Genomic DNA, 113,870 nt, shown 5'->3' with positions numbered 1-113,870 from the left:
AGGCGATCACTCTGGGTGCCCTGCGCCTGTACCTGGCGGCTGCTGCTCTCGGCCGAGATGCCCTGCGACTGAGTCAGCTGACTGTTCAACTCGGCGAGCCTGGCATTCTCGATATCAAGACGCTCGTCAGTAACGATGATGCCTTTTTCCTGCTGAAAGGCCGACAGCCGTTGCTGAGCGCGCTCCAACGATTCCCGGGCATCCTTGACCTGCGCTTGGAAGAAGCTGTTGAATTGCTTCGCGGGATCGGCTCGCAACTCAAGCGTCGTCGCGATGTAGGCCTGCGCGAAGGCATTAGCGAGTGCGGCCGCAAATTGGGGTGACGGGCTCTTGTACTCGATGCTGATGACATTGCTCATCTGGCTCGGCTTCACGTCGAGATACTTCTGCAGGAACAGCACCAAATACTGCTCCAACGTCCCCTTGCCGTCGGACTCCGCTTGCCACTGTTCACGAATTGCGGGGTTCTCGGTCAGCTTGAGGTCGCGAATGACCCTCAACGCCACTCGCTCGCTCTGAAGGATGTCAGCTTGCGTCGCCATGAACCCTGGCGTGGACAACCCAGGAAAGATGGTCGCCGACACCGGGTCCGGCTTGATGTCAATCACCACGCTGGCTGAGCCGGTGTACTTCTTCGGCAGCAGCAAGCTGACCACCAGTGTCGTCACCACCACCAAGGCGAACACCGCCAGTGCCGCCCACTTGCGCGCGCGCAAAATCGACAGAAATTGTGCAAACGTCATTCCCAACTCCCATAGTCCGCCGGCCCCAGCCTGACGCGGATCAAGCTCAGAACAGGCTTTCCTTGACGAAGACCACGTCTCCGTCCTTCACGGCTTCATCCATGGCCTGCTGAATGACCTGCACCTTGCCGTCCGCCCCCTTGCGGTGCACCCGGATACCCCGCTCGGTGCCACGCTGGTTCAGGCCGCCACCGGCGGCGAGGACCTGCATCAGCGTCATGCCACGCTCCAGCCGCATCGGGCCGGGGCGCTGCACCTCGCCGTAGATGTAGACCAGCGGCGCGCGGTCCACCCACAGCACGTCGCCGTTCTGGATCAGGACGTCGTTGGCACGGTTCTGCTCGGCGCTGAACACGTTGGGCAGGTCGATTTCCTGGCGGAAGGGCTTGCCGTTGCGGGTGCCGGTCAGCACCAGCTGGTCGCCACCGCTGGTGGCCACACCGCCAGCCGTCGCCAGCAGGTCGGTCAGGCGCATGTCGGCCGTCTCGATGGGGTAGCGGCCCGGGCGGTTGACCTGGCCCAGCACGCTGGCCTGGTTGCCCTTGACCTGCAGCAGCGTCAGCGTCACCTGGGGCGACTTCACGAAGTTGCCGTTCTTCAGGCCGTCGGCGATGAGCTTCTCAGCGGCGCTGACACCCAGGCCACCGATGCGGATGTTGCCCAGCAGCGGGAAGCTGACGACGCCCGATTCGGAGACCCGCGTCTCCAGCGTCAGGTCGGGGTTCTGGTAGACGACGATGCGCACGACGTCGCCGGAACCGAGCCGGTACTCGGCAGAGGCGGCGGCAGCGGGCGCGGCGGCCTGGGCATGGGCGCACAGCGCGCCCAGACCCAGCGTGGCGGCGACAAGCAGTTCGGAGAGACGCATCTTCTTCATCATCATTTCAGGCCCATGCCCTTGGAGATGGAAGCAGGATCCAGGCCACTGGCGGCCGGTGCGGGCGTTTCGGCAGGCGCCGGCGCCGGGGCGGGCACTGCGGCCGCCGGCGCGCTGGCCGCTGCGGGTGCGGGCTGCGCGAACTTGCCGACGTACTCGATCTTGGAGCCGTCACGCAGCGCCTTGATGTCCTTCTGCACGACCTCGGCCTTGCGCTGATTCAGCAGGAAGGCCTCGATGGCGGGGCGGGCGCGGGCTTCGTCCACGGGCTGGCTGCGCGAGCCGACGAGGAACAGCACGGTGATGCCGTTGGCCGCCGGGCTGACCATGGAGTCGCCGTCCTTCATGCGGGAGATGCCGTCCAGGCTGGCCAGCGGCAGCTGCTCGGCCGCACGCACGGCCTGGTTGCCAGCGAAACGGAAGTCGTTGGCCTTCAGGAAGTCGACGAATTCGTTGAGGCTCTTGGCGGCGCCGAGCTTGGCGCGCAGCACTTCGAACTGCTCGGGCTTGGCCTCGATCTGCAGCTCCTGCAGGCTGTAGATGCGGCGGTCCTTGAACAGGGCCGGCTTGTCGTTGTAGTACTTGGCGATCTCTTCGTTGGTGGGCTTGGCCACGCTTTCGCCGACGCGCTCGACATAGGCGCGGGCGATGATCTCGCGCTTGGCAGCCTCGATCTGCTGCACGACGCGCGGGTCGCGGTCCAGCTTCTGTTCCTGGGCCTTCTGGACGGCCAGCTCCTGATCGACCAGGCGCTCCAGCACCTGGCGGCTTGCGGCCTCGGCCTGCTCGGGCTTGAGGCCCGGCTGGCGCTGCAGCACGAAGTTGATCTGGTGGACCGTGATCTCTTCCTTGTTGACCTTGGCCGCCGTCTGGGAGGCCTTGTCGCCCTTGTCACCACCGCAGGCCGCGAGCAGCACCGCGGCCGACACGGCGGCCAGCAGCGAAACGCGGGTATTGAGGAGTCGCTTTGCCATCTTTTCGATGTCCTTGTTGTGCGTAGAACGGGGTCCAGGCCCGGGTAACAAACGAGTGTAGCGGCCGGATATGTCGCTTCTATGGGGCGCTTGTCCCGGATAAAAGTGGGCCGAACCCGGGGTTAGAGCACTTTCAAGGGACAAGTTCCGCCACCCCCACGTATTCAGGGGGGATCATGAAACCCGGAAGTAACGACGGCCGGGAAAACCGGCCGCCTGGGGTCAGCAATCCGCCGTGGCGGACGGCTCCGTCAGCACTTGATGCCGGCGTGCAGCGCCACGATGCCGGCGCTGAGGTTGTGCACATCCACATGGCCGAAGCCGGCCGTCTTCATCATGGCCTTCAGCGTGGCCTGGTCGGGGTGCATGCGAATGGACTCGGCCAGGTACTTGTAGCTCTCGGCATCGCCGGCGAACAGCGAACCCAGCTTGGGAAGGATGTTGAAGGAGTACCAGTCGTAGGGCTTCTTCAGCGGCTCGGCGATCTTGGAGAACTCCAGCACCAGCAGCCGGCCGCCCGGCTTGAGCACGCGGCACATCTCGGCCAGCGCCTGGTCCTTGTGCGTCATGTTGCGCAGGCCGAAGGCGACGCTGACGAGGTCGAAGCTCTCGTCCTTGAACGGCAGCTTCTCGGCGTCGGCCAGGCTGGTGGGCAGGATGAGGCCTTCGTCCAGCAGCCGGTCGCGGCCCTGGCGCAGCATGGCCTCGTTGATGTCGGTGTGCACGACGACCCCGGTCTCGCCGACCTTGCGGGCGAAGGCGCGAGACAAATCACCCGTGCCGCCAGCGATGTCCAGCGCGCGCTCGCCCGGCTTCAGGTTCGCCACCTGGACGGTGTAGGCCTTCCAGGCCCGGTGCAGGCCGGCCGACATCAGGTCGTTCATCAGGTCGTACTTGGACGCGACCGAGTCGAAGACGCCGCGGACCTTGCTGGCCTTTTCGCTCTCGTCGACCGTGCTGAAACCGAAATGTGTCTGGCTCATGGAATTAGTGTGAGTGGCAGGAGCCGCCAGCCTTGACGGGCATGGCGTCGTCGCGAGACTTGCCGGCAGCGGCCAGGCGGGCCTCGTAGTCGCGCCACAGCGCGTCCTGCTGGCTGCCGAGCTTGTAGAGGTAGTCCCAGGTGAACAGGCCGCTGTTGTGGCCGTCGCTGAACTCGGGGCGCACGGCGTAGTGGCCCACCGGCTCCAGGCCGGTGACGACGACATCGCGCTTGCCCGTCTGCAGCACCTCCTGGCCCGGACCGTGGCCCATGACCTCGGCCGAGGGGCTGTAGACGCGCATCAGCTCGAAAGGGATGCGAAAACGCGCACCGTCGTCGAAGGCGATCTCCAGCGCGCGGGACTGCTGGTGGACGGTGATGTCGGTGGGCTGCGCCATGCCGGGAGTGTCCCTCAGAACGTCTGATACGCCGGGAGCTGCCCGTCCTTGGGCCGCACCTGCGTGAAGCGCGCCGCCAGGCGCGACTGCACGCTGACGGGCAGCGGCGCAAAACCGGTGCCACGGGTCAGGTCGTCGCCGTGCATGAAGCACCAGTACAGGAACTTCAGCGCGCCCAGTGCCTTGGCGCCGGTGGCGGGCTCGCCGTCGACGAGCACGAAGCTGGTCAGCGTGATGGGCCAGGCGTCGTTGCCCGGGCGGTCCAGCAGCGTGGCCAGGTCGTCGCCCTGCCGGTGCATGTCGCTCTCCAGGATGGCGACGCGGAAGCCCGACTCGGTGGGCAGCACGAAGCGGCCGGCCGCGTTGCGCAACTTCACGGCGGCAAGCTTGTCGCGCAGCACGCGGTCGAAGGACACGTAGGCGATGCCGCCGGAGGTGGCGCGCAGCATCTGCACCATGCCGTCGTTGCCCTCGGCCTTCAGCGGCTCGCCGGGCCAGGCCGGCGCCTGGCTGGCACCCACCTCGTCCTTGAACCGCGCCGACGCACCGGCCAGGTAGCGGCTGAAGCCGTCGCTGGTGCCCGACTTCTCGGCACGCACGACGCGCTTGATGGGCCAGGCTGGCAGCGCGGCCCCGGGGTTCAGCGCGGCGATGCGCGCGTCGCTCCAGAGTTTCACGCGTCCCAGGAAGATGTCGGCCAGCAGCTCACCGTCCAGTTGCAGCGGTGCCGCCAGGCCCGGCAGGTTGACCACCGGCACCACGCCGCCCACCAGCATGGGGATCTGCACCAGCTTGTGCTTGGCCAGCTCGGCGGCCGGCAGCGGCGCGTCGGTGCCGCCGAAGTCGACCTGCCGCGCGCTGATCTGCTTGATGCCGTCGCCCGAGCCCGTGCCCTTGTAGGACACCACACCGCCCCCCGCCTTCTCGAAGGCCTTGGCCCAGGTGGCATAGACCTTGGACGGGAATGTGGCTCCCTGCCCCTGCACGGACTGGGCGAGGGCGGAGGAAGCCAGCAGCAGCGTGGCGGCGAGGGTCAGGATCGGGCGCCGGAGGGCAAGCATGGGTCGGCCGGAAAACTTGGTGAAAACCCGCAATCATGCCCTGTGTCTTCCAGCGCGCGCCACCGCCGCGGGCTCTAATCCGACGTTTTCACGGCTTTGCGCACCACCCTCATGCCACGCTTCACCCGCCACCGCCTGGCCCTCGCAGCGACCCTGCTGGGCCTGGCCGCCCAGGCCCCCGCGCTCGACCTGAGCGGCCTGTCCAAGGACATCCAGCCCTGCGACGACTTCTACGGCTTCGTCAACGCCACCTGGGAAGCAGCCACCGAACTGCCCGCCAGCCGCGCGCGCATCGGCAGCTTCGAGCAGCTGCGCCAGGCCAACGACGAGCTGCTGAACCGCGCACTGAAGGAGCTGGCCGACAAGCCGGCGCAGCAGACCACGCCGGGCCTCAAGCTGATTGCCGCCTACTACGCCAGCGGCATGGACGAGGCCGCCATCGAGGCACGCGGGCTGACCTCCGTCACGCCGCTGCTGAATCGCATCGACGGCCTGCAGCGCCGCGAGGACCTGCCCACCCTGCTGGCGCTGCTGGCGCGCAGCGGCGTGGCCGGGCCGCTGGGCTGGGCCGTGCAGCCCGACCGCAAGGACACGCGCCGCAACGTGCTGGCGCTGGGCCAGTCGGGCCTGGGCCTGCCGGACCGCGACGACTACTTCCGCAGCGACGAGCGCACCCGCGCCGTCACCGCGGCCTACCGCACGTTCGCGAAGACGGTGCTGGCCGCCGCCGGCCGCCCGGCGTCCGACGCCGACGTGGACGCCGTGCTGGCACTGGAAACCCAGCTGGCCGAGGCCTCGCGCGAACGCGCCCGGCTGCGCGACCCCAACGCCAACTACAACGCGATGACGCCGGCCGAGCTGGCCGCTGCCGCGCCGGGGCTGGACTGGCCGGCCTACCTGGCCGTGCTGACGGCGGGCGCCAAGACGCCGCAACGCCTCATCGTCGGCCAGCCGGAGTTCGCCACGCGCGTCGCCAAGCTGGCGGCCGACACGCCGCTGGACGTGTGGCGCACCTATCTCGCGCTGCGCGTGCTGGACGTGACCGCGCCGCGGCTGCCCAAGGCGTTCGCCAACGCGTCGTTCGAGTACCGCGGCAAGGCCATCACGGGCCTGCAGGCGCCCGCACCGCGCAGCGAAGACGTCATCCAGCAGATCGGCGGCCGCTACGGCAACGAGCCGGTGGCGCTCGCCCTGGGCGAGCTGTTCGTGGCCCGCGCGTTCTCGCCGGAAGCGCAGCGCCGCTCGGTAGCGCTGGTGGAGGACATCCGCGCCAGCATGAAGGAGCGCATCGAGAAGCTGGACTGGATGACGCCGCCCACCAAGGCCCGCGCCCTGGAGAAGCTGGCCCGCATGCAGCCCATGATCGGTGCCCCCGAGAAGTGGCCGCAATACGAGGGCCTGCAGCTCAGCGCCAACGACTACGCCGGCAACTGGCTCAAGGTGGCGCTGTGGCACAGCGGCCAGCAGGTCAAGGACCTGGACGCGCCGGTGGAGCGCACCCGCTGGCGCACCAGCCCGCACATCGTCAACGCGTTCGCCGGCGGGCTGAACCAGATCACCTTCCCGGCGGGCATCCTGCAGCCGCCCTTCTTCGATGCGAAAGCCGACGACGCGGTGAACTACGGCGGCATTGGCATGGTCATCGGCCACGAGATCACGCATCACTTCGACGACAGCGGCCGCAACTACGACGCGGGCGGCTCGCTGACCGACTGGTGGACGCCCGCCGACGCCGCCGGCTACAAGGCCCGCGCCGACAAGGTGGCGGCGCGCTACGGCGCCATCTCGCCGCTGCCGGGCTACAGCATCGACGGGCGGCTGACGCTGGGCGAGAACATCTCCGACGTGTCGGGCCTGCCCATCGCCTACGAGGGACTGCAGAAGGCGCTCAAGCGCGGCGGGCCGGGCGCCGCCAAGCTCATCGACGGCCAGACACCGGCGCAGCGCTTCTTCCTGAGCAATGCGCTGATCTGGCGCACCAAGGTGCGCACCGAGTTCCTCATCAACCAGCTGCGCACGGACTCGCACTCGCCGGCGCGCTACCGCGTCGTCACGCCCATGAGCAACACGCCCTACTTCGCGCAGGCCTTCAGCTGCAAGCCGGGCAGCGCGATGGTGGCGTCCGACCCGCTGACGGTCTGGTGACCTCGCCTCCCACTGGAGGCCAGCCAGGCGCCCGGGCGGCCACGCGGCGCGGGCTGGCCTGACGCTCGCCGCTCCGCGGCGTGAGCGAGCGTCGCCCTGCCGCGCTCGCGGCCAACGCCGGCCAGCCGCGGCGCGGGCGCCCGGCGATACGCGAGCCACCAGGGCGCAGGGCCTTGCACTCATTCCATGCTTCCACTACGATGGAATCATGGAAGACAAGGACGTCATCAAAAGCCTTGCTGCGCTTGCGCAGCCGCTGCGGCTGCAGGTGTTCCGTGCATTGGTGGTGGTGGGCGAGACCGGCCTGACGCCCGGCGCCATCCAGGAGGCCCTGGGCGTGGCGCCGGCGACGCTGTCGTTTCACCTGAAGGAGCTGGTCAATGCCGAACTGGTGACCCAGGAACGCGCCAGCCGCAACCTGATCTACCGCGCCAACTACGCAAGGATGAACAGCGTGCTGAGCTACCTGACCGAGAACTGCTGCGAAGGCAGCGCCTGCAGCGTCGAATCCCCCGCCGTCTCGTGCGGCTGCTGACCAGGATCCCCATGCTCGACAACACCTTCAACGTGCTGTTCATCTGCACGGGCAACTCTTCCCGCTCCATCATGGCCGAGGGCCTGATGAACAGCCTGGCGGATCGGCGCTTCAAGGCTTACTCGGCGGGCAGCCACCCGAATGGCGCCGTCAACCGCCTCGCGCTGCAGACACTCGCCGCGCTGCACATCCCGACGCAGGGCCTGCGCAGCAAGAGCTGGGACGAGTTCGCTGTGACTGGCTCGCCCATCATGGACTTCGTCTTCACCGTCTGCGACTCGGCGGCCGGCGAGACCTGCCCCGTGTGGCCCGGACAGCCGATGACCGCCCACTGGGGCGTTCCCGACCCCGGCCACGTCGAAGGCGACGAGCCTGCTCGCCTGCGCGCCTTCCGCGACGTGGCCGTCACCCTGAAGCGCCGCATCGAGCTGCTGCTGGCGCTGCCCATCACCAAGCTGGAGCCACTGGCCATCCAGCACGAGATCAACCAGATCGGCAAACGCTGAGCTTCTCCATGACCACGCACGTTCTCATCCTCTGCACCCACAACTCCGCCCGCAGCGTCCTCAGCGAAGGCATGCTCAACCACTGGGCCAAGAAGCTTGGCAAGGATGTGCAGGCGCACAGCGCCGGCAGCGCACCCAGTGGTCGCATCAATCCCTTCGCGGTGGAGGCGCTGCAGAACGCGGGCGTGGATACCAGCGGCTACTACAGCAAGAGCTGGGACCAGTTCAGCCAGGACGACGCCCCGCCGCTGTCCATCGTCATCACTGTCTGCGACAGCGCGGCAGCCGAGCAGTGCCCGGTCTTCTTCGGCGCGAGCCGGGTCGGCGGCCAGCCGGTGAAGGTGCACTGGGGCTACCCGGACCCCTCCAACGCCGAGGGCGGCGACGAAGGCAAGCGCCGTGCTTTCGAGCTGACCCGCCAGGCCATCGGCTACCGCATGCTGCAGCTCCTCCAGCTGCCGCTTGAAGACCTGAGCAAGGCCGAGCTGCAGCAGGCCCTGGCCGACATCTACAAGAGCTGAGCATGGGCCTGTCGCGCAAGCTCCTCGCCGAAGGCCTGGGCACGGCACTGTTGATGGCGGTCGTCATCGGCTCGGGCGTCATGGCCGAGCGGCTGTCCGGCGGCAACGTCGCCATCGCGCTGCTGGCCAACACGCTGGCGACGGTGGGCGGTCTGTACATCCTCATCGAGGTGTTCGGCCCCGTCAGCGGCGCCCACTTCAACCCGGCAGTCACCGCCGTCATGGCCTGGCGCGGCGCACTGCCCGTGGCCGCCCTGCTGCCCTACATCGCCGCACAGCTCTTCGGCGCGGTGCTGGGCGCCTGGCTGGTTCACGCCATGTTCGACATGAACATCGTGCAGCTGTCGACCAAGCTGCGCAGCGGCTCGGGGCAGTGGATCGCGGAAGCGGTCGCGACCTTCGGCCTCATGCTGGTCATCCTGCGCGCGCCGGGCTCGCGCGTTGCTGCGATGGTGGCGGCCTACATCGGCGCGGCCTACTGGTTCACGGCGTCCACGTCCTTCGCCAATCCGGCGGCCGTGTTCGGCCGCATGTTCAGTGACAGCTTCGCGGGCATTGCGCCCGTGAGTGCGCCGGGCTTCGTGCTGGCCGAGCTGGCCGGTGCCGCACTGGCCGTGCTCGTGCATCAGTGGCTCGCTGCACCGGCGACTGCCGTTGAGCCGGCACCTGCGGGAGAGACCCGCCATGTCTGAACGACTGTTCCCCGATGCCACCTTCCCGGCGCTGCAGGCCGCTCATTTCGACGTGCCGACCCTGCAGCGCCTGCAGCCGCCCACGCCGTCGCAGCACCGGCCGCGGTTCCTCATGCTCTACGGCTCGCTGCGCGAGCGGTCCTACAGCCGGCTGCTGACCTTCGAGGCGGCCCGCCTCCTGGAAGCGATGGGCGCCGAGGTGCGCATCTTCAACCCGAGTGGCCTGCCGCTGCCGGACGACGCGCCCGAGACGCATCCCAAGGTGCAGGAGCTGCGCGAGCTGGCCGCCTGGTCCGAGGGCATGGTCTGGACCTCGCCGGAACGCCACGGCGCCATGACCGGCATCATGAAGGCGCAGATCGACTGGATTCCGCTGTCGGCCGGCGCGGTGCGGCCCACGCAAGGCAAGACGTTGGCCGTGATGCAGGTGTCTGGCGGCTCGCAGTCCTTCAACGCGGTCAACCAGATGCGCGTGCTGGGCCGGTGGATGCGCATGCTGACCATCCCCAACCAGTCGTCGGTGGCCAAGGCGTTTGCCGAGTTCAATGAGGACGGCCGGATGAAGCCATCCGCGTTCTACGACCGCGTCGTGGACGTGATGGAGGAGCTGTTCAAGTTCACGCTGCTGACCCGCGACCTCGGCCCCTACCTCGTGGACCGCTACAGCGAGCGCAAGGAGAGCGCCGAGCAGCTGTCCCAGCGGGTGAACCAGCGCGCCCTCTGATCACCCGACCGCACCACGGGGCTACGGCCCCGTTCTTCCGGCCCAGATAGTTGCTATTGACAACGAAGACGCCGAACGACAACATGCACCCAGATAGTTGCTATTCACACCGATATGTCCGAATCATCGGCCGGCAGTCTGCTGCGCGAAGTCGCCCGCATGTACACCCGCGCCCAGCGCGTCGTGGCCGACTGCTGCCGCACCACCAGCACGCAGTGCCATCTGTTGACCGAGCTGGGCCGGTCGGGGCCGCTGCCCTTGTCCGAGCTGGGCACACGGGTGAGCCTGGAGAAGAGCTGGGTGTCGCGAGCCGTGGAGGCCATGGCAGCCCGTGGCTTGGTGACCAAGGAGCCGAACCCGTCCGACGCAAGGAGCTGGCTCGTCACGCTCACCGCCGACGGCGAGCGCACCGTCCGTGAGCTGAACCAGACCCTCGACGACCACGCCGAGGGATTGCTGGCCTCGCTGAGCCCGCACCAACGCGCGGCCGTCGAGACCTCTTTGCTGACGCTCCTGAAGGCCTTGCGCGAAGACCCGGCCGCCATGTGCTGCCTGCCGCCCGAGCCGAAGGAGCCCGACCGGAATTCCAAACCATGTTGCTGACCTCCTCCGTCTCCCTGCGCCAGGCCGGCGCGTCCGACTGGGCCGCCATCGAAGGCCTGCTGCTGGCCAACAAGCTGCCGACCGAGGGCGCCCGGGCCCACCTGTCCACCTACCTGCTCGCGACCCGCGGCGACGAGGTGGTGGGCTGCGCCGGCGCCGAGATCTACGGCACCGTCGCGCTGGTGCGCTCGGTCGCGATCGCGCCAGGCCTGCAGAAGCAGGGCCTGGGCCGCCTGCTCGTCGAGCGGCTGCTGCACGAGGCCCGAGCGCGCGACATCGCCGCGCTGTACCTGCTGACCGTCACCGCCCCGGAGTACTTCGCGCAGTACGGCTTCAAGCGCATGCAGATCGCCGATGCGCCCCAGGCCCTCAAGGCCTCGGCCGAGTTCCAAGGCGCATGCCCCGCCTGCGCGGCACTGATGACGCTCACGCTGCGCGAGGCCCCTGCGGCCGATGCCACCCTGCCCGTCGCGGTGCTCGGCGCCGGCCCGGTGGGCCTGGCCGCCGTCGCCCAGCTCGTCGAGCGCGGCCTGCCGTTCGTCGCGCTGGAGGCCGGCAATCAGGTCGGCGCCAACCTGCGCGACTACGGCCACGTCCAGCTGTTCTCGCCGTGGCAGTTCAACATCGACCCCGCCATGGCCAGGCTGCTCGGGCCGACCGGCTGGACGGCCCCGCCCGCGGGAGAACTGCCGCGCGCCGATGAGGTCGTCGAGCGCGTGCTGCAGCCGTTCGCCGCGCTGCCGCAGGTCGCCGAGTCCGTCCAGACCGGGGCCCGCGTCGTGGCCGTGAGCCGCGAGGGCTTGGACAAGGTCAAGAGCGCAGGCCGAGACCAGGCCGCCTTCCTGGTGCGCTACGAGAAAGACGGCACCCTGCGCGAACTGCGCGCCCGCGCGGTCATCGACGCCACCGGCACCTGGAACCAGCCTAACTTCGTCGGCGCCAACGGGCTGCCTGCCATCGGCGAGGCCGAGGCGCGCGATCGCGTCTTCTACGGCATTCCCGACGTGGCCGGCGCGCTTCGCCATCGCTACGCGGGCAAGCGCACGCTCGTGGTGGGCGCCGGGCATTCCGCTGCGAACGCGTTGCTGGCGCTCGCCGAGCTGGCCAAGCAAGCACCGGACACGCGGCTGGCGTGGGCGGTGCGCTCGCCGGCTCTGCAGCGCGTGTTCGGAGGCGGCGCTGCGGACGCGCTGCCAGCCCGGGGCGCCCTGGGCGCGTCGCTGCGCCGGCTGCGCGACGCCGGCGCGCTGGAATTCTTCGGCGGCCTGCGCATCACGCATATCGAGCGTGCCGGCGACCACCTGCGCGTCCTTGGCCTGGACGGCAGGCAGCAGCCCGTCGCCATCGAGGGCATCGACGAGATCATCTGCGCCACCGGCCAGCGGCCTGACCTGCGCATCACCAGCGAGCTGCGGCTGAAGCTGGACCCGTGGCTGGAGTCCACCGAGGCGCTCGGCCCGCTCATCGACCCCAACCTGCACAGCTGCGGCACCGTTCGTCCGCACGGCCACAAGGAGCTGGCCCACCCGGAGCCCGGCTTCTACACGCTGGGGGTCAAGAGCTATGGCCGCGCGCCGACCTTCCTGATGGCCACGGGCTTCGAGCAGGCCCGGTCCGTCGTTGCCGCCATCGCCGGCGACCTGGTGGCGGCCGATCGCGTCGAGCTGGCATTGCCGCAGACCGGTGTCTGCTCGGCGGGCCCCAGCCTTGAAGCGCCCGCCAGCAGCTGCTGCGGGCCTGCCACGCACACGCCCGCGGCCACGGTCGCCACGCCGCTGCGCGACCGCGGCCCGCGCAGCGGCAGCCCGGCGCCGGCGCCGCTCGCCACGCAGCCGGCGCGCTGCTGCGGATGATGCAGCCCAGCCGCGCGCGCGTCGTGGCCTCGCTGGGCAGTGCCCAAACGCTCGCGTGGGCGTCGTCGTACTACCTGCCGGCCATGCTGGCGGGGCCCATGTCCAACGACCTGGGCGTCGCGCGGCCCACCGTGTTTGCAGCGTTCTCGGTGGCCCTGGTGGTCTCGGCCCTGGTGGGCCCGCACAGCGGAAGGCGCATCGACCGCTGGGGCGGGCGGCCGGTGCTCATGGCCACCAGCGTCATCTTCGCGGTGGGGCTCGCGCTGCTGGCGACAGCCACCGGCCCCGTCAGCCTGTTCGCGGCCTGGGTGGTGCTGGGCCTGGCGATGGGCAGCGGGCTCTACGAGGCGGCGTTCGCATCGCTGGTACGGCTCTACGGCCACGAGGCGCGTGGCGCCATCACCGGCATCACGCTGGTCGCCGGCTTCGCCAGCACCGTGGGCTGGCCCCTCACGGCGGCGCTGGAGCACGGGCTGGGCTGGCGTGGCGCGTGTGGGGCCTGGGCGCTGCTGCACCTGACGGTCGGGCTGCCGCTCAACGCGCTGCTGCCGCGGGCTGAACGGCTCGCGCTGCGGCCGACCGGCACCGGCGCCGACGCGCCGGAGCCGCCCGCCCCGCCGCTTGGCGTGGCGGCGCTGCTCGCCTGGGTGTTCGCGGTGACCTGGTTCGTCAGCACCGCGTTGGCAGCGCATCTGCCGAACCTGCTCGCGGGCGTCGGCACCGCGCCGGGCCTGGTCATCGCCATCGGCATGCTGGTGGGCCCCGCCCAGGTCGGCGGCCGGCTGCTTGAGTTCGGCTTGCTGCGCCGGCTGCACCCGCTGTACTCGGCGCGGATGGCGGCGCTGATGCACCCGCTGGGTGCGGCGCTGCTGCTGTTGCTGGGCGCGCCCGCCGCCACCGCTTTCGTACTGTTGCACGGCGCCGGCAACGGCATCCTGACCATTGCCAAGGGCACGTTGCCGCTCGCCCTCTTCGGGCCGACGGGCTACGGGCACCGGCAAGGCCTGCTGATGTTGCCGGCCCGGCTGGGCCAGGCCCTGGCGCCCTGGCTCTTCGGCCTGCTGCTTGCTGCCCTCGGCCCCAGGGCGCTGTGGGTATCGGCAGGCCTCGCACTGAGCGCACTCACGGCCCTCCTGCTGATTCGCACGCCGTCGCGCGAAGACGACAAGCCCCTCTCCACAACGTTGCAAGAGCCTGCATGAACATCCGCACCGCCACCCCGGCCGATGGCGCCGCCGTCGCCGCGATCTACGACCCGATCGTCCGGGACACAACGATCTCCTTCGAGACCGAGCCGCCGGGTGAGGCGCAGATGCGGGCACGCATCGAGAAGACCCTCGAAGCGCTGCCCTGGCTGGTTGCCGAGGACGCGGCAGGCACGGCCTGCGGCTACGCCTACGCCAGCAAGCATCGCGAGCGCGCCGCCTACCAGTGGTCGGTGGACGTGACGGTCTACGTGCGCGAAGACATGCGCGGGCAAGGCGTGGGCCGCGCGCTGTACGGCCGGCTGCTGCCGCTGCTGGCCCAACTCGGCTACTGCGAAGCCTTCGCCGGCATCGCGCTGCCCAACGCCGGCAGCGTTGCTCTGCACGAGGCGATGGGGTTCGAGCCCATCGGCGTGTATCGGAGGGTCGGCTTCAAGCAGGGCGCATGGCGCGACGTGGGCTGGTGGCAGAAGAGCCTGGCGTCGACGAAGACGCCCACCGAGCCGCGGCCGTTCTCGGCGGCATAGCGCTCGGCGGGGCGGCCTGCAAAGCCCGGCGGATGAAACCGGCGCGCGCCCCGGGGCGTCGATGCGAAGGGGAACTCGGGTCCGCCCGGGGCGTTGCGCTGCCCGCGGGGTTTGCGCGCCCGGCGCTACTCGCGCTGGCGGCCCGCCGCGAGCTGCTGTTCACCGCGCGGCATCGGAATCCACGGCAGCAACGCCAGCGGCAGCAGCCCGCACCCGACGGTCCAGGCGAAGAAGTCGGCGTAGCCCACGCTCAGCTGGAGATCGCCGCTGACGGTCTTGGCCAGCACGAAGCCCAGCTGCATGACGCCCGAGCCCAGCGCGTAGTGCGCCGTCTGGAAGCGGCCCGGTGCGACGGCCTGCATGATGAACAGCACCATGCCGACGAAGCCGAACCCGTAGGCCAGCATCTCCAGCCCGATCGCCGCACTGATGGTCCAGTCATCCGCCGGACGCGTCACGCTCAGGACGTAGAACACGATGTTGGGCACCAGCATGGCGATGACGAGCACGGGCATGGCGCGGCGCAGCGACCACCAGGACGTGAAGTAGCCCCCCAGGACGGAGCCGACAAGGAAGGCCGCGGTACCAACGGTGCCGTAGGCGACGCCGACCTGGTCGCTGCTCAGCCCCAGCCCCCCTTTGTCTCTGGCCTCGACGAGGAAGAGCGGGCCGATGGTCTGCACCTGGCCCTCGGCAAGCCGGAAGACGATGATGAACAGCATCATCTTCCAGATGCCCGGTTTGCGAAGCAGGTCGGCAAGGACGTCGACGAGCCTCACAGCCTCGGTGGACGTCCGGCGCGGATTGGGCAGCGCCCGCGCATTCCAGGTCGCCAGACCGGCCAGCAGCGCAGCCAGCAGCGCGAAGATCGTCGTCCATGCGTTCAGCACGCCCAGCCGCGACTCCAGGTGCCCCGCCAGCACCATGAGCCCGCCCAGCGTCAGGAACTTGGATGCGTTGAAGAACGCACCCTGCCAGCCGGCGTAGGTGGCCTGACGCTTGCTGTCCAGCGCGTCCATGTAGAGCCCGTCGCAGGCGATGTCATGCGTGGCCGATGCATAGGCCAGAAAGAACAGCACCGCGATGCTCAGCGCAAAGAACGCGCTGGCCTGCAGGGCCAGCGCCAGCAGCCCGAGGCCCGCGGCCCCGGTGAACTGCAGCACCACCACGATCACCTTCTTGCTCTTCGCCAGCTCGACCAGCGGACTCCACAGCGGCTTGAGCGCCCAGGCCATCCCGATGGCACCGGTCCAGCGCGCGATCTGGTCGTTGGGAATGCCCAGCCGCTTGAACATGAAGCCAGCGATGAGCATGACGACGAAGAACTGCAGCCCCTGCACGAAGTAGAGGCTGGAGATCCAGCGGATGGGGTTGCGGGATTCGCTCATGGCAGTCTTCTCTCGACGCGCGATCCCCGCGCGCGCGGCCGCGGCGGGGGAAGGGTTGCTGCAGCTGCGGTCGAGCAGCCCGGCGGCCAGGGCTGTTCGCGGCACGTGCCTGCATGACCAGGCGACTTGGTGGGCGCCATCGCACCGGGCGCCGTCCAGCGGGCGTTCCTCCTTCGCACCGCTAGCGCCTGATCTCGACCGCACCGCCGCGCATGTCCGGCAGCAGGACCTGCACGGCGCCGCGATCGGCGTCGAGCGAGGCGGGCAGGCTGTCCATGCCTGCCCAGGCCTTAGGCACGCCACCGGACCAGCCGTGGACGAGCAGCGTCAGGCCGCTCCACCAGGGGGTGCCGGAGCCCTCACGCGGTTCGAACCGGATGCGCACGCCCTCGGCCGTCTGCTCGCAGCGCACCGTCTGCCGCAGGAACTCGCCGCGTCGGTAGCCGAGGCTCACGCCGTCGTCGGCGTACAGCTCCCCGCGGCAGTCGGCGCCGGGATAGACGTGGAGCTCCAGCCGCCCGGTCGGCACGAACGCCGTGCTTTGCACGAGGGGCTGCCTCGTAACGATGGCGCCAGGGCGAACGAAGACGGGCAGGCTCTCCAGCCGGGGCGTGATGGAAACCTTCGCGCCATCCAGCCGCTGCCCCGTCCAGTAGTCGAACCAGCCCGGGCCCGGCAGTTCCACCGTGTAGTCACCCGGCGATTCCGGCGTGGGCGACGGCGCCACAAGCAGATCGCCGCCGACCATGAACTGGTCCTCGGTGGCGCCGAGCCGGTCGCCCTTGGCCAGCACCTCCGGGAAGTTCAGGAACACCGGCCGCAGCAGCGGGATGCCGGTGCGGCTGTTCTCCTCCGCGGTGGCGTAGAGATAGGGCAGCAGCCGGTAGCGCTCGGCAATGAAGTGGCGCCGGATCGCCACGTGGGCGGCGGGCCCGACCCAGGGCTCCTGGTCGGCCCTGTGGGTTTCGGCGTGGGAGCGGAACAGCGGCATGAAGGCGCCTATCTGGAACCAGCGCGTCAGCAGCTCCGGCGACGGCGTCTCTCCCGCGTACCCGCCCACGTCGTTGCCCGCGTAGGCAAAGCCGCTGAGGCCCAGGTTGAGCAACTGCTGCACCCCCATCTTCAGGTGCTGCCAGCTGGACACGTTGTCCCCCGTCCACGTCGCGGCATAGCGCTGCCCGCCGGCGTAGCTCGCCCGGGTCAGCACGAACGGGCGCTGGTCGGGCTGCAGGCGCAGCAGCCCCTCGAACGTCGCCCGCGAGTTGAGTTGCCCGTAGACGTTGTGCAGCTCGGCATGGCTGGCCCGCCGGGGGGCGAAGTCGTCGCTGTCGATGCGATGCACCACGTCGAGCGGCATGGTCTTGCTCGGCACGTTGAAGATCGCCGGCTCGTTCATGTCGTTCCAGAAGCCCGCCACACCGGCGTTCGTCAGGCCGGTGTAGAGGTCGCCCCACCAGCGGCGTACCGGCTCGCGGCTGAAGTCGGGGAACACGGCCGAGCCGGGCCAGACGTCGCCGGCATAGAGCGCGCCGTCCGGCCGCCTGAGGAACACGTCCCGTGCCATTCCCGTGTCGTAGGGCGCATAGCCCTGGCCAGGCGCGTTCGCGATATGGGGGTCGGTGATCAGCACCAGGCGCAGCCCCTGCTCGCGCAGGTCACGGGCCAGCTTGGGCAGGTCAGGGAACGCGGCGCCATTCACGGTGAACGGCCGCGCGCGATCCTGATAGTCGATGTCCATGTAGATGACATCGGCGGGCAGTTGTTCGCTGCGCAGCCGCGCCGCGATCGCACGGACCTCGGCGTCGGTCCTGTAGCTCCACTTGGACTGCTGGAAGCCCAGCGACCACAGAGGCATCAACGGCGGAGCGCCGGTCAGCTGCGCGTACTGACGCAGCACATCCTTGGGCGTGGGGCCGCCCACCACGTAGTAGTCCAGCGCGCCGCCCTCCCCGCCCAGCGACAGCGTGTCCCGCTCGGCCCGGCCGAAGTCCATGCGGGTGCGCCACGGGTTGTCGAGGAACAGCCCCCAGGCCTTGCCGGCGTCGCTGACGGCCATGAAGAACGGCACGGACTTGTAGAGCGGGTCGGTGGCCTGCGTGAACTTGTAGGCGTCCGAGTTCCACATGACGAAGGAGCCGCCCTTGCGGTCCAGGCCGCCCGTCTTGTCGCCCAGCCCGAACACATGGTCGTCACCGCGCAGCCGGGCGCGCAACTCGAACCCGCGCGTGCCGGCCAACGCGGCCCGGCCCGACAGATCGCTGAACAGCGCCTGGCCGTTGCCGTCCAGCACCTCGACCCGCAGCGTGGCCGTGTCGACGCGCGCGGTGAGGCTGCCGCTGACAAGCTCGACGCGCGCGCCGCTGCGCCTCAGCTGCAGCGGCTGCCCGGCGCGGCGCACGCTCGCGGGCACGGCCCATGACGCATCCTCCGGCAGGCGGCCCCGGCCCATGCGGACGCGGACGATGCCGCTCGCCGGTGCACTCACTTCGAGCGTCACACCGCCGCGGGACAGGACATATCGGTCGACGGCGTCGGCCCGCACGAGCGGGGCAGCCGACATCGCCAGCAGCAGCGCAATGCAGCGGCCAGACCAGACACGACAAAGCTTGTTGGGCATGACGAGGTAGCGCCCGGTGAGCGCGCAGGGCCGCGCACACCGGGGGCACAGGCCCGCGGCGCAGCTACGAGGGTTTCAGGGGCGCGTTACTGCGCGGCGTACATCGCGGCGTACTTGGCGCCGAAGTACAGGATGAACGCGTAGCAGGCGGCCGGCAGCAGGAAGGACGCCTGCACACCGATCCAGTCCGCGAGCGCGCCCTGCGCGAAGGGAACGATCGCGCCGCCGACGATGGCCATGCACAGAATCCCGGAGCCTTGGCCGGTGTACTTGCCCAGGCCGTGCAGCGCCATGCTGAAGATGGTGGGGAACATGATGGAGTTGCACAGGCCCACCGCCAGGATCGCCCACATGGCGACGCTGCCCTGGCCAAAACTGGCCGTGAGCACCAGCGCGATCGCCACGAGCGAATTGAACGCCAGCGTCTTGCCCGGGCTGACCACGCGCATCACCGCGAAGCCGATGAAGCGGCCCACCATCGCCCCGCCCCAGTAGACGCTGACGTAGTGCGCCGCGTCCGCATGCGACAGGCCGGCGATGTGCGACTCGCCGAGGTAGTTGATCAGGAAGCTGCCGATGCTGACTTCGGCCCCCACGTACAGGAAGATGCCGATCGCGCCGAGCACGAGGTGGCGATGCGCCCATGCCGATCCATGCCCCTCACCCGCCAGCGAGACATCCTCGCTGTCGGCAATGCTGGGCAGCTTCGCCGCGAGGAAGAGCACCGCCAGCACGACCAGCGTGCCCGCCAGCGCAAGGTAGGGGCCACGAACCGTGGCCGCTTCGGCGGCCGCACCGGCGGCGGCACCCGCCGTCGACAGGATCAGCAGGCCGCCAACCGCCGGGCCGATGGTGGTGCCCAGGGAATTGAAGGCCTGGGTCAGCGTCAGGCGGCTGGAGGCCGTGCGCGGCGGGCCCAGCACCGTCACATAGGGGTTGGCCGCCACCTGCAGGATGGTGATGCCCGACGCGAGCACGAAGAACGCGAACAGGAACAGCCCGTAGCCCGAGGACGCCGCCGGATAGAACAGCGCGCAACCGCCCGCGGCCAGCAGCAGGCCGGCCACCGCCCCCTTCTGGTAGCCGATGCGCCGGATCAGCGCGCCCGCCGGCACCGACACGACGAAGTAGGCGCCGAAGAAGCAGAACTGCACCATCATGGCCTGCACGTAGCTGAGCGTGTAGATCGCCTTCAGGTGCGGGATGAGGACGTCGTTCAACGAGGTGATCAGGCCCCACATGAAAAAGAGAACGGTGACGATGACCAGCGCGCTGGTGTTGCCGCTGCCTGACGCCGTGACGGCGCCGTCCTGTCTCACCGCGGCCGCCGTGTGGGGTGCCATGTTTGCCATGCTGTCTCCTGCAAATGTGTGCTTGTACGTTGAGCCTGCCGCTGCGCGTTAGGGCGCCATGCCGGCAGGTGGCTGGGGCAGGTCGCGGCTGCGAGTGCCCCAGCCCTGGGGGTCGGGCTCGGTGCCGAGCTTGAAGCTGAGCGTACCGGCGCCCTGCAGCTGTTCCCAATCCAGCCAAACCCGCTCGACAGCCTTGCCGCCCAGGCTCACCGACTGCACGAACCGGCGCTCGCCAGGCCGCGCCTGCGCCGCCTCGATGCGCAGCGTGCGCCCCGGGCCCACGTCGATCTCGGCGCGCGGGAAGCGCGGCGCGTGCAGCAGGAATCGGCCGCTTCCCGGCGTGTCGGGATACAGGCCCAGCGCGCTGAACAGGTACCAGGCGGACATGGTGCCCAGGTCGTCGTTGCCGGTGACGCCATTGGGTGCGTTGCCGAACAGCGTCTCCGCGGCGCGCAGCACGGTGGCGGTCTTCCAGGGCTGACCGATCAACGTGTAGATCCACGGCGCGTGCAGGTCGGGCTCGTTGTTGGGGTTGTAGCGGAACTGGCTGTAGTAGCTGTAGGGGCCGACCACCCACGACTTGCGCACGGCCGTCGCCGGATCCGCGAGCAGCGCGTCGTAGTCGAAGAAGTGGTCCAGCCGCTGCGCTGCCTTGGGCTGCCCGCCCATCGCGGCGACGAGGCCGGGGACGTCCTGGCGCACCAGCCACTGGTACTGCCAGGCCGTGCCCTCGTGAAAGCCGCGCTCGGCACGCGGGTCGTAGCGGCCGTCAAGCTCCGCGAACCAGCTGCCGTCCAGCAGGCGCGGGCGGGGAAAGCCCCGCAACCCGGTGCCCGTGTCCACGGCGTCGGCATCCCAGAGGGTTCGCCAGTTCAGCGCTCGCCGGGCGAGCAGCTGCGCATCCTGCGTGTGTCCCATGGCCTTGGCCATGACGGCCAGGGCGCTGTCGGCCAGCGAGTACTCCAGCGTCGTCGAGGCGCCGTGATGCGGGTCGATGTCCATGCCCTTGGCGACAAACCCGCGATCGAACTGCACGAAGCCCTGCTTCAGATAGCTCGGGTTGCCCGCACGGCCTTGCGCGCGGATGCCGTGGGGCGGCACGCCAAAGGCGTTCTCCCGCAGCGCGGCATAGGCCTCGCGCTCGCGGCCCTTGAGCGCGCCGAAGCGCCACAGGTCCACCAGGAACGGGGTGACCGGGTCGCCGGTCATGATGTTGGTCTCGAAGTTGGCGTATCCCCAGCGCGGCAGCCAGCCGCCCTGCTCGCGGATCTTCAGCACCGAGTTGGCGATGTCGCGCGACCGCTCCGGCCGCAGCAGCGCCAGCAACTGGTTCTGGGTCCGGTAGGTGTCCCACAGCGAAAAGTACTCGTAGTAGGTCCACCCCTTGGCCGTGTGGATCTCGTTGTCGTAGCCACGGTAGCGCCCATCGGCATCGCTGCCGGTCAGCGGCTGCAGCAACGCGTGATACAGCGCCGTGTAGAAGACCGTGCGGTCATCGGTGCTGCCGCCCTCGATGCGGACGCTGGAGAGTTCGCGCCGCCATGCCGCCTGCGCCTGCACGCGCATCGCATCAAAGCTCAGCAACTGGCCGCCTGCCATGCCCTCGGCACGCAGGTTGGCGCGCGCGCCATCGGCATCCACCTTGGAGATCGCACTGACCGCCGTCACGGCGTTGCCGCTCCTGAGGTCGAACGTCAGCCAGACGCCATGCGGCCGGGCCTCGCCCTGCTGGCTGGGCACCTTGGCGCCCGGCTTGCCGCCATGGTCGTCCCAGATGCCGTGGGCCGTGAAGGGCCGGTCAAAGACCATGCGGAACCACGTGGTGTACTGCGCACCGCCGCAGAAGCTCTTGGTGACGACCTTGCCCTCGACGCTGCGCTCATCGAGCACGCGCACCTCGCTGCCCACGACGGCGTGCCGCTCGTTGGCCTGGCCCACGTTCAGCAGCAGATGACCGACCGGGGTGCCGTTCGCGAAGGTGTAGCGCTCGGCCGCGGCACGGGTCAGCGCCGTGGCCTCGGCGGTGATGCCGCCGTAGCTGGTCAGCTGCACCTTGTAGTAGCCGGCGTGGCCCACCTCGCCCTCGTGACGGTACTCGGCGGCGTAGCGCTTGTGGTCGAAGCTCTCGGCCTTGGCCGTGTCGAAGTCGCCGCCCGGGCCGATGCGGCCGGTGACCGGCAGCACCGAAAGCTGACCGCCCTGCTCCCAGCAGCCCGCGCCCGACAGGTAGGAGTGGCCGAAACCGCGGATGCGCGTGTCGCTGTAGCGCCAGCCGGCATAGTGCTCGCCGGTCGGGCTGACCTGGATCATGCCGAAGGGCGCAGAGGCCCCGGGGAAGGTGTTGCCTTCATCCTGCGTGCCGATGAAGGTGTTGACGGGCATGGCATCCGCCGCAGGGGCGGGCTGCGCCACCGCAGGCAGCATCCAGGCCACAGCCAGCATGAGAAGGCCCCAGCGGGCGCATCGGGTGAGTGTCATTTCGCGTGTCTCCTTCAGGGGCGGCTCTCGGGCGCAATCACGACGCCGCCTGCGCTTGCAGCAGGTCAAAGAGTTGGTTCATGGCCTCCCGGCTGGGAGGCGTGGCGCCGGCCTGCAAGCAGGCCGCAGAGCCTGCAGCCAGCGCCGCGTGCAGGTGCGCCTGCAACGGCCGGCCAGCATGGCTGTTGAGGCTGTGCAGCAGTCCGGCGGCGCTGGCGTCGCCAGCGCCCACGGTGTCCACCACGGCAACCCGCGGAGCCTGCGCATCGCAGCGTTCGTCGCCGCGGAACAGGCTGGCGCCCTCGCCCGCCCTGGTCAGCAGCAACATGGCGTCCGGGCTCATGGCGCGGAGCTGGCGAAGCGCCTGGTCGACATCCGTGCCCGGGAACAGCCCGCGCAGATCGTCGTCGGACACCTTGATCAGGTCCGCCAGCGCGGCCATCCTGTGCAGCGTCGGCGTGTAGCTGGCGTCCATCAGATTGCGGAAGTTGGGGTCATAGCTGATCGCCACGCCCTGCGCCTTGAGGCACTCCGCCAACGCCACCAGACGCCCCGCGAGCGGCTGGCGCGCCAGGCTGATGCCGCCGAAGTGTGCCCAGCGCAGCGCGCGCGACCACCCGCCGGGCATGGCGTCGACGTCGAAGTGCAGGTCGGCGCTGTCATCGCCGACGAAGAAGTAGCTGGGCGGCTCGCGCTTCTCGACGATGGCCAGCAGCGGCGAGCGCCGCAGCCGCTGCATCAGCCGCATGTCCAGCCCGGCGGCCTCGCTGGCGTGCCACAGCGCATCACCGAAGCGGTCCCGGCTGACGGCGCCGGCGAAGGCGGTGGGCTCCCCCAACGTGGCCAGCGCACGGGCGACGTTCCAGACCGAGCCCCCCACGCGGCTGACCCAGCACTCCTCACCCTGGTCGATCAGGTCGGTCAGCGCCTCGCCGGCGCAGAGCATCAGGGGCGCATCAAGCATGGCCGCCCCCTGCGAGCGCGGCGGCGATGTCGTAGCAGGCGCCCATGGTGTGATAGTCCACCTTGCCCGCGGGGCTCTTCTCGTCGCTGAGCTTGCGGTTGTGCCGGTCGAGGATGCGATACCAGGCGCCGTGCTGATGATCGACGAAATGGGTCCAGCTGTAGCGCCACAGGCGCTGGTACCAGTCCCAGTACTTCGACTCGCCGGTGCGCACCGCCAGCAGGGCCGCAGCCGCGGCGCTCTCGGCCTGCACCCAGAAGTACTTGTCGGCGTCGCACACGGTGAGGTCCGGTGCGAGCGAGTAGCTCAACCCGCCATGTTCGGCATCCCAGCCTTTCTCCATCGCAACGTTGAACAGCCGCTCCGCAGTGGGCAGCGTCCAGCCCAGCGCCTGGCCCTGCGCGGCGCCGTGGGCCTCGAGCTGCAGCAGCAGCTTGGCCCACTCGGTGAAGTGGCCGGGCTGATAGCCCCACGGCCGGAAGAGGTTGGCGGGGTCATCGATGTTGAAGCGCCAGTCCGGCTGCCATTGCGGGTCGTAGTGTTCCCAGATCAGGCCGCCACAGCGCGCCGCCTGGCGCTCGGTGATGTGGCGCGCCACCGTGCAGGCGCGTTGCACATAGCGCGATTCGCCCGTGGCCTGGAAGGCGGCCAGCAGCGCCTCGCAGGCATGCATGTTGGCGTTCTGTCCGCGGTAGGTCGACAGCACGCGCCAGTCCCTGCTGGCTTCATCCGCGTACAGGCCCGCACTTTCGTCCCAGAACCGGCTTTCCATCAAGTCGTAGGCCTGCGCGAGCCAGGGGCGCGCCTCGTCCAGGCCCGCCATCACGGCATGGGCAAAGGCCAGCAGCACGAAAGCCTGGCCATAGGCATGCTTGGTGCCGTCGACGACGGCGCGCTCGCCATCGCGCCAGCTCAGCAGCCAGAGGTAGCCGCCGTGCTCCTCGTCCGCATGGGCCTCGCGCAGAAAGCGCACGGCATGCCGCAGCCCGTCAAGGTAGGCCGGGTCGCCGAATTGACGGTAGGCCATGGCGTACGTGAACACGAAGCGCGTGCTGCTCACCAGGTGCCGATGCTGAGCGTCATAGACGCTGCCGTCGTCCTTGAAGTAGTGGTACATGCCGCCGCTGGGATCGATGCAGCGGGGGTGATAGAAGTTCATGCTGTGCCGCGCATGGGCGAGCAGCACCGCCCGAGAGCGGAAGTCGGGGAAATCGGACATGGATGGGGTCTAGGGGTGGGTACGCGCTATTCGTCGCAACTGCTTTCGCGCACGAGCATCTCGACAGGCAGGACGATCTCGGCGACGGGCTCTTCGGGCTTGCGATGCAGCAGCAACTCGATCCCGGTCGCGCCCAGTTGCTCCTTGTCGACATGCACGGTGCTGAGGGGCGGCACCGCCGCGGCCGACGTGCTGATGTCGTCGAATCCGACGACGGCGATGTCGGAGGGAACCTTCAGGCCCGCGCCGAGGCAGTACTTCATGGCGACCAGGGCGGTGCTGTCGTTGTAGCAAAAGACGGCGTCGGGCCGCTTGGGCAGCGCCAGCAGGCTGCGCATGGCCTCGACGACACCGTCATCGCCATCGCCCATGTTGGGCACGATGACCTCCAGATCGGGATCGGCCTGCGCCTTGGCTTCGAAGAGCGCCTGCCGGAAGCCCCGGTTGCGCTGCTGGATGCTGAAGTGGGCCAGCGACCCCGACAGCATGGCGATGCGCCGCCGGCCGCTGCGCAGCAGATGCCGCGTCGCGAGATAGCCCCCCAGCGCGTTGTCCGGATTGACCGACGTGAAGCCGCGCCGCTGCATGTCCACCAGCACCATCGGCTTGCCCGTGGCCTTCAAGGCATTCAGCACTTCCGGCTCAAAGAAGCCGGCGCAAAGGATGGCGTCGGGCTGATGCACGCGGATCTGCTCCAGCACCGGCTCCGCCGGGCCCACGACGATGAAGGACAGCGCAATGCCCTCGCGGGTGCAGGCCTCTTCCGCGCCATGCAGCACCGGCGAGAAGAACGGGCTGGAGGCCAGCGTGTTGTGCTGGCTGTGCAGGAGGAAGGCAATGCGGCGGATGCGCCCCTTCTTCAGCTGCGAGAAGTCGTAGCCCATGCGCAGCGCGGCGTCGCGCACCTTGTTGCGCGTGACCTCGGTCATGCCGGCCTGATTCTTCAGTGCGCGCGACACCGTCCCCACGGACAGCCCCGTCGCGTCGGCGATGTGGCGGATGGTGACCTGGCTCACGCCTGCACCCTCGCGCCGCCGGCGGAGTCGCACGATGAGCCATGCAGCAGATTCGAGGGCATCAGGGGTCTCCGGTGTTGGTTTATTAAACGCACTTCCGAGCATGTCTCGGGGCGCCGCGCAGAGGACTCAACCTCTTGTTTTATCTAGGCAACTTTTATATCGCCAGCGTTTTTCATCGTCAACGAAACCGGCGCCGGATTGCACGTATTTAGCGCGATTTAGTAAACAGTCTTAGCCACCCTGCTTCGCCGGCATGGCAGCCCCGATAGGCTCGGGCTTGAGCAGCTCCACCTCGGCCAGTTCGAACGCCTGCGCAGCCTCGAAGCGCAGCCGGTACTCGCGATAGGCGCCCGGCCGGGCGATGCGCAGGGGCCGCAGCTGCCGGGCCCAGTCGAAGCGCTCGCCGCGGCGGGTGTCCAGCACCGTCCAGCCGCCCGTCTCATTGCGCCCCTCCAGCGTCCAGGCCAGCTTGCCGCTCAGCCGCTCGCCGCTTGTCAGCGTGTAGTGGCTGGCCGTGGTTCGCTCGGCGAAGCCGAAGCCGATGGCCGATCGCGCGGGCAGCGTCATCCCGCTCATCGCGTCGTTGTCGACGAGCGCGGCCGCACTGCCGCCATCCAGCGTCACCGACGCGGCACGACCGGACTGATCCACCAGCCCCGACGGCCGTGCGCCGCGTGGCGTGAGCGCGCCGAGCAGCGCCTCGGCACCCGTGCCCCAGGCGGAGGGCGTGGCGCCCATCTCGAACTCCAGCGTGCCGCCGGCGGCCACAACGTCATGCGCAATCCACGGCCGCGTCCAGGGTCGGCCGTTGACCTTCAGCGACTGCACATAGACCTTGTCGGCGCCGTTGCCATGCGCGATGACGCTGAGCACGCGGCCGTTGTCCAGCCGCACGTCGACGCGGTCGAAGGCCGGCGAGCCGATGACGTATTCCGGCGAGCCCATGCGAAGCGGATACAAGCCCAGCATGCCGAAGAGGTACCAGGCCGACATTTCCCCGTTGTCCTCGTCGCCGGGGTAGCCCTGGCCGATGTCGCTGCCCAGGTACAGGCGGGCGAGCACCTCGCGGGTGATGCGCTGGGTCTTCCACGGCTGGCCGGCGGCAACATACATCCACGGAATGTGGTGCGAGGACTGGTTGCTGTGTGCGTACATGCCCAGCCGCACGTCGCGCGCCTCGGTCATCTCGTGGATGACCTGGCCATAGCTGCCGGCAAAGCGAAGCTCGGCGGTCTCCGGACGGGCGAAGAACTCGTCCAGCCGGCGCGACAGCACGTCACGCCCGCCCAGCAGCGTGGCCAAGCCTTCACCGTCATGAGGCGCGGTGAAGGCGAAGTTCCAGGCGTTGGCTTCGGTGTAGTCGCCGCCCCAAACCCGCGGCTCGAACATGCCGGCGGGCTGCCCCCATTGACCTGCCGCGTCGCGCCCGCGGAAGAAGCCGGTGGCGGGGTCGAACAGATGGCCGTAGTTCGCGGCGCGCGCACGGAAGTACTCGGCCTCCTCGCGGTAGCGCCGCGCGCGTGCGGCATCCCGCTCGCCGCGGGCCAGCGAGCTGGCGAGCTGCGCCAGGCCATAGTCGTTGAGCGCGCCCTCCAGCGTCCACGACACGCCCTCGTGGACGGCCGCATCCACGTAGCCGCGGTACATCGACTGCGCGAGCCCCTTGCGCCCCACGTTGGCCACGGGCGGCACGACCGTCGCGTTGCGCAGCCCCGCCTGGTAAATCAGCTGCGCGTCGAAGCCGCGCACGCCCTTGCTCCACGCGTCGGCGAAGGCCACGTCGGAGCTGGTGCCCACCATCAGGTCCGCATATCCCGGCGACGACCAGCGCGGCAGCCATCCGCCGTTGCGGTAGTGCTGCAGGAAGCCATCGACCATCTCGCCCGCACGCCGGGGCGCGAACAGCGCGTACGCGGGCCAGCTGGTGCGGAAGGTGTCCCAGAAGCCGTTGTTGACATAGAGCTTGCCGGCGCGCACGGCGGCCGAGGTGCGCCACGCATCGCCGCCCGGGGCAGCGTCGGCCCAGCTGCTCTGGTCGGCATGGCGCCAGTCCGGCCGCGCGGCGCTGCCGACGTTCTCGTGCGCGACGTTGGGATAGAGGTACAGCCGATACAGGTTGGAGTAGATCGTCGTCAGTTGGTCATCGCTGGCGCCCTGGACCGACACACGGCCCAGCCGCTCATCCCACGCCGTCTGCGCACGGTCGCGCACGGTCTCGAAGCCAGCCGCACCAATCTCCAGGTCGAGGTTGCGCCGGGCCTGCTCGACCGAAATCAGCGATGTGGCGATGCGCATCTGCACTTGCCCGTCGTCGGCCGCGTCGAACTTCACATAGCCCGTGGTCCGGCCGGTCTCGATCCGGCCGCTGTCGCGCCAGCGGCGATCGAAGCGCGCGAACACGAACATGCGCGTCGCGCCGTTGGACAGGCCGCTGCGCGTGTCGGTGTAGCCCTGCAGGGTCTGCGTGGCAGCGTCCAGCGTCAGGCCGCCGCGAGCGTCGACGTTGTCGAACAGCAGATTGGCGTCGGCGCCACGCGGGAAGCGGAACCGGAAGATCGCGGCGCGCTCGGTGGGCGCGACCTCCGCACGGATGCCGTTGTCGAAATCCACCCGGTAGGTGTAGGGGCGGGCGAGCTCGCGGTCATGCGAGAACGACAGCGCACGCCGCTCCCGGTCGGCGTCGGGCAGGCCCGGCGACATCGACGGCATCACCTGGAAGGTCTGGCGGTCGCCCATCCAGGGGCTGGGCTGATGGCTGAGCGACAGCGCCTGCAGGCGCGGGCGGTTGTCCGCGCCGTTTCGCTCGCTCCAGCTGTAGAGCCAGCCCAGCGTGCCGGCGTCGGTGACGGGCACCCAGAAGTTGAAGCCGTGGGGCATCGCCGCGGCAGGGATGTTGTTGCCCCGGGAGAAGCTGCCGTTGGACTGGGTGCCACGCGTCGTCACGACGCGATCGGACGGTCGCGCCTGCGCGGCACGCGGCAGCTCGTCGATCGCCACATCGTCCAGCCAGCCGGCTGAGGATTTGCCGCCCACGGGGCGCACCTCCAGCTCGACCGCGACGATGCGGCGCCCCTTCAGCGCGCCCAGCCGCACCAGCTTGCGCGCCCATTGCTGCGGATACAGCGTCTTGGACTCGGCCTGCGCGACGGCGCCCAGTCCGGCGCCGTGGTGGTCCGTCAGCTTCAGCTCGGACAGGCGGCAGTCGTCGTCGAACAGCAGGTCCAGCGACACCCCGGTGGACGCGCGGACGTCCCCGTCGACGATCTCGGGCAACACCAGCCAGGACAGCGTGGTGTCGTCCCCCACGACCACGTCGACGGGAAACAGGCGCAGTCGCCCGCCGGCACCGTCGCCCTGGTAGCGAAGCGACCTCAGGCCGCTGTACCCCATGCGCGGCGCGGCCGCGTAGGGATGCTCGGGACCGCTGCCCGGCGCCACCCGCACGCCGTCCGCGGAAAGCTCGCGGGGCATCGGATCACCCGACTCGAAGGACGTGCCGAAGCGGGCCTCACCCGCAGCGGCGACGCCGCAACCCAGCAGCGTCGCCGCGGCGCCGATGCGCAAAGCCTTCAGGGAATGATGGAGGTGCGCGCGCAGGGTCATGGTGCAGGAGCGTCTTTCTTGGCAGGTGCGCCGGCGCTCAAGGCGTCGGCCAGGGATCGGATGCGCAGTGCCGCACGCAGCGCGGCGGTGCTTGCCGTGGAGTTCACACGAAGGGTGGCGCGCTCTCCCGGCAGCAGCGTCAGCGCGTTGTCGGAGAGTTCAGCATCGAGATCACCGAAGTCGATCCAGACGGCACGCGCCAGCGTCGTCGCGGCGATCTCCAGCGCATGCCCGCCGTCGTCAGCACGCAGCGATGCGCTCAGGCCGCGTGCCTGCCAGGCGACCTGGCGAGCCGGCACGAAGTACACGACGCTGCGCGATGCCGGCTCGCCCTCGACGTGCAGATCGAACACGGCCACCGTGGCCGCAGGGTCGCGATCACCCAGCAGGTCGGCGTCGACATAGGTCGCCACGGTGGCCGCGGACAAGGGAGCGAGGTCGACCCGCCGGCGCTCGTCACGCAAGACCCTGCCATCGAGCGCCATCAACCGCAGACGCCATTCACCGCGGACCGTTTGTGTGCGGTCGTTGAGCAGGCTGACCGAGGTGTGCCCGGCCGCGCTGCGCAGCGCCGTGAGCGCGACGGGTGCGAAAAAGCGCCGCGCATGGAAGTGCAAGGCCTTCCAGCGCCCGAACCAGTCAATGCTCGACCAGGACGCTCCCGGCCACACGTCGTTGAGCTGCCAGTACAACGACCCCATCGTGTAAGGACGGCTGGCACGGTGGTGGCTTGCCGCCAGCCCGATGCCCTCGGCCTGCATGACCTGGCTGAGGTAGACGAAATCATCGAAGCTGGCCGGATCGCCGAACTCCATGCGGATGTAGTGCAGCAGCCGCTCATTGCCCTCGCCGGCCAGGAACTTCTGGTGCGCGCGGATGACGGGCGCGTGGATGCCCTGTTCATGCCGCGGCGCGAAGGCGTCGAGCGTGCGCTGCACCGGCCAGGCCTGCAGGCCGTACTCGGACATGAACCTTGGCGTGACCGCCAGATACTGCGTCACCGGGTGCGCCGGACCGCCCCAGACGTCCCAGTAGTGCATGTCGCCGCTGGCGACGACGTTGGCGTCCTCGGCCATGTCATCGCCCGGCGAACTCGGCCAGTAGGCGATGCCACCGCCCTCCTCGGCCACCACCTGCCGCAGGTCGCGATCGAACAACTGCACATAGCCCTGCCAGACCCGCTCGGCAAACGCCGCATCGGCGGCCTTCAGCGTCTTGCCGTGCCCCCAGTACTTCCAGGCGATCTCTTCCTCGTTGTTGCCACACCAAAGCACGATGCTCGGGTGGTTGCGCAGGCGGCGAACCTGGTCACGCGCCTCGGCCACGACGCTGGCCCGGAAGGCGTCGTCGAATGCCGGCTGCATGCCGCCGCCGAACATGAAGTCCTGCCAGACCAGCAGACCCAGTTCATCGGCAATCTCGAAGAATGCGTCGCTCTCGTAGTAGCCCCCACCCCAGCTGCGCACCATGTTCATGTGCGCATCGCGCGCCGACTGCAGCACGCGCCGCAGCTGAGCGCGCGTCACGCGCGGCTGGAACATGTCGAACGGAATGGTGTTGGCACCCTTGGCGAAGACAGGAATGCCATTGATGACGAAGTGAAAGCTGCGCCCCGTCGAGTCAGCATCCCGACGCAGCTCGACGCTGCGCAGCCCCGTGCGGGTGGCATGGCGCGCCACCACCGCCTTGCCCTCCGTGACCTCCAGCTCGAAGCGGTACAGCGGCTGCTCGCCGTAGCCGTTCGGGAACCAGCGCCGAGGGTTTGCGATCTGCAGCGGCAGCTCGGCGCGGTTGTCGCCTGCATGCCAGTGCACGCGCTGCTGCGCGGCCAGCGAGCGCCGCCCGTCCGGCGCGATCTGCCACAGGCGGAGCTCGAATGCCCCCGCGCGCACGGCACTGGCCGTCAGCAGCGCGACGAGGTCGGCACGCGCCGCATCCACCCGGTCCTGACGGAGCTGCAGATGCTCCACCCGCACCGCACGCCAACTCTGCAGCATGACCTGCCCGGAGATGCCCGCGGTGACGTAGCGAGGCCCCCAGTCCCATCCGTAGTGGTAGCCCGGCTTGCGCACGAAATTGCCGGTCATCGCGTCCCTGGGCTCGTCGCCGAAGGGCGAGGGGTAGTTGCCGGCGATCTTGTGCGTCATGGCCTGCACGCCCGGCAGCAGCCTGTTGATGGGCGAACGGAACACGATGCGCAGCTCATTGCCCTGCGCGCGCAGTTTGCCCTGCACGGGCACGCGCCAGCGGCGGAAGGCGTTGTCCGCGTCCAGCAGCTTGTTGCCATTGAGGTAGACCTCGGCAAAGGTGTCCAGGCCCTCGAACACCAGATCGCTGCGCGGACTGTCCAGCGCATGCGGCGGTGCATCGAAGCGAGTGCTGTACTCCCAGTCGGCCAGACCTATCCACTGCAGCCCGGCTTCGGGTGCGCCCACGAACGGGTCGGCAATCAGGCCGTGCGCGAGCAGGTCGGTGTGCACGGTGCCTGGCACGGCCGCAGCGCGCCATGGCGCTGCCTCGGGATGGGCGGCCAGTTGGTCATGGCCGGGAAGCAGCCTGAAGTGCCACCCCTGGTCGAGAACCGCGACTCCATCGGGGGCCGCGCCAACCGACGCCGCCGAGGCCGCCGCTGCGCAGAGCAGCAGGCCGGGCAGCAGGCGCACCCAGGGCCGCCGCAAGGAATGCTCGTTCATGCAGCCTCCGCGCGCCAGTAGCGGTTCAGCCACTCCTGGTGGGTGGGCATCGTGGGCACGGCCTGGGCAAGCAGCGACCGCACGCCTTCCACGTGCTCGACCAGCCGCTGCTGCGGCATGTCGTCCACCATGGGGTGGTAGTGGCGCGGCACGACGCGCTGCCCCAGCATGACCTGCACCCAGCTCGGCAACGCGAAGAAGTCGTCGCCATTGCGGAAGTAGCGGCCATCGCTGCGGAACAGCGCCATGGCCTCGGCCAGGCTGTCCGGAACGGTCATCGTCCGACAGTAGTCCCAGAACGGCGTGTCGTCCCGCTCGGTGGCGTGGTAGTGAAGCACCAGGAAGTCCCGAATCCTCTCGTACTCGAACTCCGATTCGCGGTTGAACCGCTGGGCCAGCAAGGGGTTGAAATCCCGCCGGGGAAACAGGCTCAGCAACCGGGTGATGCCGGACTGCGCCAGATAGATGCTGGTGGACTCCAGCGGCTCCAGAAAGCCGGCGGCAAGGCCGAGCGCGACGACGTTCCTGTTCCAGAACTTCCTGCGCATGCCCGTGGTGAAGCGAAGCTGGCGCGGCGCGGCCAGCGGCTGGCCATCCAGGTTGGCCATCAGGGTCTGGGCCGCGGCGTCGTCGCTGGTGAACTGGCTGGAGTACACGTACCCGTTGCCGACGCGGTGCTGCAAGGGAATGCGCCACTGCCAGCCAGCGGCCCGGGCCGTTGAACGCGTGTAAGGCGTGATGGGATCCACCCCTGCGCTGGGCACGGCCAGCGCGCGATCGCAGGGCAGCCAGTGCGACCAATCCACATAGCCCGTCTCCAGCGCCTGCTCGATCAGCACGCCGCGAAAGCCGGAGCAGTCGATGAAAAGCTCGCCGGCCACCACCTCGCCATGGTCCAGCACGAGAGACTCCACGAAGCCGTCGCCGGCCCGCTGCTTCACGCCGACCACCTTGCCTTCGATGCGACGCACGCCACGGCGCTCGGCCAGTTCGCGCAGGTAGCGCGCGTACAGCCCGGCGTCGAAGTGATAGGCATAGGCGATGTCCGCCAACGGCGATCCGGCGGGCGCATGCCGGTCACCGGGCGCGAACCTGCCCAGCGGCGCCATGACGGTCTGCGCCGAGTACGCCCCGATCGGCTGCGCCTGCCCAGCGAGGAAGAGCTTGAGCCAGAACTGGTGAAAAGGCAGCGGCCCGAGCGAGCGGCCGATGGTGCCGAAGCCGTGGATGTAGCTGTCGCCGATGCGGCCCCAGTCGTTGAACTGGATGCCCAGCTTGACCGTGCCGTGGGTGCGCCTGACGAACTCCGCCTCGTCGATGCCCAGCATCTGCCCGTTGAACTGCCGGATATGCGGGACGCTGGCTTCTCCCACGCCCACGATGCCGATCTCCTCCGACTCGACGACGCGGATGGACGCCTGCCTGCCAAGGTAGGTCGCCAGCGCTGCGGCCGCCATCCAGCCGGCGCTGCCGCCGCCCAGGACGACGACGCTGTTGATTGGGGCATTGCTCTGTGTCACGTCGGGCCACTCTCTGCAGGTTGAAGCGTCAGGAGAACATCCAGCAAAGGACTCAGGGCGCGAGAGTGCTCGCCAGCACCCCGGCATTGGCACCGCCGGGCAGCACGGCGCTCTGAGCGGCCACCGCGTTGCTCAACGCGAAGGACAGCACGACGACGTTGCGGTTGCTCGGCAGCGTCAGGCTCTTCACCGTCTTCGCTCCGTTGATCGCGAACGCGTAGCCGTACAGGTGGAACGTGCGGCGGTCCTTCGTGCCGTCCGCGTTGTTGCGGTAGGCCATCGTGGCCGCCTTCGCTTCGCCAGCGTGGCTCTGCGGGCTGTACCAGTCGCTGAGGCTTTGCGTGACCGTCGTGCTCGTGCCGTCCGTGTAGTTGATGACGAAGGTCTGCCCGGCCTGGTTGCCTTGCACGCCGGTCGCCAGCAGCTTCAAGGTGTCGTACCGGCCCGCGGGCAGCGCGATCGTCGTGTCGTACCAGCCGTCACCCGCGTTCGCTGCGCCGAGGGGAAAGGTGCTCCCGTTCCAGCGGACCGACGAACCCAGCAGGTTCGATGAATAGGCGTGCCCCACGCCGTCGATGCCGCCGCGGGTGATCGCCGTACCGTCGCTGGACTGCGCCTGCACACGCTTGGCATCCACGGGATGGGAGCCGCCCACGCCGTTGCTGATCGCCAGCGCGTACGCCTGGGTGGCGCTCTGGCCGTTGTAGGCCTTGCCGGCGAACTCGTCGAACAGCCACATGAAACCGCCGGTGATGCCGCACTCATTCTTCCAGGCCTGCATCTTTGCCTGCACCGCCGGCGGGGTGGCGTTCGCGCTCCACAGCCCGGGGAAGACGGGCACGCTGCCGAAGTTCCAGCCCGAGCAGGGGCTGTTACGGGCGCCGCCGGAGTAGGCCTGCAGATGCACGCCATCCACGGTGCCAGGTCGCCGGGCGTTGATGTCCGCGACCACCGATGTCCAGAAGTCCGCTTTCACGTACGGCGACATCGTGACGCGAAAGCCCAGGTTGCCCAGCATCACGCCGAACTGTGTCATGGTGCTCGCGTCGTAGGTGCTCTCGTCGTCGAAATCGATCGCATCCACGGATGGCAGCGCCCGCTTCAAGGCCTGGAAGGATCTGTAGAGCGCGCTGTCGGGGCCCGTGCCCTGAGCCAGGACGAGCGCCTTGATGTGGTCGAAGTCTGACGGGTTGGCATTGGAGGACCCGACGCTGAACGTGATGCGCTTGGCGCTGCCCTGCTTCAGGGTCACCAGGTCCGCCGCGAAGTTCGGCCAGGTGTTGTTGCCCACGTAGACGCCGCCCGAGGTCAACGGGAACTCGCCATTGAGGTTGAGATCGCCGCTGGCCGAGACCTGCACGCTCCAGATGATGATCTCGTTGAAGCTCGAGTTCTTGAGCTCGTTGACATTGCGATCCGCATGCTGGTACAGCGGGCCGCCGCCGTAGACACCGATGTAGCCCTTCGCGCCATCGGCCGCGCAGGTGAACGCTGATCCGAAAAGGGCCAGGCAGGCCACCGCTTTTCTCAGCAGCGCTGCGCCACCTGAGTCCTGAGGGGAAAAGTTCATGGGGTCTGTCTCCGGGATGTCGTTGTTGGGCCCTGGTGCCGCGGTCGGGCGGCAGCGGCAAGGCGGGCTCGATTCAGCATCGAGCCCGCCTTGCGCACCGGGCCTTCTGCGTGCCCGATGCAGCCGACGTCAGAACTTGTAGTTCAGCCCGACGTAGGCGATACGGCCCGCATAGCCGTTGGCATAGAAGCGCTGCTTGGTGTCATTGCCCAGGTGCGAGCGCGATTCCTGCTTCGTCAGGTTCAGCACCGACGCGGTCAGGCTCAACTCCTTGCTGACGTTGTAGGCGGCGTTCACGTCGACCTGGCTGTAGGGCTCCTCGTAGACGTTGACACCGTTGACCAGGCCGTTGACCACCTCACCGCGCCGGTTGTAGGACGCGCGCAGCAGGTACAGGTCGGTCTCGTAGAAGACGGTGACATTGAGCTGGTTCTTCGCGCTGCCGACCAACGGCGACTTGCCGATCTCCTTGCCATCGGCGAGCTTGATGGCCGCCTGGTTGGTCTTGTTGTACGTGTAGTTGAACTGCAGGCCCAACCCCGAATCCAGCGTGTGCTGCGCATACAGCTCCAGCCCCTGCGAGACCCCGTTGCGGCCACCGGCAGACGTCGAGTAGTTCTGCACCGTCACCGTGTTGCCACCCACCACCAGCGGCACGTCACGCACCACCGGCACGGAGAAGTTGCTGACGTTCTTGCGGAACGCGTTCGCGCCCAGGACCGAACCGCGATGGAAGTACCACTCCACGCCGAGGTCGAACTGCGTGGCCTTGTAGGGTTCCAGGCTCTTGTTGCTGCCCGAACCGAACCAGCCCTGCTGATCGCCGCCACCGATGAGCCGGCGGTCGTTGACGTACTCCTGGCTGTAGTTCTGCAGGCTGCCCGGGTAGGCGATGTCGCCGTAGCTCGGACGAGAGATCACCTTGGAGGCTGCGGCTCGCAGCACCACATCCTTGGTCAGGTCGTAAGCGAGATTGATGCTTGGCAGCGCATCGGTGTAGCTGCGATCCAGCGAGCTGATGACGAAGGACGACACGCGGCCCATGCTGTCGGGCAGACGGGTGAAGCCACTGATGCAGCCCGATCCCGCCGGAGCGCCGGCCGCCGGCAGGCCGCCGGGCAGGCACGGCGCCGGGTTGCCGTCGGCGCCATCGAAGAAGTAGTCGCTGTAGGTATCGACGCGGTCGGTGGAGTCGGCATGCTGCTTGGTCTTCACCAGGCGCAGGCCCACGTTGCCGCGCAGCCGGTCGGTCTTGACGTTGGCCTGCAGGTAGGCCGCGGTGATCTTCTCGTCGACGTGGTAGACGAAGTTGTTCTCATTGCGCGTCTGCATCTGGCCGTAGGTCTTGTCCAGGTACGCGATGTAGGCAGGGTAGTTGATGGCCGGGAAGGCGCTGGCGTTGATGCCACCCGCGAGGTTGCCCAGCGACTCACCGTACAGGAACTGCGACTGGAACTTGCTGGCCGTCGGATCGCAACCTGCCTGATACCGCTTGTCGTAGTTGCTCGGATCCGCCCCCTTGCAGACCCAGTAGTTGTTGCCGGTGCTGCGCCGCGTACCGCCATCGCGCCACTTCAGGCCGAACTGCAGGGAGTCCAGCCAGCTGCCGTCCACATGCCACGTGAAGTCGGCCTGGGCGTACTGCTGCTGCGTGCCGTTCTTGGTCCAGGACGATGAGGTGGACCCGAGGTCGATCTCGCCGATGTCCTTCTGCAGGTTGGCCATCAGCTCGGGCGAGAACGTCATCGTCGGCGTGCCGCTCAGGCTCCACGCGCTCAGCGAGTTGCCCAGCGTGTAGGTGCCGTTAGCGTTCTGCAGCCTGGGCTTGATGGGCATGGAGAACTGGAGCTCGGGGCCTCCCTTGGCCCAGGTGCGACCGGCCTTGACGATGGCATCCAGCGACTCACCGCGCCAGTCGGCTTCGAAGTCGAACGTCTGCGAGCGCGACTTCTCGCGATTGAAGCTGCCGGTGATCTGCGGCGTCGGAACGGAGCAATCGTCCGGCCCCCATCCGCCCGGCGCCTTGCCGGCCGCAGCGGCCTGCGCCTCGTTGCAGTAGTAGGTCTTGCCGGCGCGAGCGCTGTACTGCGCGCCCGTGACGATGGTGCCGCTGGGATCGAAAGTCAGCCCGTCCAGCAGGCGGCCGGTCGCCCAGTTGCCGTCGCCCTTGTAGCGGGCCAGGTTCCACTCCGGCACCTTCAGCGTGTTGGTCTGCGAGTTCTGCGACAGGTCGAAGCGGAAGTAGTTGCCCGTCAAAACCAGGTTGTCGACGGGCTTGAACTGCAGGGTCAGCTGCCCGCCCTTTCGCTCGCGGTCCTCGTTCTTCACGTTGAAGTTGACCGAGGTCGGCATCATGAAGTTGGTGTAGTACTTGCCCCCCTGGTCATAGAAGCCGGACTCACCCCACCAGCGGGAGGTCAGGCCCAGCGGCTTCCCGTTGACGTCCACCGAAGGATGGGTGTCGTAGTCGTCCGCATACCACTGCCAGTTCTCGGTGCTGGCACCCATGGTGCGCGTGGTTCGCTTCTGCTGCGTGAACCCAACCAGCACGCCGAAACGCTTGCCCTCGTCGTGCCACGCGTACTGGCCCGAGAACTGGCCATCGGTCTTCTTCGTCGTGTCGGCAGAGGTTCCCTCCACCGAAACGAAGCCGCTGCCGGACTTCACATCCAGCGGACGGCGCGTGCGCAGGATCACTGTGCCGCCGATGCCACCTTCGTCGATGCGCGCCTCGGGTGTCTTGTACAGCTCCGCACCGGAGAGCATGTTGGACGGCATCAGCATGTAGTTGAACGAGCGCGTGGGGTCCCCGTTGGACTCCGCGGTCGCCACGTAGTTGCCATTCAACTGCGTCAGCGTCAGCTCCGACGACAGCCCGCGCACGCTGACGTTCTTACCCTCGCCGCCACTGCGATCGATGATCACGCCGGGCACGCGCTGCAGCGCATCGGCCACGTTCTTGTCGGGAAACTTGCCCACATCCTCGGCAGTGACCACATCCACGATCGCGTCGGCATTGCGCTTCTGGGACAGGCTCTTCTCGATCGAGGACCGATAGCCGGTGACGACCACCGTATCCAGCTGCGTGACGTCGCCCTTCTTGGCAACCTGAGGCTCGCTCGCCACCTGCGCGTGGGCACCGCCGCCCAGCGCCAGCAGCACCACCCCGACCGCCGCCGCGACGGGAGTCGCGGGCCAATGCGGGCGCCGCCCCGCGTGATCATTTCTGATCGCTAGTGTCATCTGTCTTCTCCTATGTGGGCCCTTGACGGGCTTTGTTTGAATCAATGCTCGATGCGCCGCCCCGCCAGAGGCAGTGAGTCGAACCCACCAGGAGGCCAGCAACCTCGCGCTCGGAAACTCGTCGTAACTCGGGGAAACCCTCAGGTTTACTAAACAACCGAATCGTCGTTTTCCGATGGGCTCAATTCGCATCTCGCACAGGAAAATTTATACAAACGAACCCATCCCAGGCTCAACAAATATTCCCTGTTCTGGTGCAGTTTAGTGTTGCTTTAGTAAACAGGATGCCCAGGGGTGCCGTGACGCTTGCATGACGTTGCGAGCCCACTGAGACTGCGGCGCCACACCGGCTGACCTCCTCTCACCCTTCCTTCTCGACGCCTCCTCGATGACCATTTCTGAGCCCGTTTCTCACCACTCCCGGCCGCTGGGCAGCCAGCCATCGGCCCCGCCTCGCGCGGTGCTGGTCGCGGATATCGGCGGATCGCTGATACGGCTCGGACGCCATCTACCGCACCAGCCCTACGAGCTGCTGGGCTCTGCGCGGACGCCCGTCGACAACTGGGAGCAGTTCTGCGCCACGCTGTCGGCATTGGTCCGCGGCGTCACACCGGCGCCGGCCGCCTTGTCGCTGTCCATCGCGGGCGTGGTGTCGCCGCGCACGGGGCGAGTCACCGCATCCAACATTCCCTGCCTCGCCTCGCAGCGGCTGGATGCCGCACTGGAAGCAGTGCTGGGCATCAAGGTGATGGTCACCAACGATGCCGATTGCGCCGCGCTGGCCGAAGCCCATGCCGGCGCCGGCGCCGGTCATCGGATCGTCTTCGGCGCCGTCCTGGGCACGGGCGTCGGCGGCGGACTGGTCGTCAATGGCCAGTTGGTGCGTGGCGCCGCCGGCCTCACGGGCGAATGGGGGCACGGCCCCATCATCAACGAGGCGATGGTGCAGGATGGCAACGGCCGCCTCGTTCGCATCCCCCGCTTCGCCTGCGGCTGCGGCCAACGCGGCTGCGCCGACACCATCGGCGGTGCGCGCGGGCTGGAGCGGCTGCACGCATTCCTTCATCAGACCCAGCAAGACAGCCGCGAGATCCTGACGGCATGGCGGGCTGGCGAGCCGCGCGCCACTGCAACGGTGCGGGCTCATGTCGAACTCGTCTCCGACCCGCTCGCCCTGCTCGTCAACATCACGGGAGCGAGCGTGGTGCCTGTCAGCGGCGGGCTGGGCAACTGCCATGAACTCGTCGCCGCCCTCGACCAGGCCGTGCGCGGCAAGGTGCTGCGCGATGGCCCCGAACCGCTCGTCGTTCCGGGCCTGCTGGGCGAGCAGGCAGGCCTCATCGGCGCGGGCTATGCCTATGCGGGAGCCTTGTCATGACACGTCTGGAGGTCTGCGTCGACGACGTTGCCGGGCTCGAAGCCGCCATCCAGGGGGGCGCAGACCGGATCGAGCTCTGCAGCAACCTGGCGTCGGGCGGCCTGACGCCCTCGGCGGGCTTCATGGCCGAGGCATCCCGACTCCCCATCCCCGTCGTCGCGCTCATTCGCCCGAGGGCGGGAGACTTCATGTACTCGGCCACGGAGGCCCGGATCATGGCCCGCGACATCGAACTCGCCGCGGAACTCGGTCTCGCGGGCGTGGCCGTGGGCGCATTGACCCCGGACAGCCGACTGGATCTCCCGCTCCTGCAGCGGCTGGCGGACCGTGCCGCGGGCATGGCCCTGACGCTGCACCGCGCGTTCGACCTGACACGCGACCCGGCAGCCGCGCTGGAGGACGCAATCGCGCTGGGGTTCCAGCGCGTCCTCACGTCCGGCGGCGCCCGCACGGCAATCGAGGGGGCGGCCAGGCTCGCGTCCCTGGTCGCGCAGAGCCAGGGGCGAATCGGAATTCTTGCCAGCAGCGGGATCGACGCGGACAACGTCGACGCGTTGGTGCGCCTGACCCTCGTCCCCGAGGTGCATGCATCGTGCCGCGCGCCGGCCAACGCGGATCCCGCCCTGTCAGCGCTTGGCTTCCAGAGCGATCGCTGCGCGGCCACCTCCTGGACCCGCGTTCGCGAACTCAAGGGGCGCCTGGCTCGATTGGGGCAGGCCGCCTGACGAGAAGCGGCGGCAATTCATCCGAGCCACAAGCACAAAGGCCTGAGCCCGGCGGAGAACCGAACTCAGGCCCGGGCCGGCGAAGCCGGCCGTTCAACCCGTTGACGTCACTGCAGGCGGGCGCTGCATGGCATTCAACGCAATGCAGCCGCTCACCACTGCAGCTTCAGCGTGTACGCGCCGGTGCCGCTGTAGCGCAGCACCTGCACGTACAGCGTCACCGAGCCCGAGCCGCCATTGGCGTACGTGGTGCTGTCCACCTGGCCCGCCGCCTTCTCGCTCTTGGCCAGCGTCGTGCCGGCGCTGTTCTTCACGTAGAGGTCGAAGTCGTTGCTGCTGCTGGCCATGGTCAGCGTGGCGCTCAGCGTCTTGCCGGCCGGCAGCGTCACCTTGAAGTAGTCGGTGTCGCTGGTGGAGCCGATGGTGCCCGACACGTTGGCCGGTGCCGAGACGGCGTTGGCCGAGGCGATCGTGCCATTGGACTCGGTCTCGTTGACGGTCGGCAGCCCGCCCGTGCCGGTGATGGCTGCGACGGCCGCGGCCGCGTCCAGGATGCCCGAACCGCACTGCGAGCAGGTGCCGGGGAAGGCGCGTGCGCTGCTCTGCAGGGCAGCCTTGACCTGGTCCGGCGTGGCGGTGGGCTTGGCGCTCAGCATCAGCGCGACGACGCCGGCCACGTGGGGCGTGGCCATGGACGTGCCCTGGTAGTACGCGTAGCTGTCGGCGCCCGGCGCCTTGGTGCCGGCGTTCAGCGTGCTCAGGATGCCGTTGCTGCTGGACGAGCGCACGTCACCGCCCGGCGCGGCCAGCGTGACGATGGAGCCGTAGTTGGAGTAATAGGCGCGCGCGCCGTTGCGGTCCGTCGCGGCGACGGTGATGACGCCCGAGCAGTTGGCCGGGTTGGAGTTGCTGGCGTTCTGGTTCTCGTTGCCGGCGGCCACCACCACCACCGTGCCGCGCGAGCGGGCGCTGTTGATGGCGTTCTGCGACGTCGTGTCGCAGGCGCCGCCGCCGCCCAGCGACATGTTGATGACGCGCGACGGCGTCGCGTTGGCGGGCAGGCCGCTGACGGTGCCGCCGGACGCCCAGATCATGCCGTCGGCGATGTCGGACGTGTAGCCGCCGCACTTGCCCAGCACGCGCACGGGCTGGATCTTGGCGTTGAAGGCGATGCCGGCGATGCCGGACGAGTTGTTCGTCTTGGCCGCGATGGTGCCGGCCACGTGCGTGCCGTGCCAGCTGGAGTTGCTCGCAGGTTCGCCGGTGCCGCATTCACCGGCCGCCGTCCAGTCACCCGGGTCGCTGGGGTCGCTGTCGCGGGCGTTGCCGTCGTTGGACACCGCCGTGTCGTTGATCATGTCGTAGCCGGCCACGATCTGGCCCGACAGGTCGGCGTGCGGGCGGATGCCGGTGTCGATGACGGCCACCGTGACGCCCGTGCCGGTCGCAAGGTCCCAGGCCGCCGGGGCGCGGATGCCGCCGGTCGCCTCGTACAAGTCCCACTGCGAGCTGTAGCTCGAATCGTTGGGCGTCATCAGCGGGTACATCTTGCGGTCGGGTTCCGCGTAGGCGATGTTGGGGTCGGACGCCTTCAGTTCGGCCGCCACGCGCTCCAGTTCGCCGTGCGACAGCGCCTTGTTCAGCTTGAACACGTGGGCGCCCGTACCGGTCTGGCGCAGCAGCTTGGCCTGAGCGCCGCGCAGGCCCAGCGTGGAGTTGACCGAGCCCAGGCGGTGGGACATGGCGGTGGCATCCACGCTGCGGGCGCGCATGACGCGGCCGTCGGCCGCGTCCGCCTCGGCGGCGTCACGGTAGCCAACGATCAGGCGGTCGGTGGCGGGCGCGGCGCGCTGCACGATGCTGGCCAGGCCGACGTCGACCTGGGTGTTGGACACGCCGGCCTGGCCGACGCCGGTCGCGAGCAGGCCGCAGGCCAGCGCGATCAGGGATTTCCGGTTTGCAAGGACAAAGCTCATCTTGGTGATTCCGCAAAAGTCGCCGTGGCGTACGGCGTGCCGGCTCGGCCCGTGGGATCTCCACATTGGGAACACCACCCTTGTTGTCGATGGCTTGCCGGCGGGATCTCTCCCAAGACTTCTTGCCCCTCTGCCAGCCTGGTGCTTTCCGAAGCGGCGCGCAGTGTCTGCCTGGCGCGAAACCTGGGTTGTCACCCACCGCAGTGACAGAAGTCACCCTAGCGGGCAAACACCGATGGATGCCCATGACGAATGGGATGCAGAGGCCTCGCGACGGCGTCGTGGCGCGAGTTCAGTTCGGCCTCGGTTTTCGGCAGGCCATCGCACGGTGGCGGCATCTCATCACTTGCGCCTTGGGCCCGCTCGGACAGACACCTAGCCTGAGCACAGGTCGACGCAATTCCGCGTCTCCAGCCCCACCGTCAAGCCCAGGAGCCCACCATGTCCACACCCACCTCTCTCGCCCGTCGCCTGCTCGCCGGCGCCGCACTGCTGACGCTGGCCGCCGGCCCTGCGCTGGCACAGAACAGCGGCATTGAGCGCGTCGAAGTGCGCGGCGGCCGCGTGCTGGAAACCGTGCCGCGTCACGACGTGCACAGCGCCTGCAGCACCATCGAGGAAGAGCTGCAGACGGCGCTGGCCCGCACCTGGGCCGACGAGGGCCGCTACGGCAAGGTGAAGGTGCAGTTCGTGCTGGAGAACGGCCGGGTCAGCGCCGTGCAGGCGCGCGGCGTGTCCAACGCCGTGTCGCGCCAGGTGCGCGCCGCCATGCACAAGGTGGACTGCACGTCGCGCGCGACGGCCGATGCGCAGGTCTACCGCTTCAGCGTCGACTTCGTCGACCCACAGGCCAGCGCCGACGCGCGCATGGCGGCCCGCAACATCCGCATCAGCAGCGGCGGCTGATCGCCGCGGCGATGGCGGCGTCCACCGCCGCCAGCGGCTGCGCGAGGCGCGCGGCCGCACCGCCCACCACCTCGTCGCGCTGCGGTGCGGCCCACACGGGTGCGGGGAAGTGGCTGTCCCAGTCGAAGCGGGCAATGACGTGCCAGTGCAGATGCGGCACGACATTGCCCAACGCGGCCAGGTTGACCTTGGTGGGCGCGAGCAAAGACCTCAGAACCCGCTCGATCTCGGTGACAGCGTCCATGCAGGCGTGTCTGTCCGTATCCGGGAGGTCGCTGAACTCGGCGACATGGTCAGTCCAGACGAGCCGATAGAACGCCGGGAAGCGGCGGGCTTCATCACCGTCGACGACGCGGATGACGCGAAAACTGTCGGTGCGCGCGACGACGAGGCCGCCGTCGCCCGTGCAAAGCGGGCATTTCATTCGAGTACCTTTCAGGGGCGCGTCGGCAACAGGCGATCGCTCGTCGTCGCTTCGGTCGGCCGGCGCAACGGCACTGTATGCGCCGGGCGAGCGCACGCCGACCGCCGGTCGCCGGCGGCGATCAGCGCACCGCGTGCCAGGACGTCGCGTTCCCTGCCTTCCCAGGCTGCGCCCCCGGCACGGCCCCGTTCAGGCGCGACGCCGCGCGGCCAGGCCCCCCAGCAGGCTCAGGCCTGCCAGCGCATAGGCCAGCGTGCTGCCTTCCGGCACGCTGCTGACGACGAACGACAGGCTGTCGGCGTAGCCGTCGTTGTCACCCCCGCCCATGCGCTCCATCGACAGCGAGAACTGCAGCGAGGTCGTGCCGACGGGCAGCACACCCGATGCTGTGCGCAGGAACAGGCCGGTCTGGTTGTTGCGGTCGGCCGGCGTCACGGGACCGATGCTGGCGGAACCGATCTCGTTGCCCAACGTGTCGAGGAACGACACGTAGAGCAGCGCGTTGTCGCCCTGCGCCGCCCAGCCACCGAGGTAGCCGCTCAGGTCGTAGTGCAGCGACTGGCCGGCCAGCGCGCCGAGCGCGATGGTCTGGAAGCCTGCCGCCTGTGCCGCCAGGCCGGTGAACATCTTGCTGCCACGGTTCGCCGGGCCGGGCTGCGTGGGGAGCACCCAGTTGCTGCCGTAGTCGACCGACTGGAACATCGAGTAGCCGTCGAAGCCCGTCCATCCGGCGACGCCGCTCTCGGCATCGCCGTTGATGATGAGGTTGGTGCCGAGCGTGGCTTGCGCCTGTGCGCCCAGGCTGAGCGCCATGAATGCCAGGGCGAGGGTGTGCTTGATCATGAAAGTCTCTTGATGCGGGAAGGGTTCAGGGGCGGGTCTGGTCGAGCACGGCGGGGCCATGCATGGCCGGGTCGCTGACGGAGGGTTCGCCGTTCTCCAGGTGGCCTGCCAGGCGTACGCCGAAGCCGGCGACCTCGGCGGCCTTCAGGCTGAAGTCGTACCAGCGGTGCTCGCTGTCCACAGGGACGCGAACGGTCTGCACACTGCCGGCCGCGACGATCCAGTTGCGGTTGGGCGCGGTCGCGTAGCGGTGCGTCTGCAGCACGAAGGTGCAAGGCTTGGTGCCTGCGTTGCGCAGTTCCAGCACCAGCTCCAGGAAGACGGGGTCGGCCTTCACCGTCACACCGGGTTGGGCCTGGGCCACGCCGGCCTTGGGCAGGTTGCCGGTGAAATGGCGGTGGAAGCCATTCGGGCCAAGCACCCACAGGTCGTAGGCGGCGCCGGCAGCACCGGCCCAGACGCCATCGAGCTGCTTGCCGGCCTCGACCGTGTAGCGGCGCGGGATCTGGTCCAGCGCGAGACGGTTGTAGACGTGGAAGACCGCACCGGCCTCGCCAGCGTTCTCGAAGCGCAGCGTGACGCCGGATGCCGCGGCGTTCGCCTGCACCTGCAGTTCGTACGGCAGCGCGCGGGCCATGCGCAGGCCGGCCTCCTGGACCGGCGCGGCCAGCGTGGTGGGCGTGGCTGGCGTCTTGGTGCCCGGCAGCGTCAGCGCACGGGCGCGCAGCGCGGCCGTAGCCGGCAGGTTCTGCACGAAGGCGCTGTCCTCCGGGTGAGCGAAGTCGAAGCAACCCACCAGGTTGCCGCTGACGGCGCGGCGCCACGGCGTGATCAGCGGCTCCTGCACGCCGAAACGGGCCTCGATGAAGCGGATGACCGACGTGTGGTCGTGGACCTGGGAGTTGACCCAGCCGCCCTTGGTCCACGGCGACACGACGTACATCGGCACGCGTGGCCCCATGCCGTAGTTGCGGTGCTGGTAGGTCGGTGAGCTGCCGTTGAGCACGTGGTGGTACTCGCCGGTCGTGTCCACGGTCGACGCGCCCGCGAGGACCGCCTTGGCCGGGTCTGCGTCGTAGGTCTGGTACGACGGCGCCGCTGGCGGCGGCAGGTGGTCGAAGAAGCCATCGTTCTCGTCGAAGTTGATGAACAGCACGGTCTTGGACCAGACCTCCGGGTTGGACGTCAGCGCGTCCAGCACGCGGGCCGTGTAGTCGGCACCCGACGCGGGGCTGGACGGGCCCGGATGCTCGGAGCCCTCGGCGGTCGCGACGATCCACGACACCTGCGGCAGCCGGTTGGCCTGCACATCGGCCTTGAGCATGTCGAGGTCACGCGTGCTGACGCCACGCGCCTTCAACTGCGCCGAGTAGCCCGGGCGCCCGTACCAGGCGTCACGGAACGGACGGAATCCGGCGAGCGAGTTGTCCGTGAAGTTGTCGTCCATGTTCTGGTAGACCTGCCAGCTGATGCCGGCGGACTGCAGGCGCTCGGGATAGGTCGTCCAGGTGTAGTCGGTGGACGGGTTCTCGTTGAACCAGTCGTGGCTGTTGTCGGTGGACGGGCCGCCGGCCAGCGCCAGCGGGTCGTTGCCGCCACTCCACAGGAACAGGCGGTTGGTGTTGGTGCCGGTCTGCGCGGCGCAGTGGTAGTGGTCGCACAGCGTGAAGGCACGCGCCAGCGCGAACTGGAACGGGATGTCAGCTTCCTTGAAGTAGCCCAGCGAATGCGCCTGCTTGGCCGCGGGCCAGTTGTTCATGCGGCCGTGGTCCCAAGCGGCCTGCGCGTCGGCCCACGAATGCGGCGTGCCGGCGACGCGCATGACGGAGAAGTCCTGCTGCGTGTTCAGGTGGAAGGGCGCGATGGCCGTGCGCTGGCCACCCCAGTCGGGCCGGCCCGGCACCTTCGCGCCACCGCCGTTGGGCTGCACGAACACGGTCTTGCCGGTGAAGGTGCCGGGGCGGTCCAGCGTGGGCACGGGGAACGGGTCGGCAAAGCCGCGTACGCCGGCCAGCGTGCCGAAATAGTGGTCGAAGGAGCGGTTCTCCTGCGTCAGGATGACGATGTGCTCGACATCGTGCAAGGTGCCGGTGCGCTGGTTGGCGGGGATGGCCAGTGCGCGCTGGATGGCGGGCGGGAAGCTGGCCAGCATGGCGCTGGCGCCAGCGGCCTGGCCCAGGCTACGCAGGAAGCCGCGGCGATCATTGGGGAACATGGGGCACTCCGGAGAGAAGAGTCGGGATGGCGAGCGACTCTAGGAATGCGGTGTGCAGCGCCTGTGACGGGAGCTGCAGTCGGCAGCGCACGACTGCCCCCTGAATCAGCGACGGCCTCGGGAGACCCGACACGGGACCTTCATCAGGAAGCCGGAATCCACCTCCCATACCCAAGCCTATGTCCACCGCTTGCGCGTCGGACACCTTCTGGCGCCCTGCTCAGGCCAAATCCCTGATGTGCCGAGGATCTCCTGCCTACTCGGGCCCGTGCTGGATGGCGTGCGGGTGGTCTTTCAGCACCCAGCCGACGGACAGCACATAGCGGCTGCCGCCTTCGACGCGCGTCACGCTATGCTCGCAGGTGTCGGGCCGGAAGAACTTGATGCGCCGGCTTTGCCAGATGGGCGTGGCGCAGACGAACTCGCCGCCGCGCGGCGAGGCCTTCAGCACGATGTTGAGCCGGTAGTGGCGCCCGGCCTGCACCGGGTCGGCGTGGGGCGGAATGGCGCTGCCCTCGGGGTAGCGGATCAGGTAGCTGTCGAACGGCAGCGGCCAGCGTGCCGTGAGCAGCAGCATCTTGTCGTAGCCGCTGCCCTGGCGCCCGCGCTGCCACCGGAAGGCGGCGCGCAGGTAGCCGCCCAGGGTCACACCAGCACCCGCTCGATGCCGCCGTTGTTGGCCTTGGCCACGTAGTCCGGCATCCAGTTCTCGCCGAGGATCTGTTTGGCCATCTCGACGACGATGTAGTCGGCCTCGAGCAGGCCGTTCTGCAGGTCGTCGCCGTAGCGCGTCAGGCCCTGCAGGCAGCTGGGGCACGACGTCAGGATCTTGAGGTTGTCCTGCGCGCCGACCTTGCCGCTGTCGCGCAGCTGCGCCTCGGTCTTGCGCAGCTCCTCTTCCTTGCGGAAGCGCACCTGCGTGGCGATGTCCGGCCGCGTGACGCCCAGCGTGCCGCTCTCGCCGCAGCAGCGCTCGCTCTTGACGACTTCCGTGCCCACCAGCGCCTTCACCGTCTTCATCGGCTCCTGCAGCTTCATCGGCGTGTGGCAGGGGTCGTGATAGAGGTAGCTCTGCTTGGAGCCCAGCGTGATGCCCTTTTCCAGCAGGTACTCGTGGATGTCGATGATGCGGCAGCCGGGGAAGATCTCCTCGAACTTGTAGCCCTGCAGCTGGTCGTAGCAGGTGCCGCAGGACACCACGACGGTCTTGATGTCGAGGTAGTTCAGCGTGTTGGCCACGCGGTGGAAGAGCACCCGGTTGTCGGTGATCATCTTCTCGGCCTTGTCGAACTGGCCCGAGCCCCGCTGCGGGTAGCCGCAGCACAAGTAGCCGGGCGGCAGCACCGTCTGCACGCCGGCATGCCACAGCATGGCCTGCGTGGCCAGGCCGACCTGGCTGAACAGGCGCTCGGAGCCGCAGCCGGGGAAATAGAACACGGCCTCCGTCTCACTCGGCGTGGCCGGCGGGCGGATGATGGGCACGTAGTCCTTGTCCTCGATGTCCAGCAGCGCCCGCGCCGTTTTCTTGGGCAGGCCGCCGGGCAGCTTCTTGTTGATGAAGTGGATGACCTGTTCCTTGATCGGCGCGGCGCCGACGGTCGCGCGCGGCGCGCTCGTCTGCTTGCGGCCGGCCGGCTTGAACAGGTCCACGGCCAGGCGCTGCGCCTTCATGCCCACTCCCACCATGGCCGTGCGGGCCAGCTTGATGGTCTCGGGGTTGGTGGCGTTGAGCATGAACATGGCCGCCGCGTTGCCGGGGCGCCAGGTCTTCTGGCCCATCTTGCGCAACAGGTTGCGCATGTTCATCGTCACGTCGCCGAAGTCGATCTTGACCGGGCACGGCGTCAGGCACTTGTGGCAGACCGTGCAGTGGTCGGCCACGTCCTCGAACTCCTGCCAGTGCTTGATCGACACGCCGCGGCGCGTCTGCTCCTCGTACAGGAAGGCCTCGACCAGCAGCGACGTCGCCAGGATCTTGTTGCGCGGGCTGTAGAGCAGGTTGGCGCGCGGCACGTGCGTGGCGCAGACCGGCTTGCACTTGCCGCAGCGCAGGCAGTCCTTCACCGAGTTCGCGATGGCGCCGATGTCGCTCTGCTGCATGATCAGCGACTCATGCCCCATCAGGCCGAAGGACGGCGTGTAGGCGTTTCTTAAGTCGGAATGCAGGCCGGCCGGCAGCGCATCGCTCTTGAGCAGCTTGCCCTTGTTGAAGCGGCCTTCCGGGTCGACTCTTCTCTTGTACTCGGTGAAGTTGGCGAGCTCCGCATCGGTGAGGAACTCGATCTTCGTGATGCCGATGCCGTGCTCGCCAGAGATCACGCCGTCCAGGCTGCGCGCCAGCGTCATGATGCGCGCCACGGCCTCGTGGGCCGTCTGCAGCATCTGGTAGTTGTCGCTGTTGACGGGGATGTTGGTGTGCACGTTGCCGTCGCCGGCATGCATGTGCAGGGCCACCCACACGCGGCCGCGCAGCACGTCCTTGTGAATGCGCTTGAGCTCCTGGACCAGCGGCTCGAACGCCGCGCCGCTGAAGATGCTCTGCAGCGGCTTCAGGATCTGCGTCTTCCACGACGCGCGCAGCTCGTGCGTCTGCAGCTGCTCGAAGAAGCCGGCGTCCAGCCCGGCCAACCAGCCCTGCCAGAGCTCGCCCACATCGCGCAGCAGCGCCAGCGCCTGCTGCACGCGGTCCTCCAGCAGCTCGGCGCTGGGAATCTCGCCGGCATCGTCGCTCTTGCCCAGCGGGATCTTGCCGGTGGTGAACAGCGCCTGCAGCGCCGCCACCAGTTCCAGCTTGTTGCGCAGGCTGAGTTCGATGTTGATGCGCTCGATGCCCAGCGTGTACTCGCCCATGCGGGGCAGCGGGATCACGACGTCCTCGTTCACCTTGAACGCGTTCGTGTGCTTGCTGATCGCAGCGGTGCGCTTGCGGTCCAGCCAGAACTTCTTGCGCGCATCCGGGCTGACGGCCACGAAGCCCTCGCCCGAGCGGCCGTTGGCCAGGCGCACGACCTCGCTGGTGGCGCGTGCCACCGCGTCCGCGTCGTCGCCGACGATGTCGCCGATCAGCACCATCTTCGGGAAGCCGCCGCGCTTGCTCTTGGTCGCGTAGCCCACCGCCTTCAGGTAGCGGTCGTCAAGGTGCTCCAGGCCCGCCAGCAGCACGCCGGTGTCGGCAATCGAGAACATGTAGTCCTTGATGTCGACGATGCTGGGCACGCAGTCCTTGGGGTTGCCGAAGAACTCCAGGCAGACGGTGCGCGTGTGCGCCGGCATGCGGTGCACGATCCAGCGCGCGCTGGTGATGAGGCCGTCGCAGCCCTCCTTCTGGATGCCCGGCAGGCCGGCGAGGAACTTGTCCGTGACGTCCTTGCCCAGGCCTTCCTTGCGGAACACGCGGCCGGGGATGTCCAGGCGCTCGGTCTTCTCCAGCGTCTTGCCGCTGGCGTCGAAGTAGCGCAGCTCGAAGCTCGCGACCTCCACGTCGTGGATCTTGCCGAGGTTGTGGTTGAGGCGATGGACCTCCAGCCACTTGGCCTCGGGCGTCACCATGCGCCAAGAGGCCAGGTTGTCCAGCGCCGTGCCCCACAGCACGGCCTTCTTGCCGCCGGCGTTCATGGCCACATTGCCGCCGATGCAGCTGGCCTCGGCCGACGTCGGGTCCACCGCGAAGACGAAGCCGTTGGCCTCGGCCATGTCGGCCACGCGCTGCGTGACGACGCCGGCCTCGCTGAAGATGGTCGGCACCGCGCGGCCCAGGCCTGGCAGCGTCAGCATCTCGACGCCGCGCAGCGCCTCCAGCTTTTCGGTGTTGATGACGGCGCTGTTCCACACCAGCGGCACCGCGCCGCCCGTGTAGCCCGTGCCGCCGCCGCGCGGGATGACGGTCAGCCCCAGCTCGAAGCAGGCGCCCACCAGACCGGCCATCTCGGCCTCGGTGTCGGGCGTGAGCACGACGAACGGGTACTCCACGCGCCAGTCGGTCGCGTCCGTCACGTGGGACACGCGGGACAGGCCGTCGAACTTGATGTTGTCCTTGGCGGTGTGGCGGGCCAGCGTCTTGGCGGCGCGCTTGCGCAGCGCCGCGGTGCTGTCGAAGAACTTGTCGAACTCGGCCACCGCGCCGCGCGCGGCCTGCAGCAGTTCGCCGACGGCGGCGTCGCGCTGCGGGTCGCCCGCCGGGTCGCGGCGCTTTTGCACCTCACCCAGGCGGTGGTGCAAGGCCTCGATCAGCTGGGCGCGGCGCTTGGGGTTGTCCAGCAGGTCGTCCTGCAGGTAGGGGTTGCGCTGCACCACCCAGATGTCGCCCAGCACCTCGTACAGCATGCGCGCGGATCGGCCCGTGCGCCGCTCGCCACGCAGCTGGTCCAGCAGCGTCCAGGCCCGGGAGCCCAGCAGGCGGATGACGATCTCGCGGTCGGAGAACGACGTGTAGTTGTACGGGATCTCGCGCAGGCGCGGGGCGTCGTGGGCGACGGTGTCGGCCACATCAGCGGCGGCCGGCATCAGGGGATGCGGTGCGTTCATAGAGGAGCGGAATTATCGCAGCGGGGTATTTCCCTTCAGAATCGGGCGAATGAAGCCCTGGCCCTACCCCTTGTGGCTCGCGCACCGCGGCGCCGGCAAGCTTGCCCCGGAGAACACGCTGGCCGCATTCAGGCTGGGCGCGCAGTTCGGCTATCGAGCCTTCGAATGCGATGTGAAGCTCAGCCGCGACGGCGAAGCCTTCCTGCTGCATGACGACACGCTGGACCGCACTACCAGCGGCCGTGGCTCGCCGGCCGAGCAGGACTGGGAGGCCCTGGCGCTGCTGGACGCCGGCAGCTGGCACAGCCCCGCCTTCGCGGCCGAGCCGCTGCCCGCGTTCGCGCAGATCGCACAGTTCTGCCTGGCCAATGGCTGCGCGCTGAACGTCGAGATCAAGCCCTGCCCCGGCACCGAGGCGCTGACAGGCGCCACCGTGGCGCGCGAGGCCGCCAGGCTCTGGGCCGGCGCCGACGTGCCGCCGCTGCTGAGCAGCTTCAAGCCGGAGGCGCTGGTCGCCGCCCGTGATACCGAGCCGGGCCTGCCGCGCGCACTGCTGCTGGACACGCTGTGGGACGGCTGGCCGGAAGTCGCCGAGGCGCTGGGCGTCGTGGCCGTCATCACGAACTGGCGGCTCATGGACCGCGCGCTCATCGAGCGACTGCACGCCCGGGGCTGGCGGGCACTGGTCTACACGGTCAACGACGTGCCGGTCGCCGAGCAACTGATCGCCGACGGCATCGACGGGCTCATCACCGACCGCGTGGACCGCATCACCCCGTGATGCGCGAATAGACCGCCGTGTCCCGCGGCGTGCCGTCCACGCCCAGCGCGTCGCGGCGCAACACGCCCTCCAGCTCGAAGCCGCAGCGCTCTGCCACGGCGCGGCTGCGCAGGTTGCCCACGTCGCAACGGATCTCCAGCCGCCGCGCGGCCAGCCGGTCGAAGGCCAGCGCGGTCAGCAGCCGCACGGCCTCGCTGACATGGCCCTGGCCGGCCGCCTCAGGTCGTATCCAGTAGCCGATCTCGAAGCGCCGGACGGCCCAGTCCATGCGGTGCAGGCCCGTGCCGCCCAGCAGCCGCCCGGGGCCGCCATCGGCGCGGCGCGCGTAGATGTGGAAGCACAGGTCGCGCCGTGCGACGAAATCAGCCTGCATGCGGCGCACCACCAGCTCGGCACTCTCGGCCGAGGGCGCGTCCTGCGCCCACGCCATCCAAGGACGCAGATGCGACAACGACTGTGTGACGACGACCGCCAGCTCGGCACCCAGGCCGGCACGCGGCACCAGCAGCACCGTGCGCAGGCCGTCCAGGCGCTCGGGGATGTCGATGAGCAGCGGATCGTTCATGCCGTCGCCACCTCCACCGGCCGGGGCAGCTCACGCACGCCACGCAGCACCGGGTGGTGCCAGGCCCACACGGCCGTCAGCACGCAACCGATGCCGGCAAAGCCCAACGCAGTGCGCAGTCCCAGATGCTCGCCCAGCCAGCCGCCCAGCAGCGCGCCGGGCGCGGCCGGCAGCAGAATGAGCCAGCGCACGGTGCTGGTCATTCGCCCCAGCATGGGCGCGGGCGTGACCGCCTGGCGCAGCGACAGGAAGTTGATGAACAGCAGCACCGCGCCAAAGCCCCAGATGAACAGCATCAGCGCAAAGCTCGCCACACCGAAGGCGCCCGACGGCGCGAACGCCAGCTGCAGCCAGCCCACGCCGCACAGCGCGTAGCCCATCACCATGCACGGCCCCGGCCCCATGCGGCGGCTGATGCGGTGGCCGTAGACGCTGCCCAGCACCGTGCCGGCGCCGATGGCCACATAGGACCAGCCCACGGCTTCGGGCGAGAGGTGAAGCTCGCGCGTGGCCAGCAGGATCTGCACCACCAGCGCCGAGTTCTGGAACAGGTTCCAGCCCGCCATGATGACGGCCATGCTGACCAGCAGCTGCCGGTCGCGCACGAAGCGCAGCCCGGCCTTGAGCTCGGCCCAGAAGTCCTGCGCCTTGCGCGGCGGCAGTGTCTCGTGCACGCGGATGCCGCGCAGGATCAGCACCGACACCGCCAGCATCAAAGCATTGGCCGCCAGCGCGATGGGCGCGCCCAGCAGCTTGATGAGCAGCCCGGCCAGCCCGGGCCCTGCCACGTCGGCCCCCGACGAGGCCAGCGCATTCTTCGCATGTGCCTCCACCAGCCGCTCGCGCGGCACCACCTGCGTCAGCACGATCTGCGCGGCGCTGCCGGCCGTCGTGTGCACGCTGCCGATGACGAAGCCCACCACGTACAGCCAACCCATGCCCAGCACGCCAAGCCAGGCCGCAACGGGCACCGAGGCCACGGCCAGCGCCAGCATGGCCTCGCCACCGATGTAGACGGGCAGCTTGCGCACCCGGTCCAGCAGCACGCCCGCGGGCAGCGAGAACAGCGCGAACGGCAGCACCTCCAACGCCTGCAGGATGCCCATCTGCGTCGGCGTGGCATGCAGCATCACGGCGGCCGTCAACGGCAGCGCCAGCAACGTGATCTGGCCGCCCAGCGACGAGCACAGGATGGACGTCCACAGGCGCCGGTAGACGAGGTCGCGCAACAAGTCGTTGGGCGCGAGGGTGAAAAAGGCGATCAGACGGGAGAGCATGACGGCAAGGGCTCCGGAACTCGACAGGCAGGGCGCGCCAGGGCGGCGCGGCGACGCAGCACGGGCAGGCGCGTCAGTCGAGGTCGAGGAGCTTGGTCATGCGGCACATGCTAGCAGCGCGGCCGGGCGTCAGCTGTCGCGCACGCGAAGCTCCAGGTAGCCCGTCGCGGCGTCCCAGACCCGCCCCAGCGAGCCCGCCGGCAGCGGCGCGACCAGCAGCTCGGCCGTCGTGTGCACGACGCAGCCCGCACAGACGTGGCCGCCCCACACACGGCCGGCGGCATCCGACAGGCTGGCGTGCAGGTGCACGCCGTCGGGCGACAGGCTGCCGCTGAGCGTCAGCACCTCCAGCGGGCCGTCGAGGTGGGTCGGCCCGGCGTCGCCGGCCAGGCGCAGCTGCGCCTGCGTCAGGCTGCCGATGCCGGCAACGACGAAAGCGGTGCGCCCCGCCAGCACGCCGCGCAGGTCGTCGCCCGGCAGAAGACGCAGCGCCTGCAGCATCACCACCCCACGGCAGCGCCGTCGCGCCGCGGGTCGCTGGCGGCCACGTAGCCCTGCGTGCCCGGGTCGCCCAGCCGCCAGATGAACTGGCCGGCGCCGAAGTCCTGGTAGCTGTCGTGGATGTCGCCGATCTCGTGGGCCCGCGCTCGCAGTCCTTCGATGGTGGCCGCCGGCATGTGCGGCTCCACGTTGATGGACAGTCCCTCGTTGAAGCGCCAGCGCGGCGCGTCGCAGGCGGCCTGCGGGTTCTGGCCGTAGCACAGCATGCGCACCAGTGTCTGCATGTGGCCTTGCGGCTGCATGTTGCCGCCCATGACGCCGAAGCTCATGACGGGCGCGCCGTCCTTGGTCAGGAAGGCCGGGATGATGGTGTGGAAGGGCCGCTTGCCCGGTGCGACCTGGTTCGGGTGGCCGGCCTCCAGCGTGAAGCAGTGGCCGCGGTTCTGCAGGCTGATGCCGTAGCCCGGCAGCACCAGGCCCGAGCCGAAGCCCATGTAGTTGCTCTGGATGAAGCTGACCATCATCCCGGACTCGTCCGCTGCGGTCAGGTAGATGGTGCCCCCCTTGACCGGGTTGCCGGCGCCGAACGCCTGTGCGCGGTTCGGGTCGATGAGCCTGGCCCGCTCGGCCAGGTAGCCGGCGTCCAGCAACTGCGCCGGCGTGACCGTCATCGCGCCGGGCTCGGCGACGTAGCGGTACACGTCCGCGAAGGCGAGCTTCATCGCCTCGATCATCAGGTGCTGGGCCTCAGCGCTGTCGACGGCATGCGCCGTGACGTCACAGTGCTGCAGCAGCCCCAGCGCCATCTGCGCCGCGATGCCCTGGCCATTGGGCGGGATCTCGTGCAGCGTGTGACCGGCGAAGTCCTTGGCCAGCGGCGTGACCCATTCCGGCTGGTAGGCCGCGAGGTCGGCTTCGGTCAGCGCGCCGCCGGTATCGCGCGCGAAGCGGGCCAGCGCATGCGCGATCTCGCCGCGGTAGAAGGCCTCGCCGCGGGTCTCGGCGATGAGCTTCAGGCTGCGCGCCGCCTCCTCGAAGCGGAACAGCTCACCGACCTCGGGCGCCCGCCCTTTGGGCAGAAAGGCCTGAGCAAAGCCAGGCTGCGACGTCAGCTCGGGCAGCGCCGCAGCCATCGCCCACTTGCCCTGCACGATGGGCGGCACGGCATAGCCACGCTCGGCAATCTCGATCGCGGGCTGCATCAGATCGGCGAACGGCAGCTTGCCAAAGCGCTCACTCAAGGCTGCCCAGCCGCCCACGGCGCCGGGCACCGTCACCGAGCCCCAGCCGCGCTTGGGCATGACCTGACCCTCGAAGAAGCCCGGCGTCCACGCCGCCGGCGCCGGCCCGGAGGCGTTCAGGCCGTGCAACCGCCCACCGTCCCACAGGATGCAGAACGCGTCCGAACCCAGGCCGTTGCTGCAGGGCTCCACCAACGTCATGCACGCTGCGGCGGCGATCGCGGCATCCACGGCATTGCCACCCTGGCGCAGCATCTGCAGGCCGGCCTGCGCGGCGAGCGGGTGCGAGGTCGACACGATGGTGCGGGCGAACAGCGGGCTGCGGCGGCTGGCGTAGCCGGCGCTCCAGTCGAAGCGATGAGAGGTGTTCATGCTCCGGATTCTGCGCGTGTAAGGCTTTGCAACGCCGTCAACGTGACGCGAGTAGGCGTCGTTGTGGACACAAGCTTTCGCGAAGCCCAAGCAACCCGAAACACCACCCTGGAGCCCTCAAGATGAACACGCTGAAGACCACCATCGCCACCGCCCTCATCACGCTCGCTTCTGGCGTTGCCCTGGCGCAAAACCCGACCCCGGCCCCGACCGCCACGCCGGCTCCGACCGCCCAGCCGGCAGCCGCAACGACGGCCGCCGCCACCCCGGCCCCGGCGGCAACGCCTGCGGCCAAGCCGGCCCCGGCCGTAACGACCGCCGCCGCGCCCGCCGAAGCCGCCAGCGCCGCCAAGCACGCCCACAAGCAGGCGAAGAAGCACGTGGCGGCCAAGACCGACGCCAAGACCGAGACCAAGACGCAGTAAGCGCGACAGCGCTCCGCGCAGGCCGCAGCTCCGCAAGGGCTGCGGCCTTTTTCGTGCGATGTTGCCGCCGCGGGTCGTGAACTCTGTCGCAAAGCGCGCCTTCACCCCCCGCGTCGAGGCGTGATGCGAAACCGGCCGACTTCCTAGACTGCCGGCCATGCGTTTTCTGACCCGACTCCTCGCCACCGCCTGCACCTCCGTCGCCGCCACCGCCGCCCAGGCCGTGCCCATCAGCCTGGGTCTGGACCCCAGCCTGAACCTGGTGGCCTTCGGCAACATGAATGTCGGCAGCAGCGACGTCGAAGGCCGCGTGGCCGTCGGCGGCAATGCCAGCATCAACGGCTACTCCATCAACACCAAGACCGGCTCCAACGCGCTGTACGGCGGCACCGGGCTGGTGGTGGGTGGCAACCTGACCTTCACCAACGGCACCATCTGGGGCGGCGCCACCGTCGGCGGCAGCTACTCGCCCACCAGCAGCGGCAACATGATGGGCAGCGCGCCCACCGGCCAGGGCTTCGCCTTCGCCACCGAGCAGCAGCGCCTCACGGCGCTTTCACTGTCGCTGGATTCGATGACCAACACCGGCACGGCGGTGGACCAGTGGGGAACGCTGCACTTCGACGCCGCCGGCCAGATGCTGGCGATCTTCGACATCCTGGCCGGGGACGCCGCCAGGAACCTGCAGATCGACAACCTCGCCAGCGGCGCACAGATCCTGATCAACATCCATGGCACGCGGGTGGACTTCGGCAACCACGGCTACACCGGCTTCAACAAGGGCCAGGTCCTGTTCAACCTGCCCACGGCCACCGAGGTCATCCTGAACGGCGGCATCAACGCGTCGCTGCTGGCCACCAAGGCCAGCGTGGGCCAGGGCTGGGGCCAGATCAACGGCCAGGTGGTCGTGAAGGACTGGAACAGCAGCGTGCAGGTCAACGACGCACCGATGCCGTTCGTGCCGCCGACAGACACGTCCCTGCGCAAGCTGCCCGAACCGGGCTCGCTGGCCCTCGTCGGGCTGGGGCTGGTGGCGGCGGGGCTGATGCGGCGCCGCCGCTTCTGACGCTCAGCGGATGGGCGCCAGCTCGCGCATCGCCCTCACCGCACCGGCGCCTACGCTGGCACCGAAGCGCTTGGCCAACCGCTCGGCCACGTTGTCGCGCGGCGAGTAGTCGATGACGTCCTCGGCCTTGACGACCTCGCGGGCCACGAAGTCGAGATTGCCGAAGTGGTCGGCCAGACCCAGCTGCACGGCCTGCTCGCCGTTCCAGAACAGGCCCGAGAAGGTTTCGGGCGTTTCCTTCAGCCGCTTGCCACGGCCTTCGCGCACGACGGCGATGAACTGCTGGTGGATCTGGTCCAGCATGGCCTGCGCATAGGCCTTCTGCCGCGGACTGACCGGGCTGAACGGGTCCAGCATGCCCTTGTTCTCGCCGGCGGTCAGCAGCCGGCGCTCGACGCCCAGCTTGTCCATCAGCCCCGTGAAGCCGAAGCCGTCCATCAGCACACCGATGGAGCCGACGACGGAGGCCTTGTCGACGTAGATCTCGTCGGCCGCCGCAGCGATGTAGTACGCACCGGACGCGCACATCTCCTCGACGACGGCGTAGACCGGCTTGCCGTGCAGCTGCTTGAGCCGCTTGATCTCGTCATGCACGATGCCGGCCTGCACCGGGCTGCCGCCGGGCGAGTTGATGCGCAGCACGACGGCCTGCGCCGCGTCGTCCTTGAACGCGTCCTTCAGCGCCGCCAGCAGTTGCTCGGCGCTGGCCTCCGTGTCGGCAGCGATCTCGCCGCGCACCTCCACCAACGCCGTGTGCGGCGCGGCAGTCGGCGTCACGTGCCGGCCCTGCAGCCACAGGCTGTAGACCAGCATGGCCGCCAGCAGCAGCCAGAACAGCCGGAACACCGTGCGCCAGCGCCGCTCCAGCCGCCGCTCGCGCAGGAAGTCGCGCGCCAGCTGGGCCAGCAGCGTCTCGTTGTGCGGCGTGAGCGGGCCAGGCGCCGGCGGCGGCACGCCGACGGGATCGGCAATGGGTGGCGGCAGGGAGTCGTCGGAGGATGTCATGTGATGGTTTCTATTGGGCAATTGCGGGGCGAGCGCCGGGCCGCTCCCAAGCCGACCCGCCTGGGGCGATGTGCCTGTCGGTCAATCCGGCAAGCATCGCCGGCCCCTCGGGGGACCGGCCAAGGTACGCCTTGGACGAGGGGCTGCACTCTTTTCAATCTTCAAAAGCGGGTTTGGTGTCGCGCGTCGGGTGCCAGTAGACCGCCCCATCGCGTTCGGTGAGTTCGATCTTGGTCAGCCGCCCGCGGTTGCAGGGTCCCATCAGGCACTGGCCGGTCAGCGGGTCGTACACGGCACCGTGGATGCTGCACATGATGAAGCGCTTGTCGCCGTCCAGGAACTCGCCCTCCTGCCAGTCCATCTCGGTGGGCACGTGGGCGCAGCGGTTCAGGTAGGCGACGGCCTGGCCGTCGAAGCGAAGCGCGAACGCACGCACCGGCTCGCGCCACTGGATGACGTCGAAGCTGACGGCCTTGCCGCGCTCCGCCAGGTCGGCCGACGCGCACAGGCGCTGCGGCGCTGCGATGTCCTGCTCAGGCATGCTGGATCAGCCAGTCGTGCAGCTCGCGCGTCGAGTGCGCGACGAACAGCGGATTGAACTCGGCGAAGGTCTCGTGGTCGTGCGCGCCGAAGCTGACCGCGACGCAGGGCGTGCCGGCGTTGGCGGCCAGCTGCAGGTCATGCGTCGTGTCGCCGATCATCAGCGTGCGCTCGGGCTCCACGCCGAACTCGCGCATCAGCTCCAGCAGCATCTGCGGATGCGGCTTGGAGCGCGTCTCGTCCGCCGTGCGCGTGCCGTCGAAGAGATGGCCCAGCGCACTGGACGCCAGCACCCGGTCCAGGCCCACGCGGTTCTTGCCGGTGGCCACGGCCAGCCAGTGATGGCGCGCCTTGAGCGCCTCCAGCATTTCCAGGCTGCCCTCGAACAGCGACAGCTCGTGCTCGGAGCCCAGGTAGTGGTGGCGGTAGCGCAGGCCCAGCTCCGGGTAGCGCTCCTCGGGCAGGCCGGGCACGGCATGCTCCAGCGCATCGCGCAGGCCCAGGCCGATGACGTACTTGGCGCGCTCGAACTCGGGCTCGGGCAGGCCCAGGTCCACAGCGGCACGCTGGATGCAGCGGGCGATCAGCGCCGTGGAGTCGAACAGGGTGCCATCCCAGTCGAAGGCAATGAGATCGAAACGTTGGGGACGGAAGCTCATCACGCCATTGTCGGCGCTGGCGCCGCGGCGGGCGGTGGCAAGCCCACTACAATGCGCGCTCGTCATTGGGGAGTAGCCGTCCTGCGCCTGCAGGAGCTTGCGTCAACACACTTGGTCCGGTGGACCATGGCGCAGGCAGCTCCAGAGCCTGGCAAGACCTTTGACCACATCGCCTCCGGTAAGGGCCGGGTGGCGGCGTGGTCTTTGGTTTCGTATCGGCCCTTTGGAGAATTTCTTGGAAGCATTCCTCGTGTCCACCGGCGTCGTTGCGCTCGGCGAAATGGGCGACAAGACGCAGTTGCTGGCCATCGTGCTGGCCGCCACCTTCCGCAAGCCTTTGCCCATCATCCTGGGCATCTTCGTCGCCACCGTGCTGAACCACGCTGCCGCCGGCCTGCTGGGCGGCTGGGTGGCCCATGCGCTGGGGCCGGACGTGCTGCGCTGGGTGGTGGGCCTGTCCTTCCTCGCGATGGCGGGCTGGATGCTGATCCCGGACAAGCTGGACGATGACGACGGGGCGGCGAAGCGCCAGCGCTTCGGCGTGTTCGGTACGACCGTCGTCGCGTTCTTCCTCGCCGAGATGGGCGACAAGACGCAGATCGCAACCGTCGCGCTGGCCGCGCGCTACACCGACGTGGTGCAGGTGGTGCTGGGCACCACGGTCGGCATGATGCTGGCCAATGCGCCCGCCGTGTTCCTGGGCGACAAGATCGCCGCCAAGGTCTCGATGCCGCTGGTGCACGCCATCGCGGCGGTCATCTTCGCGGTGCTGGGCGTGCTGACGTTGATCAACGCCGGCAGGCTGTTCTGAATCAGCCGGCCAGCACGGCCTGGCACGCTACGGGCAGCGGTGCCTCGCAGGTCACGGTCTCGCCCGTGGCCGGGTGCTGGAACTGCAGCCGGCGCGCATGCAGGAACATGCGGTCGAACTTCGCCGCACCGCGGGCCAGCTCGCGGTTGCGGTCGAAGTCGCCATACTTCGGGTCGCCCACGATGGCGTGACCCGCCTGCTGCAGGTGCACGCGGATCTGGTGCGTGCGGCCGGTCTTGATGGTCACGTCCAGCAGGCTGAAGCGCGGCGTCCTCTGAACCACCTTGACGAGGCTGATGGAGCGCTTGGCCTCGGCCTCGTCGGCCTTGCCCGGCCGCACCCAGCGCTCGCCGTCGCTGCCGACGAACTTGACCAGCGGCACGTCGATGACCTTGAGCTTGTCCGGCCAGTCGCCCCAGACGAGGGCGGCGTAGGTCTTGCCGGTCTCGCGGTCGCGGAGCTGGTCCTGCAGGTTGACCAGCGCGCTGCGCTTCTTGGCAATCATCAGCAGGCCCGAGGTTTCCTTGTCGAGCCGGTGGACGAGTTCCAGGAACTTGGCCGTCGGCCGCGCGCGGCGCAGCGCCTCGATGACGCCGTAGCTGACGCCCGAGCCGCCATGCACGGCCACGCCCGCCGGCTTGTCAATGACCAGCAGGTGCTCGTCCTCGAACACCACCGGGAACTCGCGCGCCGGCGCGGCGGGCGCCTCGGCCCGCTCGGGCACCCGCACCGGCGGGATGCGCACCTCGTCGCCCAGTTCCAGCCGCGTGTCGGCCTGCGCCCGGCCCTTGTTGACCCGCACCTCGCCCGCGCGGATGACGCGGTAGACATGGGTCTTGGGCACGCCCTTGAGCTCGCGCAGCAGGAAGTTGTCCAGCCGCTGGCCGGCCGAGCCTTCGTCCACGATGACGCGCCGAACCGCGGGTTTGTCCGTACTCACAGTGGCTGTCAACCCCGTGGCAGGGGCCGCGGGGGCTGCCCCTATAATCCTTTTCACCACGTTGCTGCCGTAAGTGTTTGATTTTTCTGATTTTAGCGGCGGTAGCGCGGGGCCTGGCGGGTTCGCCCGCGGGCCACAAACAGGCGATGCAACGCATCCTGCGTCCGGCAGGCGACTTCCCCAAGTGAAGCAGCGGTCGGCGGCACGGTGCGGCAGAGCGATGACACCCGGAACCCTCCGGCCCTTCTTCACCCGCTTCGGTGCGCGAAGAGGACCGGATGCCAAACAAGGTTTTCACGGCGTGAGAGCGCGCGGTATTCACCGCAAGAGCTCGCGCCAGCGTCCAGCAGTCCTTCGCGGATGAGCCCTCCCCTCCCCCACCCGCTGCGCCCGCCGGCGCGACCCCAGCCAGAAGCTGCGGTGGTCGCCCGGCCCGGCGCGTTCGTACGCGGCAAGGTCGAGACAGAGCTTTCCCGCGATGTGGCCGCACGGTCGCATGCGCCAACGCTGCTCGGCGTCTGACCTCCGTCAGAAACCCGAGCGGTCCAGGGCACTCCTTCCACGGTTCCACGCTGTCGCTCGTGCGTCTTGAACGCCACCTCCGGGTGGCATGACGTGGCGCGTTTCCGCACGGAACGCGCCGAAGGAGTGATGACATGAAACGCATGCTGATCAATGCGACGCAGCCGGAAGAGCGGCGCCTCGCGATCGTCGATGGCCAGAAGCTGCTGGACTTCGAAACCGAAATCGAAGGCCGCGAGCAGCGTAAGGGCAACATCTACAAGGCCGTCGTAACGCGCGTCGAGCCATCGCTCGAAGCCTGCTTCGTGGACTACGGCGAAGACCGCCACGGCTTCCTGCCGTTCAAAGAAATCTCGCGCCAGTTCTTCCGCGAGGGCACCGACGTCAAGAACGCGACCATCAAAGACGCGATCAAGGAAGGCCAGGAACTGCTGGTTCAGGTGGAGAAGGAAGAGCGCGGCAACAAGGGCGCTGCACTCACCACCTTCATCTCGCTGGCCGGCCGCTACCTGGTGCTGATGCCCAACAACCCGCGCGGCGGTGGCGTGAGCCGTCGCATCGAGGGCGAAGACCGCGAAGAGCTGAAGGAAAACCTCGACCAGCTCGAGTACCCCAAGGGCATGAGCCTGATCGCCCGCACTGCCGGCATCGGCCGCTCCGCCGCCGAGCTGCAGTGGGACCTGAACTACATGCTCAAGCTGTGGTCGGCCATCGACGGTGCGTCGAAGGCCGGCAAGGGCGCGTTCCTGATCTACCAAGAGTCGTCGCTGGTCATCCGCGCCATCCGCGACTACTTCACCGCCGACATCGGCGAGATCCTGATCGACACCGACGACCTGTTCGAGCAGGCCCACCAGTTCATGAACCACGTGATGCCCGACCAGGGCCATCGCGTGAAGCGCTACCGCGACGACGCGCCGCTGTTCAGCCGCTTCCAGATCGAGCACCAGATCGAGACGGCCCACAGCCGCACGGTGAACCTGCCCTCGGGCGGCGCCATCGTCATCGACCACACCGAAGCGCTCGTGTCGGTCGACGTCAACTCCGCCCGCGCCACCCGCGGCGGTGACATCGAAGAAACCGCCACCCGCACCAACCTGGAAGCGGCCGACGAAATCGCCCGCCAGATGCGCCTGCGCGACCTGGGCGGCCTGATCGTCGTGGACTTCATCGACATGGAGGAGTCCAAGAACCGCCGTGACGTGGAACAGCGCCTGCGCGATGCGCTGCGCAGCGACCGCGCCCGCGTGCAGTTCGCCTCCATCAGCAAGTTCGGCCTGCTGGAGATGAGCCGCCAGCGCCTGCGCCCGGCGCTCAGCGAAGGCAACCACATCACCTGCCCGCGTTGCAACGGCACCGGCCACATCCGCGACACGGAATCGTCAGCGCTGCAGATCCTGCGCATGGTCCAGGAAGAGGCGATGAAGGACAACACCGCTGCCGTGCACGTGCAGGTGCCGGTGGAGGTCACCTCGTTCCTGCTGAACGAGAAGCGCACCGAGATCACCAAGATCGAACTCAAGCAGCGCGTGACCGTGCTGCTGGTGCCCAACAAGCATCTGGAAACGCCCAACTACAAGCTGGAGCGCCTGCGCCACGACGATCCGCGTCTGGAAAACCTGCAGGCCAGCTACACCATGATCGACGAGCCGACCGACGAGGTGGGCATCACGCGCCGTGGCGACGTCGAGAAGAAGAACAAGCAGGAGCCGGTGATCAAGGGCATCCTGCCCGAGCAGCCGGCGCCCGTGGCCGCGCCGGCGCCGGTCGTGGCGCCGCCGCCTCCGGCACCCGCTCCGGTCGTGGCCCCGCCGCCGCCCGCGCCGCAGGGTTTCTTCAGCCGTCTGTTCAGCTTCTTCGGCGGCGGCGCCGCCCCGGCACCGGCCCCCGTGCCGGCTGTGGAAGCCCCGGCGCCCGCACCGGCAGCCGCGACCGACAAGCCCAAGCGCGAAGGCGGCCGTGACGGCCGCCGCGATGGCCGCCGTGGCGAGCGCGGTGACCGTGGCGAGCGTGGCGAGCGTGGCGAACAACGCGGCCAGGGCGGCCGCCGTGACGGCAAGCCGCAGGAAGCCCGTGGCGAGCGGGCCGAACGGGGTGACCGCGCCGAGCGCGGCGACCGCAAGCCGCGCCAGGAGAACGGCGACAAGCCCGAGCAGCAACAGCAGCGCCCCGAACGCGCGGAACGTGCCGAGCGCGGCGAGCGCCCGGACCGCCAGGAGCGTGGCGAGCGCGGTGACCGCGGCGAGCGCCGCCCGCGTGGCGAGCGCCAGGACAAGGCGCCGGTCGAGGCCGCCCTGCCGCTGGCCGCGCCGCTGACGGAAGACCAGGCCGCCATCCACGACGCGCCGCCGGCCTTCGTCGACAGCCAGGCGGAAGCCGGACTGCCGCCGACCGGTGACACGCCGGTGGGCGAGGAGCGCCAGGGCCGCGGCCGCCGCCGCCGCCGTGGTGGCCGCGATCGTGGTGACGAGCAGGCCAATGGCACCGAGGGCACCGAAGGCGCTGTCGAAGCCAGCACAGCGGCGCCCGCCGAAACCGCCGAGGCCGATGCCGTTGCGACGACCGACGCCGCCCCCGTCGCCGAAGGCGATGACGCGGGCGAAGGCCCCGGCCGCGAGAGCCGCCGCCGTGGAGGCCGCAACCGCAATCGCAACCGCCGCGAGGACGTCGTCGCCGACGGCCAGGAAGGCCCGGCCGGCGAAGAGGCCGCTGTGGCTGCCGAGCCGGTGCAGGGCTCACTGATCGAGCACGCGATGGCCAGCACGGTGCCGACGCCGGCACCCGCGCCTGTCGTGGCCCCGCCGCCGCCGGCTCCGGAACCAGCCCCGGCACCGGCCGCCGAAGCCTTCAAGCTGCCGATGGGCGAACTGCAGGCCATCGCCGAGGGCGCCGGGCTGCAGTGGGTCAACTCCGACGCCGACAAGATCGCCGCCGCCCAGGCCGCCATCGCCGCCGAACCCGCGCCGGCACCGCTGGGGCGCGAGCCGGCACCGGTGGTGGTCATCGACGAGGGCCCGCTGGTGCTCGTCGAAACCCGCAAGGATCTGAGCCAGGTGAAGCTGCCTTTCGAGGCATGATCCGGCGCGCTTGAATCCGCTCCCCGAACGCCGCTCGGTCACAAGCCGGGCGGCGTTCTCACATGTCCAAGCCCAACCCGAAGGCCCCCGTCATGACGACACAAGTCACCGCCGACGCCGCCACCGCGGCCCGCCCTGCGGCCAAGATGCCGCCCCAGATTCCCTACATCATCGGCAACGAGGGATGCGAGCGCTTCAGCTTCTACGGCATGCGCAACATCCTGACGGTGTTCCTGATGACCAGCCTGCTGATGGCGGTCCCCGAGGACCTGCGCAAGGCCGAGGCCAAGGAGGTGTTCCACACCTTCGTCATCGGCGTGTACTTCTTCCCGCTGCTGGGCGGATGGCTGGCCGACCGCTTCTTCGGCAAGTACAACACCATCTTCTGGCTCAGCCTGCTGTACTGCTGCGGCCATGCCTGCCTGGCCCTCTTCGAGAACAACATCCGCGGCTTCTACTTCGGGCTGTTCCTGATCTCGCTGGGCTCGGGCGGCATCAAGCCGCTGGTGACCAGCTTCGTCGGCGACCAGTTCGACAAGAGCAACAAGTCGCTGGCGCAGAAGGTCTATGACGCCTTCTACTGGATCATCAACTTCGGCAGCTTCTTCGCGTCGCTGCTGATGCCGGTGCTGCTCAAGCAGTTCGGCGCCAGCGTGGCGTTCGGCGTGCCCGGCATCCTGATGGGCGTGGCGACTTTGATCCTGTGGAGCGGCCGCAAGCAGTACGTGCACCAGCCGCCCCGCGGCGCCAACCCGCACAGCTTTATGTGGGTGGTGTGGACGGCGCTGAAGTCCGGCGGCCTGGGCATGGGCGTCGCGCTGCTGGGTGTGGTGGGTGCGGCCGCCAGCCTGAGCCAGATGGCCAGCCTCGGCATCGTGGCCTCGGTGTGCCTGGCCATGGTGCTGGTGATGGGCTTTGGCGGCGCCGGCGCGTCGCTGCAGCTGGACCGCGCGCGCGGCGTGCATCCGGACGAAGCCGTGGACGGCGTACGTGCCGTGCTGCGCGTGCTGGTGCTGTTCGCGCTGGTCACGCCGTTCTGGTCGCTGTTCGACCAGAAGGCCTCGACCTGGGTGCTGCAGGCCGACCAGATGACCAAGCCCGCCTGGTTCCAGTCCTCCATGATGCAGGCGCTGAACCCGGCGCTGGTGATGATCCTCATCCCGTTCAACAACATGGTGCTGTACCCGCTGCTGCAGCGCCTGGGCCTGCGCGTGACGGCACTGCGCCGCATGGGTGCGGGCATCGCGCTGGCGGGCGCCGCATGGATCGTGGCCGGCGTGCTGCAGCTGTGGCTGGATGCCGGCGATGCCGTCAGCATCGTCTGGCAGATGCTGCCCTATGCGCTGCTGACGCTGGGCGAGGTGCTGGTGTCGGCCACCGGGCTGGAGTTCGCCTACAGCCAGGCGCCGCTGTCCATGAAGGGCACCATCATGAGCTTCTGGAACCTGTCGGTGACGGTAGGCAACCTGTGGGTGCTGCTGTCCAACGTCAGCGTGAAGAGCCCCGGTGCGCTGGCCGCGATCAAGTCCACCGGCTACAGCGAGACGGCCTGCCTGATGTTCTTCTTCGCCGCCTTCGCGCTGGTGGCGGCGCTGCTGTTTGCACTCGTCGCGCGGCGCTACCCGATGCAGGACAACTACCGCGGCTGACGCCGCACGGGTGAAATTACCCAAGCGGGCCACGCGCCGCGACGGCGCCTGCGCCCCTACGATGCCGCCGCGCTCCAGGCCCGGCGGCATCGCCGTTTCTGGCGCCTGCACGACCGCCGCCACGCCCATGACCGACGCCCGCCCCCACCGCCCCTACGTCGACCCGACCACGGTCGACGCCAACCCGCGCCCACAGGCCCCGCAGGAGACGCCGGCCTGGCAGCAGGCCTCCAGGCGCCAGCACAGCGGCTCGACGCCCCCAGCGCGGCCGCAGCGGCCGCGCGTTCAGCCCCCGGCGCCGACGGCCTCGGGCTACTTCACGCGGCACTGGCGCGGCGAACTCAGCCTGGCGCGCAGCTACTGGGTCAACAACGTGCTGCTGGCCACGCCGTTCGCGTTCGCGCTGACGGGGCTGATGAGCTGGATCAGCGTCAAGGGCGACTCCCTGCAGGTGAGCGCCATCACCGTGCTGGTGGGCATGCCGCTGCTGGTGGCGCTGAACATCTGGTGCCTGGTGGGCGCCTGGCGGGCCGCCACGCACTACCTGAGCGAGCAGGGCTCCAAACTGTGGGGCTGGCTGGCGCGCGGCACGCTGGCGCTGGGCGCGCTGCAACTGGCGCTGTCGGTGCTGCTGGGACTGCTGCCCAACCTGGGCGAGTTCTGGCAGATGGCACGCGGTGTCGACCCGCTGGGCCAGGCCACGATGAGCCTTTCCGCCGACGGCCGCAGCGTGCGCCTGGAAGGCGTCATCGGCATGGGCGACGGCGAGCGGCTGCGCGCGCTGCTGGCCAGCGACGCAGCGCGCGGCATCAAGCGCGTGGAACTGGTGTCGCCCGGCGGCCGAGTGCGCGAGGCCGAGCGCATGGCCAGCGCGCTGAAGAAGCATGGTCACGGCGCCCGCGCCGTCGGCACCTGTGCCAGCGCCTGCACGCTGGTGTTCCTGGGCGGCAGCCCGCGCCACCTCGCGCCAGAGGGCCAACTGGGCTTTCACCGCGCGTCCACCGGCACCTACAACCCGGTGTTCGAGGAGCTGGCCAACCAGGAACTCGCCAAGAGCTACCGCGAGCTGGGCCTGCCCGAGGCCATGATCGACAAGACGCTGGACACGCCGTCGCGCGGCATGTGGTTCGTGCCGCGCAAGGACCTGGTGGCCTACCAGCTGATCGCACCGTCGCCGCAGACGCTGGCGATCCCGTTGCCGCCCGTCGGCACGCCCGCCGTGCGTGCCGACATCGACGACGCGCTGCGCATGCACCCCGTCTGGGAGGCGCTGGAGCGGCGCACGCTGGGCACCATCGACGCCGTCAGGCAGGCCATGTCGGCCGCGCGCACGGCCGGCGCCAGCGACGAGGACGTGCAGGCCGCCGCGCTGCGGCCGCTGGCCAAGCAGATGCCCGAGTTGCTGGGCGGCACCGACCCCATCCTGCGCCGCCGCTATGTGTCGCTGGTGGCCGACCAGCTGCGCGCGCTGCGCACGCCCGCCCGCCCCGGCGAGCGGCCCGCATGCCGCGACCTGCTGGACGGCCGCCTGGCCGCACGCAAGCAACTGCCCGTGGAACTGCAGGCCCGCGAGGCGCAGTGGCTGCTGGATGCCGCCCAGAGCGCGCCGCCACGCTGGCTGCCCAAGCCGCCCAGCGCCATCGAGGTGGAGGTCGTCAGCCGCACGGTGGGCTCGGCGTCACTGGGCATGCTGTCGCAGCTGTGGGCCGACATTCCCGACACGGCGGCCGGCAGCGGCGCCGCCTGCGAGCCCGTCATCGCGATGCTGGACCGCTTCGCCGCCCAGACGCCGGCGCGGCGCGACCTGGCCGAGCGCCTGGCCCTCCACCCGCGCCGCTGAACCGACCTGCCCCGCCCCCTCACCCGTTCCTGGAGTTCCCCGTGACCCTGCCCCTGTTCCGCCCCCGCCTCGCCGGCCTTGTTCTGGGCCTGCTGACCGGCGCCGCGCTGGCCGCCAAGCCGGCAGCCGAGCCGCCGCTGATGGACATGACGCCGCGCCCCAACCAGCACCAGCGCCAGACCATGGACATGCAGGCGCTGATGACCATGCGCATCGAACCACGCGCCGACGCCACCGACGAGGAGAAGGCGCGGGCCCAGCAGGCCCAGGCGGCCATGCCCATGACGATGAAGATGCGCCTGCAGCAGACGCTGCGCACCGGCGCGCTCAAGGCCGACGGCTGGATGCCGCTGACGCTGGACCATCGCACGATGGACCTGTCGATGACCACCGCCACCGGCGTGCCGGTGCCCATTCCGGCCGCCAAGACCGGCAGCATGACGATCACGGCACGCCTGCAGCCGCAGGACTTGCGCTTCGAGCTGGACAGCCTCCAGGGCCAGCAGCCGCTGGACGAGCAGATGAAGCCCATGATGAGCAACCTGATGAACCAGTTGCTGGGCATGACGAAGGCGATGCGCGGCAAAAAGCTGGTCGTCGGCGAGAGCTTCGAGATGCCGCTGGACGCCGTGCTGCCGATGCCCGGCCCGGGCCCCAACGGCGGCCAGCTCAACGGCCAGATGCGCTACACGCTGACCCGCCTCGACAAGGGCATCGCCTACTTCGACGCGGGCGTGACGCTGGACATGAACGCCTCGGTCACCCCGCCGGCCGGCGCGTCGGCCCCGGCGGCCGGCCCGGTGAACATGGCCGCCCAGGGCGGCGGCCAGGGCAAGTTCTCGATGCGGCTGGCCGACCGGCTGGCGCTGACGAGCGACATGACCCTGCAGACGCAGATGACCATCAACGCCCCCAACGGCGACGTCGTCCGCATGGACATGGACATGACGATGAAGGGTCGCGGCGAGAGCCTGAAGCCCGTGGCAGCCAAGCGCTGAGCCCCGGCTCAGGCGCGCTCGACGACGACGAAGGCGACGGCGTAGTCCTGCTCGTCGCTGACCGTCACATGGGCGCTCAGGCCCTGCGCGGCGAACCATTCGGCCAGCTCGCCGTGCAGCGCCACCTCGGGCTTGCCGCTGCGCGCCTTGACGACCTCCATCGCGCGCCAGGTCATCGGCATGCGCATGCCCATCCCGATGGCCTTGGAGAACGCCTCCTTGGCCGCGAAGCGCGTGGCCAGATAGGCCACGCCGCGCGCCGCCACCTTGGCGTGGCGCTCGCGGAACACGGCCATCTCGTGCGGGCCCAGCACCTTCTCGGCGAAGCGCTCGCCACGCCGGGCCAGCGTCTCGCGAACGCGGCGGATGTCGCAGATGTCGGTACCGATGCCGTAGATCATGGGAAGGCGATCACCTCGTTGGCGATGGCCTGGCCATCGAGCATGAACTGCGTCTGGCCCATATGGCGGCCGCCTTCACGCGCGTAGAAACGCAGCGCCCCTTCGTTGCCGACCCAGACGCTGAGCCACAGTCCTTCACCAGGCCAGGTCTCGCGGGCGGCCTGCAGCAGCCGCGCGCCGAGCCCGCGGCCCGTGCAGGGCGGTGCGACGTACAGCCGGGTCAGCTCAACCTCAGATCCGGTCGACACCGGCGCAGGCGCGCCGCGCTGGGCCTGGGCGAAGCCCTGCAGCGCCGCCCCCTCCTCCAGCAACCACAGCGCCTGCAGCGGGTCGTTGATCGCCCGCTCGAAGACCGCCGGCGTGAAGGTCTCGTCCAGGTAGGCCAGGAAGCGCAGCTCGACGCCGTCGGTGGCATAGCTGTCCAGCCACACCCAGCGCGCCAGCGCGGCCAGGCGCGGCGCGTCGTCCGCGCGGGCGCGGCGCAGCGTCATGCGTAGGCGGTCGCGATGACGCGCAGGTAGGCGCGCACCGTCTCCGCATAGCCCAGCTCCAGCGCGTCGGCGATCAGCGCGTGGCCGATGGACGCCTCCTGCACGCCCGGCACATGGCGCAGGAACAGGCTCAAGTTGTCGCGGTTCAGGTCATGGCCGGCGTTCAGCCCCAAGCCCACCTTCAGCGCCGCTTCGGCGGTGGCCGTGAAGCCGGCCAGCACGGCGTCCTGCCGCTCGGTGCCGAACGCGCTGGCGAAGGTCTCGGTGTAGAGCTCGATGCGCTCCGCACCCAGTTCGGCCACGGCGGCCATCGCGGCCGGGTTGGGGTCCATGAACAGGCTGACGCGCACGCCCAGGTCCTGCGCCTCCTGGATCAGCGGCTTCAGGCGCTCCGCATCCTGAGGCAGCGTCCAGCCGTGGTCGGACGTGAACTGATCCTCCGAGTCGGGCACGAAGGTGACCTGGTGCGGCCGGTGCCGGCGCACGAAGTCCATCAGGTTCTGCGTCGGGTTGCCCTCGATGTTGAACTCGGCCTGCGGCCAGTCCTTCAGGAAGGCGGCCAGGTCGTCGACGTCGCTGGCGCGGATGTGGCGCGCATCCGGCCGCGGATGCACGGTGATGCCTTGCGCGCCGGCCAGCAGGCACTGCTCGGCCGCCCGCAGCACGCTGGGGATGCCCAGGTGACGGGTGTTGCGCAGCAGCGCGACCTTGTTGACGTTGACGGACAGCGCGCAGCGCGCGCCAGCGTGGGCGAGAGGATTCATGGGCGTGGCGCCCGGCCGCCCGAAGCCACGCGCGCCCCCCTTCGGGTGGCCACACGTGACACGGGCTTGTGGGCTCTCATGTTTCGAGCAGGTTCTGGACGTCGACCAGCAGCGCACGGGTGCGCAGCGGCTGATGGCCGAGATGGTAGTGGAGCAGTCCGCGCAGCGTCGTCTTCAGCGCCGACGGCGCCGCCGCACAGGCCTGGCGCAGCGCGGCCTGGCTGCCGTGCAGCAGCGCCGCCTGCAGCTGGATCAGCAGCAGGCCCGGCAGCTGCGCATCGCTGGTGGGCGGGATGACGCCGGACTCGGGCGACAGCTGGTAGCGGCGCTCGGGGTCGACATGAGTCTGCGTGGGCGTGACGACGCTGAGGTCGGGCAGCAGCCCCAGTTCCGCCAGCAGCCTGAGCTCGAACGCGCGCAGCGCCGCGTCGCCTTCGGTCAGGTGGGCCAGCGTGTCGCCGTAGGCATCGAACAGCTGCGGATGCGGGTCGTGCCGGGCCAGCAGCTTCAGCAGCAGCTCGTTCAGGTAGTAGCCGGAGAACAGCGCCGCGCCGGATGGCAGCGTCGCGCCACCACCCCACTCGGCGCTGCGCAGCGTCTGCACCTCGCCGCCATCGGCCTTGGCCGGCTTGCTGAGGGAGACCGAGATGCGCTGCAGCGGCAGCAGCACGGCGCGCAGCTGGGAGTACGGCCGCTTGGCGCCCTTGGCGGCAACGGCCAGCCGGCCGGATTCGCGCGTGAACAGGTCCAGGATGAGGCTGGACTCGCTCCAGTCGTGCTGGTGCAGCACGTAGGCCGGCTGCACCGACGGTGCGCGGCTCACGGTCACTCGTAGCCGTAGGAGCGCAGATGCTCTTCGGTATCCGCCCAGCCCGAGCGCACCTTGACCCACAGCTCCAGGAACACGCGGCCGTCCATCAGGTGCTCCAGCTCCTGGCGCGACTCGGAGCCGATGCGCTTCAGCCGCTCGCCGCCCTGGCCGATGATCATGCCCTTGTGGGCGTCGCGCTCGACGACGATGCTGGCGCTGATACGGCGCAGCTCGCCCTCGTCTTCCCACTTGTCGATGACGACGGTAGAGGTGTAGGGCAGCTCGTCGCCGGTCAGGCGGAACAGCTTCTCGCGGATGATTTCGCTGGCCAGGAACTTCTCGCTGCGGTCGGTCAGCGCGTCTTCGTCGTAGAACCAGCCCTGCTCGGGCAGGTAGGGCTTGAGGATCTTGAACAGGCGCGTGACGTCGGCCTCCTTCTTGGCCGACAGCGGCACGAACTCGGCGAAGTTGCGGCGCTCCTGCATGCCCTTGAGCCACGGCGCCAGCTCGGCGCGGCGGTGCACGGCGTCGAGCTTGTTGGCGATCAGCACGACCGGCTTGTCCTCGGGCAGCAGACCCAGCACCTTGGCATCGTCCAGGCCGAAGCGGCCCGCCTCGACGACGAACAGCACCAGGTCGACGTCGGCCAGCACGCCGTGCACGGTGCGGTTCAGCGTGCGGTTCAGCGCGGCGTTGTGCTTGGTCTGGAAGCCGGGCGTGTCGACGAACACGAACTGCGCCTCGTCGACGGTGCGCACGCCGGTGATGCGGTGACGCGTCGTCTGCGCCTTGTCGGACGTGATGCTGACCTTCTGGCCCACGAGGGCGTTCAGCAGCGTGGACTTGCCGACGTTGGGGCGGCCGACGATGGCGATGAGGCCACAGCGCTGCGGGACGTCGGTTTCAGGCTTGGTGGTCTCGGTCATGATTTGCCTCGTTCGGCGGTAAGTCTGTCCAGCAAGCGCCGTGCCGCTTCCTGTTCGGCGGTGCGGCGCGAGCGGCCCTCGCCCAGTTCGGCCACGTCCAGCGCCGGCACGGCGCATTCGACCTCGAAGGTCTGCGCATGGGCCTGGCCGCGCGTGGCGACGATGCGGTAGCTGGGCACGGCGATGCGGCGAGCCTGCAGCCATTCCTGCAGCGCGGTCTTGGCGTCCTTGCCGAAGTCGCCGGCGCTCGCCGACGTGGCGATGGTCTCGCCCAGCAGCCGGCGCACGATGGCCAGCGCGGCGTCGTAGCCGGCGTCCATGTAGGCCGCGCCCAGCACGGCCTCGACGGCGTCGGCCAGGATCGACGGCCGCTGCGCACCGCCACCGCGGGCCTCGCCGTCGGACATCTTCAGCACGGCCGGCAGGCCCAGCGCCAGGCCCAGCTTGTGCAGGCTGTCCTCGCGCACCAGATGGGCGCGCACGCGGGTCAGGTCGCCCTCGTCGGAGCCGGCGTAGCGCTCGTACAGCAGGCTGGACACGGCCAGGCTCAGCACGGCGTCGCCGAGGAACTCCAGGCGCTCGTTGTGGTCGGCGCCGTAGCTGCGGTGAGTGATGGCCCGCACCAGCAGCTCGGGCCGCTGGAAGCGGTGACCGAGGCGGTGCTGCAGGGCGTCGAGAGCGGCGGCGTTCATCGTCGAGGCGCCAGCGTCTGCACGGTCAATCTGACTTGCCCCGGTACTTGATCACCAGATAGACCGGCCCGAACAGGTCGATCTCCTTGTCCCAGGCGAACTCGATGACGACCTTGTCGTTGCCATCCTTGCTGATGATGAGGTCCGAGCTCTTGATGCTCTGGATGGAGTATTCGGTGATGGTCGCGCGGTCGAAGTCATTGCGCGCGGCCGGCACGGTGGCAGGGTTGCTCGCCGCAATGCGGTTCACGACGCGCTTGACGGTGTAGTACTCCAGCACGGTCGGGAAGACCTTCATGGCCACCACCGCCAGCACGGCGATGACGCCGCCCCAGAACAGCAGCCCGATCAGGGTCAACCCACGCTGCTGGCGGGCGGGCGACGACGGCGGAGAACGGCGGCAACGGCTCATCGGAGGCTTCAATCGAAGAAGGTGAAGACGCGCTTGAGGTTACCGAAATTCATCCACACCATGAAGGCCTTGCCGACGATGTTCTCGTCCGGCACGAACCCCCAGAAGCGCGAGTCGCGCGAGTTGTCGCGGTTGTCACCCAGCATGAAGTAGTGGCCGGCCGGCACCTTGCAGGTGACGCCTTCGACGGTGTAGCGGCAGTTCTCCTGGAACGGGAACGGGCCGTCGGCACGGTCGGGGCGGAACATGCGCAGCGCATCGGGCTGCACGAGGATCTGGTGTTCCTTGTCGCCCAGCTTCTCCAGGAAGCGCTGGCGGTAGACGCGCGCATCCTCGTCGTAGAAGTTGCCCTGAGGCTGCACCGGTGCGGCCTGGCCGTTGATGTAGAGCTTCTGGTTGAGGTACGACACTTCGTCGCCGGGGATGGCGGCCACGCGCTTGATGAAGTCGGTGCTGGTGTCCTCGGGGTAGCGGAACACCATCACATCGCCACGCTTGACGTCGTTGTTGGCGATGATGCGCTTGTTGATCACCGGCAGCCGGATGCCGTAGTGGAACTTGTTGACCAGGATGAGGTCACCCACCAGCAGCGTCGGCACCATGGAGCCGGACGGGATCTTGAACGGCTCGGCCACGAAGCTGCGCAGCAGGAACACGACCAGGATCACCGGGAACAGGCCGGCGGTCCAGTCCAGCCACCAGGGCTGCTGCAGCAGCTGCTGGCGCGCGGGTTCGATGTCGCCGTCCACGCGGGAGATGCCTTGTGCGGCCAGCGTCTCGCGGCGCTTGGCGTCGTTGTCGACGAGGTTTTGCGCTGCGGCGCGGCGAGCCGGCGCGAAGTGGAACCGCTCGGCCAGCCAGTACAGCATGGTCACGGAGGTCAGCACGAACAGCAGCAGCGCGAAGTTGCCACTCCAGCGGCCGACATACCAGCCGCCGAGATAGGCCACCAGGGCCGCGTACAAAACACCGGTCAGGGCGCTCATCAGGGATGTTTTCAAGGCGGGGAGATCTCGGCGTGGGGGTTCAGTCGTCGACCTGCAGGATGGCGAGGAAGGCCTCTTGGGGCACCTCGACCGAGCCGATCTGCTTCATGCGCTTCTTGCCGGCCTTTTGCTTTTCCAGCAGCTTGCGCTTGCGGGTGATGTCACCGCCGTAGCATTTTGCCAGCACGTTCTTGCGCAACGCCTTGATGTTCTCGCGGGCGATGATGTTCGCGCCGATGGCGGCCTGGATGGCCACGTCGTACATCTGGCGCGGGATCTGCTCGCGCATCTTGGCGGCCACGCCGCGGCCGCGGTACTGGCTCTGGCTGCGGTGCACGATCATGGCCAGCGGGTCGACCTTGTCGCCGTTGATCATGATGTCCACCTTGACGACGTCGGCGGCGCGGTACTCCTTGAACTCGTAGTCCATGGAGGCATAGCCGCGCGAGGCGGATTTGAGCTTGTCGAAGAAGTCCAGCACGATCTCGGCCAGCGGGATCTCGTAGGTCAGCATGACCTGCTTGCCGTGGTAGGCCATGTTGAGCTGCACGCCGCGCTTCTGGTTGGCCAGCGTCATGACGACGCCGACGTAGTCCTGCGGCATGTACAGGTGCACGGTCACGATGGGCTCGCGGATCTCGCGGATGCGGCCCACGTCGGGCATCTTGGACGGGTTCTCGACCTGGATGACCTCGCCGTCGTTCAGCTCCACCTCGTAGATGACGCTGGGCGCGGTGGTCACGAGGTCCTGGTCGAACTCGCGCTCCAGGCGCTCCTGCACGATCTCCATGTGAAGCAGGCCCAGGAAGCCGACACGGAAGCCGAAGCCCAGCGCCTGGCTGACTTCCGGCTCATAGCGGATGGATGCGTCGTTCAGGCACAGCTTCTCCAGCGCGTCGCGCAGTTGGTCGTACTCGCTGGCCTCGGTCGGGTACAGGCCCGCGAACACCTGCGGCTGGATTTCCTTGAAGCCAGGCAGCGCCTCGGTCGCGGGGCCGGCGTTGTTGGGCAGCTTCTTTTCGAGCGTGACGGTGTCGCCCACCTTGGCGGCGGCCAGCTCCTTGATGCCGCAGATGATGAAGCCCACCTCACCCGCCTTGAGGGCCTCGCGGTTCTCGCTCTTGGGCGTGAACACGCCCAGGTGCTCGATGGGGTAGACCGAGTTGGTCGCCATCATGCGGATGCGCTCGCTCTTGCGCAGCTCGCCGTCGACCACGCGCACCAGCATGACGACGCCGACGTAGTTGTCGAACCAGGCGTCGATGATCATGGCCCGCGGCGGACCTTCCGGATTGCCCTTGGGCGGCGGCATCTTGGCGATGACGGCTTCCAGGATCTCGTCGATGCCCATGCCGGTCTTGGCCGAGCAGGGAATGGCGTCGTCGGCGTCGATGCCGATGACGTCCTCGATCTCGGCCTTGGCGTTGTCCGGGTCGGCGGACGGCAGGTCCATCTTGTTCAGCACCGGCACGACCTCGACGCCCAGGTCCAGCGCCGTGTAGCAGTTGGCCACCGTCTGCGCTTCGACACCCTGCGATGCGTCCACCACCAGCAGCGCGCCTTCGCAGGCCGACAGCGAGCGGCTCACCTCATACGAGAAGTCCACGTGCCCCGGCGTGTCGATGAGGTTGAGGTTGTAGACCTGGCCGTCCTGGGCCTTGTACTGCAGCGCCGCGGTCTGCGCCTTGATCGTGATGCCGCGCTCGCGCTCCAGGTCCATGGAGTCCAGCACCTGCGCTTCCATCTCTCGATCAGACAGCCCTCCGCAGCGCTGGATGATGCGGTCGGCCAGCGTGCTCTTGCCGTGGTCGATGTGGGCAATGATGGAGAAGTTGCGGATGTGGTTCATGCTGACTGCGGCGCGCGAGGACTGAAGTCACAACGGCATCGCCGTTGCGTGGGAGGCTCATATCGCGCAGCGATGTGAAGACCCGCCAGGGCCGTGCCGTAAACAAAAAAAAGGCACGTCGAAGAGGTGACGCGCCTTCCAACAAAAGGTATGGCAACTGCTTGTTGGGCTTCCATTGTAGCCAAAAGGGTCGGCCGGGAAACCGCACCAGCATTGGTTGTCCGGCCGTTGCAGGCTGCCAACAAGGATTTTCATCCACAACTTATCCACAAGTTCTTGTGGATGGCCTGTGGATCAAATTCCGGCGTTGCCGGCAGCCCACGATTGCACGGGCGGAGACCATTTCAGGGGCACGTCTGGCGCAGATTTTAGCGGCCGGCGCGAACAATCCTCCGCCCACGCGCCAAAGTTAGCCGGCGCCAACTTTCCGGAACGGTGGACAACCTGCCCGGCCGTCCCGCGCAACGCTTGCCGCATCGCGGAAAGCCCGAGCGGCCGGCGCAGTTTTCCGTCAGGGCTTCACCGGCTTGAGCAGCACGAAGCTGGTGATGTCCTCGCGGCGCACCAGCAGGTTCATGGCCTTGCTCTTGTCGGCCTTGGCGATCTGCGCCTGGAAGGCCTTGACCGAGGTCACCTCGACGTTGTCGATCGCCAGGATGATGTCGCCCTCGCGCAGGCCCGCACGCGCCGCGGCGCCAGTGCTGTTGTCGACCTTCACGCCCGCCTTGAGCTTGAGCTCCTTGCGCTGGGCGTCGGTCAGCTCGGACACCTTCAGGCCCAGCGCCGCGCTGGGCGCGGCCGCGGGGGGGGCGTCCTGGCTGCCTTCATCGCCCGAGCTGCCCGGCTTCTTGCTGCGCTCATCCTCGCCGATGGTGACGACGATGTCCTTGCTCGCGCCACGGCGGAACACGGTCAGCGTGGTCTTGGCGCCGGGCTTCACGTTGGCCACCAGGCGGCGCAGGTCGGCGGCCTTCTCCACCGTCTTGCCATCCACCTTGGTGACGACGTCGCCGCCCTCCAGGCCCGCCTTCTCGGCCGGGCTGCCGGCGATCACCGAGCGGATGACGGCGCCCTGCGGCTTGCCCAGGCCGATGGCCTCGGCGATCTCCTTGGTGATGTCGTCGGGCAGCACGCCCAGGTAGCCGCGCACGACGCGGCCGCCGGCGCGCAGTTCGTCGGCCACGCGGATCGCATCGGCGATGGGGATCGCGAACGAGATGCCCATGTAGCCGCCGTTCTGGCTGTAGATCTGCGAGTTGATGCCGATGACCTCGCCGCGCATGTTCACCAGCGGGCCGCCGGAGTTGCCGGGGTTGATGGCCACGTCGGTCTGGATCAGCGGCAGCAGTTCGCCGGTGTCGCGCTGCTTGGCGCTGATGATGCCGGCGGTGACGGTGTTCTCCAGGCCGAACGGCGAACCGATGGCCATGACCCACTCGCCCACCTTGGCCTTGTTGCTGTCGCCCACCTTGACGACCGGCAGCCCGGCGGCCTCGACCTTGACGACGGCCACGTCGGAGCGCTGGTCGGCGCCGATGAGCTTGGCCTTGAGCTCGCGCTTGTCGGTCAGCGTGACGATGACCTCGTCGGCGCCCTGCACGACGTGAGCGTTGGTCAGCACATAGCCGTCAGCGCTGAGGATGAAGCCGGAGCCGACACCACGGCGCATCGGGCCGTCATCGTCGGGCGTGCCGCCGCGCGGTGCACCGCGGCGCTGGTTGGGCACGGGAATGCCGAAGCGGCGGAAGAACTCCTGCATCTGCTCGTCCATCTGCGCCTGGTTCTCGGCCGGTTTGACCTTCTCGGCCGTGCGGATGTTGACGACCGCGGGCCCGACGCGCTCGACCAGCTCGCTGAAGTCGGGCAGCTCGCGGGACTGCGCAACGCTCGGTGCGGCGCCGAAGGCGAGCGCGAGGGCCAGCGCGGCGCCCGACAGCAGCAGGCGCTGGCGCGAGGAGGAGGGACGGTTCACAGCGTGCATAGACAAAGGTTCCAGGTTCGGCGTGCGGAGGATAGCGAGACGGCTCAGGAGCCAGGGCGGGAGGCCGCGGCGTCGGGCAGCGCAGCGCCCCAGTCGATGGACTCCGGCGCGGCGGGGTCCAGCAGCACGGGGTCGCGCACCGCGCCCACGGCCGGGAGCGTACGGCCTGCGGCAGCCTGGGCAAAGCTCATGCCCACAAGCCCCTGCGCGCGCGGTGTTGTGTTCGGTGCAGCGGCCACCAGTGGCTCGGAGGCGGCGGGCGGGCGCAGCGTGCCCAGGCCAACTGCCATCGCGACAAAGCCGGCCGCGACGGCCAGCGGCGCCAGCCACTCGCCGCGGCGGCGTGGCAGCGCCGCCACCGGCGCCGGCAGGCGGGCGTGCAGCGCGTCCAGCAGGGCCGCCGGGTCGCGGTGTGCGGCGGGCAGCTCGGCCGAGCGCAGGCCGTCGGCCGCCGCATGCCACAGCGCCCAGCGCTCGCGCAGCGCGGGGTCGGCGTCCCAGGCGGCGTTGACCAGCGCCCATTCGGCCGGCGTGGCCTGGCCGTCCATGACGGCGGACAGCGCCTGTGCCAGCGCGGGCTCGTCGGCGCGGCTCATCGCCAGCCCCCGCTCAGCAGCGGCCGCAGCCGCGCGGCCAGCGCCTCGCGGGCGCGGAAGATGCGCGAACGCACGGTGCCCGGCGGGCAATCCATCAGGTCGGCGATTTCGTCGTAGCTCAAGCCATCCACCTCTCTCAGCAGCAGCGCCCGGCGTTGATCGTCGGCCAGGGCGGCGACCGCCTCGTCCAGCCCCGACGCCAGTTGACGGCTGGCGAGCAGGGTCTCGGGGGTCGCATCGTCGGTTGGAGGCGTGCCGGTGCCGAAAGTTCCCTCGTCGTCATCCAGCGTCTCGACGGGCCGCTGGCGCGCGCGGTGGCCATGGTGACGATTGGCGGCGTTGATCGCGATGCGGTACAGCCACGTGTAGAACGCGCTGTCGCCGCGGAAGGACGGCAGCGCGCGATAGGCGGCCAGGAAGGTCTCCTGGCACAGGTCGGCCACGTCGGCGGGGTCGCGCACACTGCGGCCCAGCAGCCGCTCGATGCGGCGCTGGTACTTCAGCACCAGCATGTCGAAAGCCGCACGGCTGCCGGCCTGCGCTTGGCGCACCAGCAGCGCGTCGGCGTCGACGCCGGGCACGCTCATCGCTGCACCGCGCCGCCCGCGGCGGCGAACAGCGTGGCGCGCAGCGCGCTCCATTGCGGCTGCTGGCGGCGCGACAGCGGCAGCCAGCAAGGGCCGGGGCTGGCGCGCAGCAGCAGCCAGGCGTCGAGGTCGATCAGCACGGCAAGTCGGACAGCGGTTTCGTCATCGCGGCCAGGCGCCGTCAGCCACCAGGCCTGGCCATCCCAGCGCAGCCGGCGCGGCAGCACCGCCGCAGCCCGCCATGCAGCGGTCGCGGCGAATGGCACGGCCAGCCAGAGAAGCCAGGCCTGGGGTTGATGGCCGACGGCCCAGGCGGCCAGGCCGCCTGCCGCGAGTGCGACGGCCAAAGCCACGGCAGCCTGCATCTCCGGCTGCGGCAGCAACTGCACGACGACGGGCGGCGTGCGGCGCATCGCGCAGCGGGCTCAGACGCGCTTGAAGATCAGCGTGCCGTTGGTGCCGCCGAAGCCGAAATTGTTCTTGGCGGCGACGTCGATCTTCATGGGCCGCGCCTCGTTGGCGCAGTAGTCCAGGTCGCACTCGGGATCCTGGTTGAAGATGTTGATCGTCGGCGGCACGACCTGGTCACGCACGGCCAGCGCCGTGAACACCGACTCGATGCCGCCCGCGCCGCCCAGCAGATGGCCGGTCATGGACTTGGTCGAGCTGATGACCATGTTCTTGGCGTGATCGCCGAAGGCCAGCTTGATCGCGTTGGTCTCGTTGATGTCACCCAGCGGCGTGGAGGTGCCGTGGGCGTTCATGTAGTGGACCTGGTCGGGGTTGAGCCCGGCGTTGCGCAGCGCCGCGCGCATGGAGCGCTTGGGGCCGTCGACGTTGGGCGCGGTCATGTGGTACGCGTCCGCACCCATGCCGAAGCCCGCCAGCTCGCAGTAGATCTTGGCGCCGCGCTTCTTGGCGTGTTCGTACTCTTCGAGCACCAGCACGCCGGCGCCCTCGCCCAGCACGAAGCCGTCGCGGTCCTTGTCCCAGGGACGGGACGCGGTGGCGGGGTCGTCGTTGCGGGTGGACAGCGCGCGGGCCGACGCAAAGCCGCCGATGCCCAGCGGCGACACGGCCGACTCGGCACCGCCGGCGATCATCACGTCGGCGTCGCCGTACTCGATGAGGCGCCCGGCTTCGCCGATCGCGTGCAGGCCCGTCGTGCAGGCCGTCACGATCGCCAGGTTGGGTCCCTGGAAGCCGTACTGGATGGAGACGTGGCCCGAGATCATGTTGATGATCGAGGCCGGGATGAAGAACGGCGAGATGCGGCGCGGGCCGCGGTTGGTCAGCTCGCCGTGGGTTTCTTCGATCAGCGGCAGGCCGCCGATGCCCGAACCCACCAGCACGCCGATGCGCTCGGCCTGTTCTTCAGTCAGCTGGTCACCGGTCGGGAGACCGGAGTCCCGCACCGCCTGCATGGCCGCCGCCAGCCCGAAATGGATGAAGGTATCCATGTGCCGGGCTTCCTTGGCGGGGATGTAGTCCTCGATGTTGAAGCCCTTGACCTCACCCGCGAAACGGCAGGCGAAGGCGCTGGCGTCGAAGCGGGTGATGTTGGCAATGCCGGAACGACCGGCGAGGATGTTGGCCCAGCCTTCGGCAACGGTATTGCCGACGGGGCTGATGAGGCCAAGGCCGGTGACGACGACGCGGCGACGACTCATGCGGTGCGGATCAGAGTTGCGGGGAAGGGAAGGCGCTCAGGCCTTCTGGTGCTTGACGGCGTAGTCGATCGCCAGCTGCACGGTGGTGATCTTCTCGGCCTCTTCGTCCGGGATCTCGATGCCGAACTCGTCTTCGAGGGCCATCACCAGTTCCACGGTGTCCAGAGAATCGGCGCCCAGGTCGGCGACGAAAGCCTTTTCGTTCGTGACGTCGGCTTCCGCCACGCCGAGTTGCTCGGCGATGATTTTCTTGACTCGTGCTTCGATATCGCTCATGACTCCTCCAGGAGGGGTTTGCAGAAAACAGCCCAGCATTCTACGGGCTCTAGATGGGGGCCCCTAAATCGAGGCCCCCGGGCCCGAATCAGGCCATGTACATGCCGCCGTTGACGTGCAGCTCGGTGCCCGTGATGTAAGCACCGCCGGGTGACGCCAGGAAGGCAACGGCGGCGGCGATTTCCTCGGGCGCGCCCAGGCGGCCCAGCGGGATCTGCGCCAGCAGCGCGGCCTTCTGGGCCTCGGGCAGCACCTCGGTCATGTCGGTGGCGATGAAGCCCGGCGCGACGCAGTTGACGGTGATGCCGCGGCTGCCCAGTTCGCGGGCCAGCGAGCGCGTCAGGCCGGCGACGCCGGCCTTGGCGGCGGCGTAGTTGGCCTGGCCGGCGTTGCCGGACGCGCCCACAACGGAGGTGATGTTGATGATGCGGCCAGCGCGCTGCTTCATCATCGGTTTGGTGACGGCGCGGGCGAGGCGGAACACGGCCTTGAGGTTGGTGTCCAGCACGGCGTCCCAGTCGTCGTCCTTCATGCGCATGGACAGCGTGTCGCGCGTGATGCCGGCGTTGTTGACGAGCACGTCCAGGCGGCCGTCCTTGGCGACGATGTCGTCGACGGCGGCCTGGCTGGCGGCTGCGTCGGTCACGTTCAGCGCGATGCCGCGGCCACCGTGCGCAGCGAGCGCCTCGGTGATGGCGGCGGCGCCGGACTCGGTCGTGGCGGTGCCGATGACACGCCAGCCGGCCTGGGCCAAGTTCAGCGCGATGGCGCGGCCGATGCCGCGGCTGGCGCCGGTGACGAGGGCGACGCCCTTGGATGCGGAGTCAGTCATGGATTCAGGCTCCCAGCAGGGCACGGGCCTCGGCCAGCGAGGCGGGGTCGAACACGCAGGCGGCCTGCAGCTCGGCGTCGATGCGCTTGGCCATGCCGGTCAGCACCTTGCCGGGGCCGGCCTCGATGACATGGCCCACGCCGCGCGCCTTGAGCGCCTGCACGACCTCGACCCAGCGCACCGGGCCGAAGGCCTGGCGGTACAGCGCGTCGCGCAGCGCGTCGGCGTTGTCGGTGATGGCCACGTCGATGTTGTTGATGACCGGGAAGGCGGCGGCGGCGAACTGCACCGTGGCCAGCTTTTCCTTCAGCCGTTCGGCGGCCGGCTTCATCAGGCTGGAGTGGAACGGCGCCGACACCGGCAGCGGCAGCGCGCGCTTGGCACCCGCGGCCTTCAGGAGTTCGGCGGCCTTCTCGGCGCCGGCCTTGCTGCCGGCGATGACCGTCTGCTTGGGGTCGTTGAAATTGACGGCCTCGATGGCCTCGCCCGTCTCGGCCGCGGCCTGCGCGCAGCCGGCGCGCACGGCGTCGCCGTCCAGGCCCAGGATGGCGTACATCGCGCCGACGCCCACGGGCACGGCTTCCTGCATGGCCTGGGCGCGGAAGCGCACCAGCGGCAGCGCGTCGGCGAGGCTCAGCGCGCCGGCAGCGACCAGCGCCGTGTACTCGCCCAGCGAATGGCCGGCCGCAGCGACGGGGGTGGCGCCGGTCTCGGCGACGAAGGCGCGCCAGCAGGCGATGCCGGCCGTCAGCATGACGGGCTGGGTGTTGGTGGTCAGGTCCAGCTGGTCCTTGGGACCGGCGTGGATCAGCGCGGCGATGTCCTCGCCGAGGGCGGCGGAGGCTTCATCGAGCGTGCGGCGGACTTCCGGGTGGTCGCCAAAGGCGTCGAGCATGCCGACGGCCTGCGAGCCTTGTCCGGGGAAGACAACGGCGAAAGGTGCAGTCATAAAAATCTCAGTAGTTCAGCAGGGCAGCGCCCCAGGTGAAGCCGCCACCGACGCCTTCCAGCATCACGGTGTCGCCGCGCTGGATGCGGCCACTGCGCACGGCGGCATCCAGCGCCAGCGGCACGGAGGCGGCCGAGGTGTTGCCATGCTCGTCGACGGTCACGATGAGCTTGTCCAGCGACATGCGCAGCTTCTTGGCCGTGCCCTGCATGATGCGGATGTTGGCCTGGTGGGGGATGAGCCAGTCGATGTCGGCATCGGTCATGCCGGCCTTGTCGAGCACCGAGCGGGCGACCTTCTCCAACACGCCGACGGCGAGCTTGAAGACGGCCTGGCCGTCCATGCGCAGCAGCGGCGAGCCCAGCACCTGGCCGCCGGACACGGTGCCGGGCGTGCACAGGATGTCGCTGTGGCGGGCGTCGGCATGCAGTTCCGTGGCGAGGATGCCCGGCGTGTCGCTGACGCCCAGCACGACGGCGCCGGCACCGTCGCCGAACAGCACGCAGGTGGTGCGGTCCTTGAAGTCGAGGATGCGCGAGAACACCTCGGCGCCGACGACCAGCGCCTTGTTGGCGGCGCCGCTCTTGATCATCGAATCGGCAACGCTGAGCGCGTAGACGAAGCCCGAGCAGACGGCCTGCACGTCGAAGGCGGCGCAGCCGAACACGCCCAGCTTCTTCTGCAGCAGGCAGGCGGTGGACGGGAACACCATGTCGGGCGTGGACGTGGCGACGATGATGAGGTCGAGCTCCTCGGCCTGGATGCCGGCAGCCTCCAGCGCGGCCTGCGCCGCGGGGAAGGCCAGGTCGCTGGCGCCCTCGTCGGCGGCCGCGAAGTGGCGGGCACGGATGCCGGTGCGCTCGACGATCCAGTCGTCGGAGGTCTCGATGCCGTCGGCCGCGAGGCGGTCGGCGAGGGCCTGGTTGGTGACCCGGTCAGCGGGCAGGTGGCTGCCGGTGCCGAGGATGCGGGAATGGCGGGGAGGTGTGTGTGCTGTGGGGCTCATGCAGCCTGGGCGGCGGGAGCCGCCTTGTCTCCGGCATCCGTCGCACCCGTGACCGTGGAGGCCTGCAGCGTGGCGACGATGCGCTCGTGTACCCGGTCAAGCAGCCGGTTGCGGGCGGCATCATAAGCGCGGGCCAGCGCCATCTCGAATGCGAAGGCATCGGCCGAGCCATGGCTCTTGAACACCAGGCCGCGCAGGCCCAGCAGCGCCGCGCCGTTGAAGCGGCGGTGGTCCACGCGGTGCTTGAAGCGGTTCAACACCGGGCGGGCCAGCAACCCGCCCAGCATGCTGAGCCAGTCGCGCGTGAACTCGGCCTTGATGAAGCCGCCCATCATGCCGGCCAGCCCCTCGGAGGCCTTGAGCATGACGTTGCCGACGAAGCCGTCGCAGACGACGATGTCCGTCGTGCCCTTGAAGATGTCGTTGCCCTCGACGTTGCCGTAGAAGTTCAGCTGGCCGGCGCTGCCGGCGGCGCGCAGCAGCTCGCCGGCCTGCTTGATGGTCTCGCTGCCCTTGATGGCCTCTTCGCCGATGTTGAGCAGGCCCACGCTGGGCTCCTCGATGCCGTCCACGGCCGACACCAGCGCGCTGCCGAGCACGGCGAACTGCAGCAGGTTCTCGGCCGCCGAGTCGACATTGGCGCCCAGGTCCAGCACGGTTGTGAAACGACCTGCAGCATTGGGCATGACGGCGGCGATGGCCGGGCGATCGATGCCGGCCACGGTCTTCAGCAGCACCTTGGCCACGGCCATCAGCGCGCCGGTGTTGCCGGCGGACACGCAGGCATGCGCCAGCACGGGCTCACCGTCGCGCGCCTTGAGCTGCTGGATGGCGACGCGCATGGATGAGTCGCGCTTGCGGCGCAGCGCCACCTCGATGGGGTCGTCCATCGTGACGACCTCGCTGGCGGCGACGATGCGGCAGCGCGGCCAGGCCACGGCGGACTTCAGGGCTTCAGGCTGGCCGACGAGCAGCAACTCGGCCGTCGGGTGCTTGTCGAGAAAGGCGCGGCAGGCCGGCAGCGTGACCGAGGGGCCGTGGTCGCCGCCCATGCAGTCGACGACAAGGCGGACGGGATCGGGCAGGGGCGCGTGGGTCATCGAGACGAAAGCAGTTCAGAAAAGACCAAACCCGGCACAGCGCTGAGCGCAGGCCGGGTTGGCAGATTCATCGGTGCGCGCCGCCAGCGGGGCGGCGCGGAGCAGCATCAGGCCGCGTCGGCCTTGCTCTTCAGCACCTTGCGGCCACGATAGAAGCCGGTGGGGCTGATGTGGTGACGCAGGTGCACTTCGCCGGTCGTCGGCTCGATGGCCGTGCCCGGGGTGACCAGGGCGTTGTGGGAACGGTGCATGCCGCGCTTGGAAGGCGACTTCTTGTTTTGCTGAACGGCCATGAAATTCTCCGAATTCTGCGCAGTGACGTGCGGGGTTTGGGGTTGCGACCCCGGGGTGCGAGAACCAACCTCGAGCACCAGGCCGCAGAAAAGCCCATGAGTATAGCAGCGGATGCGCGCTCCGCCAAGCCAACTCGGCGACGGCGTTGCGCAATGCCGCGCGGCGCATGCCGTCAGGCGCTGCCGCCGCGCTTGAGGGCCGCCAGCGCCGCGAAGGGGTTGGGGCGCTCGGCCCCCCCCTCGTCGGCAGGAACCTCGTCATCCGCGTGGGCGAGCGGCTCGGGGCATTCCTCGTGGCGCGGCACCAGCGGCAGCGCCAGCAGCAGCTCGTCCTCGACGAGCTCGCGGGCATCCAGGTGGCGCGGCATCGCCAGCACGTCATCGTCGCTGTCGGCGTCCAGCTCCGCCGCCTCGGCCTCGGTGTCGACGAAGCGTATCCAGCGGTCGATGTCCAGATGCTCCTCGACGGGCTTGAGGCAGCGCTGGCAGGTCAGCGAAACCTGCGCCTGCGCCCTCACCTGCAGCCAGGTCTGGGGCTTGCCGCCCTTGGGCTGGCGGATCTCGCCCAGCAGGCTCCAGCGCAGCGCCGGCCAGCCCTTGGCGGGCGCTTCCGGCGCGGCGGCGTCGGCCAGGCGCTCCAGCGCCGCGGCGGGCCACTCGCCCTCCAGGCTGGCGCCTTCGCGGGCGAACACGGCAAGGTCGAGCTTTTCGGGAACAAAGGCACGCGGTTTCATGGGCTGAAGTTTAGGCGGGCGAGAATGCCCCGATGCCGCGTTTGATCCTTGCCTCGACATCCCGCTACCGCCAGGAATTGCTGGCCCGGCTGCGACTGCCCTTCGACGCCGTCGGCCCGGAAGTCGACGAAACCGCCCTGCCCGGCGAAGCTCCGGCGGCGCTGGCCGAGCGGCTGGCGCTGGCCAAGGCCCGCGCCGTAGCAGCACGCAATCCCGCGGCCATCGTCATCGGCTCGGACCAGGTGGCCGACCTGGGCGGCGAAGCCATCGGCAAGCCTGGCACGCACGAAGCCGCCGCCGCGCAGTTGGCGCGCATGAGCGGCCGCGAGGTGGTGTTCCAGACCGCCGTCGCCGTCGTCGCGCCGGGCCTGGCCGCCATCGAGCGCGCCGAGGTGCGGGTGCGGGTACGAGCGCTGAGCGCCGCCGCCATCGAGGCCTATCTGCGCGCCGATGAACCCTATGACTGCGCCGGCAGCGCCAAGGTCGAGAGCCTGGGCATCGCGCTGCTGGACGCGGTCGAGTCCGATGACCCCACCGCGCTGATCGGGCTGCCGCTGATCCGCACCTGCGCGCTGCTGCGCCGCGCCGGCCTGGAGCCCCTGGCATGAAGCACGGTCGACTGATCCTGATGCCCAACACGCTGGACTTCGGCGTGGACGACTCGCTGGACCTGCGCGAGGTGCTGCCGCAGCGCGTCATCGAGACCGCCGCGCGGCTGACGCACTGGGCGGCCGAGAACGCGAAGACGACGCGGGCGCTGCTCAAGCGTGTCGACGCCGTCGCGCCGCTGGCCCAGCCGCTGCAGGCGCTGCAGATCGCCGAGCTACCGCGCCCGCCCAAGGGCGGCCGGCCGGCTGGCGACGATTCGACGGCTTGGCGCGCACTGCTGGCGCCGGCACTGGCCGGGCACGACGTGGGGCTGATGTCGGAAGCGGGCCTGCCCGCCGTCGCCGACCCCGGCGCGCGGCTGGTGGCGCTGGCGCACGAGGCCGGCATCGAGGTGGTGCCGCTGTCGGGCCCGAGCTCGCTGCTGCTGGCGTTGGCCGCCAGCGGCCTGAACGGCCAGAGCTTCGCGTTCGTCGGCTACCTGCCGGTGGACGCCGCGGCCCGCACGGCGCGCATCCGCGAGTTGGAAGCACTGTCGGCCCGGGCGCAGCAGACTCAGCTGCTCATCGAGACGCCCTACCGCAATGAGGCGCTGCGCCAGGCGCTGCTGGCAGCGCTGAAGCCGTCGACGCGGCTGTCGGTCAGCGTGGGCCTCACGCTGCCGGGCGGCTGGACGCAGACCGCCAAGGTGGCCGACTGGCGCGCCAACCGCACCACGCTGCCGGACCGCATCCCTGCGGTCTTCGCGCTGCTGGCTTAGGACTCGGCCGGCGCGGCCGGCTTCTTGGCACCAAACAGCGCCGCGACCTGCTTCTTGGGCTTGATGTAGCTGGACAGGCCCTTGACCGGCGTGGCCGCCTTGGCCTTCTCCCAGGCCGGCGGCTCATCGCGCGAGCTGGCTTCGTAGGGCTTGTTGAAGAACGGGTCGGCGGACGGCGCCGGCGTGCGCAGCGCGGGGCTGGTCGCACGCAACGGGCGATCCGGGCGCTCGTAGCGCTCCTGACGTTCCTGGCGATCCGGCGCGTCTTCACGGGAGCGACGCTCGAAGCGCGGCCGCTCGTTCTCGAGCTCGAAGGTGTCCAGCACGATCTCGCGCTTGATGAGTTTCTCGATGTCGGCGATCAGGCGCGCGTCCGACTTGGTCACCAGCGTGACCGCCAGGCCCGACGCACCCGCGCGGCCCGTGCGGCCGATGCGGTGCACGTAGTCCTCGGCGTTGAACGGCACGTCGAAGTTGAAGACCGCCGGCAGGTCGGCGATGTCCAGGCCGCGGGCGGCGACGTCGGTCGCGACCAGCACGTCCATCTCGCCGCGCTTGAAGGCTTCCAGCGACTTGAGGCGCTCGTCCTGCGACTTGTCGCCATGAAGCGCGGCCGTGCGCAGGCCGTCGCGCTCGAAGGCACGCGCCAGGCGGGCCACGCCCAGCTTGGAGTTGCCGAAGACGATGGCCTGGCGGATGGACCGCTCCTTCAGGATCTGCTTGATGATGGCCCGCTTGTCATCGTCGGTGGCGCTGATGAAGCGCTGCTCGACGGTGGACGCCGTCTGGTTGGGGCGGGCCGTCTCGACGAGGATGGGGTCCTGCAGATAGCTCTGCGCCAGCCGCTTGATCTCGGGCGAGAAGGTGGCCGAGAACAGCAGCGTCTGGCGCGCCTTGGGCAGGAAGCTGAGGATGCGCTGCAGGTCCGGCAGGAAGCCGATGTCCAGCATGCGGTCGGCCTCGTCGAGCACGACATACTCGACCTGGTTCAGCACGCAGTTCTTGGCCTCGATGTGGTCCAGCAGCCGGCCGGGCGTGGCGATCAGCACTTCGACGCCGGCCTTGAGCGCGGCCGTCTGCGGCTTCATGTCGACGCCGCCGAAGACAACGACCGAGCGCAAGTTGGTGTGCTTGGCGTACTTCTTGACGTTCTCCGCGACCTGGTCAGCCAGCTCGCGGGTCGGCGCCAGCACCAGGGCCCGCACCGGGTGGCGGGCCGGCGACACGCTCGGGTTCTCGTGCTTGAGCATGCGCTGCAGCAGGGGGATCGAGAACGCCGCGGTCTTGCCGGTGCCGGTCTGCGCCGCACCCATGACGTCGCGACCCTGCAGGACGATGGGAATCGCCTTGGCCTGGATGGGCGTCATCGTGAGGTAGCCGGAATCGGCGACCGCTCGGAGGAGCTTGGGGTCGAGGGGAAGGGTGTCGAAGCGGGCCGGGGGAGCGGGCTCAGCGCCTGCAAGGTCAGGCTGGACGGACGGGGAGGCGGTGTCGCTCATATCCCTCGATTATCGCTGGTACGTCTGATTGAGACTGTTCAGCGCCGGATGACCAGCCATTTGGGCGTCTTAAAGCGGACAATCCGCTGGTACAGCACGATGTAGGTCGCGCCAAACACGAGCATGCAGGCGGCGATGAGCGGGGTCGAATCCCAGAACGCCAACGCCGGAAGTAGCGACGACAGGCACAGCATCCAAAGGTAGGGCGCTGTCATCGAGTTGCGGCGTGTGAGCGCTCGCGCGTCCCGCGCCCCGATGGCCCAGCGCATCAGGCGTCGGTAGATCAGCGAATGCAGGTGGATGCCATCAGGTAGGCCCGGGGACACGGCGCGGATGACCTGGCGGCGGTACATCGAGAACAGCGTCTCGAACACCGGGTAGATGCACACCATCAGGGGAAACAACGGCGACACCTCGGGATTGCGGCCGATCAGCAGGATGCCGATCTCGGCCAGGTAGAAGCCCAGGAAGTAGGCACCGCCATCACCCAGGAAGATGAGGCCAGCGGGAAAGTTCCAAACGAAGAACCCCAGCGCGGCACCCACGCCAGCCAACGCCCAGAGTGCCAGCGGCACATCACCGACCTGGTAGGCCACATACGCAAAGACCAGCAGCATCAGGCACACGCACATAGACGACAACCCGTTGAAGCCGTCGATGATGTTGACGGAATTGGCGACGCCGGCCACGGTGAAGATGGTGAAGATCCAGGCGCCTGCGGCGAAAGAGATCAACCAGTCCACACCCGGGACATCCGTCCTCGCAATCGTGGCGTCAAGCAGCCAGCAACCTAAGGCGGCAGAAACCGCTGTCGCAGCAAGTCGCTTCGCCGGCGAAACTCTTTTAGTCAAGTCCTCAATCAGGCCGGCAAGAAATGCCGGCAGCCCGCAGATAAGCAGCGTGGCGCCAAACTTCCAGTCCGGTTTCGCTGATACCGCAGCGACGGCCACGCAGCACAACAAGCCCGCAAACATCCCAACCCCGCCGACGCGAGGCACTGGCGATGCATGAAACTTCTGCGGCCCCGACAGATCCAGGTCAGCTGACAAATGAGCGTGGCTGTGAGAGGAATGGATGACCAGTAGAGTCACCACAGTCGCCACAAAAAATGAAACCAGAAAATAGACCATCGCCTGCAGTGTAATGAACGCGCCGCAACGCAGCAGGCAGCAAGCCGCACACTAGGGCTACGCTGAATAAGCCGTCGATTTCCAAGCGCCCCGCGGCAAGCTGATTATCACGAAGACATCGGACTGCGAAGCGGCCCATCCGCATGGCCCTTTCGGGCTACGGGCGCCGCCGCGCATTGCAGACGCACTCATTCCACCAAGTGGCTGCGCGCCATGTAGATGCTGGCCAGGCCCAGCGCGACGAATGCGCGCGTCGCGTTCTTGGCCAAGCCCTTGTAGCGCACCTTGTTGAAGCCCCATTGCCGCTTGACCACGGCGAACACGTGCTCCACCCGGGAGCGCACCTTGGACTTGATGCGGTTGGCGATGCGCTCGATGTCGGCCGCGATGCCTGCAGGGCCAACACGCCGGTTCGTCCGGTCCCGCGCTTGCGGTGCCTTGAGGGCAATCAGTTCCTGCTGCGAGGCGTAGGCGCTGTCGCCGTACACCTCCTGCTCGGCCCCGTGCAGCAGCTGCGGGATCGCGTGCTTGTCGTGCACATTGGCCGCCGTCACCACGGCGCTGTGCGCCAGCCCCGTCGCACTGTCCACGCCGATGTGCAGCTTCATCCCGAAGTGCCACTGCTGGCCTTTGCGGGTCTGGTGCATCTCGGGGTCGCGCCCCCCCCTTGTCGTTCTTGGTCGAACTCGGCGCCGAGATGATCGTGGCGTCCACGATGGTGCCGGTTCCCACCTTCAGGCCCTTGCCCTGCAGCACTTCACCGACCTTGGCGAACAGTGCCGCGCCCAGCTTGTGCTTGTCGTCTTCCAGCAAACGGCGGAACTTGAGCAAGGTGGTGCCGTCAGGCACGCGCTCGCGCCCCAGATCGATCCCCACGAAGCGGCGCAGCGCCGTGCTGTCCAGCAGCGCTTCCTCGCAGGCCTCGTCAGCGAGGTTGAACCAGTGCTGCACAAAGTACATGCGCAGCATGCGCTCCAGCCCGATAGGTGGGCGCCCCTTGCCCACCTTGGGGTAGTGCGGCTCGATGACCGCGCACAGCTCGGCCCACGGCACGATGGTGTCCATCGTCTGCAGGAACACGTCGCGCCGCGTCGGCCTGCGGAATCGTTCGAACTCAGCGCCTTGATCGGCTGCCGCTGCCAGGGTTGCTTGCTTCATCCAAGCATGATCCCGACGCGGTGCCTGCGTTGCCACCAGATCAACCCGGTACGCAGACCTCAATCAACGTAGCCCTAGAATCCGCGACCATTTCACGAGACGGCCGGTCGCTTAAGGCTGCCGTCCACGACGTTCACCATGAGGCAACCCTTGCGCCGGCACCCCCTCTCAGGCCTGCTCGCAGCGGCAATACTGGCCGCATCTTTCCCGTCCTTCGCTGCCGACGCCACAGACAACGAGGCTGCAGCGCAAGGGCCGATCAGGTTGGGCGCGCCAACGCCGCGCGGCGTACCGCTGGACGACTCGCCACGCGCTGCCACACCAGACGAAACGGCCACCTTGATCCGCTTGGCAGGTGCGACTTCGAACCCGCCGAGCGAGTTCGAAGCCTATGTAAGCGGACTGGCTGGGGCGACCATACAGCGCTTGGGCAGCGACTTGATGATTCCGGGCCGCGTCTCTGCGGTTGAAGCGAACCGCCAGGTACCAACAGACTACGTAGTCGGGCTGGGAGACGAAATCCAGCTGACGATCTGGGGCTCCGTCGACGCTGACCTAAGACTAACCGTGGATCGCGCCGGGCGCATTGTTATTCCCCGTGTCGGCCCCGTGGTCGTTGCAGGGGTGCGCCATGCTGACCTGAACGACCTTCTAAGCCGCCGTGTCGCCCAAGTTTTCAAGAACTTCCAGCTCAGCGCGACGTTGGGTCGACTGCGCAGCATTCGCTATTACGTGACGGGCTTCATCGCCAAGCCCGGCGCATACAGCGTCAGCAGCTTGGCGACCGTCATGACTGGTCTGATGCAAGCCGGTGGCCCCTCGGCGGCCGGCAGCTTCCGCAACATCGAACTGCGTCGAAGCGGTCAAGTAGTGGGGCACTTCGACCTATACGACCTGCTGGTGCGAGGCGACAAGAAGGGAGACGTGCCACTGCAAGGCGATGACGTACTGTACGTGGGCCCCATCGGGTCGCAAGTCGCGCTGATCGGCAGCGTTAATCGGCCGGCCATCGTGGAACTTAATGGTGGCGAGACCATCAACGATGCCATCGCCTACGTCGGCGGGCTGTCGACAGTGGCCGACGCAAGCCGGGTGGCAATCGAACGCCTCAGCGAACGCAATGACCGCCGCGTTGCAGAGCTGTCGCTGCCGCAGGATGGCAGTCAGCGCATGAACAACGGAGACGTGGTGAGAGCCTTCAACAGCGTGGTAGCCGTGCTGCCACAGGCCAAGCAATACAAGCGCATCCGGATTGACGGCGAAGTGGCGCGGCCGGGCGACTACGTACTACCGCCGACGAGCACCCTCGCCGATGCACTGCTGGCTGCCGGCGGATTGACGCGCGAAGCCTATTTGTTCGGCACAGACCTCTCCCGGGAGAGCGTACGCAAGGTCCAGGAGGCCCAGTACGACCGCGCGTTGCGAGATCTGGAAACCGACTTCACGCGCAGCACCTCGACACAAAAGTTGAGCAACGCGGATGACGCGGCGGCAGCGGCGCAGAAACAGGCCGGCACGACCCGATTGATCGAGCGGCTGCGCGCCGTGCGCCCGACGGGCCGCGTCGTGCTGGATCTTACGGATGCATCCCTGGACATGCCCAGCTTGCCGGTCGAAGACGGGGACCGTCTCTACATACCAGCACGCCCCAACACCGTCGGCGTCTTTGGAAGTGTTTTCAACGGCGGCAGCTATCTGTTGAAGCCAGGCAACTCCATCGATGACATCGTCAAACTGGCCGGCGGGCCGACTCGCGGCGCGGACAGTGCAAGCATTTTCGTACTGCGCGCGAATGGCAGCGTCGTGAGTGCGCGACAGTCGAGCAGCGGATGGTTCAGCAATAGCAGCGGCATAGCGAACTTGGCAGCACTACCAGGCGACACCGTATTCGTGCCGGAGGAACTAAACAAGACGACGTTCATCCAGCAAGCAAAAGACTGGACGCAGATCCTGTACCAATTTGGCTTGGGCGCTGCCGCGCTTAAGACGATCAAGAACTGACTCCGGCCATGCACCAAAACCTGGACCGCACACATGCACTCAAGGCTGAACTTGAAGTTGACACCGTCGCGCTTGGCGAGCTGATATCCGTCGTCACGACTCAGTGGAAACTAATCATCAGCGCAAGCTTGGCCGTCGGCGCTTTGGCGCTGGGAGGCAGTTTCCTCATTCCACCCACCTACACGGCTCGAACGATGTTCCTGCCCCCCCAGCAGCCGCAGAGCGTTGCAGCTTCGGCACTCGCGTCGCTGGGAGCGCTGTCGGGCTTGGCGGGCGGCACCTTGGGCGGCGTCAAGACGACCGGTGATCAATACGTCTCGCTGATGCAGAGCGTCAACATCCAGGACCGCCTTGTGGATCACTTCCAGTTGATGTCGGAATACGAGTCCAAGTACCGATTCCAAGCGCGCAAGACCCTGGCAGCCAACGTGCGCATCAACCTCGGCAAGAAGGACGGCCTGATCACGATCGAGGTCGATGGCAGCAGCCCACAGCTCGCAGCAGACCTTGCCAACGCGCATGTGTCCGAACTTCGGCGATTGACCGGCGAATTGGCACTGACAGAAGCTCAGCAGCGGCGCGTCTTTTTCGAAACCGAACTCAAAAAAACGCGCGAACAGTTGTCTCAAGCCCAGAATGCCTTGCAGCAAAGCGGATTTAACCCGGGCGCCTTGAAAGTTGAGCCCAAGGCAGCGGCAGAAGCCTATGCACGAATCAAGGCAGGGGCGACTGCGGCCGAAGTCAAGCTGCAAACGCTGCGCCGCTCGATGGCGGAATCCTCTGCAGAGGTGCAACAACAACAAACACTGCTCGGCGCGCTTCGGAATCAGCTGAGCAAACTCGAAAGCACTGACCGACCTGACGCCAGCGACGCTGGCTACATCGATCGCTACCGCGAGTACAAGTATCAGGAGTCGCTGTTTGAGCTGTTCTCGAGGCAATTCGAGGTGGCGCGGCTGGACGAAAGCCGCGAAGGCGGCCTGATCCAAGTTGTCGATGAGGCAACGCCACCAGAACACAAGAGCAAGCCCAAGCGCGCATTCATCGCAGCTGGCGCAGCGTTTCTCGCAGGGCTGCTTTTGGCGATCGGTCTTGCTGCTCGGCATTTCATAGCAAAAGTCAAAGTCGCCGGCTAGGGAAGGTCTGCAAAACCCCTGGTCAATCCGACTGGTGCGGGGCGTGATGGTCGCAGACGATGGTGGTCATGGATCAGATCACGCTCGGCCTTGACCCGCTGCCCAAGAAGACCCGCAAGGAGGTCTTCCTCGACGAGATGAATCAGGTCGTGCCCTGGGCGGCACTGGTGGCGCTGATCCAGCCGCACGCGCGCGGCGCGCACCAGGCACTGGGCGGCCGCCCCCCCCCCCCTTTCGCCGTCGAAACCATGCTGCGTATCCACTGCCTGCAACTGTGGTGGAACTGTATTGCCCCAGTGAAAACCTGCTCAGGTGTTACCGTCGAAAGGAAGACACCGTGAGTACGTTGATGGACGAAGAGATCAAGCGCTGGACGGCCAAGCGCAAGACGGCGTTGGTGCTGGAGATCATCCAGGGCAAGACCAGCGTGTCGGAGGCGAGCAGGACGTATGACCTGCCACCGTCGGAGATTGAGAGCTGGATGGAGGACGGCCGTCGGGGCATGGAGAACGCCCTGAAGGCCAACCCGCAGGATGTGCGCGAGCAGTACGAGCGCCAGCTCAAGGAACTGCAGGAGGCTTATGGCGAGGCAATGCTGGAGTTGCGCGCCAGAAAAAAATTGCAGTCCCTGCTGGGCGAGGACGAGAAGTGATCGAGACGATCCGCCAGGGACTGCAAGCCGACGGCATCACCGTCTCGATCAGCAAACTGTGCAAGTGGTTCGAAGTGCCGCGGCGCACCGTGTACTACCGCTCCGTGAAGGCGGCCCCGTCGCTGCAGGAGCGCTTCATCACGCCCATCAAAGCCATGATCGAAGAGAACCCGTCGTTTGGCTACCGGACGGTGGCGCACCTGCTGGGGTTCAACAAGAACACGGTGCAGCGGATCTTCCAGCTCAAGGGCTGGCAGGTGCGTAAGCGGCCCGTGGGCTTCAGACCTCGGATCCAGTCGCTGCCGTCGGTGGCCAAGGCGCCCAATGAACGCTGGGCGACCGACATGTGCCGGGTCTGGGCGGGGCGCGATGGGTGGACGACGCTGGCGCTGGTGATCGACTGCCACAGCCGCGAGCTGCTGGGCTGGCATCTGTCGCGCAGCGGCCGATCCAAGACGGCCGAGTCGGCCCTGGAGCAGGCGCTGATCGCGCGGTTCGGTACGCTGGGACGCGCGCCGGCGCCGTTCCTGCTGCGCTCGGACAACGGCCTGGTCTTCACCAGCCGCAGCCTCACGGCGCTGGTCAGAAGCTACGGGCTGCAGCAGGAGTTCATCACGCCACACAGCCCGGAGCAGAACGGCCTGGTCGAGCGGGTGATCCGCACACTCAAAGAGCAATGCGTGCATCGGCATCGCTTCGAGTCCCTGCAGCATGCCAGCCGCCTGATCGGCGACTGGATCCACTTCTACAACCACCGGCGCCCGCATCAGGCGCTGAACATGAAGACCCCCGCTGAGGCATTTGCATTAGCGGCCTGACCTGTGCAGGTTCTGCTGGGTCAATACATAGGCGCTGTCGCCGTACACCTCCTGCTCGGCCCCGTGCAGCAGCTGCGGGATCGCGTGCTTGTCGTGCACATTGGCCGCCGTCACCACGGCGCTGTGCGCCAGCCCCGTCGCACTGTCCACGCCGATGTGCAGCTTCATCCCGAAGTGCCACTGCTGGCCTTTGCGGGTCTGGTGCATCTCGGGGTCGCGCCCCCCCCCCTTGTCGTTCTTGGTCGAACTCGGCGCCGAGATGATCGTGGCGTCCACGATGGTGCCGGTTCCCACCTTCAGGCCCTTGCCCTGCAGCACTTCACCGACCTTGGCGAACAGTGCCGCGCCCAGCTTGTGCTTGTCGTCTTCCAGCAAACGGCGGAACTTGAGCAAGGTGATGCCGTCAGGCACGCGCTCGCGCCCCAGATCGATCCCCACGAAGCGGCGCAGCGCCGTGCTGTCCAGCAGCGCTTCCTCGCAGGCCTCGTCAGTGAGGTTGAACCAGTGCTGCACGAAGGCAGGTCGCGCGGGGAAGTCACTTCCGATCAATGCATCGCAGGCACTGATATCGGCGCCTGCGATCCTTTAAGGCACATTGCAGACTCACTCAGCACCAGTCCGCGGCCTACACGCTCCCTATAATCAGCGTTCACCACATGAACAAGCCCGCACAATCAACCGCCGTGCTTCCCGACGAGCTCGAACTCGCCGCAATGCGGCAGGTGTCTGCTCAGCCAGTGAGTTCGCAGCGCGAACTTGCAGAGCGACTAGGCATCAGCGTGGGCAAGACGAACTTTGTGCTCCGGGCCCTGTTGAAGAAAGGGCTTGTCAAGGTCGAAAACTTTCGCCGCAACGACCACAAGATCGGGTACCTCTACCTACTGACGCCAACCGGCATGGCGGAGAAAGCACGGCTGACTCGCGCTTTCATCGCCCACAAAGAGGCTGACTACGCGCGGTTGTACCAGCAACTATCGGTGCTCAAAGCTGAACTGGCTCAAGACCCGGGGAGCAAATCCGGAGCTGAGCCCGCTTCGCCGACTCATGCATCCTGAGACCGGGCTCGCCGCCCCCCCCCCCCGCCGCAAACAACGCCCTCTAGCAATCATGTCATCTGCCTCGCATCATCCGGCGCCGCTCGCCGACGCCGCCGTCGATCCACTCGCCACGATTGACCCTGGCGCCGTGATCGAGGCAGGCTGCGTTGTCGGCGCACGCTGCGTCGTGTGCAGTGGCGCGCACCTAGGTGCGGGCGCCTGGCTCGATGCTGACGTCATGGTTGGTCCCAACGCGACGCTGGAGGCTGGCAGCGATGCCCTGGAAGAAACCCGGATCACGGTGCAGGCCGGTGTGCGGATCGGAGCGAATGCGACGATTTGCGCTGGCGTGACACTGGCTGCGCGCAGCGAGATCCGGCCCGGCGCGGTCGTGACGCGCTCGGTACCGCCCTGTGCAATCGTCGAGGGCAACCCGGCCATGATCGTTGGCTACGTGGACACCGAGATAGACAACGCGCTCAAGGCCGAGTCATCAGGCCGACGCGTCACGTCCGTGGAGCAGACGAATGTCAGGGGCGTGACCGTGCATCGATTCCTCGTTCACCCCGACCTGCGCGGCAACCTGACCGTCGGCGAGTTCGACCGTCAAGTTCCGTTCACGCCGCAACGCTACTTCATGGTTTTCGGCGTGCCCAGCCGGGAGATTCGGGGTGAACACGCCCATCGCGAGTGCCACCAGTTTCTCATTTGCGTTCACGGGAACTGCTCAGTGGTTGCCGATGATGGACATAAACGCGTCGAGATTTTGCTCGATGAACCGAGCAAAGGCGTCTACCTGCCACCGATGACTTGGGGGGTGCAGTACAAATACTCATCCGACGCCGTTCTTCTAGTTTTTGCGTCGCATTTCTACGACTCAAAAGACTACATCAGAGAATATGAAGCATTTGAAGCAGAGCTGAAAGCTCGCGAAATGGTGCGTTGACTCACGACCAGTGGTGAAAGTTCTTTTGCCGACTTCCCATCGCCATTCGAAATTATCAAATCACGATGCAGGGGCAACACAAAAATTGGATGGCCCTTTATGAAGACTAAACGCAGTCACCGCATTCCGCCTGGCGTAAATTAGGCCTCAAGTTCCAATTTGAGTGAGCCGCTGAACACCGCGTAGTTGATCAGCCTCGAAGTGCCTAAGTTTCAACCGCAAAGCCAAAATGAACAAGTTCGACCTTCAACTGAAATCAATCCGTATGCGTCTGGTTGAAACATCCGATGCGGAGTTCATCCTTCAGCTACGCCTCAATGAAAATTTGAACACCTATCTTTCGCCTGTCTCACCGAACATTCAGCAACAGATTGAATGGCTTGAAAGCTACAAGAAAGAGGAGGCAGTTGGCAAGCAATTTTATTTCATCATCGAGCGGGCTGATGGCATTCGATGTGGAACAGTACGGATCTATGACTTAAAAGGCAATTCATTCAGCTGGGGCAGCTGGATTCTCAACGAAAACAAAACTCGTCTCGCGGCCATTGAATCCGCGTTGCTAGTGTACAAATTCGGCTTTAATGCGCTCGAGTGCAATCAATCGCATTTTGAAGTGATGAAAGGCAACCAGAGCGTTAGCAGATTCCACGAGAGAATGGGCGCAGAGAGGGTTAGTGAAGATGAAACCTTCTACTATTACACCATCTCAAAATCTGCAGTCGAATCGCAAAGAGCCAAACTAGAAAGCATGCTTTCATGACCGTACCCTTTCTCGACCTCAAATCAATAAATCAAGCCCACCGTAGTGACCTGGTGTCGGCCTTCGAGCGAGTGCTCGATTCGGGCTGGTACATCATGGGCAATGATTTGGCGGCTTTCGAAAGGGAGTACGCTGAATACTGCGGCGCTCATGAATGTGTCGGCGTTGCCAATGGTTTGGATGCGCTGACCCTTGCTCTGCGGGCGCTCGGTGTAGGTCCTGGTGATGAAGTTTTGGTTCCGTCCAACACATACATCGCCACATGGCTGGCCGTCAGCCATGTCGGGGCGACTCCCGTACCTGTCGAGCCAGACGATCGAACCGCGAACATTGATCCCAAGCGGCTGTCAGCAGCCCTTACGCCGCGCACCAAGGTCATCATGCCGGTTCACTTGTATGGTCAGCCTGTTGAACTAGATCCGATCCTGGCATTCGCGCGGCAGCACGGCCTGAAGGTCGTGGAGGACGGCGCCCAGGCTCATGGTGCCCGCTACAAAGGCGAGCGACTGGGTGCGCATGGCGACATCGTGGCCTGGAGCTTCTATCCGGGCAAAAACCTTGGCGCCCTGGGCGATGGCGGTGCGATCACGACCAATGATTCGGCACTCGCCGCATCGATCCGAGAACTGCGCAATTACGGCTCCAAGGTCAAGTATCACAACGAGGTGATCGGCTACAACTCACGCCTCGACGAATTGCAGGCCGCGTTGCTGCGCGTCAAATTGCCACAACTGGACTCGGAGAATGGCCACCGCGCGCTGATCGCCGAGCGGTACCTGCAGGGCCTGGCTGGAATCGACCTGCAATTGCCTCACATCCATCTGGATTGCCAGTCGGCTTGGCATCTTTTTGTTGTCCGACACCCGCGTCGGGAGGCATTTGCAAAGGCCCTTTCAGCGGCGGGTATCGGTACCGTCATCCACTACCCGATCCCGCCGCATCTGCAGCCGGCCTATGAACCTCTGGGCATCGCTGCAGGTTCTCTACCTGTCTCTGAGCGTTTGCATCGTGAGGTGATCAGCCTGCCCATATCGCCGGTGATGAGCCTTGACCAAGTCGATGAAGTCATCGCCAAGGTTCGTGCCGCTGTCGAGTCGCTGGCTCACGGATGACGCTGACCGGCACGACGCTGCTGAATGGCATCGCAGTCCTGACTCGCCTGCTGACGGCGCTGGTCCTCAACAAGGTACTGGCGGTGATGGTCGGGCCGCAAGGCTACGGGGTCATCGGACAGTTCCAGAGTTTTGCCAGCATGGTGGTGGCGTTTGCCAGCGCCCCCGTGACCAACGGGGTCGTGAAGTACACTGCGGAGTTTGGTGGGCAAGAGAACCGCCAGCATGAGGCTTGGCGGACTGCGGCAACGCTGGGCTTGATCGTGTCGCTGGCGACCTCGCTGCTGCTGCTGGTGTTCCAGCGCCCGCTGGCCATGTGGTCAATTGCGGACGCCGGCCGCTCCTGGCTGGTGGTTCTGCTGGCTGTTGCGCTGGCGTTCATAGTACTCAATGCCTTGCTGGTCGCCATCCTCAATGGCCTCAAGCAGCTTCGGAGCCTGGTGCTTGCCAACATCGCCGGCAGCTTGATCAGTGCGTTGACCGCGATCGGTCTCGTCAGCTGGCATGGATTAAACGGCGCACTGGCAGCCCTGGCCATCAGCCAATCACTGGCATTCGTGGCCACCCTGTTGATCTTCCGCCGCGCGGTCCGCGCATCGTTGCGCAGCCTGTTCGGCCGCCTGGATCCGGCTTTGTCGCGCGGCTTGGGCCGCTTCGCGATCATGGGTCTGACGAGTGCCATCACCATCCCGCTGGCCCAGATGCTGATGCGCGATCACCTGGCGGACAACTTTGGCTGGTCCACCGCCGGCTTGTGGCAGGCGTTATGGAAGATCAGCGAGACGCATCTGCTCCTGCTGACATCAACGCTCTCGGTCTACTTCCTGCCTCGCTTCGCTGAGATTCAGGATCCGAACGAGCTGCGCCGGGAGTTGCGCCGCGGCCTGGCCTTCGTGACGCCACTGGTGCTGACGACGTCCGCACTTTTGTTCCTGGGCCGCAACGACATCGTGGAACTGCTTTTGAGCGAACGATTCCTGCCCATGCTGGATGCCTTCGGGTACCAGCTGCTTGGAGACGTCCTCAAGGTGATCAGCTTGGTCCCGGCCTACACCATGCTGAGCCACGGCCAGACCAAGGTCTACGTGGTCACCGAGGTCCTCTTCGCGGTCCTCCTGACCAGCCTCACCGTCTGGTTCTCCGATTCCATGGGGCTCCGCGGCGCCGCATTGGGCTATGCGCTCACCTACGCAATCTATGGCGTGACCATGTGGTTCGTGGTCCGCAGCCTGATGGCGAGGCTCGGTCGCGTGCCCCCCCCTTGAAGCGCGACACCGACTCGATCTGCCGAACATGAGAATCCTGATTCCGATCACGAACTTCGGGCATGGCGGTGGCGGCCGCGTGCTGTCACGGCTCGCCAGTGCATGGACAGCCGCCGGACATCCAACGGACTTTCTGGTGGATGCCAGGTCGCCGAAGCCCTATTTTCCTACCGATGCGGGCGTGCATCGATTCGACGAGCGGGGACTGGTCGATGGGCCGGCGCCCGACGAGTCGGCGTTTGCGTCTTCCGGCAATGGCCTGTCGATCTACCAGGGCATGTATCACGGCCTCAATCAGATTGGCACCAACTACGACGTCATCCTTGCCAACCACTCGTTGACTGCGTGGCCAGTGCGGTTCGCCCGCGCAGGGAATGCCCGAAAGTTCTACTACGTCCAAGCCTACGAACCGGAGTACTTCGCGCTGGAATCCGGCTGGAAGTCTAAAGTGCTTCGCCGGTTCTCGGAGTGGAGCTACAGCCTTGCACTCCATCAAATTGCCAATGCCCCCATCTACGTCGGCCACCGGTCGATCCGCGCGACCAGTTGGATCCCGCCAGGCTTGGACGTGTCTGTCTTCCACAGGCGCAGCGCAATACCGCATTTCAGCGACCGCGACACGCCGATCGTGATCGGGACCATCGGTCGCAAGGAAGCCACTAAAGGAACGATCCATGTTCTGGAGGCCTTCACCCGACTGCATGCACTGGATCCTCGCTTCAGGTTGCGAGTTGCCTTCGGCAACTTACCGGACGGCTGGGCGCAGCGCCCAGGCATCGAGGTGGTTGCACCCCGAGGCGACGCGGAACTAGCGGCCTACTACCGATCTGTGGACATCCTGGCTGCGCCAGGCACGGTCCAGCTCGGCGCTTGCCATTACCCTGTCCTGGAAGCCATGGCGTCCGGCACGCCGGTCGTCACGACCGGTTACCTACCAGCGTCCGCGGACAACAGTTGGCTGGTGCCGGTGCGCGACAGCGATGCCGTTGCCGACGCCATTCTGAACATCGTGGCAACGCCCGCTCACGAACTCGAGCGACGGCTGGACTTGGCGCATTCAGCGGTACAGAGGTTCTCGTGGCAACAGGTCGCGAAGGACTTCCTGGATCAGTTCTCCAACGCGGCGAAGCTGTCCCACGACTGAGCGGCACGCGCAACATGGTTCTCGCACTCCTCGTCTCGATATCGATCATCGCTGCGCTGCTGGCGCGCTTGGCGCCGCGATGGGACTCCGCGCTGGCGTGGCTGATCGGAGCAGTCATGGCGGGCTGTGCCGGCCTTTACACCGGCGGATTCGACCGCGAGGAATACGTTCTCATCGTCGAGAACACCAGGCAATTGGCTGATGAGGACCTCGCAATTCGGCTCTTCGCGGCCAAGGATCCGCTTTTCCTGTTCATCATTGAGACCGCCGGCGCGCTATCGGATGACACGCAATTGGTGTTTCTGATCGTTGCCGTGTTGGCGGCGATGACCAAGGTGATCGCGACCTCCGTGATCCCTGGGCGAAGAGCGCTGTTCATGGCGGTGTACGCCATCTTCATCGCACCTGGGCTCGAGTTCGCCGCCATCCGCGCGGGTCTCGCCATGGGTCTGACGATGTTGGGCTATCTGGCGATCCGTCGTTGGCCCTGGAGAGTCTGGTGGGTGGCGCTGGGCCTGGCCAGCCATATGTCGGTGATCTTCGTCAGCGCGGGTCGGATCTGGGCGCGCCATTGGCGCGCAACGTTGGTCGGCTTGCTGGTGCTCGCCACCCTCTTCAGCCCGCTATTGCTCGCTCTGCTCCAGGACGATGCGCGTTACTCCCACTACCTGGACAACCGTGGCACGCTCTTCGCCCTTGGCATGCCGGTGGTGACCTTACTATGTCTGCTGCTTCTATCCAGGAGCCTCAAGGGCCGGACTCCGGCACGACACCTCCTCTTGACTGAGGACTGGCTCCGAACGACTTACTTCATGGTGGGAGCGTCACTCCTTCTTGCGATCCCCGTCGTGACCGCGTCGACTCGCGTGATGGAGTTGGGGTGGGTATTGCTGCTACTGCAGATGATCGCCCGCGATGGCGAGGTCCGCGCCAAGGCCCAAGCACTTCGGGTCGCCTCCTGGTGCACCCTGATTGCACTGCTATCTCTGGCCAATCTAGTGCGAAGTACCTGGGCGATCCTGATATGAGTCTTACCGACAAGCCCATGACCTGCACGACAGCGGCACGCCTGCGGGTAGCGGCGCTGACGCAGGGGATGCGCGTTCCGAGCACTCGCTTCCGCGTTGAGCAGCACATCGAGGATCTTTCCCGCCTGGGCATCGATGTCGACCATCAGCCCGCACGGTACGGGGCCTACCCGCCGGACGGCACGCTGCAACGAGTTGGCTGGCTTCCACGGGCGGTCGCCGATGCAGCTCGGCGTGCTTGGCGTGCGAACGACGCCGATGTATGCCTGCTGCAGCGAGAGCTCGTCTCAACACTCCACACGGCGGAGCGGCTGATCCGACGACCGGTCGTGCTCGACGTCGACGATGCCGTGTTCCTGCACAAGCGCGGACGTCTGGTCGACTCGATCGCGCGGCGCGCCGCACTGATCATTTGCGGCAATTCCTTCCTTGCCGACCATTTCTCGGCGCTCGGACCCGTGGCGATCTTGCCGACGGCAGTGGATGCGTCGCGCTTTGTGCCTGTGCCGGCCGCTGCAGACACCACCCGGCCGGTCATTGGATGGTCTGGCTCGTCCAGCGGCTTCGCCTACCTCGAGTCAATCCAAGAACCGCTTCGCATCGTTTTGGAGCATTTCCCGGATGCGATCTTCTCGGTCATCGCCGACCGAGCGCCCACGCTTCCGATGCTCCCGGCGAAGCAACTGCGGTTCACGCGCTGGCAGGCAGAGACTGAGGTTCAGGGGCTGCAGTCGTTCACGATCGGCATCATGCCGCTGAGCGACACACCCTGGAGTCGCGGTAAGTGCAGCTTCAAGATGCTGACCTACATGGCGGTAGGCGTGCCGGTTGTCGTGTCGCCAGTCGGAATGAACCGGGAGGTACTCGCTTTAGGAGACTGCGGTCTTGCGGCAACCAGTACCGACGAATGGGTTGATGCATTGACAACCTTGTTGTTTGACCGACAACGCTCGTCGGACATGGGGAAGACCGGACGTCGCATCGTCGAGCTGAATTTCTCACAAGACGTCATCACACCACGCCTCGCAGCTTTGCTGCGCAACGTCGGCGAACGGTGATCGGAATCGTCATGCCCGCGAATCAAGCCAGAACGTTCAACTCCTCTTGGAGGATTGGGGGCGGCCCGAGGTGGCAGACCAACGACTGGTATGGAGTTCACGCAGCGTGAAGGTAGTTCATGTCATTTCTAGCCTGAAGGTAGGCGGCGCCGAGTCGATGCTGCGCAAGCTGATCGAAACCTCGTCAGCACGCGACCACCTGGTGGTCTCACTCAGCACTGTTGGCGAGATGGGGGCGATCCTGCGTGCCCAGGGTATCGAGGTGCGCGCGTTGGGCATGGGGTCCCCGCTGTCGATCCTGAGAACGGCGGCCAGGTTGGCGGCACTCTTGCGGCAAGAGCAGCCTGATGTGGTTCAGACATGGATGTATCACGCCGACTTCCTTGGTGGGCTTGTCGCGAAGGCATTGGGCATCAGGGTGGTGTGGAGCGTTCGCACTACCGAGCTGCCGCAGTCGGGCAGTAGCGTGACCCGATGGATTCGCAGCTGCTGCGCGCGCCTGTCCACAAAGATCCCCGCGCGAATCGTTTACGCCGCTAACGCATCTCGGCGGCTCCACGAAGGGCTCGGTTACGCGTCCACAAAGTCTTTGGTCATCCCGAATGGCTTCCAGATGGACAGGCTCCGCCACGGCTGGGCTTCTCGCGAGGCTATTCGGCTGGAATTCGGGCTGCGCCGTGGCGACATAGCGATCGGTTGCGTCGGCCGATTCCACGACGACAAGGATCCGCTCAACTTCCTGCGCGCTGGCGCACGACTGATTCAACAAGGGCATGAATTGCGCTTGTTGATGGTGGGGCGCGAGCTGGTTGATGGCAACCCTACCCTCGCCGGATGGATTCAAGATCTTGGCCTGCAGGGGCGCGTGCTGATGCTTGGCGAGCGCTCCGACGTTCCTGCCTGCCTCGGCGCGATGGACGTCTTTTGCCTCCCATCCAAGACCGAAGGTTTCCCCAACGTTCTGGGCGAGGCGATGGGCGTCGGCATTCCCTGCGTTGCCACCGATGTCGGCGATGTCAGGGTTGTGCTGGGGGACTGCGGTATCGTCGTGCCGCCGGAGGACTCCGAGGCCCTAGCTGCGGGCTTGGAGCAAGTGTTGCGGTGGAGCGCCGAGGAGCGCGCCGCACGTGTCGATGCAGGGCGACAGCGCATCGCGGATCACTACTCAATTGAGGCGACCTGCAGGAAGTTCGAGCAGGTCTATGACGGCAAAGAAGACCAAGGAGAGAGCGCGTGTGCGGTGTAGTCGGCTTCCTGGGAAGCACCACTTTTCCTGATCGGGATTCGGCAACGTCGACGCTACGGCGGATGGCCGACCGTATCGTGACACGCGGACCGGACAGTGATGGCTACTGGTTCGATGCCGATGACCAGATCGGATTCGGACACCGCCGCCTGGCCATCGTCGATCTGTCACCCGCCGGCCACCAGCCGATGGCCGCGCCGTCGGGGCGCTACATGACGGTGTTCAACGGCGAAATCTACAACCACATCGAACTTCGCGAGCAGTTGGAGGCCTCTGGCGATGCGCCAGCATGGCGCGGGCACTCCGACACCGAGACGATGCTGGCCTGCCTTGACGCCTGGGGGTTGGAGCGTACGGTTCGGGCCTGCACCGGCATGTTCGCCATTGCTGTCTGGGACCGCCAGACCAAGCAGCTGAGTCTGGTTCGCGACCGCCTGGGGGAAAAGCCGCTCTACTACGGCTGGCAAGGCACCGGCAACGCCGCGACCTTCCTGTTCGCCTCGGAACTGAAGGCCCTCAAGGCCCATCCCGCGTTCAGCGCAGGTATTGACCGCGGCGCGCTGACGCTACTGCTGCGCCACAACTGCATCCCGGCACCCTATTCGATTCACGAGGGCATCCGGAAGCTTGAACCCGGCGAGATCCTCAGCGTTTCGCTGCGAGCCCGTGAACCGCGAATCCAGGCCTACTGGTCGGTGGCTGAAGCGGTTGAACAAGGTCGCGCGTCGCCATTCCAAGGCAGCCCGGCGGAAGCCGTCGACGAGTTGGAGAGCCTGCTGAGCGCCTCCATCAAGCGTCAGATGATGGCTGACGTGCCGCTCGGCGCCTTCCTCTCGGGTGGCATCGATTCGTCGACCGTCGTGGCGCTGATGCAAGCGCAGTCCAGTCGCCCCGTCAAGACGTTCACGATCGGCTTCAACGAAGAAGGCTATAACGAGGCGGTACACGCCAAGGCCGTGGCCCGTCACCTCGGCACCGAGCACACCGAGCTGTACGTACCGGCACCCAAGGCACTGGATGTCGTCCCCAAACTCGCCTCGCTGTACTGTGAGCCGTTCTCCGACTCATCCCAGATCCCGACCTACCTGGTTTCCGAGCTGGCCCGGCAGCATGTGACGGTGTCGCTGTCCGGTGACGCGGGAGACGAACTGTTCGCCGGTTACGGCAGATACACATGGACCCACCGTCTGTGGGGCCGCATCTCGCGCTGCCCCACCAGCCTGCGTCGTATGGGAGCGGCTGCCATCACCTCGGTACCGCCCGGTGCATGGAACGGAATGCTGAGGCCCCTTCGCCCTCTGCTGCCTCAGGCGCTGCGAATAGCCAACCTCGGGGACCGCCTGCACAAGGGAGCGCAGGTGCTTGCGCACCAGACGCAAGACGAGCTCTACCGCAGTCTTGTATCCCATTGGATGCAACCAGCGGAGATCGTGCGAGATGGCAGCGAGCCGGCTACGCGACTGACATCCGGGCAGTTCGACGCCTTGACGGGTATCGAGAAAATGATGGCCCTGGATGCCGTCAGCTACCTGCCCGACGACATCCTGGTCAAGGTCGACCGCGCCGCGATGGGGGTGTCGCTGGAGACCCGCGTGCCGATGCTGGACCACCGTCTCGTGGAGTTCGCCTGGCGTCTGCCACTGGACTACAAGCTGCGGGACTCCACGTCGAAGTGGGTGCTGCGCCAGTTGCTGTACCGGCACGTACCCAAGGCCCTGATCGAGCGCCCCAAGATGGGCTTTGGCGTGCCGCTGGACATGTGGCTGCGGACCTCGCTGAAGGACTGGGCTGAGGCGCTGCTGGATGAAAGTCGCCTGCGCCGAGAGGGTTTCTTCGATCCAGCGCCGATCCGGCGCAAATGGCAAGAGCATCTGTCAGGTTCGCGCAACTGGCACTACCAGCTTTGGGATGTGCTGATGTTCCAGGCCTGGTTGGACCATGAACGTGTCTGAACCCCGCGTCCTGTACGTCATCAACAACGCTGCGTTCTTCGTGTCGCACCGTTTGGTGCTGGCCCTGGAGGCACGACGCCGCGGATTCAAGGTCTCGCTGCTGTCCGGTCAGGCGGGGAGCGAAACGATGGAGAGCAGCGCGGAGTCGGTCCTCATGGAGGCCGGCATCCGCCACATCCGGGTGCCGTTCACCAGCGCGGGGGTCAATCCGCTGCACGAACTGCTGGCGCTGGCGTGCATGATTTGGCATGTTCTGCGACTGAGTCCGGATCTCATCCACTGCGCCTCACCGAAGGGCTTGCTCTATGGCGGTCTCGTCGCGCGGTTGTGCAGGACACCCGCGCTGGTGCTGGCCGTCTCGGGCATGGGCTTTCTGCACACCGACACCGGCAAACCCAGCCTCAGCCGCCGTGCGATCGCCGCAATTTACGGCTGCCTTGCAAGGTTCGCCTATGGCCATCCGAACGTCCGTGTGATCGTCCAGAATCGTGATGACCATGCGCAACTTGTGGCGGCCGGCTTGACGAACGATCGTGCGATCCGCCTCATCCCGGGATCGGGGGTTGCACTGCAGGACTACGCCGGTACGCATCAAGATCAGAAGGAACAGCTTGTGCTGTTGCCAGCGCGGATGCTTTACGACAAGGGCGTGGCCGAGTTCGTCGACGCGGTGCGCAGCGTGAAGTCGGCATTGCCCGGCTGGCGCTTCCTGCTCGCCGGCGCAGCGGGCTATAACAATCCCTCCAGCATCAGTGCAGACCAACTCGGCCGATGGGTAGCGGAAGGTGTTGTTGAGTGGGCAGGTCATGTGGATGACATGCGTCCGCTGTACGCGCGCGCCGCAATCGTCTGCCTGCCTTCCTACCGAGAGGGCATGCCCAAGGCCTTGCTCGAGGCGGCAGCCGCCTCGTGCGCGGTGATCACCACAGACACGGTCGGGTGCAGAGAAGCCATCTTGCCCGGCGAGAGCGGATTGCTCGTTCCCGTGCGGGATGTGCCATCGCTCGCGAGCGCATTGCGCACGCTGTGCAACGACAGCCCACTGCGTGAACGCTTTGGCGCAAAAGGACGTGAACTCGCCGTCGAGCGCTTTGGCGTCGACGCCGTGCTGAACCAGACCATGACCATCTACGAGGAGCTTCTCCAACATGTCTAACGCCAAGCAATCAGGTCGCTGCAAGAGCCTCGTCTTCGTCGAGCTCAACGAGATCAACTTCGATGTGGTCGCGAAGTACATCGCCGTGGCGCCAGGACGCTTTCCAGCGTTGCAGCGGTTGATGCAAGGCCCCGGTGTGAGAACCGCCGCCGAGCAAGAGTACGAAGCGCTGGAGCCGTGGATCCAATGGGTATCGGTCTACACCGGCCGGGACTACGCCGGACATCAGGTCTTTCGGCTTGGCGACAGCGTCAACAGCACTGCCGAACAAATCTTTGAACGCCTGGAATCGGCCGGACTCAAGGTCGGCGCCATCTCACCGATCAATGCCGACAACCGGCTCAAGCGACCGGCCTACTTCATCCCCGATCCCTGGACCAAGACCAAGGATGACGGCTCATTCTGGAGTCGCAAGCTGGCGCAAGCGGTTTCGCAGGTGGTCAACGACAACTCGCAGGCCAAGGTGTCGCGGTCCAGCGCCCTTTACCTGGCTTTGGCGCTGCTGCGTTTCGCACGCCCCAAGCATTGGCCGCTATATCTGCGCCTGATGTCCAAGGCGCGGGGGGCCTCGTGGCGAAAGGCCTTGCTGCTTGATCTGCTGCTCAGCGACGTTCACCACAGCCTGCACCGACGCACTCGACCCGACTTCTCAGCGCTGTTCCTGAACGCAGGGGCGCATATCCAGCATCACTACTTCCTGAACGCCGCGCCGCTGAAGGCCACGACCCAGTTGCAGAACCCGAGCTGGTACGTATCGTCAAAGGAGGACCCCGTGGCCGAGATGCTGGAGATCTACGACAGGCTGGTCGCGGACGCACTTGCCGACAGTACGTCGGAGCTCATCGTCGCAACGGGGCTTTCGCAACTGCCTTACGACCGGATCAAGTTTTATTACCGGCTCAAGGATCACGCCGACTTCCTCGCCAGGATCGGCATGAGCTTCAAGGCAGTGCATCCACGCATGACGCGTGACTTCCTGATCGAGTTCGACTCGACCGAGCAAGCGACCAGTGCTGAGCGGTTGTTGCGTGCACTGCGAGTTAGCAACGATGACGAACCCTTGTTCAAGGACATCGACAACCGAGGTGACAGCCTCTTCGTCACCCTCACGTACCCGCACGAGATCGACCAATCCGTGACGGTCGAGGTCGACAAGCGAACGCTTCGGATGGCCGACCACGTCGCTTTCGTTGCCATCAAGAACGGGATGCACCAGGGCCTGGGCTTCGCCTACTTCACGCCCGGTGTTGCGCCTTACGCACCGAAGCAGGGAGCTCATGTGAGCGCGCTGCATAGCACAGTTTCGGGGTACTTCGGCGTCTGATCTGCGCGGGCGACACGGCGGCACGCACCGTGCCGCTTCGGTCGCTCGGCGACTCTTTCAACGCGACCGCACAGGCCCCTTCGAACGAAGCCGCTTCAGCACCCGCGGCGCGAGCCGGCGATACCACGCGAGCAGTGAAAACCTGTCTACGTAGAAATCCAGGACCGCGCCTCCTGGCACCACATCGACAGTGTGCGGTCCTGATACTCCGTCGAAACGGATTTTCCGTAGCACCCGCTCTTCGTATTCGGTCGGCGACAGTTTGATGATCTCGCAAACGGTGACTCCGTCGCCGTATTGGCGCGTATTGTCCTGACCGAACCGAACTAGGCTGTCACCAAGGCGCACAACGCGGCCAGCCATTCGTCCGCGCTTGGGATCGATCACTACCGGATTGCCGGGGTGCGGCCGAAATTCTCCGAGCAACGACGGACTGACGTAAAGATCTAAGCAATCCTCTGCCGCCTGTGTCGACCCACCGAGTAAATAATAGTGGTCCTGGTGCTTGAAAATAGTGCCATCCAGGATTCTCAATTTCTCCAGACCCTTAATCGGGAGCGGCACGAGATCGCGCCCCTCTCGGCGCAGCAACATCGGAGCGGAATGCGACGCAATTTCCGGCACCAAATACTCCACTCCATCTTCAACCCAGGAGAATGGATAAGAATAGTGCGCTCCGCGAAGAAGCACTTCGATGGGCTGCAGCGTTTGACGAGCGAGCGAGATAATTTCGCCATAGCCCGTCGCTGAGCTCAAGGCCTCGACGCGAATATCCACGCCATTGCCACTGAAAAATGGATCGGCATAAAAGCTGTATCCAGCGGCGACCGAGGGAACTTGCCCCTGCGCCGGCCGCAGCGGCGCATCGAAGATAACGGTCTCGCGGTCAAAGACGGCAATATTCCAACGTTTCTCCCAAAATGCACCATAGAAGAGACGGGATACCTTACGAATTCCTAGCAACAGGGCGAAACGGAGCACGAGGGCGTTGCTGGGAAGCTTGTAGACAGGCCCACTGGGGTGCAGGTCAACTGGCGTCCCGTTAGCCAGGTTAACAATCGCCTTCTTGAGCAGATGTCGAGAGTTCTCGTAAAAGCGGAGGGAAGTCTGTTTATACGAATGGAAACTGACTTTCGAGTGACAAACCGCCCAGATTCGACCTGCGTCCAACTTGTTCGTGATTGTTTGGACGATAGTACCGACGCTATCCTTGCCAAGGAGGATCTCATAAAATCCGGCAGGACGCCCCCGAAACTCACTCGGATCGCCATGGTGGTATGACAATATGTTCATATCGACAAGAGCCCCTTCAATTCGGAGCAGTCCCATCCCGAACTTAATAACAAGCTTCACGCCCTCCTTTGCGAGTTCATCGACAACCTCAGCCGGCAATTTCTGCCAGACACCATCGTCGATTGCGTCGAAGTGAACGAACCTCCCTTTGGAATTCTCGTAGCGCAGCCTTACTGTTTGTCGATTTCGCAAAGAGAACGCATTGAGTACGTAATATAGAAGATTCCGCCCCAAAAACCTCTTTTGCTTCGCATTATTGCACGACAAGACAACGCGAATATCGATAAGAGCAGCAGCATCGACCAAAGCATTAAGCTGCCAAGCGGTTATTGATTCGCGGTCCAGAATCAGCGCAGTCTTGATCATTAGTCAGGAATATTCAGTAGCGCTACCACGGCCAGTGGTGATTTGCACCGATGCGCAAAGAAGTTGGAGTCTCAACTGGCATGGGCCCAAGCTCGCTCAAAACAGGTGGCGCTCGCCCGTGTCCGCAGCGCTACTGCGGATTGCCTTGGAACCTACTTTGCGACGTCGCGTACCAGCGCGAGACGACATCCAACCCATCGTCGATCCGGTATTGCGGTTCATAGCCAAGACGTTCTCTTGCCTTGCTGATGTCGGCGCGTGAGTGACGAACGTCGCCGCTACGAAAGTCGCGATAGACGACCGGTTTGGCCTGCAATCCGGGACAGACGGCGGACAGCTTTTCGACCAGCAAACGGTAAAGCTCGTTGAGACTGGTCTCGTCGCCGACTGCAACGTTGTAAACCTGACCGATCGCATCGGCGCGCTCGCTCGTCGCCGCCAACAGATTGGCCTGCACCGCGTTATCGACGAAGCAAAAGTCGCGACTGGTCTCACCGTCTCCGTTGACGAAGACCGTCTCCCCCTCCAGGATCGCCGCAGCCCACTTCGGGATGACGGCCGCGTAGGCGCCGTTCGGATCCTGGCGCGGGCCAAACACGTTGAAGTAGCGCAGTCCGATGCACTGCAGCCCGTAGGCGTCACCGAACACGCCCGCGTACAGCTCGTTCACGTACTTGGTCACTGCGTACGGCGACAGCGGTTTACCAATCACCCCCTCTACCTTGGGCAGCGCTGGGTGGTCCCCGTAAGTCGAACTGCTGGCCGCATAGACGAACCGACTGACCTTCGCGTCGCGAGACGCGACCAACATGTTCAGAAAGCCTGTCACGTTGGTGTCATTAGAGGCGATTGGGTCCTGAAGCGAACGAGGAACCGAGCCGAGCGCTGCCTGATGCAGCACCAGCTGAACACCGTCACAAGCGCGGCGGCAAGTTTCGAGGTCGCGGATGTCACCTTCGATGAAAGAGAACCGTGCCCATGCCCCGTCGCCAACCGCTCGACGGACCAGCTCGAGGTTGTGGGCATGTCCAGTGGCAAAGTTATCCAAACCAACAACCTGCTGACCTTCGCGGAGCAAGGTTTCAAGCAGGTTACTGCCGATGAATCCCGCTACGCCGGTGACCAGCCAGCGGCACGGGTCAGCCCGGAGTTCTTGACGTAGTGAAGCGTAAGCTGTCATGCTAGCCTCCCTACAAACGCCAGACGCGGAAGCCAGCGCCCATCAGGGCCTGACTGTCAAACGCCGCCTTCACGTCGATGAACGCGCCACCCTTGACCAGCTTCTTGCCGATGTCCTCGACGCTCAGCGCGGCGTACTCCTTGTGCGACACCGCCGCCACGATGGCATCCGCCCGCGGCAGGTCGTCGAAGGGCATCAGCCGCACGCCGTACTCGTGCATGGCCTCTTCGGCCTCCGCCTGCGCGTCGGTCACGAAGACCTCGACGCCGTAGGTCTTGAGCTCGTTGATGATGTCGATGACCTTTGAGTTGCGCAGGTCGCCGCAGTTTTCCTTGAAGGTCAGGCCCAGCACGTTGACGCGCGCGCCCTTGATGTAGCTGCCGCTGGCGATCATCTGCTTGATGGTCTGCTCGGCGATGAACTTGCCCATGCCGTCATTGATGCGCCGGCCCGCCAGGATGACCTGCGGGTGGTAGCCCAGCATGTCGGCCTTGTGGGTCAGGTAGTACGGGTCCACGCCGATGCAGTGGCCGCCGACGAGACCCGGCTTGAACTTCAGGAAGTTCCACTTCGTGCCCGCGGCTTCCAGCACTTCGGAGGTGTCGATGCCCAGCT

At 67.5% G+C, this 113,870-nt stretch carries 98 protein-coding genes, 2 pseudogenes and 1 riboswitch (1 of these 101 running past the window's edge); of the genes and pseudogenes, 40 read left to right on the top strand and 60 right to left on the bottom strand.

What is annotated here, in order from left to right; translation table 11 throughout:
- The 6 genes from epsF to pstS all read right to left on the bottom strand — a co-directional run.
- Positions 1 to 743: the 5' portion of a chain length determinant protein EpsF gene (gene epsF / locus ACG04Q_RS09065; protein ID WP_394510583.1), read on the bottom strand. The gene continues 697 nt to the left of window position 1, outside the view; the window shows 743 of its 1,440 coding nt (coding positions 1-743); its start codon is at positions 741 to 743; the stop codon falls past the left edge of the window.
- A 46-nt stretch (positions 744 to 789) separates the two neighbouring features.
- A complete protein-coding gene (epsE, locus tag ACG04Q_RS09060; protein ID WP_394510582.1) occupies positions 790 to 1,611 on the bottom strand; it encodes a polysaccharide export protein EpsE in 822 nt (273 codons plus the stop codon).
- Between the two features lie 11 nt (positions 1,612 to 1,622).
- Positions 1,623 to 2,594: an EpsD family peptidyl-prolyl cis-trans isomerase gene (locus ACG04Q_RS09055; protein WP_394510581.1), complete on the bottom strand. Its 972-nt coding sequence runs from the start codon at positions 2,592 to 2,594 to the stop codon at positions 1,623 to 1,625.
- A gap of 251 nt (positions 2,595 to 2,845) precedes the next feature.
- Positions 2,846 to 3,577: a bifunctional demethylmenaquinone methyltransferase/2-methoxy-6-polyprenyl-1,4-benzoquinol methylase UbiE gene (gene ubiE / locus ACG04Q_RS09050; RefSeq protein WP_394510580.1), complete on the bottom strand. Its 732-nt coding sequence runs from the start codon at positions 3,575 to 3,577 to the stop codon at positions 2,846 to 2,848.
- Between the two features lie 4 nt (positions 3,578 to 3,581).
- Complete coding sequence (locus ACG04Q_RS09045; RefSeq protein ID WP_394510579.1) at positions 3,582 to 3,974, bottom strand: gamma-butyrobetaine hydroxylase family protein; 393 nt, start codon at positions 3,972 to 3,974, stop codon at positions 3,582 to 3,584.
- Positions 3,975 to 3,988: 14 nt separating this feature from the next.
- Entirely contained in the window at positions 3,989 to 5,035 is a 1,047-nt protein-coding gene (gene pstS, locus ACG04Q_RS09040) for a phosphate ABC transporter substrate-binding protein PstS (protein WP_394510578.1), read from the bottom strand.
- A 111-nt stretch (positions 5,036 to 5,146) separates the two neighbouring features.
- On the opposite strand from pstS, the gene ACG04Q_RS09035 reads away from it, so the two are divergent.
- From ACG04Q_RS09035 to ACG04Q_RS08990, 10 genes are all read left to right on the top strand, one after another.
- The gene (locus tag ACG04Q_RS09035) at positions 5,147 to 7,180 is read left to right on the top strand and encodes a M13 family metallopeptidase (protein ID WP_394510577.1); all 2,034 of its coding nucleotides are present in this window, start codon (positions 5,147 to 5,149) and stop codon (positions 7,178 to 7,180) included.
- A 208-nt stretch (positions 7,181 to 7,388) separates the two neighbouring features.
- Positions 7,389 to 7,715, top strand: a complete 327-nt coding sequence (locus ACG04Q_RS09030; protein ID WP_394510576.1) for an ArsR/SmtB family transcription factor — start codon at positions 7,389 to 7,391, stop codon at positions 7,713 to 7,715.
- Positions 7,716 to 7,726: 11 nt separating this feature from the next.
- Positions 7,727 to 8,221 carry an arsenate reductase ArsC gene (locus ACG04Q_RS09025; RefSeq protein WP_394510575.1) on the top strand — a complete coding sequence of 165 codons (495 nt, stop codon included), beginning with the start codon at positions 7,727 to 7,729 and terminating at the stop codon, positions 8,219 to 8,221.
- 8 nt (positions 8,222 to 8,229) lie between these two features.
- Positions 8,230 to 8,742 carry an arsenate reductase ArsC gene (locus ACG04Q_RS09020; RefSeq protein ID WP_394510574.1) on the top strand — a complete coding sequence of 171 codons (513 nt, stop codon included), beginning with the start codon at positions 8,230 to 8,232 and terminating at the stop codon, positions 8,740 to 8,742.
- A 2-nt stretch (positions 8,743 to 8,744) separates the two neighbouring features.
- Positions 8,745 to 9,434 (top strand): aquaporin, encoded by a 690-nt coding sequence (locus ACG04Q_RS09015; protein ID WP_394510573.1) that lies wholly within the window; start codon positions 8,745 to 8,747, stop codon positions 9,432 to 9,434.
- Positions 9,427 to 10,158 (top strand): arsenical resistance protein ArsH, encoded by a 732-nt coding sequence (gene arsH, locus ACG04Q_RS09010; protein WP_394510572.1) that lies wholly within the window; start codon positions 9,427 to 9,429, stop codon positions 10,156 to 10,158. Before ACG04Q_RS09015 ends, arsH begins: the two co-directional genes overlap by 8 nt.
- A 159-nt stretch (positions 10,159 to 10,317) precedes the next feature.
- Entirely contained in the window at positions 10,318 to 10,761 is a 444-nt protein-coding gene (locus tag ACG04Q_RS09005) for a MarR family winged helix-turn-helix transcriptional regulator (protein WP_394510571.1), read from the top strand.
- Positions 10,752 to 12,614, top strand: coding sequence for an arsenic resistance N-acetyltransferase ArsN2 (gene arsN2 / locus ACG04Q_RS09000; protein WP_394510570.1), 1,863 nt, complete (start codon positions 10,752 to 10,754; stop codon positions 12,612 to 12,614). Before ACG04Q_RS09005 ends, arsN2 begins: the two co-directional genes overlap by 10 nt.
- Positions 12,614 to 13,816, top strand: a complete 1,203-nt coding sequence (locus tag ACG04Q_RS08995; RefSeq protein ID WP_394510569.1) for an MFS transporter — start codon at positions 12,614 to 12,616, stop codon at positions 13,814 to 13,816. The genes arsN2 and ACG04Q_RS08995 overlap by 1 nt, the downstream gene beginning before the upstream one ends.
- Positions 13,813 to 14,346: an arsinothricin resistance N-acetyltransferase ArsN1 family B gene (locus ACG04Q_RS08990; RefSeq protein ID WP_394510568.1), complete on the top strand. Its 534-nt coding sequence runs from the start codon at positions 13,813 to 13,815 to the stop codon at positions 14,344 to 14,346. Before ACG04Q_RS08995 ends, ACG04Q_RS08990 begins: the two co-directional genes overlap by 4 nt.
- A gap of 125 nt (positions 14,347 to 14,471) precedes the next feature.
- Here ACG04Q_RS08990 and ACG04Q_RS08985 read toward each other — a convergent pair whose 3' ends face one another.
- The 12 genes from ACG04Q_RS08985 to ACG04Q_RS08930 form a co-directional block, all read right to left on the bottom strand.
- Positions 14,472 to 15,734: an MFS transporter gene (locus ACG04Q_RS08985; RefSeq protein WP_394510567.1), complete on the bottom strand. Its 1,263-nt coding sequence runs from the start codon at positions 15,732 to 15,734 to the stop codon at positions 14,472 to 14,474.
- A gap of 181 nt (positions 15,735 to 15,915) precedes the next feature.
- Complete coding sequence (locus ACG04Q_RS08980; protein WP_394510566.1) at positions 15,916 to 18,351, bottom strand: glycoside hydrolase family 31 protein; 2,436 nt, start codon at positions 18,349 to 18,351, stop codon at positions 15,916 to 15,918.
- A gap of 86 nt (positions 18,352 to 18,437) precedes the next feature.
- Entirely contained in the window at positions 18,438 to 19,703 is a 1,266-nt protein-coding gene (locus ACG04Q_RS08975; protein ID WP_394510565.1) for a sugar MFS transporter, read from the bottom strand.
- A gap of 48 nt (positions 19,704 to 19,751) precedes the next feature.
- Positions 19,752 to 22,181, bottom strand: a complete 2,430-nt coding sequence (locus tag ACG04Q_RS08970) for a GH92 family glycosyl hydrolase (protein WP_394510564.1) — start codon at positions 22,179 to 22,181, stop codon at positions 19,752 to 19,754.
- Between the two features lie 37 nt (positions 22,182 to 22,218).
- Positions 22,219 to 23,145, bottom strand: a complete 927-nt coding sequence (locus ACG04Q_RS08965) for a carbohydrate kinase family protein (protein WP_394510563.1) — start codon at positions 23,143 to 23,145, stop codon at positions 22,219 to 22,221.
- On the bottom strand, positions 23,138 to 24,364 hold the full coding sequence (locus tag ACG04Q_RS08960; RefSeq protein WP_394510562.1) for an AGE family epimerase/isomerase: 1,227 nt from the start codon (positions 24,362 to 24,364) through the stop codon (positions 23,138 to 23,140). Before ACG04Q_RS08960 ends, ACG04Q_RS08965 begins: the two co-directional genes overlap by 8 nt.
- A 26-nt stretch (positions 24,365 to 24,390) precedes the next feature.
- On the bottom strand, positions 24,391 to 25,380 hold the full coding sequence (locus ACG04Q_RS08955; RefSeq protein ID WP_394510561.1) for a LacI family DNA-binding transcriptional regulator: 990 nt from the start codon (positions 25,378 to 25,380) through the stop codon (positions 24,391 to 24,393).
- Positions 25,381 to 25,614: 234 nt separating this feature from the next.
- Positions 25,615 to 28,986, bottom strand: a complete 3,372-nt coding sequence (locus ACG04Q_RS08950) for a GH92 family glycosyl hydrolase (RefSeq protein WP_394510560.1) — start codon at positions 28,984 to 28,986, stop codon at positions 25,615 to 25,617.
- Positions 28,983 to 31,679, bottom strand: a complete 2,697-nt coding sequence (locus ACG04Q_RS08945) for a beta-mannosidase (RefSeq protein WP_394510559.1) — start codon at positions 31,677 to 31,679, stop codon at positions 28,983 to 28,985. The genes ACG04Q_RS08950 and ACG04Q_RS08945 overlap by 4 nt, the downstream gene beginning before the upstream one ends.
- Complete coding sequence (locus ACG04Q_RS08940) at positions 31,676 to 33,199, bottom strand: tryptophan halogenase family protein (protein ID WP_394510558.1); 1,524 nt, start codon at positions 33,197 to 33,199, stop codon at positions 31,676 to 31,678. The genes ACG04Q_RS08945 and ACG04Q_RS08940 overlap by 4 nt, the downstream gene beginning before the upstream one ends.
- Before the next feature lie 52 nt (positions 33,200 to 33,251).
- Positions 33,252 to 34,769, bottom strand: coding sequence for a hypothetical protein (locus tag ACG04Q_RS08935; protein WP_394510557.1), 1,518 nt, complete (start codon positions 34,767 to 34,769; stop codon positions 33,252 to 33,254).
- Between the two features lie 129 nt (positions 34,770 to 34,898).
- Complete coding sequence (locus ACG04Q_RS08930; RefSeq protein ID WP_394510556.1) at positions 34,899 to 38,012, bottom strand: TonB-dependent receptor; 3,114 nt, start codon at positions 38,010 to 38,012, stop codon at positions 34,899 to 34,901.
- Between the two features lie 388 nt (positions 38,013 to 38,400).
- Here ACG04Q_RS08930 and ACG04Q_RS08925 point away from each other — a divergent pair, with 388 nt between their 5' ends.
- Both ACG04Q_RS08925 and ACG04Q_RS08920 read left to right on the top strand, forming a co-directional pair.
- Complete coding sequence (locus ACG04Q_RS08925) at positions 38,401 to 39,390, top strand: ROK family protein (RefSeq protein WP_394510555.1); 990 nt, start codon at positions 38,401 to 38,403, stop codon at positions 39,388 to 39,390.
- Complete coding sequence (locus ACG04Q_RS08920) at positions 39,387 to 40,115, top strand: copper homeostasis protein CutC (RefSeq protein WP_394510554.1); 729 nt, start codon at positions 39,387 to 39,389, stop codon at positions 40,113 to 40,115. Before ACG04Q_RS08925 ends, ACG04Q_RS08920 begins: the two co-directional genes overlap by 4 nt.
- Before the next feature lie 152 nt (positions 40,116 to 40,267).
- On the opposite strand, the gene ACG04Q_RS08915 is transcribed toward ACG04Q_RS08920, so the two are convergent.
- Positions 40,268 to 42,091 (bottom strand): S8 family peptidase, encoded by a 1,824-nt coding sequence (locus ACG04Q_RS08915; protein ID WP_394510553.1) that lies wholly within the window; start codon positions 42,089 to 42,091, stop codon positions 40,268 to 40,270.
- Between the two features lie 441 nt (positions 42,092 to 42,532).
- On the opposite strand from ACG04Q_RS08915, the gene ACG04Q_RS08910 reads away from it, so the two are divergent.
- On the top strand, positions 42,533 to 42,997 hold the full coding sequence (locus tag ACG04Q_RS08910; RefSeq protein WP_394510552.1) for a hypothetical protein: 465 nt from the start codon (positions 42,533 to 42,535) through the stop codon (positions 42,995 to 42,997).
- On the opposite strand, the gene ACG04Q_RS08905 is transcribed toward ACG04Q_RS08910, so the two are convergent.
- The 5 genes from ACG04Q_RS08905 to ACG04Q_RS08885 form a co-directional block, all read right to left on the bottom strand.
- Complete coding sequence (locus ACG04Q_RS08905; RefSeq protein WP_394510551.1) at positions 42,981 to 43,421, bottom strand: HIT family protein; 441 nt, start codon at positions 43,419 to 43,421, stop codon at positions 42,981 to 42,983. The two genes, ACG04Q_RS08910 and ACG04Q_RS08905, sit on opposite strands and share 17 nt — an antisense overlap.
- 189 nt (positions 43,422 to 43,610) lie before the next feature.
- A complete protein-coding gene (locus tag ACG04Q_RS08900) occupies positions 43,611 to 44,264 on the bottom strand; it encodes a hypothetical protein (RefSeq protein WP_394510550.1) in 654 nt (217 codons plus the stop codon).
- 25 nt (positions 44,265 to 44,289) lie between these two features.
- Entirely contained in the window at positions 44,290 to 46,479 is a 2,190-nt protein-coding gene (locus ACG04Q_RS08895; RefSeq protein ID WP_394510549.1) for a phosphocholine-specific phospholipase C, read from the bottom strand.
- Positions 46,480 to 46,735: 256 nt separating this feature from the next.
- Positions 46,736 to 47,128, bottom strand: coding sequence for a 2OG-Fe(II) oxygenase family protein (locus ACG04Q_RS08890; RefSeq protein ID WP_394510548.1), 393 nt, complete (start codon positions 47,126 to 47,128; stop codon positions 46,736 to 46,738).
- Positions 47,125 to 51,003, bottom strand: coding sequence for a DUF3683 domain-containing protein (locus ACG04Q_RS08885; protein ID WP_394510547.1), 3,879 nt, complete (start codon positions 51,001 to 51,003; stop codon positions 47,125 to 47,127). The genes ACG04Q_RS08890 and ACG04Q_RS08885 overlap by 4 nt, the downstream gene beginning before the upstream one ends.
- A 49-nt stretch (positions 51,004 to 51,052) precedes the next feature.
- On the opposite strand from ACG04Q_RS08885, the gene ugpQ reads away from it, so the two are divergent.
- Positions 51,053 to 51,784: a glycerophosphodiester phosphodiesterase gene (gene ugpQ / locus ACG04Q_RS08880; RefSeq protein WP_394510546.1), complete on the top strand. Its 732-nt coding sequence runs from the start codon at positions 51,053 to 51,055 to the stop codon at positions 51,782 to 51,784.
- Here ugpQ and ACG04Q_RS08875 read toward each other — a convergent pair.
- From ACG04Q_RS08875 to ACG04Q_RS08860, 4 genes are all read right to left on the bottom strand, one after another.
- Positions 51,774 to 52,349, bottom strand: coding sequence for a GNAT family N-acetyltransferase (locus ACG04Q_RS08875; RefSeq protein ID WP_394510545.1), 576 nt, complete (start codon positions 52,347 to 52,349; stop codon positions 51,774 to 51,776). The two genes, ugpQ and ACG04Q_RS08875, sit on opposite strands and share 11 nt — an antisense overlap.
- Positions 52,346 to 53,626 carry an MFS transporter gene (locus ACG04Q_RS08870; protein WP_394510544.1) on the bottom strand — a complete coding sequence of 427 codons (1,281 nt, stop codon included), beginning with the start codon at positions 53,624 to 53,626 and terminating at the stop codon, positions 52,346 to 52,348. Before ACG04Q_RS08870 ends, ACG04Q_RS08875 begins: the two co-directional genes overlap by 4 nt.
- Before the next feature lie 129 nt (positions 53,627 to 53,755).
- Positions 53,756 to 54,127 carry a PPC domain-containing DNA-binding protein gene (locus ACG04Q_RS08865; RefSeq protein ID WP_394510543.1) on the bottom strand — a complete coding sequence of 124 codons (372 nt, stop codon included), beginning with the start codon at positions 54,125 to 54,127 and terminating at the stop codon, positions 53,756 to 53,758.
- Positions 54,127 to 55,740: a gamma-glutamyltransferase family protein gene (locus ACG04Q_RS08860; protein ID WP_394510542.1), complete on the bottom strand. Its 1,614-nt coding sequence runs from the start codon at positions 55,738 to 55,740 to the stop codon at positions 54,127 to 54,129. The genes ACG04Q_RS08865 and ACG04Q_RS08860 overlap by 1 nt, the downstream gene beginning before the upstream one ends.
- A 122-nt stretch (positions 55,741 to 55,862) precedes the next feature.
- Here ACG04Q_RS08860 and ACG04Q_RS08855 point away from each other — a divergent pair, with 122 nt between their 5' ends.
- Positions 55,863 to 56,165, top strand: coding sequence for a hypothetical protein (locus ACG04Q_RS08855; protein WP_394510541.1), 303 nt, complete (start codon positions 55,863 to 55,865; stop codon positions 56,163 to 56,165).
- 157 nt (positions 56,166 to 56,322) lie between these two features.
- Positions 56,323 to 57,231, top strand: a complete 909-nt coding sequence (locus ACG04Q_RS08850; RefSeq protein WP_394510540.1) for a choice-of-anchor A family protein — start codon at positions 56,323 to 56,325, stop codon at positions 57,229 to 57,231.
- 3 nt (positions 57,232 to 57,234) lie between these two features.
- Here the strand turns inward: ACG04Q_RS08850 and ACG04Q_RS08845 are convergent, their stop codons facing one another.
- The 3 genes from ACG04Q_RS08845 to ACG04Q_RS08835 form a co-directional block, all read right to left on the bottom strand.
- Positions 57,235 to 58,236: a S49 family peptidase gene (locus ACG04Q_RS08845; protein WP_394510539.1), complete on the bottom strand. Its 1,002-nt coding sequence runs from the start codon at positions 58,234 to 58,236 to the stop codon at positions 57,235 to 57,237.
- Positions 58,237 to 58,390: 154 nt separating this feature from the next.
- Complete coding sequence (locus ACG04Q_RS08840) at positions 58,391 to 58,777, bottom strand: Rieske (2Fe-2S) protein (RefSeq protein WP_394510538.1); 387 nt, start codon at positions 58,775 to 58,777, stop codon at positions 58,391 to 58,393.
- The gene (locus ACG04Q_RS08835; RefSeq protein WP_394510537.1) at positions 58,770 to 59,435 is read right to left on the bottom strand and encodes an HAD family hydrolase; all 666 of its coding nucleotides are present in this window, start codon (positions 59,433 to 59,435) and stop codon (positions 58,770 to 58,772) included. The genes ACG04Q_RS08840 and ACG04Q_RS08835 overlap by 8 nt, the downstream gene beginning before the upstream one ends.
- A 55-nt stretch (positions 59,436 to 59,490) precedes the next feature.
- Positions 59,491 to 59,665: riboswitch (yybP-ykoY riboswitch) on the top strand.
- A 5-nt stretch (positions 59,666 to 59,670) separates the two neighbouring features.
- On the opposite strand from ACG04Q_RS08835, the gene ACG04Q_RS08830 reads away from it, so the two are divergent.
- Positions 59,671 to 60,246, top strand: a complete 576-nt coding sequence (locus tag ACG04Q_RS08830) for a TMEM165/GDT1 family protein (protein WP_394510536.1) — start codon at positions 59,671 to 59,673, stop codon at positions 60,244 to 60,246.
- Position 60,247: 1 nt separating this feature from the next.
- Here the strand turns inward: ACG04Q_RS08830 and ACG04Q_RS08825 are convergent, their stop codons facing one another.
- A complete protein-coding gene (locus ACG04Q_RS08825) occupies positions 60,248 to 61,186 on the bottom strand; it encodes an RluA family pseudouridine synthase (protein WP_394510535.1) in 939 nt (312 codons plus the stop codon).
- 656 nt (positions 61,187 to 61,842) lie between these two features.
- On the opposite strand from ACG04Q_RS08825, the gene ACG04Q_RS08820 reads away from it, so the two are divergent.
- The 4 genes from ACG04Q_RS08820 (at position 61,843) to ACG04Q_RS08805 (ending at position 69,272) form a co-directional block, all read left to right on the top strand.
- Entirely contained in the window at positions 61,843 to 64,785 is a 2,943-nt protein-coding gene (locus ACG04Q_RS08820; protein WP_394510534.1) for an Rne/Rng family ribonuclease, read from the top strand.
- Positions 64,786 to 64,877: 92 nt separating this feature from the next.
- A complete protein-coding gene (locus ACG04Q_RS08815; protein WP_394510533.1) occupies positions 64,878 to 66,434 on the top strand; it encodes a POT-type proton-dependent oligopeptide transporter in 1,557 nt (518 codons plus the stop codon).
- A 127-nt stretch (positions 66,435 to 66,561) separates the two neighbouring features.
- Positions 66,562 to 68,274, top strand: a complete 1,713-nt coding sequence (locus tag ACG04Q_RS08810; protein WP_394510532.1) for a COG3904 family protein — start codon at positions 66,562 to 66,564, stop codon at positions 68,272 to 68,274.
- A 41-nt stretch (positions 68,275 to 68,315) separates the two neighbouring features.
- Positions 68,316 to 69,272 (top strand): hypothetical protein, encoded by a 957-nt coding sequence (locus ACG04Q_RS08805; RefSeq protein WP_394510531.1) that lies wholly within the window; start codon positions 68,316 to 68,318, stop codon positions 69,270 to 69,272.
- Between the two features lie 8 nt (positions 69,273 to 69,280).
- Here ACG04Q_RS08805 and acpS read toward each other — a convergent pair whose 3' ends face one another.
- The 21 genes from acpS to ACG04Q_RS08700 form a co-directional block, all read right to left on the bottom strand.
- Positions 69,281 to 69,673 carry a holo-ACP synthase gene (acpS, locus tag ACG04Q_RS08800; RefSeq protein ID WP_394510530.1) on the bottom strand — a complete coding sequence of 131 codons (393 nt, stop codon included), beginning with the start codon at positions 69,671 to 69,673 and terminating at the stop codon, positions 69,281 to 69,283.
- Positions 69,670 to 70,164, bottom strand: a complete 495-nt coding sequence (locus ACG04Q_RS08795; RefSeq protein ID WP_394510529.1) for a GNAT family N-acetyltransferase — start codon at positions 70,162 to 70,164, stop codon at positions 69,670 to 69,672. Before ACG04Q_RS08795 ends, acpS begins: the two co-directional genes overlap by 4 nt.
- Positions 70,161 to 70,928 carry a pyridoxine 5'-phosphate synthase gene (locus ACG04Q_RS08790; RefSeq protein WP_394510528.1) on the bottom strand — a complete coding sequence of 256 codons (768 nt, stop codon included), beginning with the start codon at positions 70,926 to 70,928 and terminating at the stop codon, positions 70,161 to 70,163. The genes ACG04Q_RS08795 and ACG04Q_RS08790 overlap by 4 nt, the downstream gene beginning before the upstream one ends.
- Before the next feature lie 76 nt (positions 70,929 to 71,004).
- Positions 71,005 to 71,751 carry a DNA repair protein RecO gene (gene recO, locus ACG04Q_RS08785; RefSeq protein ID WP_394510527.1) on the bottom strand — a complete coding sequence of 249 codons (747 nt, stop codon included), beginning with the start codon at positions 71,749 to 71,751 and terminating at the stop codon, positions 71,005 to 71,007.
- A 2-nt stretch (positions 71,752 to 71,753) separates the two neighbouring features.
- Positions 71,754 to 72,665, bottom strand: coding sequence for a GTPase Era (gene era / locus ACG04Q_RS08780; RefSeq protein WP_394510526.1), 912 nt, complete (start codon positions 72,663 to 72,665; stop codon positions 71,754 to 71,756).
- Positions 72,662 to 73,357, bottom strand: a complete 696-nt coding sequence (gene rnc, locus ACG04Q_RS08775) for a ribonuclease III (RefSeq protein WP_394510525.1) — start codon at positions 73,355 to 73,357, stop codon at positions 72,662 to 72,664. The genes era and rnc overlap by 4 nt, the downstream gene beginning before the upstream one ends.
- Before the next feature lie 25 nt (positions 73,358 to 73,382).
- The gene (locus tag ACG04Q_RS08770; protein ID WP_394510524.1) at positions 73,383 to 73,715 is read right to left on the bottom strand and encodes a DUF4845 domain-containing protein; all 333 of its coding nucleotides are present in this window, start codon (positions 73,713 to 73,715) and stop codon (positions 73,383 to 73,385) included.
- 62 nt (positions 73,716 to 73,777) lie between these two features.
- Positions 73,778 to 74,755: a signal peptidase I gene (lepB, locus tag ACG04Q_RS08765; protein ID WP_394510523.1), complete on the bottom strand. Its 978-nt coding sequence runs from the start codon at positions 74,753 to 74,755 to the stop codon at positions 73,778 to 73,780.
- Between the two features lie 40 nt (positions 74,756 to 74,795).
- The gene (gene lepA / locus ACG04Q_RS08760) at positions 74,796 to 76,604 is read right to left on the bottom strand and encodes a translation elongation factor 4 (protein WP_394510522.1); all 1,809 of its coding nucleotides are present in this window, start codon (positions 76,602 to 76,604) and stop codon (positions 74,796 to 74,798) included.
- A 511-nt stretch (positions 76,605 to 77,115) separates the two neighbouring features.
- Complete coding sequence (locus ACG04Q_RS08755; protein ID WP_394510521.1) at positions 77,116 to 78,585, bottom strand: DegQ family serine endoprotease; 1,470 nt, start codon at positions 78,583 to 78,585, stop codon at positions 77,116 to 77,118.
- Positions 78,586 to 78,629: 44 nt separating this feature from the next.
- Positions 78,630 to 79,181, bottom strand: coding sequence for an RseA family anti-sigma factor (locus ACG04Q_RS08750; protein WP_394510520.1), 552 nt, complete (start codon positions 79,179 to 79,181; stop codon positions 78,630 to 78,632).
- Positions 79,178 to 79,768: a sigma-70 family RNA polymerase sigma factor gene (locus ACG04Q_RS08745; protein ID WP_394510519.1), complete on the bottom strand. Its 591-nt coding sequence runs from the start codon at positions 79,766 to 79,768 to the stop codon at positions 79,178 to 79,180. The genes ACG04Q_RS08750 and ACG04Q_RS08745 overlap by 4 nt, the downstream gene beginning before the upstream one ends.
- On the bottom strand, positions 79,765 to 80,181 hold the full coding sequence (locus ACG04Q_RS08740; RefSeq protein ID WP_394510518.1) for a hypothetical protein: 417 nt from the start codon (positions 80,179 to 80,181) through the stop codon (positions 79,765 to 79,767). Before ACG04Q_RS08740 ends, ACG04Q_RS08745 begins: the two co-directional genes overlap by 4 nt.
- A gap of 12 nt (positions 80,182 to 80,193) precedes the next feature.
- The gene (gene fabF, locus ACG04Q_RS08735) at positions 80,194 to 81,438 is read right to left on the bottom strand and encodes a beta-ketoacyl-ACP synthase II (RefSeq protein WP_394510517.1); all 1,245 of its coding nucleotides are present in this window, start codon (positions 81,436 to 81,438) and stop codon (positions 80,194 to 80,196) included.
- Between the two features lie 36 nt (positions 81,439 to 81,474).
- Entirely contained in the window at positions 81,475 to 81,714 is a 240-nt protein-coding gene (gene acpP, locus ACG04Q_RS08730; protein ID WP_056204266.1) for an acyl carrier protein, read from the bottom strand.
- An 88-nt stretch (positions 81,715 to 81,802) separates the two neighbouring features.
- Positions 81,803 to 82,546 (bottom strand): 3-oxoacyl-ACP reductase FabG, encoded by a 744-nt coding sequence (gene fabG / locus ACG04Q_RS08725; protein WP_394510516.1) that lies wholly within the window; start codon positions 82,544 to 82,546, stop codon positions 81,803 to 81,805.
- Positions 82,547 to 82,550: 4 nt separating this feature from the next.
- Positions 82,551 to 83,495 carry an ACP S-malonyltransferase gene (fabD, locus tag ACG04Q_RS08720; protein WP_394510515.1) on the bottom strand — a complete coding sequence of 315 codons (945 nt, stop codon included), beginning with the start codon at positions 83,493 to 83,495 and terminating at the stop codon, positions 82,551 to 82,553.
- 7 nt (positions 83,496 to 83,502) lie between these two features.
- Positions 83,503 to 84,501 (bottom strand): beta-ketoacyl-ACP synthase III, encoded by a 999-nt coding sequence (locus ACG04Q_RS08715; RefSeq protein WP_394510514.1) that lies wholly within the window; start codon positions 84,499 to 84,501, stop codon positions 83,503 to 83,505.
- On the bottom strand, positions 84,498 to 85,601 hold the full coding sequence (gene plsX / locus ACG04Q_RS08710; RefSeq protein WP_394510513.1) for a phosphate acyltransferase PlsX: 1,104 nt from the start codon (positions 85,599 to 85,601) through the stop codon (positions 84,498 to 84,500). The genes ACG04Q_RS08715 and plsX overlap by 4 nt, the downstream gene beginning before the upstream one ends.
- 107 nt (positions 85,602 to 85,708) lie before the next feature.
- Positions 85,709 to 85,894, bottom strand: a complete 186-nt coding sequence (gene rpmF, locus ACG04Q_RS08705) for a 50S ribosomal protein L32 (protein ID WP_056876082.1) — start codon at positions 85,892 to 85,894, stop codon at positions 85,709 to 85,711.
- 173 nt (positions 85,895 to 86,067) lie between these two features.
- Positions 86,068 to 86,628: a YceD family protein gene (locus ACG04Q_RS08700; protein ID WP_394510512.1), complete on the bottom strand. Its 561-nt coding sequence runs from the start codon at positions 86,626 to 86,628 to the stop codon at positions 86,068 to 86,070.
- A 32-nt stretch (positions 86,629 to 86,660) separates the two neighbouring features.
- On the opposite strand from ACG04Q_RS08700, the gene ACG04Q_RS08695 reads away from it, so the two are divergent.
- Positions 86,661 to 87,236: a Maf family nucleotide pyrophosphatase gene (locus ACG04Q_RS08695; RefSeq protein ID WP_394510511.1), complete on the top strand. Its 576-nt coding sequence runs from the start codon at positions 86,661 to 86,663 to the stop codon at positions 87,234 to 87,236.
- A complete protein-coding gene (locus tag ACG04Q_RS08690; protein WP_394510510.1) occupies positions 87,233 to 87,994 on the top strand; it encodes an SAM-dependent methyltransferase in 762 nt (253 codons plus the stop codon). Before ACG04Q_RS08695 ends, ACG04Q_RS08690 begins: the two co-directional genes overlap by 4 nt.
- Here the strand turns inward: ACG04Q_RS08690 and ACG04Q_RS08685 are convergent.
- The 3 genes from ACG04Q_RS08685 to ACG04Q_RS08675 form a co-directional block, all read right to left on the bottom strand.
- Positions 87,991 to 89,493 carry a DEAD/DEAH box helicase gene (locus ACG04Q_RS08685; RefSeq protein WP_394510509.1) on the bottom strand — a complete coding sequence of 501 codons (1,503 nt, stop codon included), beginning with the start codon at positions 89,491 to 89,493 and terminating at the stop codon, positions 87,991 to 87,993. The genes ACG04Q_RS08690 and ACG04Q_RS08685 overlap by 4 nt on opposite strands.
- A 38-nt stretch (positions 89,494 to 89,531) precedes the next feature.
- Positions 89,532 to 90,623 carry an MraY family glycosyltransferase gene (locus ACG04Q_RS08680; protein WP_394510508.1) on the bottom strand — a complete coding sequence of 364 codons (1,092 nt, stop codon included), beginning with the start codon at positions 90,621 to 90,623 and terminating at the stop codon, positions 89,532 to 89,534.
- A 188-nt stretch (positions 90,624 to 90,811) separates the two neighbouring features.
- Positions 90,812 to 91,781 (bottom strand): IS5 family transposase gene (locus ACG04Q_RS08675; RefSeq protein ID WP_394510507.1). Its coding sequence is split into 2 segments (ribosomal slippage): positions 90,812 to 91,288 and positions 91,290 to 91,781, totalling 969 coding nucleotides; the frame shifts between segments, so codons are not numbered across the junction.
- 138 nt (positions 91,782 to 91,919) lie between these two features.
- Between ACG04Q_RS08675 and ACG04Q_RS08670 the strand changes: the two genes are divergently transcribed.
- The 5 genes and pseudogenes from ACG04Q_RS08670 (at position 91,920) to ACG04Q_RS08650 (ending at position 96,388) form a co-directional block, all read left to right on the top strand.
- The gene (locus tag ACG04Q_RS08670; RefSeq protein WP_394510506.1) at positions 91,920 to 93,782 is read left to right on the top strand and encodes an SLBB domain-containing protein; all 1,863 of its coding nucleotides are present in this window, start codon (positions 91,920 to 91,922) and stop codon (positions 93,780 to 93,782) included.
- A gap of 8 nt (positions 93,783 to 93,790) precedes the next feature.
- Positions 93,791 to 94,918, top strand: coding sequence for a Wzz/FepE/Etk N-terminal domain-containing protein (locus ACG04Q_RS08665; RefSeq protein WP_394510505.1), 1,128 nt, complete (start codon positions 93,791 to 93,793; stop codon positions 94,916 to 94,918).
- 68 nt (positions 94,919 to 94,986) lie between these two features.
- Positions 94,987 to 95,199: pseudogene (locus tag ACG04Q_RS08660) on the top strand (transposase); the annotation flags it as partial.
- A 56-nt stretch (positions 95,200 to 95,255) separates the two neighbouring features.
- Entirely contained in the window at positions 95,256 to 95,570 is a 315-nt protein-coding gene (locus tag ACG04Q_RS08655; RefSeq protein ID WP_183106904.1) for a DUF1153 domain-containing protein, read from the top strand.
- Positions 95,567 to 96,388: an IS3 family transposase gene (locus ACG04Q_RS08650; RefSeq protein ID WP_394510504.1), complete on the top strand. Its 822-nt coding sequence runs from the start codon at positions 95,567 to 95,569 to the stop codon at positions 96,386 to 96,388. Before ACG04Q_RS08655 ends, ACG04Q_RS08650 begins: the two co-directional genes overlap by 4 nt.
- Before the next feature lie 27 nt (positions 96,389 to 96,415).
- Here ACG04Q_RS08650 and ACG04Q_RS08645 read toward each other — a convergent pair.
- A pseudogene (locus tag ACG04Q_RS08645) lies at positions 96,416 to 96,904 on the bottom strand (IS5 family transposase); the annotation flags it as partial.
- A gap of 140 nt (positions 96,905 to 97,044) precedes the next feature.
- Between ACG04Q_RS08645 and ACG04Q_RS08640 the strand changes: the two are divergent.
- The 12 genes from ACG04Q_RS08640 to ACG04Q_RS08585 all read left to right on the top strand — a co-directional run bounded on the left by ACG04Q_RS08640 (position 97,045) and on the right by ACG04Q_RS08585 (position 110,416).
- On the top strand, positions 97,045 to 97,443 hold the full coding sequence (locus tag ACG04Q_RS08640) for a MarR family EPS-associated transcriptional regulator (RefSeq protein ID WP_394510503.1): 399 nt from the start codon (positions 97,045 to 97,047) through the stop codon (positions 97,441 to 97,443).
- A 52-nt stretch (positions 97,444 to 97,495) separates the two neighbouring features.
- Positions 97,496 to 98,371 (top strand): WxcM-like domain-containing protein, encoded by an 876-nt coding sequence (locus ACG04Q_RS08635; protein WP_394510502.1) that lies wholly within the window; start codon positions 97,496 to 97,498, stop codon positions 98,369 to 98,371.
- Positions 98,372 to 98,600: 229 nt separating this feature from the next.
- A complete protein-coding gene (locus ACG04Q_RS08630) occupies positions 98,601 to 99,131 on the top strand; it encodes a GNAT family N-acetyltransferase (RefSeq protein WP_394510501.1) in 531 nt (176 codons plus the stop codon).
- Positions 99,128 to 100,243, top strand: a complete 1,116-nt coding sequence (locus ACG04Q_RS08625) for a DegT/DnrJ/EryC1/StrS family aminotransferase (RefSeq protein WP_394510500.1) — start codon at positions 99,128 to 99,130, stop codon at positions 100,241 to 100,243. Before ACG04Q_RS08630 ends, ACG04Q_RS08625 begins: the two co-directional genes overlap by 4 nt.
- A complete protein-coding gene (locus ACG04Q_RS08620) occupies positions 100,240 to 101,508 on the top strand; it encodes an O-antigen translocase (protein WP_394510499.1) in 1,269 nt (422 codons plus the stop codon). Before ACG04Q_RS08625 ends, ACG04Q_RS08620 begins: the two co-directional genes overlap by 4 nt.
- A gap of 28 nt (positions 101,509 to 101,536) precedes the next feature.
- A complete protein-coding gene (locus ACG04Q_RS08615; protein WP_394510498.1) occupies positions 101,537 to 102,652 on the top strand; it encodes a glycosyltransferase family 4 protein in 1,116 nt (371 codons plus the stop codon).
- Between the two features lie 14 nt (positions 102,653 to 102,666).
- Positions 102,667 to 103,680 carry an EpsG family protein gene (locus ACG04Q_RS08610; protein ID WP_394510497.1) on the top strand — a complete coding sequence of 338 codons (1,014 nt, stop codon included), beginning with the start codon at positions 102,667 to 102,669 and terminating at the stop codon, positions 103,678 to 103,680.
- Complete coding sequence (locus ACG04Q_RS08605; RefSeq protein ID WP_394510496.1) at positions 103,677 to 104,738, top strand: glycosyltransferase; 1,062 nt, start codon at positions 103,677 to 103,679, stop codon at positions 104,736 to 104,738. Before ACG04Q_RS08610 ends, ACG04Q_RS08605 begins: the two co-directional genes overlap by 4 nt.
- A gap of 106 nt (positions 104,739 to 104,844) precedes the next feature.
- Positions 104,845 to 105,984 carry a glycosyltransferase family 4 protein gene (locus ACG04Q_RS08600; protein WP_394510495.1) on the top strand — a complete coding sequence of 380 codons (1,140 nt, stop codon included), beginning with the start codon at positions 104,845 to 104,847 and terminating at the stop codon, positions 105,982 to 105,984.
- Complete coding sequence (gene asnB, locus ACG04Q_RS08595) at positions 105,972 to 107,936, top strand: asparagine synthase (glutamine-hydrolyzing) (RefSeq protein ID WP_394510494.1); 1,965 nt, start codon at positions 105,972 to 105,974, stop codon at positions 107,934 to 107,936. Before ACG04Q_RS08600 ends, asnB begins: the two co-directional genes overlap by 13 nt.
- On the top strand, positions 107,923 to 109,092 hold the full coding sequence (locus ACG04Q_RS08590; protein ID WP_394510493.1) for a glycosyltransferase family 4 protein: 1,170 nt from the start codon (positions 107,923 to 107,925) through the stop codon (positions 109,090 to 109,092). Before asnB ends, ACG04Q_RS08590 begins: the two co-directional genes overlap by 14 nt.
- Positions 109,085 to 110,416 (top strand): hypothetical protein, encoded by a 1,332-nt coding sequence (locus ACG04Q_RS08585; protein WP_394510492.1) that lies wholly within the window; start codon positions 109,085 to 109,087, stop codon positions 110,414 to 110,416. Before ACG04Q_RS08590 ends, ACG04Q_RS08585 begins: the two co-directional genes overlap by 8 nt.
- A 57-nt stretch (positions 110,417 to 110,473) precedes the next feature.
- Here the strand turns inward: ACG04Q_RS08585 and ACG04Q_RS08580 are convergent, their stop codons facing one another.
- The 3 genes from ACG04Q_RS08580 to ACG04Q_RS08570 form a co-directional block, all read right to left on the bottom strand.
- The gene (locus tag ACG04Q_RS08580) at positions 110,474 to 112,075 is read right to left on the bottom strand and encodes a glucosamine inositolphosphorylceramide transferase family protein (protein ID WP_394510491.1); all 1,602 of its coding nucleotides are present in this window, start codon (positions 112,073 to 112,075) and stop codon (positions 110,474 to 110,476) included.
- Positions 112,076 to 112,205: 130 nt separating this feature from the next.
- Positions 112,206 to 113,255, bottom strand: a complete 1,050-nt coding sequence (locus ACG04Q_RS08575) for an SDR family oxidoreductase (protein ID WP_394510490.1) — start codon at positions 113,253 to 113,255, stop codon at positions 112,206 to 112,208.
- 10 nt (positions 113,256 to 113,265) lie between these two features.
- Positions 113,266 to 113,870, bottom strand: a 605-nt coding sequence (locus tag ACG04Q_RS08570) for a nucleotide sugar dehydrogenase (RefSeq protein WP_394510489.1), incomplete at its 5' end; no start/stop codon positions are given.

It is taken from the genome of Pelomonas lactea (assembly GCF_043555885.1).
Taxonomy (GTDB): Bacteria; Pseudomonadota; Gammaproteobacteria; order Burkholderiales; family Burkholderiaceae_C; genus Pelomonas; species Pelomonas lactea.
This window is presented reverse-complemented; position numbering and strand designations above follow the sequence as displayed.

Bases quoted from the DNA above. Each gene is read 5' to 3' on its own strand.
- era (WP_394510526.1), bottom strand. From the start codon at position 72,665: ATGACCGAGACCACCAAGCCTGAAACCGACGTCCCGCAGCGCTGTGGC.
- ACG04Q_RS08620 (WP_394510499.1), top strand. From the start codon at position 100,240: ATGACGCTGACCGGCACGACGCTGCTGAATGGCATCGCAGTCCTGACT.
- ACG04Q_RS08795 (WP_394510529.1), bottom strand. From the start codon at position 70,164: ATGACGCTGCGCCGCGCCCGCGCGGACGACGCGCCGCGCCTGGCCGCG.
- ACG04Q_RS08920 (WP_394510554.1), top strand. From the start codon at position 39,387: ATGACACGTCTGGAGGTCTGCGTCGACGACGTTGCCGGGCTCGAAGCC.
- arsN2 (WP_394510570.1), top strand. From the start codon at position 10,752: ATGTTGCTGACCTCCTCCGTCTCCCTGCGCCAGGCCGGCGCGTCCGAC.
- ACG04Q_RS09035 (WP_394510577.1), top strand. From the start codon at position 5,147: ATGCCACGCTTCACCCGCCACCGCCTGGCCCTCGCAGCGACCCTGCTG.
- ACG04Q_RS08690 (WP_394510510.1), top strand. From the start codon at position 87,233: ATGAAGCACGGTCGACTGATCCTGATGCCCAACACGCTGGACTTCGGC.
- ACG04Q_RS09025 (WP_394510575.1), top strand. From the start codon at position 7,727: ATGCTCGACAACACCTTCAACGTGCTGTTCATCTGCACGGGCAACTCT.
- ACG04Q_RS08605 (WP_394510496.1), top strand. From the start codon at position 103,677: ATGAGTCTTACCGACAAGCCCATGACCTGCACGACAGCGGCACGCCTG.
- acpP (WP_056204266.1), bottom strand. From the start codon at position 81,714: ATGAGCGATATCGAAGCACGAGTCAAGAAAATCATCGCCGAGCAACTC.
- ACG04Q_RS08665 (WP_394510505.1), top strand. From the start codon at position 93,791: ATGCACCAAAACCTGGACCGCACACATGCACTCAAGGCTGAACTTGAA.
- ACG04Q_RS08930 (WP_394510556.1), bottom strand. From the start codon at position 38,012: ATGACACTAGCGATCAGAAATGATCACGCGGGGCGGCGCCCGCATTGG.
- ACG04Q_RS08700 (WP_394510512.1), bottom strand. From the start codon at position 86,628: ATGAAACCGCGTGCCTTTGTTCCCGAAAAGCTCGACCTTGCCGTGTTC.
- ACG04Q_RS09055 (WP_394510581.1), bottom strand. From the start codon at position 2,594: ATGGCAAAGCGACTCCTCAATACCCGCGTTTCGCTGCTGGCCGCCGTG.
- ACG04Q_RS08610 (WP_394510497.1), top strand. From the start codon at position 102,667: ATGGTTCTCGCACTCCTCGTCTCGATATCGATCATCGCTGCGCTGCTG.
- ACG04Q_RS08850 (WP_394510540.1), top strand. From the start codon at position 56,323: ATGCGTTTTCTGACCCGACTCCTCGCCACCGCCTGCACCTCCGTCGCC.
- ACG04Q_RS08590 (WP_394510493.1), top strand. From the start codon at position 107,923: ATGAACGTGTCTGAACCCCGCGTCCTGTACGTCATCAACAACGCTGCG.
- ACG04Q_RS09005 (WP_394510571.1), top strand. From the start codon at position 10,318: ATGTACACCCGCGCCCAGCGCGTCGTGGCCGACTGCTGCCGCACCACC.
- ACG04Q_RS08905 (WP_394510551.1), bottom strand. From the start codon at position 43,421: ATGAAATGCCCGCTTTGCACGGGCGACGGCGGCCTCGTCGTCGCGCGC.
- ACG04Q_RS08925 (WP_394510555.1), top strand. From the start codon at position 38,401: ATGACCATTTCTGAGCCCGTTTCTCACCACTCCCGGCCGCTGGGCAGC.
- ACG04Q_RS08585 (WP_394510492.1), top strand. From the start codon at position 109,085: ATGTCTAACGCCAAGCAATCAGGTCGCTGCAAGAGCCTCGTCTTCGTC.
- ACG04Q_RS08790 (WP_394510528.1), bottom strand. From the start codon at position 70,928: ATGAATCCTCTCGCCCACGCTGGCGCGCGCTGCGCGCTGTCCGTCAAC.
- ACG04Q_RS08945 (WP_394510559.1), bottom strand. From the start codon at position 31,679: ATGAACGAGCATTCCTTGCGGCGGCCCTGGGTGCGCCTGCTGCCCGGC.
- rpmF (WP_056876082.1), bottom strand. From the start codon at position 85,894: ATGGCCGTTCAGCAAAACAAGAAGTCGCCTTCCAAGCGCGGCATGCAC.
- fabF (WP_394510517.1), bottom strand. From the start codon at position 81,438: ATGAGTCGTCGCCGCGTCGTCGTCACCGGCCTTGGCCTCATCAGCCCC.
- acpS (WP_394510530.1), bottom strand. From the start codon at position 69,673: ATGATCTACGGCATCGGTACCGACATCTGCGACATCCGCCGCGTTCGC.
- ACG04Q_RS08860 (WP_394510542.1), bottom strand. From the start codon at position 55,740: ATGAACACCTCTCATCGCTTCGACTGGAGCGCCGGCTACGCCAGCCGC.
- plsX (WP_394510513.1), bottom strand. From the start codon at position 85,601: ATGACCCACGCGCCCCTGCCCGATCCCGTCCGCCTTGTCGTCGACTGC.
- rnc (WP_394510525.1), bottom strand. From the start codon at position 73,357: ATGAACGCCGCCGCTCTCGACGCCCTGCAGCACCGCCTCGGTCACCGC.
- ACG04Q_RS08885 (WP_394510547.1), bottom strand. From the start codon at position 51,003: ATGAACGCACCGCATCCCCTGATGCCGGCCGCCGCTGATGTGGCCGAC.
- ACG04Q_RS08630 (WP_394510501.1), top strand. From the start codon at position 98,601: ATGAACAAGTTCGACCTTCAACTGAAATCAATCCGTATGCGTCTGGTT.
- ACG04Q_RS08965 (WP_394510563.1), bottom strand. From the start codon at position 23,145: ATGCTTGATGCGCCCCTGATGCTCTGCGCCGGCGAGGCGCTGACCGAC.
- ACG04Q_RS08960 (WP_394510562.1), bottom strand. From the start codon at position 24,364: ATGTCCGATTTCCCCGACTTCCGCTCTCGGGCGGTGCTGCTCGCCCAT.
- ACG04Q_RS08975 (WP_394510565.1), bottom strand. From the start codon at position 19,703: ATGGCAAACATGGCACCCCACACGGCGGCCGCGGTGAGACAGGACGGC.
- ACG04Q_RS08685 (WP_394510509.1), bottom strand. From the start codon at position 89,493: ATGAGCGACACCGCCTCCCCGTCCGTCCAGCCTGACCTTGCAGGCGCT.
- ACG04Q_RS09020 (WP_394510574.1), top strand. From the start codon at position 8,230: ATGACCACGCACGTTCTCATCCTCTGCACCCACAACTCCGCCCGCAGC.
- ACG04Q_RS08715 (WP_394510514.1), bottom strand. From the start codon at position 84,501: ATGAGCCCCACAGCACACACACCTCCCCGCCATTCCCGCATCCTCGGC.
- ACG04Q_RS08580 (WP_394510491.1), bottom strand. From the start codon at position 112,075: ATGATCAAGACTGCGCTGATTCTGGACCGCGAATCAATAACCGCTTGG.
- ACG04Q_RS08995 (WP_394510569.1), top strand. From the start codon at position 12,614: ATGCAGCCCAGCCGCGCGCGCGTCGTGGCCTCGCTGGGCAGTGCCCAA.
- ACG04Q_RS08750 (WP_394510520.1), bottom strand. From the start codon at position 79,181: ATGAGCCGCGCCGACGAGCCCGCGCTGGCACAGGCGCTGTCCGCCGTC.
- arsH (WP_394510572.1), top strand. From the start codon at position 9,427: ATGTCTGAACGACTGTTCCCCGATGCCACCTTCCCGGCGCTGCAGGCC.
- ACG04Q_RS08820 (WP_394510534.1), top strand. From the start codon at position 61,843: ATGAAACGCATGCTGATCAATGCGACGCAGCCGGAAGAGCGGCGCCTC.
- ACG04Q_RS09015 (WP_394510573.1), top strand. From the start codon at position 8,745: ATGGGCCTGTCGCGCAAGCTCCTCGCCGAAGGCCTGGGCACGGCACTG.
- ACG04Q_RS08670 (WP_394510506.1), top strand. From the start codon at position 91,920: ATGAGGCAACCCTTGCGCCGGCACCCCCTCTCAGGCCTGCTCGCAGCG.
- ACG04Q_RS08935 (WP_394510557.1), bottom strand. From the start codon at position 34,769: ATGAACTTTTCCCCTCAGGACTCAGGTGGCGCAGCGCTGCTGAGAAAA.
- ACG04Q_RS08845 (WP_394510539.1), bottom strand. From the start codon at position 58,236: ATGACATCCTCCGACGACTCCCTGCCGCCACCCATTGCCGATCCCGTC.
- ACG04Q_RS08625 (WP_394510500.1), top strand. From the start codon at position 99,128: ATGACCGTACCCTTTCTCGACCTCAAATCAATAAATCAAGCCCACCGT.
- ACG04Q_RS08635 (WP_394510502.1), top strand. From the start codon at position 97,496: ATGTCATCTGCCTCGCATCATCCGGCGCCGCTCGCCGACGCCGCCGTC.
- lepB (WP_394510523.1), bottom strand. From the start codon at position 74,755: ATGAGCGCCCTGACCGGTGTTTTGTACGCGGCCCTGGTGGCCTATCTC.
- ACG04Q_RS08900 (WP_394510550.1), bottom strand. From the start codon at position 44,264: ATGATCAAGCACACCCTCGCCCTGGCATTCATGGCGCTCAGCCTGGGC.
- epsE (WP_394510582.1), bottom strand. From the start codon at position 1,611: ATGCGTCTCTCCGAACTGCTTGTCGCCGCCACGCTGGGTCTGGGCGCG.
- ACG04Q_RS08615 (WP_394510498.1), top strand. From the start codon at position 101,537: ATGAGAATCCTGATTCCGATCACGAACTTCGGGCATGGCGGTGGCGGC.
- ACG04Q_RS08865 (WP_394510543.1), bottom strand. From the start codon at position 54,127: ATGCTGCAGGCGCTGCGTCTTCTGCCGGGCGACGACCTGCGCGGCGTG.
- ACG04Q_RS08970 (WP_394510564.1), bottom strand. From the start codon at position 22,181: ATGACACTCACCCGATGCGCCCGCTGGGGCCTTCTCATGCTGGCTGTG.
- lepA (WP_394510522.1), bottom strand. From the start codon at position 76,604: ATGAACCACATCCGCAACTTCTCCATCATTGCCCACATCGACCACGGC.
- ACG04Q_RS08815 (WP_394510533.1), top strand. From the start codon at position 64,878: ATGACGACACAAGTCACCGCCGACGCCGCCACCGCGGCCCGCCCTGCG.
- ACG04Q_RS08810 (WP_394510532.1), top strand. From the start codon at position 66,562: ATGACCGACGCCCGCCCCCACCGCCCCTACGTCGACCCGACCACGGTC.
- ACG04Q_RS08855 (WP_394510541.1), top strand. From the start codon at position 55,863: ATGAACACGCTGAAGACCACCATCGCCACCGCCCTCATCACGCTCGCT.
- ACG04Q_RS08910 (WP_394510552.1), top strand. From the start codon at position 42,533: ATGTCCACACCCACCTCTCTCGCCCGTCGCCTGCTCGCCGGCGCCGCA.
- ACG04Q_RS09045 (WP_394510579.1), bottom strand. From the start codon at position 3,974: ATGGCGCAGCCCACCGACATCACCGTCCACCAGCAGTCCCGCGCGCTG.
- ACG04Q_RS08740 (WP_394510518.1), bottom strand. From the start codon at position 80,181: ATGCGCCGCACGCCGCCCGTCGTCGTGCAGTTGCTGCCGCAGCCGGAG.
- ACG04Q_RS08915 (WP_394510553.1), bottom strand. From the start codon at position 42,091: ATGAGCTTTGTCCTTGCAAACCGGAAATCCCTGATCGCGCTGGCCTGC.
- ACG04Q_RS08695 (WP_394510511.1), top strand. From the start codon at position 86,661: ATGCCGCGTTTGATCCTTGCCTCGACATCCCGCTACCGCCAGGAATTG.
- ACG04Q_RS08835 (WP_394510537.1), bottom strand. From the start codon at position 59,435: ATGAGCTTCCGTCCCCAACGTTTCGATCTCATTGCCTTCGACTGGGAT.
- ugpQ (WP_394510546.1), top strand. From the start codon at position 51,053: ATGAAGCCCTGGCCCTACCCCTTGTGGCTCGCGCACCGCGGCGCCGGC.
- ACG04Q_RS08895 (WP_394510549.1), bottom strand. From the start codon at position 46,479: ATGTTCCCCAATGATCGCCGCGGCTTCCTGCGTAGCCTGGGCCAGGCC.
- ACG04Q_RS08755 (WP_394510521.1), bottom strand. From the start codon at position 78,585: ATGCACGCTGTGAACCGTCCCTCCTCCTCGCGCCAGCGCCTGCTGCTG.
- ACG04Q_RS08640 (WP_394510503.1), top strand. From the start codon at position 97,045: ATGAACAAGCCCGCACAATCAACCGCCGTGCTTCCCGACGAGCTCGAA.
- ACG04Q_RS08990 (WP_394510568.1), top strand. From the start codon at position 13,813: ATGAACATCCGCACCGCCACCCCGGCCGATGGCGCCGCCGTCGCCGCG.
- ACG04Q_RS08745 (WP_394510519.1), bottom strand. From the start codon at position 79,768: ATGAGCGTGCCCGGCGTCGACGCCGACGCGCTGCTGGTGCGCCAAGCG.
- ACG04Q_RS08875 (WP_394510545.1), bottom strand. From the start codon at position 52,349: ATGAACGATCCGCTGCTCATCGACATCCCCGAGCGCCTGGACGGCCTG.
- pstS (WP_394510578.1), bottom strand. From the start codon at position 5,035: ATGCTTGCCCTCCGGCGCCCGATCCTGACCCTCGCCGCCACGCTGCTG.
- ACG04Q_RS08980 (WP_394510566.1), bottom strand. From the start codon at position 18,351: ATGCCCAACAAGCTTTGTCGTGTCTGGTCTGGCCGCTGCATTGCGCTG.
- ubiE (WP_394510580.1), bottom strand. From the start codon at position 3,577: ATGAGCCAGACACATTTCGGTTTCAGCACGGTCGACGAGAGCGAAAAG.
- fabD (WP_394510515.1), bottom strand. From the start codon at position 83,495: ATGACTGCACCTTTCGCCGTTGTCTTCCCCGGACAAGGCTCGCAGGCC.
- ACG04Q_RS08950 (WP_394510560.1), bottom strand. From the start codon at position 28,986: ATGACCCTGCGCGCGCACCTCCATCATTCCCTGAAGGCTTTGCGCATC.
- ACG04Q_RS08985 (WP_394510567.1), bottom strand. From the start codon at position 15,734: ATGAGCGAATCCCGCAACCCCATCCGCTGGATCTCCAGCCTCTACTTC.
- ACG04Q_RS08575 (WP_394510490.1), bottom strand. From the start codon at position 113,255: ATGACAGCTTACGCTTCACTACGTCAAGAACTCCGGGCTGACCCGTGC.
- fabG (WP_394510516.1), bottom strand. From the start codon at position 82,546: ATGACTGACTCCGCATCCAAGGGCGTCGCCCTCGTCACCGGCGCCAGC.
- ACG04Q_RS08870 (WP_394510544.1), bottom strand. From the start codon at position 53,626: ATGCTCTCCCGTCTGATCGCCTTTTTCACCCTCGCGCCCAACGACTTG.
- ACG04Q_RS08840 (WP_394510538.1), bottom strand. From the start codon at position 58,777: ATGCCTGAGCAGGACATCGCAGCGCCGCAGCGCCTGTGCGCGTCGGCC.
- ACG04Q_RS08680 (WP_394510508.1), bottom strand. From the start codon at position 90,623: ATGGTCTATTTTCTGGTTTCATTTTTTGTGGCGACTGTGGTGACTCTA.
- ACG04Q_RS09030 (WP_394510576.1), top strand. From the start codon at position 7,389: ATGGAAGACAAGGACGTCATCAAAAGCCTTGCTGCGCTTGCGCAGCCG.